This window comes from Psychroflexus montanilacus, assembly GCF_020164535.1.
GTDB classification, from domain to species: Bacteria; Bacteroidota; Bacteroidia; order Flavobacteriales; family Flavobacteriaceae; genus Psychroflexus; species Psychroflexus montanilacus.
The window spans coordinates 173,015-288,357 of sequence record NZ_JAIQZC010000003.1 but is presented as its reverse complement, the minus strand read 5'-3'; the positions used below and the strand labels follow the sequence as shown (position 1 = coordinate 288,357).

105 protein-coding genes and 2 tRNA genes (2 of these 107 running past the window's edge) are annotated in these 115,343 nt (G+C 37.8%); 43 read left to right on the top strand and 64 right to left on the bottom strand.

All coding sequences use genetic code 11. The features are described from left to right. A protein-coding gene (locus LB454_RS10265; protein ID WP_224464578.1) for a porin family protein crosses the window boundary here: on the bottom strand, window positions 1-331 show its 5' portion. Its footprint begins 281 nt before the window's first position; only the first 331 of its 612 coding nucleotides appear in the window; it begins with the start codon at window positions 329-331; its stop codon lies beyond the left edge, outside the window. A 211-nt stretch (window positions 332-542) separates the two neighbouring features. Here LB454_RS10265 and LB454_RS10260 point away from each other — a divergent pair, with 211 nt between their 5' ends. From LB454_RS10260 to LB454_RS10250, 3 genes are all read left to right on the top strand, one after another. Continuing rightward, window positions 543-1,064, top strand: coding sequence for a DUF4304 domain-containing protein (locus LB454_RS10260; RefSeq protein WP_224464577.1), 522 nt, complete (start codon window positions 543-545; stop codon window positions 1,062-1,064). Between the two features lie 73 nt (window positions 1,065-1,137). Further along, complete coding sequence (locus LB454_RS10255) at window positions 1,138-2,133, top strand: DUF4837 family protein (protein ID WP_224464576.1); 996 nt, start codon at window positions 1,138-1,140, stop codon at window positions 2,131-2,133. 197 nt (window positions 2,134-2,330) lie between these two features. Then, window positions 2,331-2,489 carry a DUF1328 family protein gene (locus LB454_RS10250; RefSeq protein WP_224464575.1) on the top strand — a complete coding sequence of 53 codons (159 nt, stop codon included), beginning with the start codon at window positions 2,331-2,333 and terminating at the stop codon, window positions 2,487-2,489. Between the two features lie 105 nt (window positions 2,490-2,594). Here LB454_RS10250 and LB454_RS10245 read toward each other — a convergent pair whose 3' ends face one another. Continuing rightward, window positions 2,595-4,970, bottom strand: coding sequence for a TonB-dependent receptor (locus tag LB454_RS10245; RefSeq protein WP_224464574.1), 2,376 nt, complete (start codon window positions 4,968-4,970; stop codon window positions 2,595-2,597). Window positions 4,971-5,352: 382 nt separating this feature from the next. Here LB454_RS10245 and LB454_RS10240 point away from each other — a divergent pair, with 382 nt between their 5' ends. Both LB454_RS10240 and LB454_RS10235 read left to right on the top strand, forming a co-directional pair. Then, the gene (locus tag LB454_RS10240) at window positions 5,353-7,860 is read left to right on the top strand and encodes a phosphoenolpyruvate carboxylase (protein WP_224464573.1); all 2,508 of its coding nucleotides are present in this window, start codon (window positions 5,353-5,355) and stop codon (window positions 7,858-7,860) included. 35 nt (window positions 7,861-7,895) lie between these two features. Beyond that, the gene (locus LB454_RS10235) at window positions 7,896-9,011 is read left to right on the top strand and encodes an NAD(P)/FAD-dependent oxidoreductase (RefSeq protein ID WP_224464572.1); all 1,116 of its coding nucleotides are present in this window, start codon (window positions 7,896-7,898) and stop codon (window positions 9,009-9,011) included. A gap of 163 nt (window positions 9,012-9,174) precedes the next feature. Here LB454_RS10235 and arfB read toward each other — a convergent pair whose 3' ends face one another. The 6 genes from arfB to LB454_RS10205 form a co-directional block, all read right to left on the bottom strand. Continuing rightward, complete coding sequence (gene arfB, locus LB454_RS10230; RefSeq protein ID WP_224464571.1) at window positions 9,175-9,579, bottom strand: alternative ribosome rescue aminoacyl-tRNA hydrolase ArfB; 405 nt, start codon at window positions 9,577-9,579, stop codon at window positions 9,175-9,177. After that, window positions 9,572-11,116, bottom strand: coding sequence for a DUF4301 family protein (locus LB454_RS10225; RefSeq protein WP_224464570.1), 1,545 nt, complete (start codon window positions 11,114-11,116; stop codon window positions 9,572-9,574). Before LB454_RS10225 ends, arfB begins: the two co-directional genes overlap by 8 nt. An 8-nt stretch (window positions 11,117-11,124) precedes the next feature. Beyond that, window positions 11,125-11,679 (bottom strand): AAA family ATPase, encoded by a 555-nt coding sequence (locus LB454_RS10220; RefSeq protein WP_224464569.1) that lies wholly within the window; start codon window positions 11,677-11,679, stop codon window positions 11,125-11,127. Beyond that, window positions 11,634-12,272, bottom strand: a complete 639-nt coding sequence (gene pnuC, locus LB454_RS10215; protein ID WP_224464568.1) for a nicotinamide riboside transporter PnuC — start codon at window positions 12,270-12,272, stop codon at window positions 11,634-11,636. Before pnuC ends, LB454_RS10220 begins: the two co-directional genes overlap by 46 nt. Beyond that, a complete protein-coding gene (locus LB454_RS10210; RefSeq protein ID WP_224464567.1) occupies window positions 12,256-12,516 on the bottom strand; it encodes a thiamine-binding protein in 261 nt (86 codons plus the stop codon). The genes pnuC and LB454_RS10210 overlap by 17 nt, the downstream gene beginning before the upstream one ends. Window positions 12,517-12,606: 90 nt before the next feature. Further along, on the bottom strand, window positions 12,607-13,749 hold the full coding sequence (locus tag LB454_RS10205) for an acyl-CoA dehydrogenase family protein (RefSeq protein ID WP_224464566.1): 1,143 nt from the start codon (window positions 13,747-13,749) through the stop codon (window positions 12,607-12,609). 190 nt (window positions 13,750-13,939) lie between these two features. On the opposite strand from LB454_RS10205, the gene LB454_RS10200 reads away from it, so the two are divergent. The 8 genes from LB454_RS10200 to LB454_RS10165 all read left to right on the top strand — a co-directional run bounded on the left by LB454_RS10200 (window position 13,940) and on the right by LB454_RS10165 (window position 19,964). Beyond that, on the top strand, window positions 13,940-14,992 hold the full coding sequence (locus LB454_RS10200) for an anhydro-N-acetylmuramic acid kinase (RefSeq protein ID WP_224464565.1): 1,053 nt from the start codon (window positions 13,940-13,942) through the stop codon (window positions 14,990-14,992). Between the two features lie 90 nt (window positions 14,993-15,082). Next, the gene (locus LB454_RS10195; RefSeq protein ID WP_224464564.1) at window positions 15,083-16,309 is read left to right on the top strand and encodes a Glu/Leu/Phe/Val dehydrogenase dimerization domain-containing protein; all 1,227 of its coding nucleotides are present in this window, start codon (window positions 15,083-15,085) and stop codon (window positions 16,307-16,309) included. 76 nt (window positions 16,310-16,385) lie between these two features. Next, window positions 16,386-17,075: a MotA/TolQ/ExbB proton channel family protein gene (locus LB454_RS10190; protein ID WP_224464563.1), complete on the top strand. Its 690-nt coding sequence runs from the start codon at window positions 16,386-16,388 to the stop codon at window positions 17,073-17,075. A gap of 2 nt (window positions 17,076-17,077) precedes the next feature. Beyond that, window positions 17,078-17,470 (top strand): ExbD/TolR family protein, encoded by a 393-nt coding sequence (locus LB454_RS10185; protein WP_224464562.1) that lies wholly within the window; start codon window positions 17,078-17,080, stop codon window positions 17,468-17,470. A gap of 3 nt (window positions 17,471-17,473) precedes the next feature. Further along, complete coding sequence (locus LB454_RS10180; protein ID WP_224464561.1) at window positions 17,474-18,361, top strand: energy transducer TonB; 888 nt, start codon at window positions 17,474-17,476, stop codon at window positions 18,359-18,361. A 3-nt stretch (window positions 18,362-18,364) separates the two neighbouring features. After that, the gene (locus LB454_RS10175) at window positions 18,365-19,585 is read left to right on the top strand and encodes a bifunctional folylpolyglutamate synthase/dihydrofolate synthase (protein WP_224464560.1); all 1,221 of its coding nucleotides are present in this window, start codon (window positions 18,365-18,367) and stop codon (window positions 19,583-19,585) included. Window positions 19,586-19,644: 59 nt separating this feature from the next. Then, window positions 19,645-19,719: transfer RNA gene (locus LB454_RS10170), tRNA-Val, on the top strand. 170 nt (window positions 19,720-19,889) lie between these two features. After that, a tRNA-Val gene (locus LB454_RS10165) sits at window positions 19,890-19,964 on the top strand. A gap of 246 nt (window positions 19,965-20,210) precedes the next feature. Here LB454_RS10165 and LB454_RS10160 read toward each other — a convergent pair. Next, complete coding sequence (locus tag LB454_RS10160) at window positions 20,211-20,906, bottom strand: hypothetical protein (protein WP_224464559.1); 696 nt, start codon at window positions 20,904-20,906, stop codon at window positions 20,211-20,213. A gap of 441 nt (window positions 20,907-21,347) precedes the next feature. Here LB454_RS10160 and LB454_RS10155 point away from each other — a divergent pair, with 441 nt between their 5' ends. Then, window positions 21,348-23,081, top strand: a complete 1,734-nt coding sequence (locus LB454_RS10155; protein WP_224464558.1) for a T9SS type A sorting domain-containing protein — start codon at window positions 21,348-21,350, stop codon at window positions 23,079-23,081. A gap of 226 nt (window positions 23,082-23,307) precedes the next feature. Beyond that, the gene (locus LB454_RS10150) at window positions 23,308-24,681 is read left to right on the top strand and encodes a mercuric reductase (protein WP_224464557.1); all 1,374 of its coding nucleotides are present in this window, start codon (window positions 23,308-23,310) and stop codon (window positions 24,679-24,681) included. 55 nt (window positions 24,682-24,736) lie between these two features. On the opposite strand, the gene LB454_RS10145 is transcribed toward LB454_RS10150, so the two are convergent. After that, complete coding sequence (locus LB454_RS10145; RefSeq protein ID WP_224464556.1) at window positions 24,737-25,633, bottom strand: zinc-dependent metalloprotease; 897 nt, start codon at window positions 25,631-25,633, stop codon at window positions 24,737-24,739. A 188-nt stretch (window positions 25,634-25,821) separates the two neighbouring features. Between LB454_RS10145 and LB454_RS10140 the strand changes: the two genes are divergently transcribed. The 4 genes from LB454_RS10140 (at window position 25,822) to LB454_RS10125 (ending at window position 29,383) form a co-directional block, all read left to right on the top strand. Continuing rightward, window positions 25,822-26,247 carry a hypothetical protein gene (locus LB454_RS10140; RefSeq protein ID WP_224464555.1) on the top strand — a complete coding sequence of 142 codons (426 nt, stop codon included), beginning with the start codon at window positions 25,822-25,824 and terminating at the stop codon, window positions 26,245-26,247. Between the two features lie 101 nt (window positions 26,248-26,348). Next, window positions 26,349-26,930 (top strand): porin family protein, encoded by a 582-nt coding sequence (locus LB454_RS10135; protein ID WP_224464554.1) that lies wholly within the window; start codon window positions 26,349-26,351, stop codon window positions 26,928-26,930. Between the two features lie 147 nt (window positions 26,931-27,077). Further along, entirely contained in the window at window positions 27,078-28,907 is a 1,830-nt protein-coding gene (locus tag LB454_RS10130; protein WP_224464553.1) for a DUF885 domain-containing protein, read from the top strand. Between the two features lie 77 nt (window positions 28,908-28,984). Continuing rightward, window positions 28,985-29,383: a VOC family protein gene (locus tag LB454_RS10125; protein ID WP_224464552.1), complete on the top strand. Its 399-nt coding sequence runs from the start codon at window positions 28,985-28,987 to the stop codon at window positions 29,381-29,383. A 54-nt stretch (window positions 29,384-29,437) separates the two neighbouring features. Here the strand turns inward: LB454_RS10125 and LB454_RS10120 are convergent, their stop codons facing one another. Next, a complete protein-coding gene (locus LB454_RS10120; RefSeq protein ID WP_224464551.1) occupies window positions 29,438-30,664 on the bottom strand; it encodes a metallophosphoesterase in 1,227 nt (408 codons plus the stop codon). A 1,464-nt stretch (window positions 30,665-32,128) separates the two neighbouring features. On the opposite strand from LB454_RS10120, the gene polA reads away from it, so the two are divergent. Next, a complete protein-coding gene (gene polA, locus LB454_RS10115; protein WP_224464550.1) occupies window positions 32,129-34,948 on the top strand; it encodes a DNA polymerase I in 2,820 nt (939 codons plus the stop codon). 45 nt (window positions 34,949-34,993) lie between these two features. On the opposite strand, the gene LB454_RS10110 is transcribed toward polA, so the two are convergent. Together LB454_RS10110 and LB454_RS10105 are read right to left on the bottom strand one after the other, a co-directional pair. Further along, window positions 34,994-38,017, bottom strand: a complete 3,024-nt coding sequence (locus LB454_RS10110) for a leucine--tRNA ligase (protein ID WP_224464549.1) — start codon at window positions 38,015-38,017, stop codon at window positions 34,994-34,996. 150 nt (window positions 38,018-38,167) lie between these two features. After that, a complete protein-coding gene (locus LB454_RS10105; protein WP_224464548.1) occupies window positions 38,168-38,737 on the bottom strand; it encodes a hypothetical protein in 570 nt (189 codons plus the stop codon). Between the two features lie 309 nt (window positions 38,738-39,046). Here LB454_RS10105 and LB454_RS10100 point away from each other — a divergent pair, with 309 nt between their 5' ends. From LB454_RS10100 to truB, 4 genes are read left to right on the top strand one after another with little or no spacing between them, the layout of a single operon-like run. Continuing rightward, complete coding sequence (locus LB454_RS10100) at window positions 39,047-39,925, top strand: cell division protein FtsX (protein WP_224464547.1); 879 nt, start codon at window positions 39,047-39,049, stop codon at window positions 39,923-39,925. Window positions 39,926-39,927: 2 nt separating this feature from the next. Further along, window positions 39,928-40,191, top strand: a complete 264-nt coding sequence (locus LB454_RS10095) for a DUF3098 domain-containing protein (RefSeq protein WP_224464546.1) — start codon at window positions 39,928-39,930, stop codon at window positions 40,189-40,191. Beyond that, window positions 40,191-40,988: an undecaprenyl-diphosphate phosphatase gene (locus tag LB454_RS10090; RefSeq protein ID WP_224464545.1), complete on the top strand. Its 798-nt coding sequence runs from the start codon at window positions 40,191-40,193 to the stop codon at window positions 40,986-40,988. Before LB454_RS10095 ends, LB454_RS10090 begins: the two co-directional genes overlap by 1 nt. Further along, window positions 40,981-41,679 carry a tRNA pseudouridine(55) synthase TruB gene (gene truB / locus LB454_RS10085; RefSeq protein ID WP_224464544.1) on the top strand — a complete coding sequence of 233 codons (699 nt, stop codon included), beginning with the start codon at window positions 40,981-40,983 and terminating at the stop codon, window positions 41,677-41,679. Before LB454_RS10090 ends, truB begins: the two co-directional genes overlap by 8 nt. Here the strand turns inward: truB and LB454_RS10080 are convergent. Then, the gene (locus tag LB454_RS10080) at window positions 41,676-42,293 is read right to left on the bottom strand and encodes a thioredoxin family protein (protein ID WP_224464543.1); all 618 of its coding nucleotides are present in this window, start codon (window positions 42,291-42,293) and stop codon (window positions 41,676-41,678) included. The genes truB and LB454_RS10080 overlap by 4 nt on opposite strands. A gap of 50 nt (window positions 42,294-42,343) precedes the next feature. Here LB454_RS10080 and LB454_RS10075 point away from each other — a divergent pair, with 50 nt between their 5' ends. Next, window positions 42,344-42,910, top strand: coding sequence for a DNA-3-methyladenine glycosylase I (locus LB454_RS10075; protein WP_224464542.1), 567 nt, complete (start codon window positions 42,344-42,346; stop codon window positions 42,908-42,910). 39 nt (window positions 42,911-42,949) lie between these two features. On the opposite strand, the gene LB454_RS10070 is transcribed toward LB454_RS10075, so the two are convergent. Further along, entirely contained in the window at window positions 42,950-43,309 is a 360-nt protein-coding gene (locus LB454_RS10070; RefSeq protein WP_224464541.1) for a toxin-antitoxin system YwqK family antitoxin, read from the bottom strand. A gap of 221 nt (window positions 43,310-43,530) precedes the next feature. Between LB454_RS10070 and aspS the strand changes: the two genes are divergently transcribed. The 4 genes from aspS (at window position 43,531) to LB454_RS10050 (ending at window position 47,708) form a co-directional block, all read left to right on the top strand. Continuing rightward, the gene (gene aspS, locus LB454_RS10065; RefSeq protein ID WP_224464540.1) at window positions 43,531-45,279 is read left to right on the top strand and encodes an aspartate--tRNA ligase; all 1,749 of its coding nucleotides are present in this window, start codon (window positions 43,531-43,533) and stop codon (window positions 45,277-45,279) included. Window positions 45,280-45,324: 45 nt separating this feature from the next. Continuing rightward, window positions 45,325-47,112 (top strand): chloride channel protein, encoded by a 1,788-nt coding sequence (locus LB454_RS10060; protein ID WP_224464539.1) that lies wholly within the window; start codon window positions 45,325-45,327, stop codon window positions 47,110-47,112. Window positions 47,113-47,121: 9 nt separating this feature from the next. Continuing rightward, window positions 47,122-47,403 (top strand): hypothetical protein, encoded by a 282-nt coding sequence (locus LB454_RS10055; RefSeq protein ID WP_224464538.1) that lies wholly within the window; start codon window positions 47,122-47,124, stop codon window positions 47,401-47,403. 113 nt (window positions 47,404-47,516) lie between these two features. Next, window positions 47,517-47,708, top strand: coding sequence for a cold-shock protein (locus tag LB454_RS10050; protein WP_019037592.1), 192 nt, complete (start codon window positions 47,517-47,519; stop codon window positions 47,706-47,708). Between the two features lie 89 nt (window positions 47,709-47,797). Here the strand turns inward: LB454_RS10050 and LB454_RS10045 are convergent, their stop codons facing one another. From LB454_RS10045 to pdxA, 4 genes are all read right to left on the bottom strand, one after another. Further along, window positions 47,798-48,538, bottom strand: a complete 741-nt coding sequence (locus LB454_RS10045) for a T9SS type A sorting domain-containing protein (protein WP_224464537.1) — start codon at window positions 48,536-48,538, stop codon at window positions 47,798-47,800. A gap of 279 nt (window positions 48,539-48,817) precedes the next feature. Next, window positions 48,818-49,021, bottom strand: coding sequence for a 50S ribosomal protein L32 (rpmF, locus tag LB454_RS10040; RefSeq protein ID WP_224464536.1), 204 nt, complete (start codon window positions 49,019-49,021; stop codon window positions 48,818-48,820). Between the two features lie 14 nt (window positions 49,022-49,035). Continuing rightward, on the bottom strand, window positions 49,036-49,575 hold the full coding sequence (locus LB454_RS10035; RefSeq protein ID WP_224464535.1) for a YceD family protein: 540 nt from the start codon (window positions 49,573-49,575) through the stop codon (window positions 49,036-49,038). A 71-nt stretch (window positions 49,576-49,646) separates the two neighbouring features. Beyond that, the gene (gene pdxA, locus LB454_RS10030; protein ID WP_224464534.1) at window positions 49,647-50,672 is read right to left on the bottom strand and encodes a 4-hydroxythreonine-4-phosphate dehydrogenase PdxA; all 1,026 of its coding nucleotides are present in this window, start codon (window positions 50,670-50,672) and stop codon (window positions 49,647-49,649) included. A gap of 51 nt (window positions 50,673-50,723) precedes the next feature. On the opposite strand from pdxA, the gene LB454_RS10025 reads away from it, so the two are divergent. Continuing rightward, a complete protein-coding gene (locus LB454_RS10025) occupies window positions 50,724-51,317 on the top strand; it encodes a riboflavin synthase (RefSeq protein WP_224464533.1) in 594 nt (197 codons plus the stop codon). A 1-nt stretch (window position 51,318) separates the two neighbouring features. Here the strand turns inward: LB454_RS10025 and LB454_RS10020 are convergent, their stop codons facing one another. From LB454_RS10020 to LB454_RS10005, 4 genes are read right to left on the bottom strand one after another with little or no spacing between them, the layout of a single operon-like run. After that, on the bottom strand, window positions 51,319-52,740 hold the full coding sequence (locus LB454_RS10020) for a TolC family protein (RefSeq protein WP_224464532.1): 1,422 nt from the start codon (window positions 52,738-52,740) through the stop codon (window positions 51,319-51,321). Beyond that, window positions 52,737-54,104: an HlyD family secretion protein gene (locus LB454_RS10015; protein WP_224464531.1), complete on the bottom strand. Its 1,368-nt coding sequence runs from the start codon at window positions 54,102-54,104 to the stop codon at window positions 52,737-52,739. Before LB454_RS10015 ends, LB454_RS10020 begins: the two co-directional genes overlap by 4 nt. A 1-nt stretch (window position 54,105) precedes the next feature. Next, on the bottom strand, window positions 54,106-55,770 hold the full coding sequence (locus LB454_RS10010; RefSeq protein WP_224464530.1) for a peptidase domain-containing ABC transporter: 1,665 nt from the start codon (window positions 55,768-55,770) through the stop codon (window positions 54,106-54,108). 2 nt (window positions 55,771-55,772) lie between these two features. Further along, a complete protein-coding gene (locus LB454_RS10005) occupies window positions 55,773-56,447 on the bottom strand; it encodes a helix-turn-helix domain-containing protein (protein ID WP_224464529.1) in 675 nt (224 codons plus the stop codon). Between the two features lie 131 nt (window positions 56,448-56,578). On the opposite strand from LB454_RS10005, the gene LB454_RS10000 reads away from it, so the two are divergent. Then, window positions 56,579-57,535 carry a DUF3667 domain-containing protein gene (locus LB454_RS10000; RefSeq protein WP_224464528.1) on the top strand — a complete coding sequence of 319 codons (957 nt, stop codon included), beginning with the start codon at window positions 56,579-56,581 and terminating at the stop codon, window positions 57,533-57,535. Here the strand turns inward: LB454_RS10000 and LB454_RS09995 are convergent. The 4 genes from LB454_RS09995 to LB454_RS09980 all read right to left on the bottom strand — a co-directional run bounded on the left by LB454_RS09995 (window position 57,515) and on the right by LB454_RS09980 (window position 60,267). Continuing rightward, entirely contained in the window at window positions 57,515-58,150 is a 636-nt protein-coding gene (locus tag LB454_RS09995) for a low molecular weight phosphatase family protein (protein WP_224464527.1), read from the bottom strand. The genes LB454_RS10000 and LB454_RS09995 overlap by 21 nt on opposite strands. Before the next feature lie 35 nt (window positions 58,151-58,185). Next, the gene (arsB, locus tag LB454_RS09990; protein ID WP_224464526.1) at window positions 58,186-59,196 is read right to left on the bottom strand and encodes an ACR3 family arsenite efflux transporter; all 1,011 of its coding nucleotides are present in this window, start codon (window positions 59,194-59,196) and stop codon (window positions 58,186-58,188) included. Between the two features lie 196 nt (window positions 59,197-59,392). Continuing rightward, complete coding sequence (locus LB454_RS09985) at window positions 59,393-59,842, bottom strand: DUF6428 family protein (protein ID WP_224464525.1); 450 nt, start codon at window positions 59,840-59,842, stop codon at window positions 59,393-59,395. A 95-nt stretch (window positions 59,843-59,937) separates the two neighbouring features. After that, window positions 59,938-60,267: an ArsR/SmtB family transcription factor gene (locus LB454_RS09980; RefSeq protein WP_224464524.1), complete on the bottom strand. Its 330-nt coding sequence runs from the start codon at window positions 60,265-60,267 to the stop codon at window positions 59,938-59,940. Between the two features lie 132 nt (window positions 60,268-60,399). On the opposite strand from LB454_RS09980, the gene LB454_RS09975 reads away from it, so the two are divergent. Continuing rightward, entirely contained in the window at window positions 60,400-62,832 is a 2,433-nt protein-coding gene (locus tag LB454_RS09975) for a DUF5916 domain-containing protein (protein ID WP_224464523.1), read from the top strand. A 74-nt stretch (window positions 62,833-62,906) separates the two neighbouring features. Here LB454_RS09975 and LB454_RS09970 read toward each other — a convergent pair whose 3' ends face one another. The 30 genes from LB454_RS09970 to LB454_RS09825 form a co-directional block, all read right to left on the bottom strand. Next, on the bottom strand, window positions 62,907-63,965 hold the full coding sequence (locus LB454_RS09970) for an ArsO family NAD(P)H-dependent flavin-containing monooxygenase (protein WP_224464522.1): 1,059 nt from the start codon (window positions 63,963-63,965) through the stop codon (window positions 62,907-62,909). A 32-nt stretch (window positions 63,966-63,997) separates the two neighbouring features. Next, entirely contained in the window at window positions 63,998-64,462 is a 465-nt protein-coding gene (locus LB454_RS09965) for a copper resistance protein NlpE (protein ID WP_224464521.1), read from the bottom strand. A gap of 69 nt (window positions 64,463-64,531) precedes the next feature. After that, entirely contained in the window at window positions 64,532-65,434 is a 903-nt protein-coding gene (locus LB454_RS09960; protein ID WP_224464520.1) for a DMT family transporter, read from the bottom strand. Further along, complete coding sequence (locus LB454_RS09955; protein WP_224464519.1) at window positions 65,427-65,780, bottom strand: arsenate reductase family protein; 354 nt, start codon at window positions 65,778-65,780, stop codon at window positions 65,427-65,429. Before LB454_RS09955 ends, LB454_RS09960 begins: the two co-directional genes overlap by 8 nt. Window position 65,781: 1 nt before the next feature. Next, on the bottom strand, window positions 65,782-66,018 hold the full coding sequence (locus LB454_RS09950) for a hypothetical protein (RefSeq protein WP_224464722.1): 237 nt from the start codon (window positions 66,016-66,018) through the stop codon (window positions 65,782-65,784). A gap of 12 nt (window positions 66,019-66,030) precedes the next feature. Continuing rightward, window positions 66,031-66,570 carry a DUF420 domain-containing protein gene (locus LB454_RS09945; protein WP_224464518.1) on the bottom strand — a complete coding sequence of 180 codons (540 nt, stop codon included), beginning with the start codon at window positions 66,568-66,570 and terminating at the stop codon, window positions 66,031-66,033. After that, window positions 66,567-67,241, bottom strand: a complete 675-nt coding sequence (locus LB454_RS09940) for an SCO family protein (protein ID WP_224464517.1) — start codon at window positions 67,239-67,241, stop codon at window positions 66,567-66,569. Before LB454_RS09940 ends, LB454_RS09945 begins: the two co-directional genes overlap by 4 nt. After that, window positions 67,241-67,879 (bottom strand): hypothetical protein, encoded by a 639-nt coding sequence (locus tag LB454_RS09935; RefSeq protein WP_224464516.1) that lies wholly within the window; start codon window positions 67,877-67,879, stop codon window positions 67,241-67,243. Before LB454_RS09935 ends, LB454_RS09940 begins: the two co-directional genes overlap by 1 nt. Window positions 67,880-67,953: 74 nt before the next feature. Then, window positions 67,954-68,322 (bottom strand): cytochrome C oxidase subunit IV family protein, encoded by a 369-nt coding sequence (locus LB454_RS09930; protein ID WP_224464721.1) that lies wholly within the window; start codon window positions 68,320-68,322, stop codon window positions 67,954-67,956. Window positions 68,323-68,350: 28 nt separating this feature from the next. Continuing rightward, entirely contained in the window at window positions 68,351-69,337 is a 987-nt protein-coding gene (locus LB454_RS09925) for a cytochrome c oxidase subunit 3 (protein ID WP_224464515.1), read from the bottom strand. A gap of 44 nt (window positions 69,338-69,381) precedes the next feature. Next, window positions 69,382-69,948, bottom strand: coding sequence for a cytochrome c oxidase subunit 3 (locus LB454_RS09920; RefSeq protein ID WP_224464514.1), 567 nt, complete (start codon window positions 69,946-69,948; stop codon window positions 69,382-69,384). Continuing rightward, window positions 69,939-70,841: a heme o synthase gene (cyoE, locus tag LB454_RS09915; protein WP_224464513.1), complete on the bottom strand. Its 903-nt coding sequence runs from the start codon at window positions 70,839-70,841 to the stop codon at window positions 69,939-69,941. The genes LB454_RS09920 and cyoE overlap by 10 nt, the downstream gene beginning before the upstream one ends. Before the next feature lie 80 nt (window positions 70,842-70,921). After that, window positions 70,922-72,991: an energy transducer TonB gene (locus LB454_RS09910; RefSeq protein WP_224464512.1), complete on the bottom strand. Its 2,070-nt coding sequence runs from the start codon at window positions 72,989-72,991 to the stop codon at window positions 70,922-70,924. Window positions 72,992-73,093: 102 nt separating this feature from the next. Beyond that, window positions 73,094-73,810, bottom strand: a complete 717-nt coding sequence (locus tag LB454_RS09905; RefSeq protein WP_224464511.1) for an energy transducer TonB — start codon at window positions 73,808-73,810, stop codon at window positions 73,094-73,096. Between the two features lie 50 nt (window positions 73,811-73,860). Beyond that, entirely contained in the window at window positions 73,861-74,268 is a 408-nt protein-coding gene (locus LB454_RS09900; RefSeq protein WP_224464510.1) for a VanZ family protein, read from the bottom strand. Continuing rightward, entirely contained in the window at window positions 74,237-74,614 is a 378-nt protein-coding gene (gene gcvH / locus LB454_RS09895) for a glycine cleavage system protein GcvH (RefSeq protein ID WP_224464509.1), read from the bottom strand. Before gcvH ends, LB454_RS09900 begins: the two co-directional genes overlap by 32 nt. 13 nt (window positions 74,615-74,627) lie before the next feature. Beyond that, window positions 74,628-81,788: a T9SS outer membrane translocon Sov/SprA gene (gene sov / locus LB454_RS09890; RefSeq protein WP_224464508.1), complete on the bottom strand. Its 7,161-nt coding sequence runs from the start codon at window positions 81,786-81,788 to the stop codon at window positions 74,628-74,630. An 80-nt stretch (window positions 81,789-81,868) separates the two neighbouring features. Further along, the gene (gene ruvA / locus LB454_RS09885; protein ID WP_224464507.1) at window positions 81,869-82,450 is read right to left on the bottom strand and encodes a Holliday junction branch migration protein RuvA; all 582 of its coding nucleotides are present in this window, start codon (window positions 82,448-82,450) and stop codon (window positions 81,869-81,871) included. A gap of 92 nt (window positions 82,451-82,542) precedes the next feature. After that, a complete protein-coding gene (locus LB454_RS09880; protein WP_224464506.1) occupies window positions 82,543-84,825 on the bottom strand; it encodes an NADP-dependent malic enzyme in 2,283 nt (760 codons plus the stop codon). A 218-nt stretch (window positions 84,826-85,043) separates the two neighbouring features. Continuing rightward, the gene (queG, locus tag LB454_RS09875) at window positions 85,044-85,970 is read right to left on the bottom strand and encodes a tRNA epoxyqueuosine(34) reductase QueG (protein ID WP_224464720.1); all 927 of its coding nucleotides are present in this window, start codon (window positions 85,968-85,970) and stop codon (window positions 85,044-85,046) included. Between the two features lie 3 nt (window positions 85,971-85,973). Then, a complete protein-coding gene (locus tag LB454_RS09870) occupies window positions 85,974-87,296 on the bottom strand; it encodes a cytochrome P450 (protein ID WP_224464505.1) in 1,323 nt (440 codons plus the stop codon). 9 nt (window positions 87,297-87,305) lie between these two features. After that, on the bottom strand, window positions 87,306-88,328 hold the full coding sequence (gene ruvB, locus LB454_RS09865; RefSeq protein WP_224464504.1) for a Holliday junction branch migration DNA helicase RuvB: 1,023 nt from the start codon (window positions 88,326-88,328) through the stop codon (window positions 87,306-87,308). Between the two features lie 69 nt (window positions 88,329-88,397). Continuing rightward, window positions 88,398-90,218, bottom strand: coding sequence for a cytochrome c oxidase subunit I (locus LB454_RS09860; RefSeq protein WP_224464503.1), 1,821 nt, complete (start codon window positions 90,216-90,218; stop codon window positions 88,398-88,400). Window positions 90,219-90,239: 21 nt separating this feature from the next. Continuing rightward, window positions 90,240-91,286: a cytochrome c oxidase subunit II gene (locus LB454_RS09855; protein ID WP_224464502.1), complete on the bottom strand. Its 1,047-nt coding sequence runs from the start codon at window positions 91,284-91,286 to the stop codon at window positions 90,240-90,242. A gap of 23 nt (window positions 91,287-91,309) precedes the next feature. Beyond that, on the bottom strand, window positions 91,310-92,617 hold the full coding sequence (locus LB454_RS09850; RefSeq protein WP_224464501.1) for a quinol:cytochrome C oxidoreductase: 1,308 nt from the start codon (window positions 92,615-92,617) through the stop codon (window positions 91,310-91,312). Window positions 92,618-92,647: 30 nt separating this feature from the next. Continuing rightward, entirely contained in the window at window positions 92,648-93,139 is a 492-nt protein-coding gene (locus tag LB454_RS09845) for a c-type cytochrome (protein WP_322962866.1), read from the bottom strand. A 100-nt stretch (window positions 93,140-93,239) separates the two neighbouring features. Next, entirely contained in the window at window positions 93,240-93,767 is a 528-nt protein-coding gene (locus LB454_RS09840) for a DUF3341 domain-containing protein (protein ID WP_224464499.1), read from the bottom strand. Then, entirely contained in the window at window positions 93,767-95,233 is a 1,467-nt protein-coding gene (nrfD, locus tag LB454_RS09835; protein WP_224464498.1) for an NrfD/PsrC family molybdoenzyme membrane anchor subunit, read from the bottom strand. Before nrfD ends, LB454_RS09840 begins: the two co-directional genes overlap by 1 nt. Before the next feature lie 32 nt (window positions 95,234-95,265). Continuing rightward, window positions 95,266-98,340 carry a TAT-variant-translocated molybdopterin oxidoreductase gene (locus tag LB454_RS09830; RefSeq protein WP_224464497.1) on the bottom strand — a complete coding sequence of 1,025 codons (3,075 nt, stop codon included), beginning with the start codon at window positions 98,338-98,340 and terminating at the stop codon, window positions 95,266-95,268. A gap of 27 nt (window positions 98,341-98,367) precedes the next feature. Continuing rightward, window positions 98,368-99,705, bottom strand: coding sequence for a c-type cytochrome (locus tag LB454_RS09825; RefSeq protein WP_224464496.1), 1,338 nt, complete (start codon window positions 99,703-99,705; stop codon window positions 98,368-98,370). Between the two features lie 200 nt (window positions 99,706-99,905). On the opposite strand from LB454_RS09825, the gene LB454_RS09820 reads away from it, so the two are divergent. The 10 genes from LB454_RS09820 to LB454_RS09775 all read left to right on the top strand — a co-directional run bounded on the left by LB454_RS09820 (window position 99,906) and on the right by LB454_RS09775 (window position 107,638). Next, window positions 99,906-100,286 carry an SPOR domain-containing protein gene (locus LB454_RS09820; protein WP_224464495.1) on the top strand — a complete coding sequence of 127 codons (381 nt, stop codon included), beginning with the start codon at window positions 99,906-99,908 and terminating at the stop codon, window positions 100,284-100,286. Window positions 100,287-100,388: 102 nt separating this feature from the next. Then, the gene (locus LB454_RS09815) at window positions 100,389-101,072 is read left to right on the top strand and encodes a DUF2064 domain-containing protein (protein ID WP_224464494.1); all 684 of its coding nucleotides are present in this window, start codon (window positions 100,389-100,391) and stop codon (window positions 101,070-101,072) included. Window positions 101,073-101,146: 74 nt separating this feature from the next. After that, on the top strand, window positions 101,147-101,482 hold the full coding sequence (locus LB454_RS09810; RefSeq protein ID WP_224464493.1) for an arsenosugar biosynthesis-associated peroxidase-like protein: 336 nt from the start codon (window positions 101,147-101,149) through the stop codon (window positions 101,480-101,482). Window positions 101,483-101,529: 47 nt separating this feature from the next. Then, window positions 101,530-102,582, top strand: coding sequence for an arsenosugar biosynthesis radical SAM (seleno)protein ArsS (arsS, locus tag LB454_RS09805; protein ID WP_224464492.1), 1,053 nt, complete (start codon window positions 101,530-101,532; stop codon window positions 102,580-102,582). Between the two features lie 15 nt (window positions 102,583-102,597). Further along, window positions 102,598-103,566, top strand: a complete 969-nt coding sequence (gene arsM, locus LB454_RS09800) for an arsenosugar biosynthesis arsenite methyltransferase ArsM (RefSeq protein WP_224464491.1) — start codon at window positions 102,598-102,600, stop codon at window positions 103,564-103,566. Window positions 103,567-103,646: 80 nt separating this feature from the next. Beyond that, window positions 103,647-104,144 (top strand): rhodanese-like domain-containing protein, encoded by a 498-nt coding sequence (locus LB454_RS09795; protein WP_224464490.1) that lies wholly within the window; start codon window positions 103,647-103,649, stop codon window positions 104,142-104,144. Further along, window positions 104,144-104,788: a TIGR04282 family arsenosugar biosynthesis glycosyltransferase gene (locus LB454_RS09790; protein WP_224464489.1), complete on the top strand. Its 645-nt coding sequence runs from the start codon at window positions 104,144-104,146 to the stop codon at window positions 104,786-104,788. The genes LB454_RS09795 and LB454_RS09790 overlap by 1 nt, the downstream gene beginning before the upstream one ends. Window positions 104,789-104,815: 27 nt before the next feature. After that, entirely contained in the window at window positions 104,816-105,628 is an 813-nt protein-coding gene (locus tag LB454_RS09785; protein ID WP_224464488.1) for a purine-nucleoside phosphorylase, read from the top strand. Window positions 105,629-105,791: 163 nt separating this feature from the next. Next, entirely contained in the window at window positions 105,792-106,892 is a 1,101-nt protein-coding gene (locus LB454_RS09780; protein WP_224464487.1) for an acyloxyacyl hydrolase, read from the top strand. Beyond that, complete coding sequence (locus LB454_RS09775; RefSeq protein ID WP_224464486.1) at window positions 106,889-107,638, top strand: GIN domain-containing protein; 750 nt, start codon at window positions 106,889-106,891, stop codon at window positions 107,636-107,638. Before LB454_RS09780 ends, LB454_RS09775 begins: the two co-directional genes overlap by 4 nt. A gap of 13 nt (window positions 107,639-107,651) precedes the next feature. On the opposite strand, the gene greA is transcribed toward LB454_RS09775, so the two are convergent. Next, window positions 107,652-108,128: a transcription elongation factor GreA gene (gene greA, locus LB454_RS09770; RefSeq protein WP_224464485.1), complete on the bottom strand. Its 477-nt coding sequence runs from the start codon at window positions 108,126-108,128 to the stop codon at window positions 107,652-107,654. Between the two features lie 109 nt (window positions 108,129-108,237). On the opposite strand from greA, the gene LB454_RS09765 reads away from it, so the two are divergent. After that, the gene (locus tag LB454_RS09765) at window positions 108,238-108,663 is read left to right on the top strand and encodes a hypothetical protein (RefSeq protein ID WP_224464484.1); all 426 of its coding nucleotides are present in this window, start codon (window positions 108,238-108,240) and stop codon (window positions 108,661-108,663) included. Here the strand turns inward: LB454_RS09765 and LB454_RS09760 are convergent. From LB454_RS09760 to LB454_RS09735, 6 genes are all read right to left on the bottom strand, one after another. Next, entirely contained in the window at window positions 108,656-109,624 is a 969-nt protein-coding gene (locus tag LB454_RS09760) for an ABC transporter ATP-binding protein (protein ID WP_224464483.1), read from the bottom strand. The genes LB454_RS09765 and LB454_RS09760 overlap by 8 nt on opposite strands. Before the next feature lie 85 nt (window positions 109,625-109,709). Then, the gene (locus tag LB454_RS09755; protein WP_224464482.1) at window positions 109,710-112,307 is read right to left on the bottom strand and encodes a T9SS-dependent M36 family metallopeptidase; all 2,598 of its coding nucleotides are present in this window, start codon (window positions 112,305-112,307) and stop codon (window positions 109,710-109,712) included. Between the two features lie 140 nt (window positions 112,308-112,447). Then, window positions 112,448-113,032 carry a DUF3332 domain-containing protein gene (locus tag LB454_RS09750; protein WP_224464481.1) on the bottom strand — a complete coding sequence of 195 codons (585 nt, stop codon included), beginning with the start codon at window positions 113,030-113,032 and terminating at the stop codon, window positions 112,448-112,450. A 78-nt stretch (window positions 113,033-113,110) separates the two neighbouring features. After that, window positions 113,111-114,370 (bottom strand): BaiN/RdsA family NAD(P)/FAD-dependent oxidoreductase, encoded by a 1,260-nt coding sequence (locus LB454_RS09745; RefSeq protein ID WP_407692591.1) that lies wholly within the window; start codon window positions 114,368-114,370, stop codon window positions 113,111-113,113. Between the two features lie 33 nt (window positions 114,371-114,403). Beyond that, complete coding sequence (locus LB454_RS09740; protein WP_224464479.1) at window positions 114,404-114,862, bottom strand: hemerythrin domain-containing protein; 459 nt, start codon at window positions 114,860-114,862, stop codon at window positions 114,404-114,406. 1 nt (window position 114,863) lies between these two features. Further along, on the bottom strand, window positions 114,864-115,343 hold the 3' portion of the coding sequence (locus LB454_RS09735) for an N-acetylmuramoyl-L-alanine amidase family protein (protein WP_224464478.1). 120 nt of this gene lie beyond the right edge of the window; 480 of the gene's 600 nt are visible here — the last part of the coding sequence; its start codon lies off the right edge, out of view — the gene reads right to left on this strand; it ends in the stop codon at window positions 114,864-114,866.

The following is a 115,343-nucleotide window of genomic DNA, read 5'->3' as shown; positions in this document are numbered from 1 at the left end:
TTTTTATATAGTATTTCCCTAGCAGAGGTAAGTTAAAATATTCAAGATTGATTCTATTTTCAAAAAAAGATCCATCGACATCTCCCCTATCAGAACTACCCTGTCTTGAAAACAAAAGTTCTGGCTGCACCGCGAACCGTTCATTTATTCTGTATTCTGAAACTAATCCTACAGTAAAAGAAGATCTAAGAGATTTTACAGATTCTGTTCCCTTAAGTTCCGAAACTAGTAAACCGAATTTCACTCCATATTCAAATGAAGGATCACTTTCCTGAGCTTTTAATTGCAGAGAAGAGAGTGACAAACAAAGGACTAATAAAATACATCTCATGTTGTTGAATAATTAGCAAATGTAGGAATTCAGATTTGAAAGAAAATTTAAATAAATGAATATTTATGTTAGGGTAATACTAAACTGTGTTGTTTTAGTAATAGTGACCATCAACTTAAAATGTACGGTTTTCCCGCACTATGTTTACGGTCGAACCGTAAAGCAAAACCAAAAAGAGCCTGTATTTTTGAATAAGCAAAAATTCCTAATTATGAAAGCAATTGAATTATTACAAAAAATGGAAACTGAAATTTTAGTTCCACTTATGGTTGATGCTGGTTTCAGTAATGATGGTGAAATCTGGTGGAGATCTACTAAAGAATTTTCTTTGGTGCTTACGCTTCAAAAATACTGGTGGTCTACAGATGATAAAATTGACTTTAGAATCAATCTCGGCTTGATGATCCCTCCTATACAAAATTCTTCTCGCAGAAGACCTGAGATCACAGAAATGGCAGTATGCGTATCTCAAGATTGCTATCTTCCTGAAGATATTCAGTTTCATAAATTCAAGAACAGCATTGGTTATTGCATCAAGAATGAGGATAATGCAAATGAATTTTTAGGATTAATCCAGCGTGATTTCGAAGACTACATCATACCTCAATTAGTTCGACAGGAAACACTGGAGGATTGTGAAGAATTTTATAAAGATGTTCCGTTTTGGAATCAGAGGCTGGACAGGTTCATCCAAGAACATAGATTTAAACTTATGAATAATGTTGCAAGTTAATTAACTTATTGAGCGATATTTCATTTTTGGAACGGTATTGGATATTAAAAATTCAACCCAAAAAACACCAAGAATGCAATCAACTTTAAATCGCTTTGGCAGTTACAGCCTTCTAATTTTTTTATTTATTTCAATTATAGCTTGTAATGAAGGTAATAATTCTGCGTACAAGGCAGAATCTTCAGGAAATCTAAACCAACTAAATGTCATCATATCCAATGAAGAGTGGCAAGACTCAATAGGTGAACATATCCGTGAAATATTTGCGGCAGATGTAGCTGGATTGCCACAACAAGAGCCTAAATATGCTTTAAATCAAATTCCTCCTTCTTCATTTTCCGGATTTGCTAGAAAAAACCGAACCTTCTTAAAGATCGAAAATTCAGACAAAACCGGACACAGAGTTCTTTTGGACTCATTCGCAAAACCTCAGGTAGGGATAGCCATTACCGGACCAGACAAAGAGAGTATCATAAAAGAACTCAACGACAACAAGGAATCTTTTCTCAAAAAACTTGAACAAACAGAACTAAAGGAAAAAAGAAGACGAATGCGCAAGGCTCCCAAGGAGGTTGATGTGTTAAAAAAATCTCTTGGTATTTCCATGCTTTTCCCTTCCGCCTATCGTTACGCAAAACAAGAAGATAAGTTTTTTTGGATGCGTAAAGACATCAAAAACGGTAGCATGGAACTTCTCGCCTACGAAGTACCGACTTCAACTATTGAAAAAAATGGTGACATTATAGCCAATGTAATTAAAATGAGAGATTCCGTTGGCGAAAAACACGTACCTGGCCCAAACGAGGATACGCATATGATTACTGAAGAAGCATACGCTCCTTATTTATTTGAAACTGAAATTGACGGTAAATTTGCCTACGAAATTAAAGGAACCTGGGAAGTAAAAGGGTTTTTTATGGCAGGCCCATTTGTTACCTACGCCATAAAGGACGATAAAAAAGACCGCTATGTGATTCTTGAAGGTTTTGTATTTAAACCATCTTCATCAAAACGACAGCAGATGTTTGAAATTGAAGCCATATTGAAATCAGCTAAATTTGTTGATTAAAAACTCATCACATCTTAAATAAAAAAGCTTAGCAACATTCCGTTAGCTAAGCTTTTTTAATTAAGTAAAATCACTATTTATTAAAGTTACCGTTAATTATTTGTATTTTATTTATTGAACATATAGCATACATTTAACTAAGAGCGTTATTTTATAAGTTAATTTAGATTATTAATAATTTATAAAAAATTTAAAATATGTTGACTTACATCATTATTGCTCTTATCGGTGCTCTTATTTTCGGTATATTAGGATTTACAACAATTGCCAGAGGTTTTGCTGCTATAGCAAAAATCATATTTTATATATTTTTAATCCTATTGGCAATTTCAATCATCTCAAATCTGGCTTCCTAGTTTTTCTAATAAACAAAAATCTCTTTCAAACTTAAAACTCTTAGCCAGGCAAATCCTGGCTAAGAGTTTTCTTATCAATTGTATGTCTAAAATTAAATGCGTTTTTTAAAACTTCAAAGTCACACCAGCTAGGAAATTTATTCCTGCCTGAGGATAGAAGCCAGCACCTTCAATCGTTTCCGTTTGTCCTTGATCATTCTGAGAATCAAAAAAGAAAAAGTAGCCATTTGACTCGTACTTCACATCAAACACATTATTGATTAAGCCTGTAAACACGACAGACTTGAAGAGCGGAGCATTTTTCCACTCGTAAACAACATTGATATCGTTTGTAAAAAAGCTATCGAGTAGAGACACCTCACTATCGATATTGCCCATATACTGCTCCCCCACATACTTAGAAATCCAATTGACTTGAAAAACTTCACTTGGATGAAAGATCAATTGATTGGCTGCTATGATTTCTGGCGAAAAAGAGATATTGGTTTCCCCAAGATTTTGAATTTCACCATCCAGATTGGCTCTAAAATCAATATTTTTATTCCGGCTTAACGTCAAGTTTGGCCGAGTTGAAAACAAGCTGTTGATTTTAATATCGGCATCGATTTCCAAACCAAGTCTATAACTTTCACCACTGGTTTCCCGTATAGGCGCTCCCACATCGTCCAGAGCACCCGTCAACACCATTTGATCATTATAATACATATAGTAAACATTAGTATTGATAGTGGAATTTCCTAATTTTAATCTGTGACCCAGTTCAAAATCGTCCAAAATTTCTGGATTTGTGATTCCGTTTTCAAAATCTCTTCGCCTTGGTTCCCGCTGGGCCTTACCATAAGACCCATAAAGCTGCTGGGCATTATTAATTTGATAGGTAATCCCCGCTTTAGGGTTAAAAAAATTGAAGTTTTCATCGACCAGAAGATTCACTTTATCTGAAGTTAATCCTGAGGTTTCATAATTTACAAAACGCCCTTGCAAATCTCCAAATACACTTAGTTGATCATCGAGTTTCCAGGTGGCTTTACTGAAAACGGTAAATTCTTGCTTAGTCCCCGTTCCAAAATAGTAATTATCCCGTATTTCAGAATTCCCGGCAAATCTTGACCAGATGACTTCTCCAAAATGGTCGTTGGTATAATAACTATAAAACAAGCCTGAGGTAAAGTCAAGTTGGCTGTCGCTGTAATTTACAGTTCCATTCACCACATAATAATCATTATCCAACCAGCGTCTTCTAATTAGATCTGACTCTTCGATAGTTTCTCCACCAATTTCTATAGGGCTAATTTCATGAAAACCCAAATCAGCATCTTCTTCATACTGCTCAAAATAACCTCTTCCGTAAGTGTAATTCAAACTCAAATTGGTCGACCAGTTTTGATTTAAACGTTGGTTCCAGTGCAATTGGTAATGGTCTTGCTTGTAATTATCCACTTCATTGTCATAAAACTGGGTTTGCCCATTTTCGTCAGTATACTGCCCTGAAGGATTAAAGGTTCTGTCGGTTTCTAAAGTTTCCCGATCTATGCCGTTCCATGCCTGGTAAGTGATGTTGTTACCACCAAAAGCAAGCGCTTTTATAAACGTTCCTCCATCTTGAAACGTTCCTTGCAGGAAATACGATTTCAAATCTGAAAATGCTCTGTCGATGTAACCATCAGACTTTATTTGAGACAAACGCCCAGAAAATGTAAACTTATCTTCCAAAAGTCCAGTTCCAAATTCAACCGTATGTTTTCTGGTATTGAAAGAACCAAAAGAGTTACTCAGCTCCGCACTTGGCTCATCATTCTTGGCTTCAGTCAAAATATTCAAACTTGCTCCAAAAGCACCAGAACCATTAGTAGAGGTTCCCACACCTCTTTGCAACTGAAGACTTTCCGTCGAGGAAGCAAAATCTGGTAGATTCACCCAGAAGGTGCCTTGACTTTCCTGGTCGTTATAAGGAATACCATTCAAAGTTACATTCACGCGTGAGGCATCGCTACCTCTCACCCTGATGGAGGTGTACCCAACTCCATTTCCTGCATCGGTTGTGGAGACAACCGAGGGTAATACATTAAGCAAGACAGGAATATCTTGCCCCAGATTTCGCTCTTCAATCTCAGCTTTACTGAAGTTGGAATGTGTAATTGGTAAGTCGGCACTCACCCTAAAAGCTTCTACTAGAACTTCGTCCAAGGCTTCTTCCACTTTGGACATGTCCACATCTAGGGTTTTATCACCATCAACTTCAATTTTGAACTCTCTTCGGTTTCCGAAAATGAACACAAGTGTGTAATTCCCTTGTGGAACTTTCAACTGATAGTTTCCCTTTGTGTCGGTTACCGTTCCAAAGTTTGTAGATTTAGCATACACACTCACGTCAGAAAGTGGATTGCCTTGGTTAGTCACTTTACCTTCTATCCTGTAATCTTGTGAGAAGGATTGCCATCCAAAGAAGATAGCACATAAAAGAAATAATTTGGTTTTCATTCGTAAATAGATTTACGAATAAAAGGGGCCATTATTCAGTATTAAACATAAAAAAACCTGATAACCACTCTGGTATCAGGAGTAATAAACAATGCATGACCAATTTGGCCATTTTCCCTTGGCAACATTACTTGCCCAGGTTCATTGGGTATGATCTCAGTCTTGCTTTCACAAAACACCCCTTTGAGATTTCGCGCAAACTTAAGTATTTGAATTTGATTTCTCTTACAATTGATACAGGATTTATGGTGAAAAACGCTAATGATACTCTTTAATTGATAGAATTTGTTGATTTCATGAAAATTTGATTTCTGCTTTAATTTTTAATTTTCTGTACTTTTGAGAAAGTAGCTATATAAATTGAATTGTAATCCAACATACCATGCAAAACAATGAACGCATTGAAAAATTCAGACAAGTTATAAGTAATAAATATTTAATTTATAACAGTCTATTTCTTAATCTTCCAAATGAAAACACAACTTATACAGGGGTTTTTATTCCACTTCTGCATAAATTAAGCAAGGAAGGCTATCGAAAAGATGCAGAACCTAAAGCCGTTATTGAAGACTTTTTAGCGAATCATACAGAGTTAACTTCTGACAAAGAAAAGTTTGATTTGCTATTCAGAATGATAAAATACATAGAACGCCAGGTGGTGTTGTTTGATAGTATTGAGGATGCCGCCTTTTCTAGTTTCAAAAAACAAAAAATAGAAGGCCTCCTGCATCCAGGAAATGAAAACTATACCAACCTTGTGGAGCATCTGAAAAAATTTAGCTCAAGAGTGGTTTTTACGGCTCATCCAACACAATTTTACCCTAACAATGTACAGGGAATTATGCATGAACTTCGTAATGCTGTTCAAGATGACAGTATTACTAAAATTGACAATATACTCCAGCAACTAGCCTTTACTCCTTTCATTAACAGGGAAAAACCTACCCCTTTTGAAGAAGCCCAAAGCATTATCTTTTACCTTAGATATGTTTATTACGAAACTTTAGGTAAAATTTATCATCAAATTGGAAAAGCTACCAATCTACCCCCAAATTTCAACCCCAATTTACTCGAAATGGGCTTTTGGCCTGGAGGAGACAGGGATGGGAATCCATTTGTGACAAAAGAAACTACATATGAAGTCGCAACCCAGCTGCGGATTACCATTATGAAGTGTTACTATAATCACCTTAAAGTTTTAATGCGTAAACTTACATTTAGGGAAGTTAATGAGCATTTGGATAAGTTGAAGCGCAAACTATACAAGCAAATTTTTAAGAAAAAAACTAGCTTGAAGTCTGAAGAGATACTAGAAATAATGTACCGCGTAAGAAAGCTAGTTGTGGAAAACTACAAATCTTTAAACGTTGATTTGATCGATGATTTTATAGGAAGAGTACATCTGTTTGGAAATCATTTTGCAACCCTAGATATCCGGCAAGATAGCAGTGTTCACACTATGCTTATCTCTGAAATATTTGAAAAAGAATTTAAAATTGACTATAATGAATTATCCTCAAATGAAAAGTTAGAGTATTTGACCCAGAAGTCTTTAAACATAGATTCAGCAGATTATGAGGATGATTTGGTGGTGGATACAATTGATAATATATATCAAATACAGGAGATTCAACACTTGAATGGACAGCGTGGTTTGCACCGCTATATCATTTCCAATTCAGAAAATATTTTTGATGTGCTGCATGTATATGCATTATTTAAATATTGCGGATATCAAGAAGAAGACATCAACATAGATATTGTTCCACTATTTGAAACAATGGATGGAATGGATAATTCTGAAGCAGTGATGAAATCACTTTATGAAAATGAAGTTTATAAAAAGCACTTAAATAAAAGAAATAAAGAACAGCACATCATGTTGGGCTTTTCTGACGGAACCAAGGATGGTGGCTATTTGAAAGCTAATTGGGAAATTTACAGAACCAAAGAACGTTTAACGGCTTTATCCAGGCAAGAAGGCTATCAGGTCGTATTTTTTGATGGCCGAGGCGGACCTCCAGCTCGTGGTGGTGGAAAAACACATCAGTTTTACGCTGCTCAGGGAAACGAAATTGCCAATGAAAAAATACAGCTCACCATACAAGGGCAAACAATTACAAGTGTTTTTGGCACCCACGAACAAGCCACTTACAACTTTGAGCAATTGCTTTTGGCTGGAGTAAAATCCAAACAAAGAAATAGCTGGAAACAAGGTCATAAAGAACTACTTACAGAGTTAGCCGATAAAAGCTACGAAAAATACATAAGCCTGAAGGAGCACGAATTGTTTATACCCTATCTAGAGGAAATGACAACACTCAAATATTATGGAGCTACAAATATTGGCAGTAGACCAACAAAAAGAAATTCGGATGCTAAGCTACAACTCAAAGACTTGAGAGCTATCCCTTTTGTAGGTTCATGGGGGCTGGTAAGACAAAATGTTCCTGGTTATTACGGTCTCGGAACAGCATTAAATGCTTATGAAGATCAATTTCATCTTATTGAAGATTTATATGAACATTCAGCATTTTTTAGATCATTAATTCTAAATAGCATCATGTCTATGAAGAAATCTTATTTCCCTTTGACATCCTACATGAAAAACGATAAAAAATATGGTGAATTCTGGAAGAACCTTCGTGAAGAATATGAACTCGCTAAGAGGCTAGTTTTAAAATTGACAAAACAAAACGAATTAATGGAAAATGAAGAGCTAGCAAAAAGATCCATAAATATGAGAGAAAAAATTATTTTACCGCTACTTAGCATTCAACAGTACGCACTTCAAAAGATTCAAGAAAACGATTCGAATAAAGAAATTTATGAAAAAATGGTAATAAGGGCTTTATTCGGTAATATCAATGCGAGTCGAAATTCGGCTTAGTTTGAGATTTAATTTAATCCTTAAATTCTAAAAGTTTGAATTTATCCTACTGGGAACGGAATACCTGGTTCAAAAATATTGATTTTTGCATCATAGGCAGTGGTATTGTAGGCTTATCTTGCGCACTCCAACTCAAAAGAAAGCATCCAAAATCAAAAATTTTAGTGCTTGAAAAGGGTAGTTTACCTCAGGGTGCAAGTACTAAAAATGCAGGCTTTGCCTGTTTTGGAAGCGCAAGTGAATTACTCTCGGATCTAAAAAATCATACCACAGAAGAGCTGGTCAACTTGGTACAGCAACGTGTTGATGGATTAGAATTACTGAAGTCTACCCTGGGCGAAAAACAAATCGACTATCAACAACACGGAGGCTACGAGGTTTTTCTAGAGAAAAACAAAGATATTTTTGAAAGTTGTGAATCTAGCCTGGACATGCTCAATACCTTGTTACAACCCGTTTTTGGAGCAGATAGCTTTCAGTTGAAAACCAATACATTTGGGTTTAAAAATTCTCTATCAAATTTAATCTTTACTCCTTTCGAAGGACAAATTGATACTGGTAAAATGATGCTTGCATTATTGCAAAAAGTACAAAGAGAAGGCGTTTTAATTTTAAACTCAACAGAAGTCACCTCATTCTCATCTGAAGCAGAATCAGTTCATATCCAACTAAATGATTTTAGTTTTAAAGCTAAGCATCTTTGTATAGCGACCAATGCTTTTGCTTCAGACCTGTTGGATCTGAAGGTAATTCCAGCAAGAAATCAGGTGTTAATTACAAAACCTATTTCAAATTTATCAATCAAAGGAACATTCCATTTAGATGAAGGTTACTATTATTTCAGAACTATTCACGACCGCCTTTTACTGGGTGGAGGCCGAAATCTTGACAGCGAAAGAGAAACGACTTCTGTATTGGATACCACTCCACGTATTCAAACAGCTTTGGAAGATTTACTCAAAAATGTAATTTTACCTCATCAGAATATTGAGATTGATCAGCGCTGGAGTGGAGTTTTAGGAATAGGCGAAAAGAAAAAACCGATCATAAAGTCTGTTTCAAATCGAGTATATTGTGCTGTGAGACTTGGTGGTATGGGAATTGCCATTGGAAGCCAGGCTGGAAAGGAACTGGCAGATTTGATTGAATAATGAAAGGATAACCTGAGATTCTGGATGAGCCTTTTACGCTAGTGAAGAATATTTATCTATTGAAAAACAGAAAAAATCCTGCCTTTACCATGCAAAAACTGGCAAGTTCTCAGTTTAGCAAAAGGCTATTCCAACGCTTTGGGATTGAAATAACACAAATCAGCTAAAGTTTCGGCTTTTTTCTTAATTGCTTTTTGTCGGAGTGCTGTTTTTTCTTTTGTAAACGCTTCAATTTAGAAGAACGTGAAGGTTTAGTTTTAATTCTTTTCTTAGGTTTTTGAAGTGCTTTGGACAGTAAATTCTCCAGCATAGAGACTGCCAGTTTTTTATTCTGAAGCTGACTTCTTGATTTTGCAACACTCAACTTAAGTTGGCCTTCAGAATTAATCCTTTTCTCCAGCTTCGTTTTAATTCTTTGCTTTTGAGCTTCATTAAAAAGACCTGAGGCCTCTAAATCCCATGTTATTATGACTTTAGTCTCAGTTTTATTGACATGTTGACCGCCAGGACCGCCGCTTAACGCAAATTGAAATTCCAGCTCTTTTTGAAGTTGGTTTTTATCAAACATCAGATTGAGGTTGATGCCCTGGTTTAAGCAAGTCTGCTACTGTTTTTACCGGGTTGAAGCTTTCTACTGGTACTTCTACAAAAACTGTATTCCAAAATGCCATTCCCCCATTCCAAAGGCCTGGTAATTCAAGTGCTTTTATAGCTTTACCACCTACAAATTTATTAGCAATAAAGCCTTTATTGGTATCTACAAATTGCTTCAAATCGAAATAATTTCCTGTATAGTTTTTTAGACTGCAAACAATATCAACAGGATTAAAATGAGTCGAAGCTTCCATTTTTTCTTTTTGATCTTTTTCAGACAAATCGATTTGAGATTTTTCTACAATCTGCAAAGAAATACTGCCATCCTTATTTTTTATCCAAAATGGACCTCCTCCTGGAGCACCTTCATTTATAACCATACCACAAACTCGAATGGGCCTGTTGAGGTATTGTAATACTTCTTCTCTATTTCGAATTTTCAAATGGATGTTAAGTTCATTTTTTAAAAAAGAAAAAGCTTCTTTCAAGAGATCTGGATTTTCTGGTTCTTCATCAATTCTATTTAGAAAAGAAAAGGTTTTTTCTTGAAGCTCAATCAGTTTACCTGCAAGAACAGATTTGTATTCCAATGAAGATTGATTAGTCTCCAAAGCTGAATTTTGATGAGACACATTGTCAATGTTTTTAATAAATACCAAATCCGATTTTAAGTCATTCAAATTTTCCACCAATGCGCCATGTCCTGCTGGTCTGAATAAGATTTGATCTTGCTCATCTCTGTAGATATTTCCTTTGGAATCCAAACAAATAGTATCTGTCGTAGAGTGCTGAAAAGAGAACTCTACTTCAAATTTAACTCCAGTTTCCTCTTCAATTTTAGGCTGAAAATCTTTCAGTTTCTGTTTAAATTTTTTGAGGTGATCCGATGAAATTGTGAAATGTAACTGAGCTTTTCCGTCTTTTACAGCATAAGTTAAGGCTTCATAAAAATGCTCTTCAAACGCAGTTAACTTTTCTTCCGGATATTTATGAAAGGGGATTAGTCCTTTTGGCAAATCTGCCATATGAAAAGATTCTGACAACAGCATTTGCTGAGAAAGCTTTAGTGCTTTCTGCCCACGAGATAACGCATCAAAGTCTACACCTTTTCCTTTTAAAGCAAATACCAAATCGTCGTAAAATGCTATATGCTCAATAGAATCAAAAAAACTATCCAATTCCTTAAAGTGGTCTTGCTCCATAAACTCTTTGTAGCTGAGGCTGACTCTTGGAAATTCTTCAATAAACTGATGTAACAATCTAAACATTCTAGAGGCAGCGCCACTAGCGGGTACAAATTTCAATACTTCCAACGTTGAATTCTCATAAGTTTGAACAAGTTCTTTTTTTTGTTGGGCATTCACTTGTATAATACCATCTTCAAGAGTAGCGGGTTTCACTATCTCAAGTTTAGGGAAACCCTTTTCAAAGTGACTTAAGTCTTGTTCAACTTTTTTGACGGTTAATCCGTGGGCTTTAATTTGCGATAAGTCTTTGGGATGAAATTGCATGATGATAGTTAAAGTGTTTTTATAATAGATGTGGCTTTTTGTAAACGTTGCTTGAGATCTCCCTTTAAAGTAGTGAAAGGGATATTTCTTTGGATGAGCGCATTTTCAAATATAGTAAACATTTCCTTTCTTTCGTTTGGCTTGTCTCTCAAATCATCTTCTACCCAAGGTGTATCGATAAATGTAAGAAAGTAATAGGCATACTTATGTTGTTGCACACATTGCTCCAAAATTGGGTTTTCATAGTTCTCATAATAAACCTTAGCATAAGTTAAGGTCTGTAATACATTGGTATCGCAAAACAAATAATTGCTAGCCCTTTGCGCTTTAGCATTCTCTAGCTGTAATTGTCCTTTAGCAATGGGAATGAGGTCTGAAGGCTCACAAACCTCCGCAGAATTATCGTATTTCTTTTGAAGATATTCACGTGCAAACTCTGGCACCCATTCGGTATCAAATTCTTTTGCCAAAGCTTCGGCCAGACTAGATTTGCCCGTAGATTCCGGTCCAAAAAGGACTATTTTAGTAAGCTCGCTTTTGGTTTGTTTAAGTTCTTCTTCCATTCTAAAAATCCATATACAGCAATGATAGTAAAAAGTATATATTGAAAAGAAGTAAATGTTAATCCTTTATAGTAGTAAAGTGGTATAGAAATAAGATCTCCAATAATCCAGTATATCCAGTTTTCCAGACGCTTTTTGGCCATCAGCCACATCCCTACAAAGAAGATAGCTGTAGTTAATACATCTACGTAAGTTACCCAACCGTCCCATTTTTCAAAAACTTCATAGACCACACATACAAAAATTGCGGTGGCTACAAAGATATAGATAGATTGCAAGTTTTCCTTACGAGAAGCTTTCTCTATAGGAATAAAGTGAGAATTATCAACTTTTCTTGTCCAGATGTACCAACCATAAATACTCATTATAAAATAATAGGCATTGATCATCATATCACCCAGAAGACTGTACTGATAAAGAATATAGACAAAAATAAGGGTGCTCACAATTCCAGTAGGAAACACCAGAATATTATCTTTCTTTGAAAACAAAACGCTTAGAAAACCGAAAACAATAGCAATGACTTCTAAAACAATAAAATGAGTGGGGGTGTTTTCGTATTCTGAAAACAACCAATCAAAAATGAGGCTCATAATCGCTTCTATCAGATTTTACTAACTTCATATGCAGCAGACCACGGTCCATCGCTTCAAAGGCAATTTCTACCTCATCTTTCAAAATTTGCATGACCTTATCGTACTCTCCATACACCTGAGTGCTCAATGGATTTTCTAAAACGGTTAGCCCAGACTTGCGAAGCGCTTTTATGAAGTCGATGATAATTGGCTCGTAATCATCCTGAATTGGGGTTAGTGTTAATTCAACTGAAATTTTCATAATCAAGAATTAGTAGCGCAAGATGAAAATTTTTTAACTAAAAAAGGCCAGCCTTACTGCTGACCTTTTGAAAATTTTATTCTGAACCAGTTAATCTGCCAAAATGCTTCTGGAGATCACTATTTTTTGGATTTCTGAAGTTCCTTCATAAATCTGAGTGATTTTTGCATCTCGCATTAATCGCTCTACATGGTATTCTTTTACATATCCATTACCACCGTGAACCTGAACAGCTTCCACCGTCACATCCATAGCCACTTGAGAAGCATAAAGCTTGGCCATAGCACCAGAAAGATCGTAATTATGACCGTTGTCCTTGTCCCAGGCCGCTTTCATGACCATATGGCGAGCCGCTTCAATGCTGGTATGCATGTCTGCCAGTTTAAAAGCGATAGCTTGATGGTTCTTAATCTCTGTTCCAAAAGCTTTTCTGATTTTGGAATAGTCTTTTGCCATTTCATAAGCACCAGCTGCAATGCCAAGGGCCTGAGCTGCAATACCAATTCTTCCACCAGCAAGGGTTTTCATTGCGAATTTAAAGCCAAATCCATCTTCACCAATTCTATTTTCCTTTGGTACTTTCACGTCATTGAAGGTTAAAGAATGCGTGTCACTTCCGCGAATACCCATTTTTTGCTCCTTAGGACCAATCTCAAAGCCTTCCATACCTTTCTCCAGAATGAAAGCATTGATACCTCTATGCTTTTTCTCTTTATCTGTATGAGCAATAACCAGGTAAATGTCTGCAGACCCGCCGTTGGTTATCCAGTTTTTGGTGCCATTAATCACATAATGATCACCTTTATCTATAGCTGTTGTTTTCTGAGATGTGGCATCACTTCCAGCTTCTGGCTCACTCAAACAAAATGCGCCAATTTTCTCACCAGTCGTCAACTGAGATAAGTATTTTTTCTTTTGTTCTTCTGTCCCGTAGGTATCTAGACCCCAACACACCAAAGAGTTGTTCACAGACACCACTACTGAGGCTGATGCATCGATTTTGGAAAGCTCTTCCATGGCTAGCACATAAGAAACGGTATCCATGCCTCCTCCACCATACTCTGGAGAGGCCATCATACCCATGAAACCGAGTTCGCCTAACTTTTTGATTTGTTCTTTTGGAAACTCTTGCTTTTCATCACGCTCAATTACGCCAGGTTTCAATTCGTTATTAGCGAAATCTCTCGCCGCCTGGCGAATCATTTCGTGTTCTTCTGTCAACTTAAAATCCATATATTTACTATTTCAGTTTTATTTAAAATTTTGTCGCGAATATAAGGTTAAACTACAGAATTTTCAATCTAAGGATTCATAAATTAAGATTAATGTAAAAAAAGTGTAAGATGAAGTGTTTTCAGAAAAAGGACTTCATCGCGGGAGTTTCAAAGACTTTAGATTAATTTTGAAATTTAAGCTATAATTCATGAATACTTACTCTGTCATTGGCGTCATGTCTGGCACTTCCCTGGATGGGATAGACCTTTTGTACTGCACTATAAGAAAAGGAGTAGGCTATTCTTTTGAAATTCATACAGCCAGTACTTATGCTTATTCTCCAACCTGGAAAGAGAAGTTATCTATGGCACACACCTGGCCAATAGATAAAATTAAAGCCCTGGATGAAGACTACACGGTTTTGTTATCTGAATGTATTCACCGATTTATTCGTGAACATAACCTGTCCAAAATTGATATCATTGCTTCTCACGGACATACGGTTTTACATCAGCCCGAAAATGGATTTACTTATCAGATTGGCAACCTTCCTACATTAGCAAGTTTAACCAATCAAAAAGTGATTTGCGACTTTAGGGTTCAAGATGTGGAATTGGGTGGTCAAGGCGCACCCTTGGTACCTATTGGAGATCGTTTGCTTTTTGGCGATTATGATGCTTGTGTAAACTTAGGCGGATTTGCTAATATTTCTTTTGAAGCAAAAAAACAACGCATAGCTTATGACATCTGCCCCATCAATAAAGTATTGAATCTTTATGCCATAAGGCTGGGAAAAGAATTCGACCAGAGCGGTGCTATCGCTAGAGCTTCAGTTCCTAATCCAGAACTTCTAGCTCAACTGGAAAAGCTTCCGTATTATTCTAAAGCCTCGCCAAAATCTTTAGGCATCGAATGGCTGGAAGCTGAATTTTTTCCCTTATTGAATCTTGCAGAATTAAAATCCGAAGAAATCATAGCGACCTGCACCCAACATTTTGCTCAGCAGATAGCGAAAGCCATATCGGATCACAAAAAGGTGCTCTTTACAGGTGGTGGCACTTTTAATACTTATCTTATAGAACTCATTTCTGCTGAAACAGATGCAGAACTGGTCATCCCAAATCCCGAGGTCATCAACTACAAAGAAGCCTTAATCTTTGGGCTTCTTGGCGTGCTGAAAGACCTTGAAGAAATAAATATTTTAGCATCGGTGACAGGTGCTTCCCGAGATCATTCTTCAGGGAAAGTATACTTACCTTAATATCTTTTTAAGAATTATGGAAGCTTAAATTAGCAATGCCTTAATGAATCTTTATATTTGCGAGCAAATCAACAAAACTGAGAGATTCTTATGAAAGAACTTTTAAATAAATACGAAGATAAAGCTCCAGAAATTGTGTTTCACTGGAAAGATTCTGAGACCGAGGCCGAAGGCTGGACCGTCATTAACTCACTGCGAGGTGGTGCTGCAGGAGGTGGGACACGAATGCGTGAAGGACTCAACGAAAATGAGGTCTTGTCTCTGGCAAAAACTATGGAAATAAAATTTACCGTATCTGGGCCCAAGATTGGAGGAGCTAAATCCGGAATCAATTTTGACCCCAACGATCCCAGAAAACAAGCCGTTCTGGAACGCTGGTACAAGGCAGTTTCGCCTTTGCTCAAAAGCTATTACGGGACTGGAGGAGACCTCAATGTAGACGAGACTCATGAGGTAATTCCTATTACCGAAAGTTGTGGAGTCTGGCATCCACAGGAGGGTGTTTTTAACGGACACTTCCAACCCACAGAAGCTGATAAAATCAATAGAATTGGTCAGCTACGGCACGGCGTCATCAAAGTGATAGAGAATACAGATTACACGCCAGATGTGCTAAGAAAATTCACAGTAGCAGATATGTGTACCGGCTTTGGGGTGGCAGAATCTGTAAGGCATTTTTATGACATTTACGGTGGAGATGTTAAAGGTAAAACGGCAATTATTCAGGGGTTTGGAAACGTTGGTTCGGCTGCGGCTTTTTATTTGTCCAAAATGGGTGCAAAAATCATAGGAATTTTAGATCGAGATGGAGGGCTTATCAATAAAGATGGGTTTACTTATGAAGAGATAAAGGATTTATTTTTGGCCAAAGAGGGAAACACCTTGAAAAGCCCAGATTTAATTCCTTTTGAAAAAGCCAACAAAGAATTTTGGTCGCTAGGTGCAGAAATTTTTGCTCCATGTGCCTCTTCAAGACTCATTCAAAAAGATCAGATTGACAGTTTGGTAGAGCATGGTCTGGAAGTTATTTCCTGTGGCGCCAACGTGCCCTTTGCAGATAAAGAAATTTTCTTTGGTCCTATTATGGAATACGCCGACCAGAAAGCGAGTGTCATCCCCGATTTTATTGCCAATTGTGGAATGGCGAGAGTCTTTGCTTATTTCATGGAGCGCAAAGTCTTAATGACCGATGAAGCTATCTTTAATGATATTTCTGTCACCATCAGAAATGCCATACAACGAACGTATGAGAACAATAATAACAAAAAACACATCAGTAGTGTGGCTTTTGAAATTGCCCTCAAACAATTGGTCTAGACCCTAAAATACTTCAAGAGTGATAAAATTATTTGCTTACTTTAGCGTTACTTATACCACTAATACATTATAACCCATGCTTATATCATTTGCTCAAGAATCTCCTGAAGTTACAGAAGAACTTGTAGAAGAAAAAACCTTATCTATTATCGATTTAATCTTTAGTGGTGGTGCTGGTGGCACCATCATTATATTGATTCTGGCAGTTTTGTTGTTTTTTGCGATTTACATTTATTTTGAACGCATTTTCGCAATAAAAGCTGCTTCCAAAACCGATAAAAACTTCATGAACCAAATTAAAGACAGCGTCACTTCTGGCAACATTGAGTCTGCAAAAATTCGCTGTGCTCAGGAAAATTCTCCTGTGGCTCGACTCACGGAAAAAGGAATTTCCAGAATTGGTTCTCCCTTAGAAGATATCAATACTGCTATAGAAAATGCAGGCCGGCTGGAAGTTTACAAGTTAGAGAAAAATGTAAGTGTTTTGGCTACCATTGCCGGAGCTGCACCAATGATTGGTTTCTTAGGAACTGTAATTGGTATGGTATTGGCTTTTCATGAATTGGCCACCAGTAGCGGTCAGGCTGAAATGGGGTCTCTGGCAGAAGGTATATATACAGCTATGACAACAACTGTGGCTGGTCTTATTGTAGGAATTATTGCTTATATAGGTTACAATCATGTTGTGGTAAGAACAGATAAAGTGGTGCACCAGATGGAAGCCACAGCAGTAGATTTCTTGGATTTATTGAATGAACCTAGTTAATTATGAATTTAAGAGGTAGAAATAAAGTAAGTGCCACCTTCAGCATGTCTTCGATGACGGATATTGTGTTCTTACTGCTCATCTTTTTTATGTTGACGTCCCCAGTAATCACGCCAGAAGCTTTGGATTTGATATTACCAAAGGCCAAAGGCAAGACAACTTCTACACAAAATGTAGCAGTAAGCATTACTGAACAACAAGAATACTACATCAACGAAGAAAAAGTAAATGCTAACGGGATTGAAAGAGCCCTGAAAACCAAACTAAGCGGTATTGAAGAGCCTACTATAATACTGAGGGCTGCAGAAGGAGTTCCTATTGAAAAAGCAGTGCAAATTATGGACATTGCCAACCGAAATAAATATAAAATTGTACTGGCTGTAAAACCGAATTAAGTCGTGAGTATATTCAAGACCAAACACGAGAAAAAATCATTCCTCATTACGACAGGAATTTATATCCTGTTTATATTGTTGATGTTTTTCTTTGGGTTAAAATACCTGGATCCACCAGAAGAGCGAGGTATTGCGATTAATTTTGGCACTACAGACGTGGGCTCGGGAGATATTCAACCCGATGCTCCAGTAAAAACATCTCCTCAACCTACAAGTACACCCCCTCCACCACAAGAAGTAGAAGAAGCAAGTGCTGCAGAAGATATTCAGGAAGATGTAGTCACACAAGATGATGAAGAAGCTCCTGTGATTAAAGAAAAAGATGAAGTTGTAAAAGAAACCAAGAAGCAACCAGAGAAGCCAAAGGAAAAAGTTCAGGAGAAAGTTGAAGAAACCCAACCTGAACCCACTCCAGAGCCAGAGCCAGAACCTGTAAAAGAACAAAAGCCAGAGAAATCAGTGACTGATGCTATGGAAAGCCTTATGAATGGCCCTGAAAATGATGGTAAAGCAGATGGTGGCGAAGGCAACGACAACCAAGCGGGAGATAAAGGTGACCCAGAAGGAGACCCTAATGCCAAAAATTATTACGGAACCGGAAAAGGACTTGATGGCGATGGCAATTACCGTCTCGGCGGAAGAAAAGCTCTCTCCAAAAAGAAATTTGTACAGGAGTGTGATGAGTCTGGTGAGGTGGTGGTAAGGATAGAAGTTAATCGAAACGGTGATGTCGTCAAGGCAACACCAGGAGCCAAAGGGACCACCAACTCGAGCTCATGCCTTCTAGAACCAGCCAAAAAAGCAGCACTTGCCACTAAATTTAACAGCGATTCTAAAGCGCCTTCTACACAAATCGGTTTTATCGTTTACGTTTTTAAATTATCTGAATAACAAATGACATATACTGAAACGCTGCACTGGATGTTTGAGCAACTTCCTATGTACCAGCGGCAAGGCAAAACCGCCTTCAAAAAAGATTTAACCAATACACTAGCTTTAGCAAAAACACTAGGCAATCCCGAGCAAAAATTCAAAAGCATACACGTGGCAGGCACCAACGGAAAAGGCTCTGTGAGTCATATGCTGGCCTCTGTACTCCAAACCGCCGGCTATAAAGTAGGTTTGTACACCTCACCACACCTTAAGGATTTTAGAGAACGCATTAAAATCAACGGTGAGCAAATTTCCAAGGCCAACGTGATAGAATTTATTTCGGAGCATAAGGCTTTTTTGGAAGCTCAAAAATTGTCATTTTTTGAAATGACTGTAGGAATGGCTTTTGATTACTTTGCAAGCCAAAACATTGATATTGCTATAGTAGAAGTAGGAATGGGTGGCAGGCTGGATTCTACCAACATCATCACTCCGCTCCTATCTGTTATTACAAATATCGGTTTTGATCACACGGCTTTTCTTGGGAATACACTAGACTTAATCGCTGGAGAAAAAGCTGGAATCATCAAAAAAAATATTCCTGTAGTTATAGGAGAAACGCTGCCAGAGACCAAGCCTGTTTTCACTAAAAAAGCCGAAGCCGAAAACGCTACTCTCTTTTTTGCAGAAGAGTTGAATCCCCCCCTACCCAAGTGTGACCTGATGGGCAATTACCAGAAGTGCAACCTCAAGACCTGCCTGAAAGCACTTGAAGTTCTAAATACAATTGATGAGTATAAAATCACCAAAGCTCAGATCAAAAAAGGACTGGCAGAAGTAAAGCTCAATACCAAATTAAGAGGTCGCTGGGAAATTTTGGGTGAAGCTCCAAAAATAATTGCCGATACGGCGCATAACAAAGAAGGCTTAAGCCTGGTATTGGAACAGGTATTTGAGGAAAAATATAAGGATTTACATATTGTGCTAGGCTTCGTTAATGATAAGGATTTGGACACTATACTACCATTGTTTCCAGCAACTGCAAAATACTATTTTTCAAAACCAGACGTCCCTCGAGGTTTGGAGGCGACTGAACTGTATTATAAAGCTAAAGCCTTTTCACTTTATGGCAAAGCATTTACAACAATAGACAATGCGCTGAAGGCCGCACAGCGAGATGCCCAAAAAGAAGACCTAATTTATGTTGGCGGCAGTACGTTTACGGTTGCAGAAATTTTATAAAATTTAAAAGATTTAGTTTGTGAAATCAAAATAAGGTTTATATTTGCAATCCCAATTTGGGGCGATTAGCTCAGCTGGTTCAGAGCACCTCGTTTACACCGAGGGGGTCGGGGGTTCGAACCCCTCATCGCCCACTAACCCTAGCTCTTGTTAGGGTTTTTTATTTTAGAGTCGGGTCATTAACTCAGTTGGCTCCGATAATTTGAAAATCTCCGATTTTCCTGAATTATCGAGAGTCCTCAAAACTAAATCAAAATCAGAGATTTTGTTAGTTTTGGGATTCAGAGTGAAGACAGACAAATAAGGGTCATTAACTCAGTTGGTTCAGAGTGTTACCTTGACAGGGTAGAAGTCACTGGTTCGAATCCAGTATGACCCACATCAAGCAGAAATCCAATACCGAAAGGTGTTGGATTTTTTGTTTTTTAGAAGCCTAATCTTGCTATAAGGCGGATGGAAAACAAAAAAGACAAAAAACTGCGACAGCGGTTTTTGGATTTCTATTAGTAGAAGGTTACAGATCTGCTATGGATAAATGCTAATTTATCAAAACCTATTGGCTAACTCTCATATCAATTTATAGTTTCCAATCTTTATGATAGCTGCTCTATATTATGAAACCAGATTATTCTTTAGTTTTTGCGGATAAATCTTCTCTATATTGAAGCGCTAAATCTTGAATGAAATATTGAAGCTGAGCATGATTTTCGGCCTCAATTGAAGTTTGAATCTGGTCATCATCAATCAAAAAATAAACAAATCTATTGAGTTCTTCTTGAGAAAATTCTAATTCAGAGGTAATGAAGTCTTTGTGATGCTCAAGTATAAAATCGAAGTAATCTTCTTCTCTATCAAATTTGACAAGTTTTTTTATTCTTTTAGTCCTCCCTGAAATTTTATTAATAATAGGATCCACAGGTAGCGATCCACCTAATAAACCTAACAAATGAATCGGCTTAAAGTCCCCAGCAGTCCTAAGTCGCCTTTGGTTGGTGGTCAGCTGCTCTGGTTGATGGTCTAAAATCCCTAAGCTTACGGCATTGATGTTTGGAAAAGCATTAACCTCTACTTCATCCAGCGTATTCATCTTGTCGGAAACCTGGATAACTACGAGATCCATAGACAACATCTTACTGGTCACTCTTTCACTAAAGGTTTGAAAAGATAAATGGATAAAACTAAGCGTATCACCTAGATGCACTTTAATACTAAAAACACCTTCTCTGTTAGTGTTTGAAAATTCTCCAGTAGTCAAATTTGAAACAAATACACCTTGAACAGGTAAAGCTTCATTTTGAATCTTTCCATAAATTATCTTCATCGGTGTGTTTTGAAAAAACACACCGATGGGTATCAGAAAAAATAAGAAATAGATAGGTTTCATAATTTCAGTCAACTAAAAGTAATTAAATCATAAAACTGTATAGTCTTCATAGCGAAATAGATGAAAAGGCAAATACGAAATAGCCAATAATTAAAATTGAGAAAAGCTTTCTTAATTACTTAAGATCTGTTTTACATTTTAGATGTGTCTATCTCCTTAAGATTTATCCAAAGCATGCTAAGTTTAAAAAGTATTTATTTTAATATACAAAGCAACTAACTTATTCTCAACAGCTTATATTCCGTGCAAAATCATTTGAATTAATCATCAAAATAAAATCATACAAAGTTTCAAATGAAGCACCAAACGCTACATTTATTAATAAATTCATAATAATATATTAACTTTATATATTATTAACGCTTAAAATTAATAATTATGAAAACAAAATTACTTTTTATTTGCTTTTTGCTATTTTCAATAGCTGCACACTGTCAGTTATTTCAAAATAATTATGAATATACTCAAGGTCATCTCACCGATGCTAATTTAGCAAAGGTTAATGATGGAACAAATGATGTTGTAGTAGCCAGTAACCTCCTTTCTGCAGCTTCACCTATTCCGATATTAAAAAGGCTTCAGGAAGATGGGACAATTGTTTGGTCAAAAACCTATGATGACACTTCATTAGCAAATGCAAGAATTTTCGATATTGAAAATTATTTTGATCTTATTTTTATTACAGGATCTATTGATGTCAACGGAGTAAAAAAAGTGTTTTCAGCAAGAATTGAAGCTCAAACAGGTGATATATTAGATGATAAATATTATGATATTGTCAGCCAGAATTTCAATTCAACCGGTTTTAATGTAATAATTACAGAGACTGACGCAACAGGAGACTCTAATGTAAACCCTGGCTTATTGATCACTGGATATTTTGGCAATTGTCCAAATGCAGACCCCAGTTGTAATCTGAACATAGGTTTTGCATTACGCACTGATTTGAATTTGAATACGCTCTGGACGGCAGAAGTAGACTCGTCGGTTTCTGGAAACTTAGATTATGATTTTGTGAATGGAGCTGTAGAAACTAGCGATGGTTTTGTTTTAACCGGAAGCGCCACAGGTGAAGATAACGGTAACGTTCAGGCTGGAGTCTTGGTTCATAAAATCGACTTTGAAGGAGGTTTCGTATGGGATAGCAGTTACATTTTCGGGAATTCTAGAGACTTAAGTGTAGATGCTTATTATGATACAGGCAGCGATGAAGTTTTTTTACTCACTAACTTTTCCAGCTGGCATCATTTTGGGGTGACTGCCGTCGATAATGCAAATGGCACTATAGAAGCTACAAAATCCTGGTATGTGAATGAGTTAAATTTTGAATTGGATTTTTACGGGTTTTCTCTATTAGAATCGCTTTCAAACTCAGACAATCTTGTTGTTTATGGGTATCGAAGAGATTATTTCGACGGGACCGATACCAATCAATCCAACATTATCATTTATGAATTTGATAAAGCTACAGGAAATGAAGTAGGAACGAGTTATCAGTACTTAGCGCCTTTTCAGGAAACGCAACCCGATCCATATAATTTATGGAACACACAACTGCCGTTAATTTATTACCCAGACATGGCCATAATCGATTCTGATGCAACGACACCCATTCATTACACAGTTGGATTTAGGAATGGTGATGCAGCAAACGGTGGTCTGGCTAATATTGAGTTTATAAACGTAGATGCACAAAAAATGAATGAGTGCGATAACATCGTCATAGACTACACAAGAAATGCACTTGGAACCGTAGATTTCATTTCAAACGTCACCTCAACTCTCGTAACAACAACTGATAATTTAATGGCATTAAATGATACAGCTATTACTTTAGACTTTGATTCGTGCAGCACTTCACTGTCCTTACAAGATCAAGATAAATTAAACATCAGACTCTACCCTAACCCTGCTTCAAGCTATATTTTCTTAGGAAATACGGAAGTCTCTGAAATCCAAATTATGGATATCCATGGGAAAAAAGTCTTTGAAGCCAAGTCTTACAGTAATGATGAAGGAATTTTCATAGGTAATTTGAAGACCGGTGTTTATTTTATAAATGTAAAAGTCTCTAGTAAAACCTCTGAAAGCCTAAAGCTCATAAAGAAATAAAAACATATTTTTTATAAAATGATAAAATCGGAAACCTTCTGAGGTTACTTCAGAAGGTTTTTTTCTTTTTTCAATTTAATGAATTGACAGAAGAGAAATGATTGCTGATAAAAATGAGTTAATAAAGCAGTAACCATAGAAATCTATAAAACTATACAGCGGAAGGTGTTGAAACAAAATAGTAAGTTGGGAAATAAAAACGGTAAAACTCAAAATATATTAAAATATGAAATTTGACGCAATCATTATTGGAACAGGACAGGCAGGCCCATCATTGGCAGCAAGTTTAGCTAGCAATGGCAAAAAGGTAGCCATCATAGAAAAGGGACCTCTGGGAGGGACCTGCGTAAACGTAGGATGCACTCCAACCAAAGCTTATGTAGCAAGCGCCAGAAGAGCCTTTATCGCCAAAAACAGTAAAGAGCTGGGGATAGAGATAAATGGTGAGGTGCAAGTCAATTTGGAAACCATAAAAAAGAGAAAGGATAAAATTGTATCAGACTCAAGAGAAGGCTTAGAAGGAATGTTTTTTAATAATGAAAATATCGAACTTATTGAAGGAAAAGCTAGCTTTATAAGTAACCATCAGGTGAAGGTTAAAGGAAACATTTATGAAGCTGATAGAATATATATCAATGTAGGCGGAAAGCCTAGGATTCCAGAAGGTTTTGGAGAGGTGGACTATCTCACCAATGAAAGTATTTTGGAACTCAAAACTATTCCGGAACACCTCATTATAGTAGGAGGAGGCTATATAGGACTTGAGTTTGGACAGATGTTTTCTCGCTTTGGCAGTAAGGTAACTATCCTGGACAGAGGTGAACAGTTGTTACAAAGAGAGGATCCCGAATTCGGAAAAGCTATAGCAGAAATTTTCAAAATTGAAGACATTACCGTTGAATTAAATTCTGAATGTATTTTAGCACAAAGCAAAGATGGTAAAATTGAAGTCAGTGTCAGCAATAAAAACAAAGAAAGGAAGTTTATTGGATCCCATATTCTTTTAGCTGCAGGCAGAGTGCCAAACACTTATGATTTAGGACTTGAACACACACATGTAGATTTAGATGAGCGTGGTTATATCAAGGTAAATGACGAATTACAAACCACCGCCTCGAATATATATGCACTTGGAGATTGTAATGGACAAGGTGCTTTTACACACACAGCTTACAATGATTTCCAGATTGTGAATTCTCATTTATTTGGAGAGAAGAAAAGAAAGCTTTCCGATAGATTTACATGTTATGCCGCCTTTATAGATCCGCCTTTGGCAAGAGTTGGCATGAATGCAAAAGACATTAAAAAAGCTGGAATAAAAGCTAAAGTCGCTTCCAGACCAATGAGCAAAATTGCCAGAGCTAAAGAAATGGGAGAAACTCATGGAATGCTCAACATTTATATTGAAGAAGACACAGATAAAATTCTGGGAGCAACCTTTTTGGGTGCTGGTGCAGATGAATATATCCATACCATTATAGATCAAATGTATGCTGGACAAAACTACGACAGTATACGAGATGCAGTCCACATTCACCCCACAGTGAGTGAATTATTACCAACGATGCTTGAAAATTTGAAGCCTCTGAAATCGTATTAAAAAAAAATCACCTTCAGACAAGGAAGGTGATTTAAAGCTAAACTAAGTGTTCAACCTAATAAAGGAAATTCAAAGCGGTAACATCATTGGAATTGAAGTTACCAGAGACTCCTGTATTGAAACAAGCAAGCATCAATGAGGTCGGGTCATACCCTTGAGGTGTTCCTGGAATATAGTTTGCTCCTACTCCAGCCGTACCTTCGTTTACGTTTTGCCCACAACTTTGTCTGCTAAAGAAATCGGTATGACGGAAACCTACGGAATGTCCAATCTCATGCGTAATGACGTGCTCAATAACACCAAGGCTATACTGATTAAGTCCGTAAATTTGAACAAATTTAAATGGATTTCCACCACTAGGAAATCCAGCCTGACCTCCAACTGAATTTGGGTTATTAACTTCATTATTATAAACCACCATATCCTTATTCTGGAAATTGGTTCCGAAAGTAAGATTGAAATTAATGCTTAAATTCAGGTTGTTATAATTGGCTACAGCTCTTGAAAGTGCAGTTCTCTCTCTACTAGATAAAGCCTGGCTACCGCCTGTAAAACCAATTATAGTTATCGTTTGAGGACTCACAAGAGCATTCGTTCGATATTGCTTTTCGTGTATATTTTCGTAGCCGTCAAACTGCATTTTTTCCAGTTCCTCAGGAAACATAACAATATCACCTTCTACGCGTATCACCTCGCGTTTCTCTCCACCTGGAAGTACCATTTCTTCACGTTGAGCTCCAACAGGACTAAGATGGTTTTTTGAAATCAAATCCAAAGTTTTTTGATCAACATTTGATGGAGTTTCTGAAGTATTGACCCCCAGAATTATTTCATCAAACTCATCAACAGTTTGACTCTCTGTTTCTTCATCAAATATTTGTTCATCTTCACAGGATGTAAAAAAGAATAAACCTAAAATTGCTGGTACGATTAATTGTTTTCTAATTGTCATAAATAAATGTTTAGTGTTACAAATACTTGCGCAAGTATTAATTAATATTGCTCTAATTTCATTTTAAATGTTTAGACAGCGTTAAGCAATTGTAAAATTTTAGTTTTATTTAACATGTATTAGATGTTTGAGTAATTGCTATAATCATCATATTTATAGTGAAAAAACATCTATTAGCTTAAACAATTATGAAAAATACATTCAAAATCCTCTCAATAGCCCTGTTATTGTTCATAACAACCGAAGCTTCCTCCCAAATCACAGCTTCTTTTTACACCAATAGCAATTCCTCAAAATTTGCTGTTGGCTATAACATCAACGAACGCTTTTGGACTGACCTCAGGGTTTATTCCGGCACTGATATAGATAACATCACTCCAGAGCTTGTGATCAATCATAATATTGTAAAAAAATCTAGTTATGATGTTTATTTTGGAGCCGGAGCTATCCTAAACGACATCAATGCTTTTGTAATCCCAATTGGTATTGGCATAAAACCATTGGAAAGCCTAAAAAACTTGTCACTAAATATCGAGTTTAATCCCATTTATGAAATTGACCTTGATGATGTGTTTATAAGAGGGTTTGTAGGCGTGCGTTATATTCTCAATTAATCTATTACTATTTAATACTTCTGAATTGAAGTCCGCATTTGTTAGCTTTACACTATCTTATTTTGCCTTGCACATACCATATAAAACCACAAACATTCATTATGAAAAAGTGTTTATTCATTTTACTATTTATCACAAGTGTTTCATTAAGCTTTGGACAATTCAAAGTCAATGATCTTAAAATCGGAGTTTCTGGCTTACCCTTGATTGGCTCTTCAGACACATTTGGATCTGGGATCAACGGTTTTGCCATCAAGCCTTCCTTTGGTTATTTTATTACCGAAAACACCTCTGTAGATATAAATTTCACCTACGCGACTATTAATGATCTTATTTTAGATGGTGTGAATTCCTATTATAACTCCTATGCTTTTATCCCTTCATTAAGAACTCATTTTGTTAACAAAGATAAACTGAGACTGTTTGGAGAATTTGGTGTTGGCCTAGGAACTATCAAGTACGATGCAGATAATTCTGTACAAAGAAGTACAAGCCATAGAGAGCTGAGTGGAGGACTTTCAATTTTAAACATGGGATTTGGGTTCAATTACTTCTTCACAGAAAAACTTGCCCTAGAATTTGTTCTGCCATACATCTACACCAGCAATATCACTTCGGAAGCCGTAAATACAATATATTCTGGTGTTGGTCCAACTCTGGGTTTTATCTTTATTGTTAATTAAAGTGTTGAAGACTGTAGTTTTAAAAACCTAGTTTTAGCATAGGCTGGTTTGATCATAATTTCAATCCATCTCTTGTATTATTTATCAACAAATGTCCGAGTCTTAAAAAAGTGTTATTTTAGAAATCTAATCCCTAAAACACTTTTTATGACTACAAAAGCACACTTGTCTTTTCTTTTTATGCTTTTCCTTCTCCTAGGAATCTCCTGTCAAGCCCCAGAAGAAAAAGAAGACATCAATGAAAAACTAACTTCCTGGCTTGATGAAAAACACGAAGAATCTCTTCAAAACAGCCCTTTACGATTAACCGCCTTGGGTAGAAAAGATCGTTACGACCAACTGGACGACATGAGTCTGGAGGCTTTAAAAGAAGAAGCCAAATGGATGCAGGAAAGTGTAGATGAGCTCAAAGCGGAGTTCACTTATGAAGATCTGGACCAACAGGGGCAACTGTCCTACGATTTGTGGATGTATCAAAATGACATGAAACAGAAAGAGGTAAAATACGCTCCTATGGAGTACGTTTTTGACCAGATGACTTCCATCCACACGCGCTTGCCAAATATGCTCATCAACTTCCATAAAGTGGATAGTCTCGAAGACATGCAGGCTTACATCAGCCGGGTAGAGAAAATGGGAAAAGCAACCGATCAACTGCTCGACAGAGCCAAATCACAAGCTGAAAACAACATTCTCCCACCGCGTTTCGCTCTGGAAATTGTACAGAAGCAAGCTAAATCTTTAATTCAAGGACAACCTTTTGATGAAAGTGAAGAAACTTCAGCCATCTACGAAGACATGAGCAAAAAAATTGAGGCTTTAGTCGAAAACGAATCCATTTCAGAAGAAAAAGCAGAAGAGTTGAAGACATCGTCACAAGAAACCTTGCTCAAGGTGTTTAAACCTTCCTACGAAAAACTGATCGCCTGGACCGAGAAAGAATTACCGAATACTGAAGAAACTCCAACAGGCATAAGTCGTCATGACAATGGTTCTGATTATTATGATTACAAATTAAGCGTTTCCACAACCACAGAGCTTACAGCAGATGAAATTCATAATATCGGCCTGGAAGAAGTGAAACGCATCAAAGAAGAAATGAAAAGCATCAAAGAGGAAGTTGAATTTGATGGTGATTTACAAGCCTTTTTTAAATTCATCAATGAAGATGAGCAGTTTTATTTCCCAAATACCGACGAAGGTCGCCAAGCTTACTTAGATGAAGCGACGATGTTCATCGATGAAATCACCAAAAAACTTCCAGATTACTTTGGCATTTTACCTAAAGCAGATCTAGAAGTAAAACGAGTGGAAGCCTTCCGAGAGCAGGATGGTGCTCCTCAGCATTATATGGCTGGAACTCCAGATGGATCCAGAGCTGGAACTTACTACGTTCACTTGTCGGACATGACCTCAATGCCCAAGACCACTTTGGAAGGCGTGGCGTATCACGAGGGAAATCCTGGACACCATATGCAAATTTCCATCGCTCAGGAACTGGAAGACATTCCAAAATTTAGAACCCAAGGCGGCTACAATGCTTATGTAGAAGGCTGGGCTCTTTACTCTGAAAAGCTGGCCAAAGAAATGGGACAGTATGAAAATCCTTATTACGATTTTGGACGATTGGTCAATGAAATCTGGAGAGCTATCCGACTAGTTGTAGATACTGGACTTCATTCCAAAGGCTGGACCGAGGCAGATGCTATTCAATACTTTAGTGAAAATTCTTCAGTTTCAAAAGGTGCCATCCAGGCAGAAGTTAGACGCTATATGGTCATTCCTGGTCAGGCCACTGGTTACAAAATTGGAATGTTGAAAATCGGTGAATTAAGAGAAAAAGCGGAAACAGAACTCGGTGAGGATTTCGACATTAAAGCATTTCACGATTTGATCCTTGGAAGCGGAGCTTTGCCATTGAACTTGCTGGAACAACAAGTTGACTCCTGGATTGCAGAAAATAAGAACGCAGCATAAGTTGAGTTTTAGGATAGATTTAATGAAATCTAAGAAGGCATGTTTTATATTAGAGATGAATCACAAAAATTAAAACAATGAAAATTCAATCATACCTTTCCTTTAGAGGAAATTGTCAAGAAGCTTTAGATTTCTATCAGTCTGTTTTTGGTGGAAAAGTCATCAACCGACAGACTTACGAAAATCAAAAAATAGACATCCCAGAACATTACAGAACCAAGTTACAACATGCCGAATTGAAAGGAGATGGGTTTCACATCATGGGTTACGATGCCTCCCCAGACACACCCATTACGGACGGCACCAATATTCAAATGAGTATTGACCTAGAAAGTGGAGACAAAGCAAAAGACCTTTTTGAAGATTTATCCAAAGGTGGCAAAGTACACACCGATTTTCAAAAAACAACTTGGGGAGCCCATTATGGTCGCCTTACCGATCAATATGGCATCCAATGGATGATCAATGCTAAATAAATGGATTAGTATTTTAAAATTACTAAAAACGCAACTTTCATTAGTTGCGTTTTTTTATTCTTCAGAAGCTGACTTACGTTTTAGCTTAATCACAGTGACTTCCGGCCAAATCCCTACTCGACCTGGATAAGCCAGATAGCCAAACCCGCGATTCACATTGATAAAACGCTTGGCATTTTCATAAATACCGGCCCATTGCTCGTAGCGGTACTGCACCGGACTCCACTTGAACCAGCCTGGAATTTCAATCCCAAATTGCATGCCGTGCGTATGTCCGCTCAAAGTCAACTGTACATCTTTTTCATGGTTTTTAATCACCTCATCCCAATAGGAAGGATCATGACTCATCAGGATTTTGAAGTCTTTTGGATCTACCCCCTCAGCAGCTTTTTCAAAATCACCCGCTTTTTTAAAACCTCCTTTTCCCCAGTTTTCCACGCCTATCAACTGCAACTTGCTATCACCACGTTGGATTTCTCGGCGTTCGTTTCGCAGCAAATCCCAGCCCAAATCCGAGTGCACCTTCACCAAACTGTCAAAATTCTTCTGCTTTTCAGTTTGACTTTCAAAATCATAATAATCACCGTAATCGTGGTTCCCCAATATAGAATACACACCATCCTTAGCTTTCAATTTGGAAAAAATAGGCACCCACGGCGTCATCTCATCAGCCAGGTTATTCACCAAATCTCCGGTAAATAAAATCGCATCAGAAGCCTGCGCATTGACCAGATCTACCGCATATTCAATTTCTTTTTTGTCATCAAAACTTCCGCTGTGGATGTCGCTCAGCTGCGTAATGGTGTAGCCATCAAACTCTTCAGGAAGGTTATCAAACTCCAGTTCGTAGGACAAGACTTTAAAATTGTATTTCCCTTTATACATTCCGTAAAGCAGGGACAGAAAAGGGATCGCACCCAGCCCCAAAGCAATGGTACTGATAAATTTACGGCGGGAGGGCAGGTTTTCAACAGAAGAAGTAAAGAGTTTTCTGTAAACAAACACCAAAACCCGAACGATGTCTTCACCAAACATCCAGACGATCACGATCAATTTCAAAGCAGCAATGCTCAGGAACAACCCAATCATATACGCACGAAAACCCGTCAAGGATCCGTGCGGACTCGGTTGATAAAACGAGTAAATCATCAAGCTCACCACAACCACCGTAATGCCCACATAAATAGAGAGACTCCACCAAAATTTAAAAAGCGTCTTGAACGCCTGGAACGCATACACTTCCAAAGCCAGCAGAATGGCAATAGAGATAATCCACCGCATCTTTTTTTTGTGCAAATATAGTTCTGGCAAAAGCTTAAGTCCCTCATTTATATAAAGTTTTAGAAGTATTTATTCTGAATTTAATCCTGCTAGATGAAATGTGTAGAAGACCACTTCATATTACTCTATAACTAATGCGGATGTCTGCCTCCGTGTTCCGCTGAAGTAGTCGTTGAAAGTTTTATGCTTGTCACTTCGAGTGTTTTTCTCGACTGGATAGGAGAGAAAAAAGTATCGAGAATTCACCCCGAATAAGGCAATTCAAATTCACCGCTGACCTGCCTGCGTTCCACTTTGGAAGGCAGAGGCGCAGAGTTCGTTATGAAATTTCTCCGCGTTCTTTGAGACTTTGCGGTTAACTATTCACCACAAACCTGCCTGCGTTCCACTTTGGAAGGCAGGGACACAGAGGACACAAAGTTTAATCTTAAAACACTTTTTGGTTACGTGGTGAAATCAAACTAGATTTTATAGCTAACAATTCAAAAGACAAATCCTTCCGCTAAAATGTCAGGGCTACGCCCCTTTATCAATTTGGATCACATGCTAATAAGATTGCAGGGCTAACACCCCTTATCTTTAGATTGAGCTATTGCAGTATAAAGCTCACATCTTCGTCATAGTTCCCACATCTTTATTTTAAAAGAGAAGCTCCCAGATATTTTTGTAACTCTACTAAACATTACTTTTAAAGGAGACAGAGCTTGACATCTTCCTAAATCTGATTCATTTCCTTGACAGGAGCAGTGCCCCGAAATCTAAAATACTAGCCCACCGCTGACCTGCCTGCGTTCCACTTTGAAAGGCAGAGGCGCAGGGTTCGCTATGATAAATCTCTGTGTCCTTTATGGCTATGCTATCTAAAAGACACCCTTATCTTTAAATATATAGTACACAGAAATTAGCCTTTGAAATGACTCATGATCTAATTTTATTATTGCCTCAGGTTAATTGAGAGAGAAGCGCCCACAAATCTTGATTTCTGTAGTAGTGTTTGCTTTTAAAGGGGTAGTGCCCTGCTAACTTCGAAAGATTAATACAAATCCTCTATGGAGGGGCAGCGCCCCGAAATCTTCGTAACTCTACTATGTATTATTAATAAAGGGGCAGAGCCCTGACATCTAAAATCATTTAACCTGCCGCGAACCTGCCTGCGTTCCACTTTGGAAGGCAGGGGCGCAGAATTCGCTATGAAAAATCTCAGTGTACTCTGTGGCTCCGTGGTCAATTGAGCTGATATTCCTTATTAATTATAAGCCTTAACCATTAAACTACTACAACTTTAAACTCACCACCAACTTGGCTGCGTTCCCCTCAGGAAGACAGGGGCGCAGAGGACACAAAGTTTACTCTAAACACTCCATGATTAGTTTTTGAAATCAAGATTTTAGTCTAAACAAACACCAGCTTCAATTTTGGCTAAGCCATAATTTCAGTTAAATTTACATTCAACAAAACAGACTTATGGCTTCCAAAAAACGACTTTTCCTTGTAGACGCTTACGCGATGATATTTCGCGGGTATTACGCCCTCATCAAGAATCCTAGAATCAATTCCAAAGGCCAGGACACCTCGGCCATCATGGGATTTATGAATTCCCTTTTTGATGTCATCAAGCGTGAAAATCCAGATCACCTCGCCGTGTGTTTTGATAAAGACGGCAGCAAGGAACGCCAGGAGCTTTACGAAGAGTATAAAGCCAATCGGGATGAAACGCCAAAAGTCATTAAAGAGTCCATTCCTATCATTCAAAACATTTTGGATGCCATGGAAATTCCAGTGGTGGAAATTTCAGGTATGGAAGCCGATGACATCATCGGGACCCTCGCCAAACAAGCCGAAGCCGAAGGTTACGAAGTTCATATGGTCACTCCAGATAAAGATTTTGCACAGCTTGTGACCGAGAATATATTTATGCAACGCCCAGCCCGGATGGGTAACGGCGTTGAAAAGTGGGGAATCCCGGAAGTGCAAAAGAAATTTGGCGTGGAGCGGCCAGAACAAGTCATCGACTTTCTAGGAATGATGGGCGACTCTGCCGATAATATTCCTGGATTGCCAGGTGTAGGCGAGAAAACAGCCAAAAAATTCCTGCAGCAATTCGGCTCCATGGAGGCCCTTTTGGAAAACACAGACCAGCTGAAAGGAAAGATGAAAGAAAAAGTGGAAGACAACGCCGAACTTGGGATCCTTTCCAAAAAGCTGGCGACCATCTTTACCGATTGTGACGTCAAATTTGACGAAGCTAAATACGAAGTTTCTCCTCCCGATGTGGAGAAGGTCTTGAAAATTTTCAAGGATTTAGAGTTCCGAAGATTGACCGAGCAGTTCGTTAAAATGTACAACAAAGGTGAAGCAGCAACAGAAGAAAGCTCTGGTAATAGTTCTTCAAAAACAGCTGGTGCAGGCCAGTTTTCGTTGTTTGGGAATGATACCGATGCTTCCAACGTCGACCCAACTGACTTTGATGGCTATAAAACCCTAAAAAACACAGACCATCACTATCAATACGTAAAAGGAAAAATGTCTGTAAAACTCTTTATGGACAAGCTCATGAAACAAACTTCGGTGTGTTTTGATACAGAAACCACAAGCTTGAAAACGCTTGATGCAGAATTGGTAGGTATCGCCTTCTCCTGGGAAGCTTACAAAGGCTATTACGTCGTGTTTCCAGAAGATCAGGACGAGTCCCAGGAACTCATAGAAACCTTAAGACCGTTCTTTGAGTCTGAAGAGATTGAGAAAATTGGTCAGAACTTGAAGTATGACATTAAAGTTTTAGCCAATTATAATTTAAAAGTAAAAGGCCCTCTGTTTGATACCATGCTTGCGCATTACATCATCAACCCAGACATGCGTCATAATATGAATGTGTTAGCGGAGACTTACCTCAACTATTCTCCTCAACCTATTGAAGATTTGATCGGCAAAGGAAAAAATCAAAAGTCCATGCGCACGGTAGATCTGGAAGACCAAACACAATATGCCGTGGAAGATGCAGACATCACTTTTCAGTTAAAGACCTTTTTTGAAAAGGAGTTGAAAGAAGCTTCCAATGAACCTTTGTTTAAAGACATGGAGATTCCATTACTGCGTGTGCTCGCCGCTATGGAACTAGAAGGCATCAACCTCGATAAATCCGCTTTAGAAAACATTTCAGAAAAACTAAATGAAGATATTGAACGTTTAGAGAAATCTGTGTACGAGGAAGCTGGAGAAGAATTCAATATCGGCTCTCCAAAACAGCTTGGAGAAATTCTTTTCGGCAAACTGGAAATTGCTAAAAAGCCCAAGAAAACCAAGTCAGGTCAATATTCTACCGCAGAAGATGTGCTAGCAGAATATAAAAATGATCATAAAATCGTAAGAGAGGTTTTGGAGTGGCGACAGCTGTCTAAGCTCAAAAGCACTTATGTGGATGCCTTACCAAAGCAAATTCATCCCAAAACCAAACGCGTGCATACCGAGTTCATGCAGACGGTGGCAGCAACTGGTCGATTAAGCTCCAACAACCCTAACTTACAGAACATTCCTATACGAACTGAACGCGGCCGTGAAGTCAGAAAAGCCTTTGTACCAAGAGATGAGAATCACGTCTTGCTCGCTGCCGATTATTCCCAGATAGAACTCAGAATTATCGCTTCTTTGAGTCAGGAAGAAACCATGATAGAAGCCTTTAAAAACGGCGAAGATATTCACGCTTCCACGGCTGCCAGAGTCTTTGGAGTCAACATCAAAGATGTCACCAGAGCACAGCGAAGCAATGCAAAGACTGTCAACTTTGGGATTATTTATGGAGTGTCTGCTTTCGGCTTAAGTAATCAAACCGATCTCAACAGAACCGAATCCAAGGAACTGATTGAAACTTACTATAAGACTTATCCGAAGCTGAGAGATTACATCGAGGATCAAGTGGAGTTTGCCAAAGAACACGGCTACGTTAAAACGGTGATGGGCAGAAGGCGTTATCTCAAAGACATCAATGCCAGAAATAATGTGGTGCGTAGCGCCGCAGAGCGAAATGCAGTAAACGCTCCCGTCCAGGGAAGTGCTGCTGATATTATCAAAGTAGCGATGATCAATATTTATGAAGCGATGGAAGAAAAGAACTTCAAGTCTAAAATGTTACTTCAGGTGCATGATGAATTGATTTTTGATGCGCATAAAGATGAGCTGGAAGAACTCAAAACTTTGGTCAAAGACAAAATGGAAAATGCTTTCAAACTCGATGTTCCTTTGGATGTCGACATGGGGACCGGTCAAAACTGGCTGGAAGCGCATTAAAATATCATAGCCCACGATTTAAATCGTGGGCTATGAATAAATAATTTACCCCACAATATTCACAATCTTACCAGGTACAATAATCATCTTTTTTGGGGTTCTGCCCTCCAGTTGCTTTTGGGTGCGTTCGTCTTTCATGACAATATCTTCGATCTCGTCTTTGCTCAAGTCTAAAGATAAATCCATGGTAAACCGCATCTTTCCGTTGAAGGAAATCGGATAGGTTTTGGAATCTTCTTTTAGGTATTTTTCTTCAAATTTAGGATAAGGAACTTCTGAAATACTTTCTGAATGTCCCAAACCCTCCCATAGTTCTTCAGCAATATGAGGCGCATAAGGGGAAATCAAAACCGCCAGCGGCTCAAGAATTTCTCTTGCATGGCACTTCTGCTGAGTCAGTTCGTTCACACAAATCATAAAGGTAGACACCGAAGTATTGAAACTAAAGTCTTCAATATCCTGAGTCACTTTTTTGATGGTTTTATGCAAGGTTTTCAACGATTCCTTGCTTGCCGGCTCATCGGAGACTAAAAGTTGATCTTCATCCTGATACAACTTCCAAAGCTTTTTCAAGAAGTTATGCACACCCGAAAGTCCAGCGGTATTCCAGGGCTTGGCCTGTTCCAGCGGACCTAAAAACATTTCGTAAAGCCGTAAGCTATCCGCCCCATATTCCTCACACACATCGTCTGGATTGACGACATTGAATTTGGATTTGGACATTTTTTCGACTTCGCGACCTACAATAAATTTTCCATCTTCTTCAGTAATAAAGTGAGCCTCTTTAAATTCAGGTTTTATACTTTTCAAACCTTCTATATCTAACTGATTGGAAGTATTAACTAAAGAAACATCAACATGGATTGGATCAAAAGATCTTTCCATAATGAGCATGTTGCTTTGTCCTAATGAATAAATCTTTTTAAGGATTGAAGAGTATTTATTTATAATTTCAGAATCTATGATATTATTGTCTTTATCAAAAATTCCATTTTCTCTTATAAAGATATTTTTAGATTTTGAAAGCTCTTTTTTTATTGACCTAACAAAGTCATATGTTGTATATATATCATTTTTAATTCTACCCTCTCCACCGGATGCCTTATACCTATAAACAAAAGCACTTTCTCCTAAAATCATGCCTTGATTAATCAGCTTTTTAAAAGGTTCGTCGACTGGCAAGACCCCTCTGTCGTTCAGGAATTTGGTCCAGAACCTGGAGTATAACAAATGTCCAGTGGCGTGTTCGCTTCCTCCAATATATAGGTCCACATTGTTCCAGTACTTCAAAGCTTCATCTGAGGCGATATGCTGGTCGCGGTTGTTTTGCTCTTCCATATAACGGAACAAGTACCAGGAACTCCCCGCCCAACCAGGCATAGTATTCAATTCTAAGGGAAAAATGGTGTTGTGGTCGATCTTATCATTAGACACTACCAGATTGGCTTCTGTATCCCAGGCCCATTCTGTAGCTCTGCCCAAAGGCGGTGCACCATCTTCGGTGGGAAGGTATTTTTCTACTTCGGGTAATTCTAAAGGTAGATGTTGCTCATCTATCATTTTAGGCAAGCCGTTCACGTAATACACTGGAAAAGGCTCTCCCCAGTAGCGCTGTCTGGAGAATACCGCATCCCGTAATCTATAGTTGATTTTCTTCTCACCTGCACCTATTTTGGCCAAAGCTTCAATGGCTTTCGGGATAGCTTCCAAAACACCCAAGCCATCGAGAAAATCGGAGTTGGCAATTTTGGTAGCATTGGATTTATCGGTATAAGCTTCTTCAGAAATGTCGATGCCTTCAAATACGTTAGGAATAGGAATGTTGAAATGCTTTGCAAAATCATGATCCCGTTGATCCCCACATGGCACGGCCATCACTGCCCCTGTTCCGTAGCTAGCCAGGACATAATCTCCAATCCAAATCGGAATAGGTTTATTAGTCAGAGGATGCTCGGCATAAGCCCCGGTAAAAACTCCGGTGATGCTTTTCACATCCGCCATACGGTCGCGTTCACTTCGCTTAGCAGCGGCTTTGATGTAGTTATCCACCTCTTCTTTTTGCTCAGGCGTCGTGATTTGAGTAACTAAATCATGCTCTGGTGCCAGCGTAACAAAAGAAACTCCAAAAATAGTATCGGGACGAGTCGTAAACGCCGAAATGCCAAATTTTGAATTTTGAATTTTGAATTTCACTAGGGCTCCAACCGATTTTCCGATCCAGTTTTTCTGGGTTTCTTTAAGGCTTTCACTCCAGTCTAAATTGTCTAATCCAGAGAGCAGGCGTTCCGCAAAAGCGGAAATTCGCATGCTCCACTGCTTCATTTTCTTTCTGACGACAGGATGGCCTCCACGTTCGGAAACGCCATTCACAATTTCGTCATTGGCCAAAACCGTTCCTAAAGCAGGACACCAGTTGACTTCGGTCTCTGCGAGGTAGGTTAGTCTATAATTGAGTAAATGCTGTTCTTTTTCATCCTTTGAAAAAGCTTTCCAGTCTTCCGCTGAAAATTGAACTGAATCTTCGTTGCAAACGGCTTCCACTTCAGTATTTCCTTCTTTTTCAAAAATTTGAACTAAATCTGAAATCGGTTTTGATTTTTGCTCTGCTTCGTCGTACCAGCTGTCGAACAGCTGAATAAAAATCCACTGCGTCCATTTGTAATACTTTGGATCGCTGGTGCGCACTTCCCGACTCCAATCGAAGGAAAACCCGATTTTGTCGAGTTGCTCTCTGTAGCGTTTGATGTTGGTTTCGGTAGTTTTAGCAGGATGCTGACCGGTTTGGATCGCGTATTGCTCGGCAGGTAAGCCAAAAGAATCGTATCCTTGTGGATGCAGGACATTATAACCTGAATGTCTTTTATAACGGGCGTATATATCACTGGCGATATAACCGAGGGGATGACCCACATGAAGCCCTGCTCCCGAAGGATAAGGAAACATGTCCAACACATAAAACGGTGGTTTGGGTTCTCCTTCAAACTCTTGTGGCTGCTTGGCCTTGAAGGTTTGTTCCTCTGCCCATTGCTTTTGCCACTTCTGCTCTATTGCCTTATAATCGTATGCCATACTAATATCTTATTTGCAAATGGCAAAACTAATATATATGCGTTTAACTCCTAAGGAAGAATGAAATTAAAAGTTGAAGTCGTTTTTGAGTCGGGAGTCGAAAGTCAGGTAATTAAAATAAAAAATCAGTTTCAAAACTTGGAATATCTTTTAAAATCTATAACCGATATAAAAATCTCCTGCGCCAACAAATTCATTAGGGCTGTTTCCGAGCAAGTTTCTTCCGATTCCTAATTTGATCTCAAAAACAAATCCTGAGGAATTGATCCATTTGGAACCTAAAGCAAAACCAGGAGCAACATCAAAAAAGGATTCTCCACTCTCAACTCTTTGCATACCGTTTTGAGAAAAATACACTTCATCGTCTTCTCCTGAGTAGAAGAAGGAAAAAAGCTCCACAAAAAAACGCTCCCCTTGAAAGTCATCTTTTCTTCCAAAATAAAACCTATAATAAGGACTTATGCCGAAGTTTTCATTTTCAATAGAATCGTCGAAGTTAATGAAGAGTGAAGCCCCAAAGCCTGAAGTTGGTGTGTTGATATATTCGTAAGCGGCATCAAAGTATCCGGCAGCTAGGAGTTTAAAGCCTCCAAGTCGAATCTCGTGTACCTTTTCGTAATTGCTTTTGGGAATAGAATCTGTTGCTCTTGACTCTTCATTGTTTTGTGCGAAAGACAATGAAAAGCAGAATGCTAGCGTCACTGTGATGATTGATTTCATGATTAGTATGATTGATTAGTGATTGCTAAAATATACAAAAGATAGTTTCAACATCTTATAATTTTTGGAAATCTAATCATGGCTCGTCTTCCAGGCCTGCGCTCCCGATAGCAGCAAAAACCCCGTAAAGGCAGAACGCTTCAGGTCGAGCTTGGAGCGCTTGCCCGGAGGAAAAGCCGCTCCAAGCTCTAGACCTGGAAGTGAGGCCTGCGGAGTTGGAGCGGATAGCGGGTGAAAGCGCCCATAAAATTAATCTCGCGCTTCAACGTTATAATGCTATAGTTTTATATTTTTACCAAAATTTATCGAGTGGCTTCATCTTTTGAGAAATACCAGAAACGGCGATTGATTACCTCCTACTTTTCGGTGGTGATCAGCATTGCTTTGGTGCTCTTTCTTGTAGGTTTACTGGCATTACTAGTGCTCAATACCAAGAAAGTGGCCGACCATTTTAAGGAGCAAATCGCTTTATCCATCTACTTGAAGGACACGGCGAAAGAGGTAGAAATCGATCAATTGCAAAAGTCGCTTGCCCTGGCGGAATATACCAAAAGCATAGAGTTTGTCTCTAAAGAGGAGGCTGCCAAGGATTACAGCAAGGAGATTGGTGAAGATTTTATGGAGTTTCTGGGGTACAACCCGCTGCAAAACTCTATCGATGTTTATTTTAATGCCGACTATGTATCTGAAACCAAAATTGCTGAAATTTCCAGAGATCTTAGTGAAAAAGACTTTGTAGACGAAATTATTTACGACAAACCGCTGATTGCCTTGCTGAATGATAATATCAAGCGCCTGAGTTTTTGGATATTGGCGGTGAGTGGATTGCTGACCTTTATTGCGGTATTGCTGATTAACAGCTCGATACGGCTTTCGGTCTACGCCAAACGATTTACGATAAAAACCATGCAAATGGTGGGCGCGACCAAGCGTTTTATAAGACGACCATTTATATTGAAAAGCGTGAAACTTGGGATCATAGGCTCATCCATTTCCTTAATCGGGATGGCGGTCGTATTGTATTATCTCGACAAAAGCTTTCCAGAACTGAACCTCATCAGCGATGAAATCTTGCTGGCGGCGATTTTTGCCGGAGTGCTTGTTCTTGGCATCCTGATATCCTGGCTGAGTACGTTTTTTGCGACGCAGCGCTTTTTGAATTTGAAAACTGACGAATTGTACTACTAATTATGGGAGAAAGTAAACGTAAAAAAGAGGCAAAGGCAAACGAGAAGTTTATTTTTGAGAGAGAAAATTATAAATTTATGATCATTGGCCTGGCTGTGATTGCTCTTGGGTTTATTCTAATGGCCGGCGGCGGCAGCGACGATCCTAATGTGTTCAATCCAGAAATCTTTAGCTGGAGACGCATTCGGCTTGCGCCAACAGTGGTGTTGATTGGTTTTGCGATCGAGATTTATGCCATTTTACTCAAGCCTAAGTCGGCCAAGTAATGGATATATGGGATGCAGGTATCCTTGGGATTATCCAGGGCTTAACAGAGTTTCTACCGGTTTCTTCTAGCGGACATTTGGAGTTAGGCAAAGCGATTTTAGGAGATGATAGCCTGCCGAAAGAATCCTTATTATTGACTGTAATTCTTCACTTTGCAACAGCTTTGAGTACGATTGTGATTTTCAGAAAAGATATTCTTGAGATTTTAAAAGGCTTGTTGTCTTTCCGATGGAATGAAGAAACCCAGTTTTCATTGAAGATTATAGTTTCTATGATTCCTGCAGGCTTGGTGGGCTACTTTTTTGAGTCTGAAATGGAAATGCTTTTTGGAGAAAATATCATTTTGGTTGGATTTATGCTGATTTTTACAGCGCTTCTCCTTTGGCTTACCGACAAGGCCAGGGCAACACGAAAGCCGGTTTCTTATAGCAATGCTTTTGTCATTGGCGTGGCGCAAGCCATAGCTATTTTGCCTGGCATCTCCAGAAGTGGCTCTACAATTGCGACTTCGGTTTTGCTGGGGAATGATAAGTCCAAAGCCGCAAGATTTTCATTTTTGATGGTGATTCCGCTGATCTTTGGAAAAATTGCGAAAGACATTACCGGCGGAGAACTTTCACTTGAAAATGCTAATATGCTGATTTATGGTGTTGGGTTTATCACCGCCTTCATTTCAGGCTTATTTGCCTGCACCTGGATGATTTCCATCGTAAAACGCAGCAAACTGAAATACTTCTCCATCTACTGTTTCGTCGTAGGTGTTGGAGCTATCATTTTTACTCAAGTAAATGGATAAATTGACAATAGAAGATATCAAAGAAGGACAGGTCTTGTTATTCGACAAGCCATTGCACTGGACCTCTTTCCAGGTCGTGAATAAAGTAAGATGGCTGATCAAACAAAAATTTGGTCTTAAAAAAATAAAGGTAGGTCATGCAGGAACATTAGATCCTTTGGCGACTGGACTTGTGATTTTATGCACAGGTAAAGCTACCAAAACCATCGAATCCTTGATGGGGCAAACCAAAGTTTATACTGGTGAATTTACCCTGGGGGCTACTACGCCATCCTATGATCTGGAAACTGAAATTGATGAAAGCTTTGACACTTCTCACATCAACCAAGAGCTTATTGAAAATGCACTTGCTCAGTTTCAAGGAGAAATCATGCAACGCCCTCCTATTTTTTCAGCCTTAAAAAAAGAAGGCAAACGCCTATATGAATTTGCCAGAAAAGGCGAAGAAGTGGACATCCCTGAACGCAAAGTTCAAATTGAATCCTTTGAAATCCTTGAAAACAACTTACCAAAGTTGACATTTAAAGTCCAGTGCAGTAAAGGCACTTACATCCGTAGTCTTGCTTACGACTTCGGCAAAGCGCTTGATTCTGGTGCTTATTTATCTGAACTTAGGCGAACGCGAATTGGTGACTATCGAGTGGAAGATGCGCTTTCTATCGAGGATTTTGAAAAGATATTGAACGACTAAACATTCAGTGCCAAGCAATTCACTAGGTCTTCAGCGATATTTTTGCCTTTGTCCTGATTATACCACTTTTGAAGGGTCATTTTAAATTTATCTCTCAGTTTTCCAAACTCCGCTTTTTCTTTAGCTACCAAATCTGCAGCTTCTTTAGGTCGCGGTCCCCAGGTGAATAGAATTTCTTCCTCTTCAAGATTGAAGGAAATTAATTTTGGAATGGATTTCCCTCCGTTGGTCAAAAATTGACTCATCAACTCGTCATTGTCATCTCTCAAAATCAATTTGAAGTCAATCAACGGATTGTGATCTGCTATTTTTTTCATGATAGGAATCACAGGCGCTGCATCTCCACACCAGCCTTCCGTAATGACCAACCAGGTTTGTTTCTGTTTTACCTTTTTAATTTTCTGAATTTGATCTTCGGTTAATTCTGAAGTTTTCTCCCAGCGTTTCATCCGATTAAATCCTAACTTTGAATAATTCAAAAAAGCTTCATTTTGAGTGAACCCAGTGGATTTCCCTTTTTTTAAAAGTGTTTCTACAAGGTTTTTATATTCTGAATAAGAAAGCGTTTTATCTAAATGCTTTTTTATAATTTCAAGTTTATGTTGTGCAGACATGTAAATGTTGTTTTTGTTGAGATAGTCGATAATCAAATTAAATCATTACAATGGCAAAAGTAAGGTGTGACTGGTGCACTAATTCTGAAATCTATGTGAAATATCACGATGAAGAATGGGGAGAACCTGTCTATGAAGATCGCCAGCTTTTTGAAATGCTGGTGCTTGAAAGCTTCCAGGCTGGACTGAACTGGCTTACTATTTTAAAGAAAAGAGAAGGTTTTAGAAGTGCCTTTGATGAGTTTGATTACAAATTAATTGCGAAGTATTCTGAAGAAAAGATTTCAGAATTGCTCCAAAATGAAAACATTATTAGGCATCGCGGAAAAATTGAAGCTACCATTACCAATGCTAAGGCGTTTATTGAAATTCAAAAGGAGTTTGGTTCATTTTCAGATTACATCTGGAACTACGTCGATGGCCAACCCAAATTGAATTCATTTTCTCAACTGAATGAAGTTCCTGCTCACACCGAATTAAGTCAAACCATAGCTAAAGACTTAAAGAAACGGGGGTTCAAATTTCTAGGGCCAACAACAGTTTATGCATTTATGCAAACCACAGGAATAGTGAATGACCATTTGACCTCCTGTTTTAAACATAAAAAAAGCGCCTAATTGCTTAGGCACTTTATGATCAAAAAGGAAAATTACGATTTAGTTACTCACTACTTCGGTTTTCCCATTCTGAGTAACTTTCACTTCAGCAATTCTGCTGTTATTATAATTGACTTCAGTTTTTTCTCCGTTGTTCCAAAAGGTCCATTTACCGACCTTCATACCTTTATTGTAAGTAGCTTCTACCGTCTTATTTCCATCTTTATCAAAAGATTGCCAGTCACCGTGAAGTTTATCATTTTTGATAAAACCTATTTGGTGCAATTCACCACTTTCATAATATATCATCACTTTTTCTAAATCTCCTACTTTCTCTGTCTTCACCAGGTTATTTTCTGTTTGAGCAAAAAGTGTAAAACTCATTAAAAAAACCATCACAAGGGTGCTAAATGCTTTCATATGTCTTTTATTTAGAATCAAATATACACATAATTTACGTTTAAAAAACACTTAGTTAACATTAAATTTACATAGCAGCCCAAAACCCTTGATATAACTACAATACGCTGTTCATAATTTAGTAACATTAAAAATTACATATTGGTAAAAATTTCTTCTGCTTAACTACATTAAGACGGCTAACTTCTTATTTTTGCAGATCGTTTCATAAATAACAAGACATGTATAGAGATCACAATAACAGTGAGTTAAACCTCTCATTTATAACTAAAAAAGTAACCTTATCGGGTTGGGTTCAAAAAATAAGAGACAAAGGATTTATCATTTGGGTAGATTTGAGAGATCGGTACGGTATTACTCAGCTTGTTTTTGATTCAGAAAGAACATCTTCGGCATTGATTGAACAAGCCAGAGAGTTGGGGAGAGAATTTGTAATCCAGGTGGAAGGTGAAGTTTTGGAAAGAGAATCCAAAAACGAAAACATGTCGACAGGAGACATTGAGGTTTTGGTAGAGAAGCTCACCGTTTTAAATTCATCTGAAACCCCTCCTTTTACTATTGAAGACAAAACCGACGGTGGTGAGGACTTGAGGATGAAATACCGCTATTTAGACATCAGAAGAAATCCAGTAAAAAACAAATTGATTTTCCGCAGCAAAGTCTCAATGGCCGTAAGAAATTACCTCTCCCAGCAAGATTTTGTTGAAGTTGAAACGCCTTATTTGATCAAGTCCACACCCGAAGGCGCGAGAGATTTTGTCGTTCCAAGCCGAATGAACGCCGGGGAGTTTTATGCCTTGCCTCAATCCCCACAAACCTTTAAGCAACTGCTGATGGTAGGTGGCTTGGACAAGTATTTTCAAATTGTGAAATGTTTTAGAGATGAAGACCTGAGAGCAGACAGACAACCTGAGTTTACCCAAATTGACTGCGAAATGACATTCGTAGAACAGGAAGACATCTTAAATACGTTTGAAGGCTTAACCAAGCATCTTCTGAAAGAAATCAATGGTGTGGACGTCCAGGACTTTCCTCGCATGACTTACGATGAAGCGATGAAAACTTATGGAAACGACAAGCCTGATATTCGCTTCGGGATGAAGTTTGGCGAATTGAATGACGTTGCTCAGCATAAAGATTTCAAAGTGTTTAATGAAGCTGAATTGGTTGTGGGAATTGCCATCCCTGGTGGAGCATCCTATTCTAGAAAGGAAATCGATAAACTCATCGATTGGGTAAAACGTCCACAAGTCGGCGCCAAAGGTATGGTGTACGTAAAATTCAATGCGGATGGAAGCCTAAAATCTTCTGTGGATAAATTTTATGATGAAACCGATTTGAAAGCCTGGGCAGAACAAACTCAGGCACAACCAGGAGACTTGATCTGTGTGTTATCTGGTGAGGCTACCGCCACCCGAGCTCAATTGAGTGCCTTGCGAATGGAAATGGGTAATCGACTAGGCTTGAGAAAGCCAGATGAATTTGCTCCATTATGGGTCATTGATTTTCCATTACTGGAATGGGATGAAGATACTCAGCGCTACCACGCCATGCACCACCCGTTTACGTCTCCAAAAGTAGGTCAGATCCCATTACTCGCTACAGATCCTGGCGCAGTAAAGGCCAATGCCTACGATTTAGTTTTAAATGGAAATGAAATTGGCGGTGGCTCCATAAGAATTCACGATCAGAAAACGCAAGCCATGATGTTTGATTATCTTGGCTTTACCAAAGAGGAGGCTGAAGCTCAGTTTGGGTTTTTGATGAAAGCCTTTACTTACGGCGCTCCTCCTCATGGCGGAATTGCATTTGGTCTAGATAGGCTTGTAGCCATTTTGGGCGGACAGGAGAGCATAAGAGATTTTATCGCCTTCCCAAAAAATAATTCAGGAAGAGATATTATGATAGACGCACCGGCCCCTATAGATGAAGAGCAACTGAAGGAGCTTGACCTCAAGTTGAGAAGCTAAGTAAATAGCATATAACTTCTCAAACCATTTTTAATTTAAACATTGATGAAGTTGAAACTCACTCAAGTATTGACTCAAGTCACCAAATGGCTGGAAAAAAGCTTTTCCAAACAACAGTTGCTTATTCTTATAAGTGCTGTTGTTGGATTGCTTTCTGGTCTTGTTGCTGTGGTCATCAAAAACCTGACTTACCTCATACAATCCCTTTTAGGAGGTGGATACATATCCAATTATCATAACGCCTACTACTTTCTATTTCCGATGGTTGGTTTATTGCTAGTGTATTTATTTACCAAATACATTTTAAAAAAAGAAATAGGCCAGGGGATTTCTACCACTTTATATTCCATATCTCGACGGAAAGGATTTATGCGAAAATTTCAAAACTACGCTTCTATCATAACCGCGCCAATCACGTTAGGTTTTGGAGGTTCAGCTGGACTTGAAGCCCCTACAGTAGTCTCCAGTGCGGCTTTAAGCACAAGTTTTTCAAAGTTTTTAAATCTTACGCAAGCCTCAAGAACTCTCATGATTGGCTGCGCAGCAGCTGGGGCCATGTCCTCAATTTTTCAAGCTCCTATAGCGGGAATTATCTTTGCTATTGAAATTTTCAGTCTGGATCTCACTTTAGTATCCATGATTCCTTTACTTGTTGCTTCCGTTTCTTCCATACTCACCTCCTATTTTTTCTTTGGTTCAGATATTATTCTTCACACGCAGTTAGGTGAAGCCTTTCAGATAAGCGATGTTCCTTTCTATATTGCTTTAGGAATTTTTACAGCCTTTGCTTCTATCACATTTACCAAAGTTTACATCTATACATTTAAAAGGTTTAGCTCTTTTGAAAAAAGAATCAATAAAATTATTGTTGGCGGTATTATTTTGAGTGGGATTTTATTTCTAGTTCCGCAAATTTATGGTGAAGGTTACTCAACAGTGAATGAATTACTCGCCGGAAACCACGAACTGGTAACTGAAAATAAATTTCTTAAAGGCTGGAGTAGCACCTGGGTGATTATTGCTTTTTTAATTCTTTTGGTTATATTCAAAATGATTGCAACTTCAGTGACTATTGCAGCAGGTGGTATAGGAGGAATTTTTGCGCCTGTACTTTTTATAGGAAGTATGATAGGTCATTGCTACGCCTTGGTAATTAATGTTCTAGGAATCACTAAACTACCTGTATCTGTGAGTCAATATACTTTGGTAGGCATGGCTGGCTTGATGGCAGGTGTGATGCACGCTCCCCTCACCGCTATTTTTTTAATTGCGGAGATCACTAGTGGGTATAGCTTATTTATTCCACTTATGATTACTGCAGCTATATCCTATGTGATCACTAGTCAGTTTCAACCCAATTCCGTCTATACCATGGAATTGGCCGCAAGAGGCGACCTGGTTACACACAACAAAGATCAGGCTGTGCTTACTTTAATGAACATTCATCAGGTAATTGAGGACAATTTTAAAGTACTAACGGATAATATGAACTTGGAACAAATCGTTAATGAAGGAGTGATAAAATCGAAACGGAATATCTATCCGGTCGTCGATGAAAACCATATCTTTAAAGGTATAATTCTTCTGGATGATATTAGAACCATCATGTTTGATAAAAGTCTTTATCATGAAATGTCAGTTGTCGATTTGATGCAGAAAGCACCTGATGTCATCGAATTAAATGATTGCAGAATGAACGACATTATGAAAAAATTCCAAGAGACAGATGCCTGGAATTTACCAGTTGTTAAAGATGGAAAATATGTAGGATTCATTTCTAAATCCAAATTACTGACCGCTTATAGACAAAAATTGATTGAAGTTACCGTTTAAAATATCCCTATGAGAGCACTTATTAAATTAGTTTCACTTCTTATTGCTGCAGGATTTATACTTGGAGCATATTTTAAATATTATGGTGATGTGCTAGTTGGAGAACGCATTATAGGTATAAGTGTTTTGGCCAGTGCGTTTGTGCTCATGCCTTTATTTTTGGCACATCGATGGAAGGGTAAACGTCTACAGGACTATACTTTAACCAAAGAAAACATGGACAGGATGAATAAAAAGAATTCAGGCAAAGACTCCGAAGAAGAGGATAAGTCAGATGAAAACAAGAAATGAGAATTCTAGTTTATTGAAAATGATTTAATTAAAATAAACTTTTTAAATAAATTGAATACAGAACATTAATTTTGTTTACTTTTGTTGTATATTATTAATTATTATTTATTATTATGCAAGGTAAAGTAAAATTTTTCAATGAGTCTAAAGGTTATGGATTCATTACAAACGACGAGACAGGAGAAGACATCTTTGTTCACGTTACAGGACTAAACGGAGAAACTCTTAATGAGGGTGACGAAGTTGAGTACACAGAAGAAGAAGGAAGAAAAGGAATGAACGCTACAGATGTACGTTTGATCTAATCATATAAACATTTTTTTTTCAAAACCTTAAAACGCCACTCTTTCGAGTGGCGTTTTTGTTATGTAAGTTTTAAGCACAACTTTTATTATTACTGCTTTATGATTTTATAGCTTTTAGCTTTCTGATCTTGACTGATAAGATTAACGAAGTAAACCCCTGAAGTTAGATTTTCTAGGTAAATGTTACCTCCAACCTCTTTAAAAGATTTCACCAATTTACCACTAATGCTATACACTTCAATTTGCTCTATTTTGATTTTATTGGGATTAATGAAGTGTAAAACATCCTGAATTGGATTGGGAAAAATTGAAACCTCATTCATACTTTCAAAATCCTCAGCGCTTAAGTTGCAGGTTGCAGAAAATGAGAATGTTCTAACACCACCAGCGAGAATATTCCAGGTGTCATAAGGGAAACTTCCTGAACTAGCAGCATCTGGATCATTGACTCCTATACAAACCGGCCAATCGTTCTGACCTCTGGGAAAACCCTCAAAATTCAGTTCTAAAGTAATGTTTTCATAATTAAACTCAGGATTATTTAAAAATATAGATTTGATATCCACATTGGTTAAATCTAAATATTCCAGGTTTTGCAGATTACTCAGGTTCAAACTTTCTAGAGATATTTCTGGAACGTCAGCCGCATCATTTGTGATATAAATTTCACGTAAATTCAAGTTACTATTCAAAAAGTCGGCTTTACTATCGTCCCCATAAAAATTAAAAGAGGTGTTATTGAGATTTAAAACTTCAAGCTGTGTGAAATCTTGAATACCCGTAAAATCATTGATTTGAATGATCCCAGTACTAATTGGACTTAATATCAATTCAATTATGTTTTCAATATCAGAAGTAAAAACCTGACCATTAATAATCCCATCTGAATCAATTTCAAGATCGATTAAGGCTTGTTCAAAATTTTCGTCTGGAATGCTTGTAATTTGTGCTTGAGATTCGGTGGAATGTAAAAGGACCAGAAAGAGTAAAGAGTAGAGCTGTTTCGTAATGTAAGATTTTGATTTAAAGATAGATAAAAACTATTTTAAACAAAAAAACTCCTTTAATTTAATAAAGGAGTAATGCTATTACAAAAAAGTAAATCGGACTTATTCTACTACTTCAGCGTCTTCAGTATTGTCAATTAAAACCTGACCTCTGTAAAATAATTTACCTTCATGCCAGTGTGCTCTGTGAAATAAGTGCGCTTCGCCAGTTGTAGTATCTGTAGCGATTTGAGGCATTTTAGCCTTGATGTGCGTTCTTCTCTTATCTCTTCTTGTCTTCGATATTTTTCTCTTTGGATGTGCCATTGCTCAAATATGTATTATTCGTTTAGTAATTCCTTAAGTTTATCCCAGCGAGGATCTGTATCCTCTTCTTTTTTTTCTTCTTTTGAAACTGATTTAGGTTTCAACTCTTCTAATTTTTCAAGAATGTCAGATTTTATAGACCCATCTTCTACACCTGGATGAATTCTTTTGGCTGGTAGGCCTAAAATAACTCCTTCATAAATGTATTGTTGAACTTCTATTTCGTGTTCACCGTGAGGCAAAATCAACAGTTCTTCATTATCGTCATTATAATCTTCCCCAAACTTTACCACCAATGACAGATGATTGTCTATAGGCTGATTGTAAGGTTCTAAAGTGACATCACAATTCACATTCACATGACCAGAAAAACTAAATTCCAGCTCAAGCATGTTTGCTTTTTTAGTGAATTCTAAATTCACCTTAATAGCCGAATTATTAAATTCTTGAAAATCAAAAAGGTCAAAGAACGCATTATCAACTTCGTAATCAAATCTGTGCTGTCCTTCCTTCAACCCCACAAAGGGTATCGCGTAAGCTTTAAACTTCCTCATTCAACATCAGTTTTGAGCCTGCAAATATATTAAAAATTTGCAATAATCCTTTCTTAAATTCAATAATGATTTTACAATGGATTTTTAGTCAGTTTCAAATACTCCATTCTGTTCTTAAAAATGGAAATCGACATGAATATAGCTTGGGTGAACGAACTGCCTTCAGCAATACCTTTACCAGCAATATCAAAGGCTGTCCCATGATCTGGCGAAGTTCTTATTCTGTTGAGGCCAGCTGTAAAATTCACTCCGTTTCCAAAGGATAAGGTTTTGAAAGGAATCAGTCCCTGATCGTGATAGGCTGCTATAATTGCATCAAAGTTTGCATTGTTTTTGGAACCGAAAAAACTATCTGCAGCATATGGCCCAAAAACAAACTTCCCACTGTCTATAAATTTCTTTACCGCTGGCTTGATCACCTCATCATCTTCCTTGCCTATCACTCCACCGTCACCAGAGTGCGGATTGATTCCTAAAACTGCAATTTTTGGTTCTCTAACATTGAAATCTTTTTTAAGTGATTCATGAATAGCACTTACCTTTTTACTGATAAGCTCTTCATTGATTTTGGAAGAGACATCTTTCACAGGCACGTGATCTGTTAAAAGTCCCACTTTAATGTTATCAGAAACCATAAACATCAAGCTATCTCCTTTAAGTTCCTGAGCTAAAAAGTCTGTATGTCCAGGAAAATTAAACTCATTTGACTGTATACTATTCTTATTTATAGGCGCTGTGACGAGCGTATCAATATCTTTTTTGACCAATGCTTGAGTAGCCGCTTTAAGCGATTTGATGGCATAACCGCCTATGGTTTTATCTTCTTTTCCAAAATTCACTTTCACGTTTTCCTTCCATACATTCACTACATTGATTTTGCCTTCTACTGCATCTTCAGCTTTAGCAATACCGTGAAATTGTAACTTGATCTTGAAATGATTTCCAAAAAAAGACATCATTTTGGAATTAGCAAAAATAACAGGAGTAAAAAGCTCCAGAACTCTACTGTCCTGTAGAGATTTCAATATAATTTCAGGTCCAATCCCATTCATATCTCCAATGCTAATTCCCACTCTTATATTTGACCCTGTTTTCATAAAATTCATCTATTTTTGTAGTAAACAAAGGTAACGAAATAATCTACAATTATGTTTACAGGTATTATTGAGGAAGTAGGAAGTATCTCAAAAATTGAGACTTCGGGAGGGAATATAGATTATACAATTAAGGCAAATCTTGCCAGAGAATTAAAAATTGACCAGAGTGTAGCACACAATGGCGTATGCCTTACTGTTGTTGACATAAAAGAGGACACCTATAAAGTCACTGCAATCGATGAAACTTTAAATAAGACCAATCTAAAGCATCTTAAAGAAGGACACTTCATCAATCTGGAAAGAGGCATGAGAATGAATGCTCACCTCGATGGGCATATTGTGCAAGGTCATGTGGACCAGACCGCTACATGTGAACGTGCAGAAACGAAAGATGGAAGCTGGGAATACACCTTTTCATACGATCCAAAACTCATGAACGTGACTATAGAGAAAGGCTCCATCACCATTAATGGAGTGAGCCTAACGGTTGTGAATTCAAAATTGAATGAATTTAGCGTGGCTATTATTCCTTATACTTACGAGCACACAACGTTCAAAACGTTGAAAAAAGGTGATGTTGTGAATCTGGAATTTGATGTAATAGGAAAGTACGTTAAACGCCTGATGGAACTTCAATCCCAGTAATTTAATCTATAGTTACATCATTTATCAAAATATTGAAGAGGTCTGCCTTGGATTTAAGAAGTTGTTCAAATACTTTGATTTCCTTCAATCTGGCATCGATAAGGCTTACCTCTCTTGCATTGATGAGGAATACGGAACTTTCACCAAAACTAAATTTTCGCTCTTCTGCCCGGAGTAAGCTGGTATTATCTTCTACAATAGATTGAAAAGTATTAAGCTGAGTTATAAAGGATAAAATTTCACTCCTGGACGCTTGAATTTTATTCTGAAGCTGTAGAGATTCAAAATCCAAATCCAGCTGTGCCTCATTGACTTTAATCTTTGCTAATTTTAAATTTCCACGCTCCTTTCTTAAAAATAAAGGAACTTTGAAGAAAACCCCAGCTTTATAGTCGTTGGTGTTGAAATTTTCAAATTGACCAACACGTTCGTTGATGAAGTTGTATTCAACATCCAACTGAGGTTTGAGCATTTCAGCCTTCAGCCTTTGGTCTACTTCAAGCTGATCTATTTTAAAATCCAAAGCCCTTATTTTTGGATGATCTTCCAAAACAAAATTTTCCAACTGAAGCAAATTGGTGCCAAGGACCGGGTCTAATGAATTTTCATCCAAATCTTCAGGAGCGACAAAAGGACCAAGTTCCAATGGGATATTATCTTCAAACCACAAAAAATTAGACAACTTTAGGCGGCTTTTAATCAATTTCAAATTCGCTTGTTCCAGACTTAATTTCCGATTTTGAACTATGATTCCAGCTTCCAGTGTATCTATTGTTGGAATATCTCCTGCAAGTGCACTTTGTTTAATACCGTCAAACCTGATTTCTGCTCTATCAACAAAATTTTCAAATAAATTAACCTCTCTGTTTGACAAATACCAATCCAGATAAGCTAACACGGCATCAGAAAGCAACTGGTTGAGTCTAATATCTCGCTGCGCCTGACTTAAATCCTGCATGATTTTGGCCTGCCTTAAGTCTGCCATTCTATCATTAATAAAAAGCCCCTGACCTATCGGTACCGAGACTCCTGCACTGTATAATCCATCGTCTGGCACTGTACGTTCTGGGTTCAAAAACTGACCTTGATTTTGTTCAAACCCAGCTTTCACCTCAATTCCATACCAGGTAGGTATTTTGAATGTAGAATTCAGAACATCATAATATTCAGTCCCCTTAAATTCTTTGTTTTTCCAATCTACCATCACCTGAGGATCAAAAGCGCCACGTGATCTAAGCAATTCTGCCTGGGCTGAAGAGATTTCAAAATTAGCAAGTTGAGCTATAGGATGAAATTCTTTCACGTAAGCCAAAAATTCATTGAGACTTAAGACATTATCTTCAGCTACCTCTTCTGGTGAATCCTGAGCAACTGAGGTCAAATGAAATATAAAACCAAATACTAGTAAATAGAAACGGCTCATTTTCCAGTATTTTGATTCTTATTCACACTTGTATTAGCATCTTGAGGTTTGTAGTAATCTGGTGGGAAGCCATTTATTTGCCTCCAGACCTCATACCACACAGGAACATCATTTAGGAGTGCAAGCGTTCTGGCTCCAGACCCTGCTCTAATTACATCTGGCCATTCTCCCTCTTTAGGATCTGGCTCAACAAGTACTCTAAATTTTCCATTAGGACTCGCGGTTCTCTCAACTGCAACAATTTGACCACCGTAAGTACCGTAAGATAAATTAGGCCAGCCAGAAAAGAAAATTGCAGGCCATCCGTCAAAAATAATTCTTATAGGCTCTCCAGGGTGTAATAATGGTAAGTCTAAAGGGTCTACAAATGTTTCAACAGCCAGATCTATATCGATAGGCATGATGCTCACAATTTTGGTCCCTGCAGAAAAAGTCTCACCAATACCGCTCTGCAACGCTCTGTTTATAAATCCATCCTGAGGCGCTGTTATGTACCTCATCCCAGATCTAACTGTAAAATTGGAAAGATCTGTTTCGAGTTTGGTTCGCTGAGCTTCGGTGTCATACTGGCTCGAAAGTGCCGTGAACTTTTCACTCTCCGCTTTAGAAATCTTATCCTGATAACTGGCTTTGATACTTGAAATTTCTATTTGCGCGTTTATAACTTCGTTTCTACTTGCCAGCAATTTGTTCTTTTGAGAAACAACCTTGGCTTGGCTGTTTTGAAGCTGTAATCTTTTTCCTTCCAGATCGGTTACAGCTTTCAACCCTTCTTTTTCTAAGCTTTCGGTTCGTTCATACTGTCGCTCTGCAATGGTCACCTGGGTTTTAGCAGCCTCAAGTTCAATACTATCACTCTCCACCATCAAGTTAGCCTGCATAAGCTTATTGACGGCTTGCTCTAGCTTTAGTTTTCTTTCTTCTGTAAGCGCTTCTATCTGAACATTAAGAGCCTTTACTTTTGAAGTATAAGATTCAACAGAAAAGTTTTTTGCAGTAATTTGAGACTGAGCTCTCTGGAGTAAGTCTGGGTCAAAAAACTTATCTGTGACTTCAGAGATATATAATATAGTGTCTCCTTTGTTTACAATTTGACCTTCTTTGACGTACCATTTCTCAATCCTTCCTGAGATAGCAGACTCAATATTTTGTGGCCTTTGATTTGGCTGCAGTGTCGTTACAAAGCCCTTTCCTTGTACAATTTGCGTCCATGGAAGGAATAAAATGGCTAATAAGACTATTCCAAAAACTGTCATCACCTTATTGAAGGTAAGAAAACGGTCTTTATGAAACGTGAATTGCATTGATTTATAATTAGATAAATCAACTTTTTCGTTAAGTCTAAGTTTTGATATATCTAGCATGCTATTCTTTTATTTGCATTTCTCCATTATCCATATAGAAGAAGCGATTACACTTTTCTTTCCATATTTTATTATTGCTCACAACCACAATTGCCCAAGGTCTGTCTGGACTAGTTAAGAAATCTATAATTTTTCTAGACTCTTCATCTTGGAGATCTTCAGTTGGATCTTTCAAAACTAGAAGTTTTGGCTGCGAAGCAACAGCTCTTGCTATCATTATTTTTTTATTAACAGTATAAGGTAGTTGACGACCTTCCGAATAAATTGTAGTCTTTAAGCCTCGATCCTGAGCCTTTACAAATTTTGAAAGGTGAAGTTTTTCTACCAAAAACTGAACATATTCCATGGAGATATCTGGGTTATTTAAAGTAATATTTTCAAAAATAGTCCCTTCAAAAGTCTTATTACTTGGGAAATAATGGCCTGCAAAATCTCTAAAGTATGTTAGGTTTACATTTTTGAGATTGATGTTATTTACAAAAATATTTCCTTCTATCTCATTGATCAAGGCTACCAGAACCCTAAGTAAAGTTGACTTTCCAGAGCCCGGAGAGCCGCTTACCAAAATAAGATCTTGAGGATGAATAGTGGTATTGATGTTTTTTAACAATTGCTCTTTTCCAATAGTAAGGCTCACATTACTATATTCGAAAACAAAATCTTCCTGTTTATTGAAAGGTCTGTCTCCAGATTGAGACTCGATAGGAATATCTGTTACTCTTCCCAATTTTTCTAAGCCTGCAAGTAATCCGTAAAGATCTTCAAGGCCTTTAATCAATTTTTCTACCGAAGTAATCATCAATAAAATGACAATTTCTGCAGCTACAAACTGACCTATATTCATCTGCTGATTGATGACCAAAAGACCACCCCCTATGAGCAGTGCTGCTGCTACTATAACCTTGAAGGCGATCATTTTGAAAAACTGAAACCTCAATACACGGAAATGTCTTTCTCTGGCGTTCAGGTATTTTAGACTGGTCTCATCATTTCTATAGGATGAATAAGAGAAACTTTCTGACACTTTGAATCCTTCTATACTTCTTGCTACTTCCTGAATCCAGTGCGCGGTTTTATACTTATATTCTGATTCGATAAGTACTTCCTTCACCCCTTCATTAAGCGAAAGTTTAAAAATGACATAAAAAAGAAGAACAATTAAAATACCGAAGAAAACAAAAAATGGATGGTAAAGTGATAGTAAGATTAGACCAAATCCGATTTGTATAAATGCACTCGAAAATTCTATCAACAGCTTGGGTAGAGATTTTTGAATGGTCATTACATCAAAAAATCGATTAGCCAGCTCTGGAGGGTATTCATTTTGTAAGGCAGAATACTTCATCTTCGGGAATCTGTAGATGAGTTCAAACGAAGATCTTGCAAAAATACGCTGCTGAAGATCTTCACCGATTCTAATCTGCATATACCTTAATACTCCGGCAAAAGCAACACTAAAAAGAACGACGCCTGTTAGTAAAATCACCGAGGCATTGAAGCTGCCTCCTACTATGATATTTACAATAGCCTGTATACCAAGCGGAAGACCAAGTTCGACAAGTCCTGCGAAAACAGCATAAAATAATATTTTAAAAACCGATTTTCTTTCTAGTGAAAGTAATCTCCAAAGTCTTACCCAAGGTGTCCTTGTATTGCCTGCAGCCATACTTAATGCTTTAATGTTTTGGTCAGTAAATCTTTATGGAATAAATATAAATTATCTTTTGAATGACAGTCAGTTAAATTATGAAAATGTTCAGATAAGAAATATTGGTTCAGGGATCCTTCAATGATGAGGGATGCTAAACTATTAGAGTAAGCATACTTTGGATTTACCCCTACTATCATTTCAGACAATCTGAGTGCCAAACGCTTATAAATACTAAAATAACCTGCTTCGTTCTGAACATCGACAAGTTTGTGATGATATGCTTTTACAAATTCTGAATTTAAGATATGCCTCAACTTTCCTCCATCTACTTCAAAAGAAGAGTAAGTTGTTTCTGGAGTACTAAATAAGGTCTCGACTGCTTTCAACAGCTTTTCCATTCCCGGATTCATATTATTGGTTTGCACTACCATTTGAAATTCCATAATTCCCCAATATAATGAAGATAAATACAATAGGAGTCTGTGCTTATTTTCAAAATATCTGTAGATGGAACTTTCTGTAGAGCCAATGGCCTTGGCTAACTTCTTGAAATTAAACTCTTCAATACCATGAAGATCAATGAGATCAATACTCGACTTTACAATCTTGAGCCCTAAAGGAGAACTCTCGGGATCTTTTAAATAAAGATCAGAATTTATATCTACTCTCAGGCTAGATAGTATATTATGCATTCTCAATAATTTAAAACGCGAATGTAATAGTTATACTATCAATGTAGTGTATAATGAAATGTTAAATAAATTGAATAGGATGTTATCATACAATCTATAAATAATGTAATTTGTGCAAGTTTTTTCAAAGTATGAAACTAAGAATCAAATTTAGATCAAGACCAAAGCGTTTTCAGAACAGAACAGAATCTTGCCTCAACTGCGATTATTCTCTGGACATATCAGATCGTTTTTGCTCTTACTGCGGACAAAAAAACTCGTCCAGAGCCTTAACTCTGAAAGAGCTTTTGATGGAGTTTTTTGCTGGTTTATTTTCTTATGACTCACGCTTTAGAAAAACCATTGGTGCTTTAGTATTAAAACCTGGCAAAATAAGCAGGGCCTATATTGAAGGCAAAAGAATAAGTTATGTAAATCCGTTTCGCTTTTTTATTAGCACAGCCATAGTCTTTTTCCTTATTATCAGCTGGATTAACAGGGAGGAACTCAATGATTATAAAAGTATTTCTGAAGAGGAAAGCTCTGCTCTTAGTGAAAGCTTCGACTATGAATTTGATTTTGACGATGGAACCCCAGCATCAAAAATTCAAGCTTATTTAAAAGAAAATCCAAAAACCACTTATGCTGAAACCATTGCAGCTACAAATGAAGAAGAAAGCCTTACCAATAGGTTAAAATTTGATTTCCTAAAAGGCTACACAAGATTGCAGGATAACCCCAAGGCTTATTTAAACTTTCTCTTGCCCAAACTTCCTTTTTTCCTGTTCTTTTTTGTGCCCATTTTTACACTATTCAACGTCTTATTCTACATCAGAAAAAAAATTCCTTATACCCATCATCTTATTTTCAATTACAATCAGCAAACTGTGTTTTTAATATTGTTGCTTTTAGCCATCGTGATAAGTTTTGTAGATTTATGGATATGGTTGCTTGTCTATCTGTTTTACTTGTATAAATCCATGCGAAAGTTTTATACTCAAAATAGGTTTAAAACCATCGTAAAACAATTTCTGATGATTAACTGTTACTTTTTTAGTATTCTTTTTGTACTGATAAGTTTCTCGATTTTAAGTATAGTTTTTTTTTGAAAGTTGAGTTAAAGACATCATATAAAAAACCTCTTTACCAATTTCTACAGCTCGTTCCAAATACTTTTGGTCTTGAAGCTTGGTATTATCAAACAGTTTTGGATCTTCATAAGGCGTAGAAAATCTTGAGGATGCACCTGGTATAAATGGACAGTTTTTATCAGCATGGGAGCAGGTCATTATCGCCAAAAAATCTTCTTTTGGATTTTCAGAAGCATCATAAACTTTAGAAAAACATGTAGTTGAAAGTTGATCTCCAAATTTAACTTCATACCTTGGATTTATTTCATCAGCATTTTGACTCACTTGAAAACACATAGTTTCCAGAGCTGTTATGGAGTTAGGATGCAATGCTGTTACTTCTGTACCGCCAGAAAAGACCTGAATCTTGGAAGAAAGACCATAAAACTCTGCAGCAACTCTTGCCCAAATTTGGCCAAAATGACTTCTTCTGGAGTTATGTGTACAAATGTATATCAATTGAGATTTCCCATTTTTTTCAATCTGAGAATCTATAGCTATGGCTATATTTTTTAAGACATGCTTTCTTTCTGCTGAAATTGAATCGCGTTCACTTTCAAATTTTCTACAAAGTTTTTCTATTCTTGGAAACATAAATGCTGATGTTGGATAGATGACAAACTTAATAATTAATACCTCCACTTATTAGCCAGAGCGACTAAAGATAACATAACAGGAACCTCAATAAGAATTCCTACCACCGTCGCCAGTGAAGCCCCAGAATTAAGCCCAAATAAAGAGATGGCCACGGCAACCGCCAGCTCAAAAAAGTTACTCGCACCAATCATAGCAGAAGGCGCACATACGTTATGCTTCAATTTTAGATATCGACCAACAAACCAGGTGATAAAAAAGATGAAATAGGTTTGTATCGTCAAAGGCACCGCAATCAGTAAAATATCAAAAGGATTATTGATGATTTTATCACCCTGAAAAGCAAACAAAAGCACCAAAGTAGTGATTAAGGCAATCATAGATACGGGTTTCAATTTGGCCAAGAAAACCGAATTAAACCATTTCAGTCCGTGCTTTTTAATCAAAAATTTATTGGAGACATACCCGGCTGTAAGGGGAATCACTACAAAAATCAATATAGAATAAATCAAAGTGTCGTAAGGAATTTCAATATCGGTAACCCCCAGCAGAAACCTTACTATAGGAATAAACAGCACCAGAAGAATCAAATCGTTAATGGAGACTTGTACCAAAGTATAATTAGCATCTCCTTTGGTCAGGTAAGACCAGACAAACACCATTGCGGTACAAGGCGCTGCCCCAAGAATAATCGCTCCAGCAATATATTGCTGAGCATCCTCTGGAGATAAGTAAGCTTGAAAAATCTGATCTAAAAACAACCAGGCAAAAAAGGCCATTGTAAAAGGTTTAATCAACCAGTTGATGACCAAAGTGAGGCCAATGCCTTTACTGTTTTTGGTCACATTTTTTATGGAAGAAAAATCGATTTGAACCATCATGGGATAGATCATCATCCACACCAGAATCGCTACAGGGAGATTAACTTTAGCAATCTCCAATTCGCTTAAAAATTCAATGGAATCTCCAAACAATCTACCAATACTGATTCCTGTGATGATGGCCAAAGCCACCCATAAGCTTAAGTACCTTTCAAATTTTCCCATTATTGTAATAAAATATATTTTAAGTTGTTGTCAGTTCGAGTGATTTTATGGAATAAAATCGTATAGAAAACTGGCTTCATAGTCTTCTTTTAAACTAGCTCCAGATACAGCGCTACATTTTATTTCGTACCACTCGAGCTAACAGCTATGGAGAATCTGGTCAAGTCGAAACTGCCTACATCGCATTGGTAAGCCATCAACAGCATCCAGAACCTGAAGCACAGGAATTTTGTTCAACAACTTCAGGTTCTGGAATACCGCATTTATCTTTGGCCAGGCAGTCTGTAAGTGTACTTACTAGTTGAAATTTGCCATCGCTAAAGTCTAAATGGTATTTACCAATAGTATTGCCCTGGTATTCTACCTCAACTTCCAGTCTATCATCGATAAAGAGTTTCTTTTCGGAAAGTTGGATTATGTTTTTAAGTTTTTTAGGCTGCAACCTGTGATCGACGTCATCTGCATTCCAAAGTTGAAAATTCACCACTTTTTCATGTCTCAAAGTTCCTCCACAGTCGATAAAATCTTTGGTCACCTGCCCCACTTCTGTGACATGAAAATGAGAAGGAACGGTGGTTCGGTCTGGCAATTGAAACTGCAAAGTGTCTAGTTGAGCTAAATGGTCTTTTACTTGTTTGAGTGTCATAATGTTATAGTTAAATGATGTTTTATAAATCTTCGTATACTTCGTGTCTCTGTGGTTAAATTGCTTAAATTATAATCAAATGGAGATAATTTTGTTTAACAACAATCTTTAGAATTAGGATAGCGATCAAAAAGCTCATTGAAAATCAATTTCATCTCATACCATTTCTCTTCATTAATGCAGTAACAAACCGAAGCACCTTCAATATTCCCTTTGATGATGCCTGCATTCTTTAATTCTTTCAAATGCTGACTTATGGTGGATTGAGCTAAGCCCAGTTCTTCAACCAAATCCCCACAAATACAGGAATTAGATTTCAATATAAACTCTAAAATTGCTAGTCTTGCCGGATGTCCAAAGACTTTAGCTAGTTGTGCAAATTCATTTTGCTTATCTGTAAAAAGATCTGATCGCGTAATTCCCATATCGTAATAACTTTATATTGCAATATTACGATGAATAGTTCAGCTCACAAAATTCAAAAGAAAGTTTTCAACTTCTTTCACTCCTTAAAGTCTTAGGAATGTAAATTTGCCCTTCAAAAAATAAAAGCCCTTATGATTGGACGTTGTGTCTGCCTGTTTATTTACTTATCAGTATGTGTAGGAATAGCTCAAGACAAAAAGCAATACAACATTGTGAGGCAAGATGAATCTGCTGTGATTGACGGTGACCTCACAGATGAAGTCTGGCAAAACCTTGATGTCGCTACCAATTTTATACAGTTCACTCCCAACCTCAATCTTGCTGCAACTCCAGACAGAAGAACTGAAGTTAAATTATACTATACTGACGAGGCTGTATTCGTTTCGGCAAAGCTATACGACGACCCCAACAAAATCATGAGCCAAAATACCATCCGGGATGAGTTTGGCCAGACCGATTATTTTACGTTGGTGCTCAACCCCAATAACGATGCGCAAAATGATACTCAATTTATTGTTTTCAGCTCAGGAACTCAGGCTGATGCATTATCTTCTCCAAGCATAGGACAGGATTTTGGGTGGAATGCCGTATGGGAAAGTGCGGTAAAAAAAACAAGCTTTGGATGGCAACTGGAGATGAAAATTCCTTATAGAACGCTTAGATTCCCAAAGGAAGACGTTCAGACCTGGGGGGTCCAATTCCGAAGGTATTTTAGAAGAGAACGCTCTGAATATGCCTGGAATCCTATCGACAGAACCAAAGGTTACGAAGGCTTGTACCATGGAGAATTGATAGGTGTAAATAACCTTGAACCTCCACTACGCTTAAATTTATATCCGTTTACGACTGGAATCGTCAACAGCATTGGGGACAAAACTTCTACTGATTTTAAATTGGGTATGGATCTTAAATACGGCATCACCGATAACTTAACCCTTGACGCTACACTTATCCCTGATTTTAGCCAGGCTAGATTTGACGATGTCGTTTTAAATCTTGGTCCTTTTGAACAAACGTTTGCAGAACAACGTCAGTTTTTTACTGAAGGTGTAGATCTTTTCACCAAGGGAGATTTATTTTTTTCGCGGCGAGTTGGCAATGAACCCACAGGCTCAGTTAATTTAAATAATGATGAAGTCGTTGAAACCCTGCCAGATGAAGTAGACTTGATCAATGCCATCAAAATGTCAGGCAGACTCAAAAATGGTCTTGGAATTGGTGTCTTTAACGCGGTGACAGAATCTACGAAAGCCACTGTTATCGACACTTTGAACAATACTGCCCGTCAAACTGAAGTAGAACCTTTGGCAAATTATAACATCCTGGTTGCCGATCAGCAATTCAATAGAAATTCTTCAGTGAGCTTAATCAACACTAATGTTACCAGATCGGGGAGCGCTAGGAATGCGAATGTCACTGGGGCTTTATTTGACCTGATTAATAAAAGTAACACCTATAAACTGGCTGGAGAAATCAAGATGAGTCACATCAATGAAGCTGATGATAACACCACTGGCTTTAGCTCTGCACTTGAAGTAGCTAAAATAAGTGACCAATATCAATTTGCACTGGGTCATGAATACGCCGATGATAAATACGACATCAATGATTTAGGACTTTTACTTAGGAATAATTTCAATAATTTCTCCGCTAATGCCTCCTACAGGATTTTTGAACCCACAGCCAATTTCCAAAGCTATACCATAAGTTTTTCATCCCTCTATAAGCAACTCGCTACACCAAATACATATACAGGCCTGGAACTCGGTGCTGATTTTTTCGCAAATTCTCTAAAACTTGACACCTATGGTTTCAATATTGGTATGGAGCCTGGAAGGCAGTTTGATTATTTTGAACCACGCGTAGACGGTCGCTTCTTTATCTATGAGAATTTCACAAATGTTGGTGGGTTTCTCTCCTCCAACTACAACAGAAAATTTGCTATTGATATCCGAAGCAATGTCAATACATTTTTGGAAAGCGGAAGAGAATCTTATGCTTACAATATAAATGTAGAGCCTAGAGTACGATTTAACGACTTTTTCTTTATGGTCTACAGTTTTACTTTCGACAATCGCATCAATGACAGGGGTTTTGCAAGCTTTCTTGAAGAAGAACCCATTTTTGGGGAACGTGACAGACAAATTTTGACCAATAGTATTTCCGCTAATTATAATTTCAATCCTTTTCACGGATTAAAATTACAGCTGCGTCACTATTGGGATACGGTATTGTATGATGAATTTATGTATGATTTGAACCCCAATGGTAGACTTTCTGAAAATCTAGATCTTCCAAAGAACGACTTACCTAGCAGCCCAGATATCAATTTTAGTACTTGGAACTTAGACTTGAATTATTCATGGCAATTTGCACCAGGTAGTTTTTTAACGGCTTTATACAGAAACCAATTGTTCAGCAATACTGAAGAAGCTCAAAATAATTTTGAAACAACTTTTACTGATTTGTTTCAGCAGGATATCCAGCATACAGTATCTATTCGGCTTCAATACTTTCTGGATGTAAACAAAGCGAAATCTGTTTTTACTTCAGAAGAGATTTAATTTTTGGTATTAACCTCTCAGCTCTTAAAGACCTGTGAGGTTTAGCTCCAAGCTTTGTCAGAACTAAGAGTCGATTAATTTTTTAGAAATTCACCAACTTCATCGATGGTTTGTTTGGCGTAGCGCCCAACACCAATGATAGTTGCAGAAGCAAACCCAGTCCATCCGCCGTAACCTACCAGCCAAAGGCCTTCAGTTTCTTTGGATTTAGTCGTCTCCGTCGGGACTTTTCCTTTGTTATCTGTGGACACCAAATTTTCTAAAATACCAGTAGAGTAGCCAAATCCAGTACACCAAATGACGACGTCAACAGGTTGGTGAGTTCCATCTTCCAAAATCACTCCCTCTTTGGTGATGCTTTGTAATGGACCCACGGAGTGCAATACGTCACGCTCTCTTGCTTCTTTGACCGAAGGTACCATGACGATGTTTCCCAAATTGAATTTGGAGCTGTCAAATTTTTCGCCTTTCTTTTCCGCATAATATTTTGCAGAGGCCACATCAAACAAAACTCTACCATCCACATCGTCTGGTAAATATTCCGGAGCATTGCGTGTGCACCAAAATGTCTCTGCAACCTTAGACACTTCGGCAAGAATTTGAGCTCCAGAATTGCCCTCGCCTACAATAACTACTTTTTGACCTTTAAATTTATCTGGACTGAGGTAATCTGAAGAATGCAGCTGTTCTCCTTCAAATTTATCCCGACCTTTTACTTCTGGAATGAAGGGATTTTGGAAAGTGCCTGTGGCCGAAATCACCGACTTGGAAGTGTAATCTCCAGTATTGGTTTTGATATTGAAAATACCATCCTCTTTTTCTACTGAAATCACTTTTACAGGGCGTTCTATAGGAAACTTGTAGCGATCTTCATACTGGCAAAGGTAACTGATGGTTTCCTCTCGGCTTGGAAATTCACCTTCAGATTCTGGCATCTGCCAGCCTGGAAGAGAACTGTGTTCTGGTGGCGAAAATAAGGTGAGGGATTTCCAAGCGTGATTCCAGGAGGCTCCACAGGAGTCTTGATCGTCTAAGATAAGGTAATCCAAATCTTTTCGTCTTAGGAAAAACCCACAGGCCAAAGCACTTTGACCGCCTCCTATAATAATGAGATCGTATATTTTTTCTGACATGGTCTAAGTTTAAGAAACTTAGATTAATAATACTACTCCTCTGCTGAATTATCTTTCTCTAAACGGTATTTTGACTTCAGGTCGCCTTCAATCTCCTGATCCTTCATATCTAAAACTATTAGAGCATTTTCAACAACCTTATAGGAATTGGGCGGATCTTCATTTTGAAATTGAATTGAATTTCCTGCTTCATCCCAATTGAATTTACCTTCTGATGAATAAAACTCTTGACTTTTTCCTAAGTACTTTATGCTTTTTTGATAAGTTAAATCCGACTGAAGCTCAATACGGGTTTGAATCCCTTCACAATCTGCACAGGGAATTATTCCCGTATAGACGCCAGACCAATCCAGAGAATTTTGGCTATTATGCTCATCCTTGAAAGACTGGGTAGGTTCATTAGTGTCTTGCTCAGGTTTGGCTTCAGTTTTAGTTGTCTTCTTACACGATATAAAAGCAATAAGTATTAAGCAAGATAAATACAGACGTAGTTTCATTTAAAGTAAAATTTATAAAGCTAAATATCTGAAAAAATAGTAGTAACTCGTATCAAATTCCGAAGAAATTTAAGCTCGAGCCCTCTTTCTCGCTGGGTTTTTGGACACCATAAACACACCTAAGAATACAAGAATAGCAGCAATAATCTTTAAAATATTCAACTCATCTGCTCCAGAGATAATTGCAAAAGCTATAGCAATTACTGGTTGTAGATAGGTAAAAACACCAATGGTAGAAGCAGACAAATGCTTAAGTGCAAAAATATTCAATAAATAAGTGGTAAAAGTGGTTCCAAGCACTACAAATCCAATACGCCAGGCTGCAGAGAAAGGCATGTTCACCCAGTCAACTTCTCGGAATTCTGACCAGCCAATAGGTAGATTGATAAGTATCGCCGTCAAGAACAACCACCGCATCAATGTAATAGGGTGGTAAGTTTTGGTTAAAGGTTTGGCGACAATCAGAAACATACCATAGGACAAAGCATTGATCAAAAGCAAGACATTACCTAAAGGAATATTAGGCGCTCCTACTTCCTGCTGAACTCCAAAAAGAATAAGTGTAAGACCTCCAAATAACCCAATAAGTGCTCCAGAGCCCTTTAAAATTGTGATTTTTTCTCGAATCAGGACCGCAGACAAGACAAACACTAAAATAGGAGTAATGGTAACTATTACTGAGCTATTGATGGGTGTAGATAAGCTAAGCCCTTTGAAAAAAAACAGCATATTGATGACCATCCCAAAAACTGCACTGAGCAGCAATCTGGGCCAGTGCTCTCGTTTTATTCTTTCGTTTTTGATGAAAAGACTGACGGTCCAAAATAAAATACCAGCACCCAAAACTCGTATCGTTATAAACCCAAGTGGCTGGACATAATCTGGCATCAATCCCTTCGCTAGCGTGTGATTGATCCCGAAAATTGAAGTGGCTACAAAGGCAGCGATAAGAGCTAAGACACGTTTACTCATTAAAAAAAGACTTCAAGGCATCGACAGTCTGCTTGTCATTACCTATGAATATTTTATCCTCGAAAATGAAGATAGGTCTTTTTAAATATGTGTAATGAGATAGAATGTAAGATTTGATTTCTTCTTCAGAAAGGTTTTCGTCTTTCAAACCTTCTTCTGTGTATTTTTTAGCTCTTTTGTTTAACAAAATCTCGTAAGACCTCGTATTCTTCTGAAGCAATTCAAGATCTGCCTCAGATATATGCTCCTTCTTGATATCTTGAAGAATCATGTCTTCTGGTAATGAAAGTTTTCCTAGAATACGTTTGCAGGTATCGCAGGTGGATAGATAAAAGACTTTCTTCATTTTAAGAATTTTGTTGTGATTTTTTCTTTTTAAAAGATCTATAAACTACATAAAGTACTCCTCCCACCAGGATATAAGGGAAAGCCATAAGATAGACTATACCATCATTAATCGCTTCTGCCTGCCCCTGGTCTTGTTCAGACTCAAGAACTGCTCTACACATAGAACACTGCGAAGCGGAGTCCCAAACTATGACTAACATCAGAAGCAAAGTAAATACAATTTTTTTCGTTTTCATCATCTTTCAAATTTAATAATAAGGCAGCATAAAAAGGTAAACTAAAACTCCTGTGATGGCCACGTACATCCAGATTGGAAAGGTCCATCTAGCTATTTTTTTGTGCTTGTCATACTCTCCAGTCAATCCTCTGTACATCGTAAAGAGCACAAGCGGAATGATAATCCCCGAAAGAGCAATGTGCGAAATCAATATAAAGAAATAAATATACCTTAAAGCCCCCTCACCTCCATATGGAACTGGTTCGTTGCTTATTTTTGAAATAACATAACTCACAAGAAACAGGGCTGACAAACCAAAAGCAGTGATCATAACATTTCTATGAGCAATCTTTCGATCTTGTTTTATGAATCTATAACCAAGAAATAATAGAATAGCTGTCATTCCATTGATAAGTGCATGAAAAAAAGGAAATGAACCAACTTCCAAACCTAAAAGGTCATACCGTGTTGGAAGGTTCATTAACACAACAACTACAATTGGAACAATTATAGAGAGTCCAATGATAATTGGAACAATGGTTTTATCTGATTTGCTTAAAGTGGCTTTCATTTTAAAAGTATTTCTATGTCTTCTATCAAAATATCAATTTGCTGTGTTTCGTGGCTTTCACCAGGAGATTCATCTCTAGGCACAGATCCTTGATAGAAAATAATTGGATTTCCTGCTTCATCAGTCCTGCTTCGGATGTATCCATCTTGATCTATAAGTGCAAAAAAACCAGAGTGCTCAAAGCCACCTTCAGCATTTTCATCTTCTCTGGCATAAATGTTAAAACCTTTGTTTGCAAGCTCATATATATCCTCCTGATCTCCTGTTAAAAAATTCCAATGCGGCAGTTTTACTCCCAACTCATCTGCGTGTTGTTTCAAAACTTCAGGTGTATCATGCTTGGGGTTAATGGTAAAAGAGGCAATTCCAAAATCCATATTCCCATAAAACTCATCCTGAACTTCAAGCAAATTTTCGTTCATTATGGGGCAAATGGTAGGGCAGGTCGCAAAGAAAAATTCTACAACATAGACTTTTCCAAGATAATCTTTATTGCTAATGGTTTTGTTGTTTTGATTAGTAAATTCAAATTCTGGTACTTTCTTACGTTTGCCGTCTATTTCAATATAAGCCAAGCTATCCTTGGAGTTTCGAGATAACATTTCACTTACCACCCAAATTCCAAATACTAATACCACTAGCGATATACCTACGTATGAATATTTTTTCATTAGTTTACTTCTCTTTGCGCGTTATTCTTCTTCAGTGCAAATCTATATTCTGCTAAAATTATTTTTACATCATCATTCATTTTATCACTTACCTCTTTCAGATTGCTCAAATCATAAGCATATTTTGTGCCTTCATCTTCATCGTCACTACGGCCTCTTAAATTCATTGATTTATCAATTATAAAGGCATAAGATGAAGACAACTTTTCATCTAGCTTAAGGTCGGAATCTAGACTTTTAAATAATTCCTGAATTTTCTCATCTTCAAGCTCCAGGAAAAGCCATTCTGATGCATCAGATGTTTTATTGATTTCAGTCTTAAAGGTTTCTATGTTTTCTTCTGAATTTAATTCCGTTATCGTTACAACCTGGAAGTTGTCAAACTTATGATACCGGTCATAAATTTTTTCCTTCATATTGAAAGCATGAACTTTCTTAATGCTAAAATCTTTACCAAAAAAGGTGAGTATGGTAATTTTATCATCAAAAGTAATATCATCAGTTTCAAATTCCTTTAGAACCGAAAGATCTTCATTAAGAATGGGAAGCTTTCCAAAAGAATTAATTCCACTGGAGAAAAATAAATAAGCAACTAGTGGCAGTACAAATAAAACAACAAGAACAATGTACTTTTTCATAATCAAATTATTTGCAAAATTAAAAAAGGCGGTTTTCATAAACCGCCTTTTGAAGTATTTTTAACCTTTCTTTTTTAGAAATCCCAAGTAATATAGCCGTTCTCATAGATTTCCTGAATGTAGCTTCCTTCTATGAGTAGAATTGCTACAAGATAACAAATGAGGAATACCCCAGTCCATACGACGACTCTTCTCAAACTTGCAGCTTCATGCTCCATGTGCATGAATGCCCAAACAATGTAATATGCCTTTATTATTGTAAGAATAATAAATATCCAGTTGAGTAAGGATAGTGAAACTAAATCTGTATGAACCAGGAAGTCTGGTTTGAAAATACCGAAGACCACCTCGACTATGGTTAATATAGATAGGATGATAAATACCTGCCAGATTCTTTTCTTTGCTCCTGAATGTTCTCCGTCGTGAGTTGTATCGTGTGCCATTAGATTATAAATTCTATAGTTTAATAAATTATACCAGGTAGAAGAAGGTGAATACAAATACCCAAACCAAGTCGACAAAGTGCCAGTATAGACCTACTTTTTCTACCATTTCATAACTTCCGCGCTTCTCGTAAGTTCCAATCAATACATTAAAGAAAATAATGATCAGTATAAGGACTCCAGAAAGAACGTGGAAACCGTGAAAACCAGTTATAAAGAAAAAGAATCCTCCAAATAACGGAGCTCCATATTCGTTTTGAGATAAATTAGCTCCTTGTATAACTCCTACTCCTGTATCATTTAAGGTAACAAGAGACTCTTCTCTATTTAAGACTGTTTTTTCACCTTCATCTGTCAGCTGCATTGTTCTAACCCTTAAGTCTGGATTGGCTTCAAAGCCCTTCTTCACATCTTCCAGAGATAATGGATTGTAGCTTGATTCAGAATTATACCAAATCCCATTCTTAGAAAGATGCTGAGTTCTATCTTTTGGTGAAGCTGTTGCAAAATCATCTATAGCTACTCTGTTACCATCTGCATCTGCAAACTGAATAATTTTCCCGCTTCTTGTTTCTACAGCACCGTATTCTCCAGAAATAAAGTTAGACCACTCCCAGGCTTGAGAACCTAAGAAAACGATACCACCAAGTATCGTTAAAGCCATATAGGTAACCACTTTATTTTTATTCATTTGATGTCCAGCATCCACGGCTAAAACCATTGTGACTGAGGAAAAAATCAATATAAAAGTCATTAAAGCTACGTAATACATAGGGGCATCTACTCCATGTAAAAACGGAAAGTGATTGAACACTTCATCGGCAATTGGCCATTCTTCAATAAATTTAAATCTTGTAAAACCGTAAGCTGCTAAAAATCCTGAGAACGTAAGCGCATCTGAAGTGATAAAGAACCACATCATCAATTTTCCATAACTAGCTTTTAGAGGCTTTTCATCTCCTCCACCCCATAATTTTCCTTCGGTACCTGTCTTTGCAACGGTAGTAGCTTCCATAAAAATCAAATATTAATGTCTTGCAAAAATAGACAATTTTATTATTATCTAAAGAAATATAAAAACAAAAAGAGGTACAGCCAAAGCCCATCTACAAAGTGCCAGAAGGTAACCCCTAAACGCAATCCCAACATATTTCCTTTTGAATATTTCTTTTTAAAATGATTATAAATTACAACCAGCAATACAATTAATCCTGCAACCACGTGAACTACGTGAGCCAAAACTAACAAGTATATAAAAGACATCGTAATACTACTGGCACTTCCTGTAAAGTAATAGCCAGCTTTCACAATATCATTGAATCCAACAAATTGCATAACCACAAAAAGCACTCCCAGCAAAAAAGTAGAGAGAATCGCCACATTAGCCTTCTTCATATTGCCTTCAGCAGTAAATTTTTTGGTCAAATGAAAAGTGATGCTGCTTATAAAAATGACCACAGTACTCCATATGAAAACATCCGGTAGCTGATAATCTGTAAGCCAGTCTGGTCGATTCTTACTCACCACATAAGCACTTGTAAGACCGGCAAACATCATTCCCATACTTATGATGCCAAACCACATCATCATCATCCTTGCGCGTTTGTGTCTCTCGTCTAAAGCCATATTCTGATATATTTATCTAAAACGTAAATAATTTGTATTAAAGTAATATAGGATACACTGGCCAACATAAGCTGCCTGGCATCTTTGGTTTCCCTATTCTTGAAAAGCTGTATTGCGTAGTATAGCATCACTAAGCCAAGACCAAATATCAAGACAGCAGAAACTATGGATAATTTTAATTCTCCTGTAACTCCAAGTACAGGAACTACAGATATGATAAGTGTCCAGATGCTATATAAGATGATTTGTATTGCGGTTCCTTTGTCTCTTTTTCCGGTAGGCAGCATAAAAAAACCTCCATCTTTGTAGTCATCGTATAACCACCAGCCTAAAGCCCAGAAATGAGGAAATTGCCAGAAAAACTGAATCATAAATAAAGTTCCTGCTTCAATTCCAAAAGAGCCTGTTGCGGCAACCCATCCTAACATAAATGGTATTGCTCCTGGAAAAGCACCAACAAAAACAGACAAGGGGGTCATTGTTTTAAGCGGTGTATATACACTTACATACAAAAAGATAGAAATGGCACCAAACATAGCAGTAATGGGATTGATCACAAATAATAGTGATAGTCCAATCACAGTAAGAATTGATGCAATCGCGAATGCGGTATTCACCGACATTCTACCAGATGGTATAGGACGATTTCTTGTCCTTTTCATTTTAGCATCGAGATTTTTCTCAATAATTTGATTGAAAGCATTTGAAGCACCAACCATGGCATAACCACCTAAAGCAAGGAGGATCAAATTTCCAAAATGGAATTCATCTATCCCCAATAAATATCCTGCAATAGAAGAAAATACAACACTTAGAGCTAATCTAAATTTTGTAAGTTCTTTAAAGTCTTGTATCCAGGAAAATATATGTGTATATGCTAAGGAATTTGACAATACTCGAAATTTTTGCAAAGATACGGCTAAAAAGTTTTTTTAAAGAAGCAGACGTTCGTTAATATTTACTAAGTATTGCCTTAATAATCATAATACCAATTGAAAATATCGGTTCTGAATCCAAGATTTAGCCAGGTAGTATTTCTATCAAAATTTTGGGCTGTATTCTGAGAAACATCAAATTTTCTATGAATCAAATTAAGGTATACCTTAAGGTTTGTAGTAGGATTTACTATAAATCCAGCTTCCAGTTCACCATAATAAGAATTACCCCTGTTACCTTGTCCAATAGTTATGCCTTCATCTGCGATTCTTAATCGTTCATCTCCAAGCAAATCAGAGCCAAAATAAGGATCTCCAGAAGCATTGGTTTCAAATCCGCGCTCTCCAAAAATAAATTTAGCATGGCCATAAAGCCTGTCTTTTCTGTAGCGCGTGATAAATAAAAGCTCCCTAAAGTTGGCTCCCCATAAGTGGGCCATAGATTGATTATCGTTTGTGTAATGAAGGTTCAAGGTGTTGTGAGAGTAAGTATATGGTCTGACCTGGTTGTATTCTAACTGAAAAAAGAGATTATCCACTTTGAAGGCATCTGCATATTTGACCCCCATCTGAAAGCCAAACTTATTCTTCCAGCTTTTGTTTCCAGCGGTGACATCATCTACAGAAAATTCATCGATGAGTAGCTGCCCGTAGGTGTTAATTTGGTCTGTCCATTTATATTTGTAACTCAATCCAATCAAAGATTTTCCCGAACGGGATCCGGTTGAATACTCAACCATATTGTAAAACAAAATGGGATTTATAAAATTCCAGTCGAATCCGCGATTGGGTTCACTTTCAAATAAAACTGACTCAAAAAGCCCAATATTTAATCGCTTATTGACATTATAGCTCAAATAATGCGTTGCCATGTACTTAGTGAGAAATGCACCCCCATCCGTTAAAGTGTTTGGGTTTCTTAGAGATGACCAGGTGTTGGTATATTTAAATTTCCAAAAACTGGTATTCAATTTTACAAAAGCATTGGGGCTGGCGTTATCACTCATAAAAAGAGAGCGGTAGCCATCTCCGATAAAATTATTACCTCTACCAAACTGTATGTCCATGAAATCTGTAGCTTCATAAGATAAATAGCCCTCCACCACGGGATAGTCGTATCCATCTCGGTATGGCTCACCAATACCACGGCCGGGTATACTGACTTGACTTGAATTTCTTCTACCCAAACCTTCTGCTAAATCATTGAAATAACCAGCAAACTTTCCCTGACTTTCATAAATAACAGTGAAAAAATTGAGACGTTTTCCGAGGCCACCCTGAAAAATTCCGGCTCGAGTATTATTATAGGTTGTAAAAGACTCTTCAAAATCTCTACCTACCTGAAGATCTGCAGCAATATCTACCGTGAACCAGTAGTCTTCTCCCTGTATTTGAAAGGTATTTTCATTAAAAAACTTTCGGCCAAACCAGGATTCTTTATTGTAAAACAAGGCTTCGTTTTCTTCCTGAATATTATAATAAGGCTCTACATCTGTATATCTGTAAGGTTTTGAGGCCGTATGTGCATTGGTCCCAATTTTATCCATTTTAGTTGTGAACCGGTTATAGAATTCGTGAGAAAGCGGAATATTAAGACCACTTTGATATTGAGGATAATTAAACGCTTTAGTTTTTATATCATCCAGTTCACTCTTGTAAGATTCTAGAGACTTTTCTTTCTTAATAACCTCTGCTTGCATTGAAGATTTTGAGAGTGGAATCTGAAGAGGCATTCTAAACTGAACATAATCGGGTGCACCATTGTAGGTCGCTGGAGAAATTTCTGGCAAAGACTTAAAAACTCTTTCAATTTCTTCATTGAGTGCTTTGTAATCTGAGTTTACATACAATACTTGAAAGACACCCTCTCTATCTACTTCAAAAATAACTGTGGCAACACCTTCGTAATTTTCCGCTCCTATAATTGAGGGCTCCCGGTAAGCTGAAAGAATCAATGATTTCAATTGCGCTTTGAAACAAGACTCTTGATCTGCTTTAGAAATAGTTTCACATTCCTGAAAGGTGGGGTAACTATTAGTTTTGGAAATAAAATTCTGGCCAAATGCTGTAAAACCAATACAAAGCAGAACAATAGGAAGACATTTCATAATTAGTTAATTGGAAAACTCTACAAATGTGATTTAAAAATAGCAATAAAAAAAATCCCGAATACAATATTCGGGATTTTGATATATTCTATGTTCGTAAACTTAGTCCTGTACCTGGAATGTAATAGGAAGTGAATAAAGCACCCCCACATTTTGGCCCCTTTGCTGACCAGGTTTCATTTTAGGTAATTTTTTGATTACACGCTCACCTTCGCCCTGTAGTCTTGGGTGAGGAGCTCTAGCAGCAACATTAGTGATATTCCCGTTTTTATCAATTTTGAATTGAACATAAACTCTATTGACACCACTTAAGCCAAGATCGGCTGCGAGACCAGTATCAAAGTTTTTATTTACAAATTGACTTATCTTTTTACTCATGCATTGCTTACGCTCGTCATTAGTATCCAAACCTTCACAACCTGGAAATATGGGAACACTTTCAATAACAGAAAAGGGAACATCACCTATTTCTTCTTCTACTTCTTCTACTTCTTCCACCTCAACAACTTCACTTTGATCAGTTTCAGAAGATTCGATTTCAACCTCTTCCACATCTTCATCATCATCAACAACCTCAATTACTTCAGGTGCTGGTGGTGGAGGCGGTGGAGGGGGTGGAGTCTTTTGTATTTCGGTAATAGGTACATCTTCATCATCTAACATATCAAGATCTACTACTCCAGTGTCAATATCATCCCTGTCATAGGTCTTCCATTCAATCATTGTTAAAGTAATAGCGAGTACTACTACAAGACCAATTTGAAAGAAGAGGAGACTTCTTCTGGAAAGATCTTTCTTCGGATTCTTTTTTGGTTCCATATTCTTATTTTAAATAGATTACTAAATTATAAAAAAAATGAAATTTACTTTCAATTTGTATTTATATTTTCAAAAATTCTTTTTTTAAATAATTCAAAACATAAAAAACTTACTATCACTCCAATACTATTTGCTAAAATGTCGTAAACATCAAAGACCCTATAGTCAGTTATAACTTCTTGGAATATTTCAATAACGATGCCAAAGCCAATAATTCCTAAAGAAATCAAAATATTTACTCTCAATGATTCCGATGAGTATGGAGTTAATGCCAAAAGCCAAACTGAAGTGAGCGCAAAGTAAGCTACAAGATGGTAGAGTTTGTCTTCAAATTCTACTTCAAGTTTTGGTAGTCCACTTATATCAGAAAGTGATAAATAGACTATACATGCAGTACAAAAAATAGCAAAAGGCAAGAGCAGTTTGCTATTCAATATGAGACTTATAAGTTTCTGCATCCATCAGCTCTTTTACCTCATCTTGATTTGCAATTTTCATCTTGATCATCCAGCCTTTTTCATAAGGTTCTTCATTGACCATCTCTGGTTCATCTTCAAGTTCTTCGTTAAACTCAAGGATCTCACCAGTCAAAGGCAAGTAAAGATCAGATACTGTTTTTACAGCTTCTACCGTTCCAAAAACCTCATCTTTATCTAGTGTTTCTCCAACGGTTTCTACTTCTACATAAACAATGTCTCCAAGCTCACTTTGGGCAAAATCTGTAATGCCAATGGTTGCTGTATCTCCATCAATTTTGATCCACTCGTGATCTTTGGTGTACTTTAGATTATCTGGTGTGTTCATTTATAAGTTGTTTTTAATTTCCAAAATTGTACGTCAACGTTACACCCGTTCTAATTGTGGTCTGGGGAAATATCGTTGAAATTGCGTTTTGCGAAAATACATGATCGTAGAAAAATAATGCGGTTAAATTTTTAGTAAATGCATAATCTGCTACAAAATTTATTGACCAGATGTCCTGACCCGAGGTAACACGGTTACTCAGCACATCAAGATTTCTTATAATTGTTTCGTTTCTTCTTAGGGAAAGGTCTGCTCTCAGGTTTAAGTCACTGCTCAAAACTCTTCTATTTCCTTCAAATTGAGTTACCACAGTAAGATCCTTAACCCTGTATCCCAGACCAACAATATACTCATCTCCAAGCATTTCCGTCAAAAGATTATTATTGAAGCTCAGCGATAAAGCCCTATCTTTCCTTACTTCTGCAACAATACTTACAGAATTTTTCATTTCAAGATCTACTTTCACCAAAGGACTAAATTGTTCTATTAAATTCACACTTGAAATAAAGAGTTCTGATCTAAAGTTTCCATTTTGATCCGTATTAAAATCTCCAAAAGGATCCCTTCTATTGTATTCTAAATTGGACTGAAATTGATTGATTGTATACATGGATGTATAACCATGTTGTAAAGAAAATCGGTTAAAGTTTTCTCTAAACCACGACAGTCTCATCAATCCAGTGTATTTTAAATTCCAACCTGGAATGGGAATATTTCTAAGAATTCCTAGGTCTTCACTCCCAGCATCGTTGCCTGTATAGGCAGATATGAATGAGGGTAACAGCACTGCCTGGCTTGTCCTTCCAAAACCTACTGGAAATCCATTTTCATCGATATTGTTTGGATCATTAAGATTGATTCCTGCCCGTTCTGCCAGCCTGTTGGCAACTATAAACCTGTTTTCTCTAAACTGCTCAAAGTTTTCTGAAATATCTCTGGTACTCGTACTAAAAGACGTTCTAATCATATTAGTAGAGATACTGAAGTTTCCAAATGTATTTGGAATGATAGAATTATACTCCATCGTTTCAGGATCCACTCTAAAGTTTTCTGTATAAGTTTCAGAGTACATTCTGTTCGCAATCAAGTCTACGGTAAGCCCTGGTAATAATTTTAAGCCAGCCTGGATGTCAAGTTGCTGGTTATCTGTTCTTGTATACTGCTCATTGAAGTCTTGATACATAGTAAGCCATCCTCTTCTAGCCGCTTCACGCCTCACATCGTTTTGACTTCCAAACGTAAAACCAGCTGTAGGTTTTAAGGTTCCCCCAAACCCCACATCATTGGTGTACCCAGGTATAAAAATACCTTTGGTATCTGAGTAATTGATTTGCACTCGATCCAAGACTGTCGCTAGCCCAATAAGTGTATTTAGCGCTTTGTCTCCCCCGCTTAGTTCAGAATCTTCATTTTGTTGAGATTTATTCTGGTCATCATCTTGACCTTGCTGACCTTGCCCGACTCTCCTTCTGCTAGTATTTCTTTTAATTTCAGCAGGATTCTGGGCTCTTTTTTTGGTAAGTCCCAAATAGGAGTAAAAATTAGACATATTCAAATTCCCATTAATTTGATGTCTTGCCGAGTTCTGTACAGAATTCCCCAAATCTGGAATATTGTCAAGGCCTCTCAGAATCTCAGAACCTTTTGTCCATAAGAAATCGCCTGTGTAAGAATACTGAGTTTGAACAAATTTCAAGAATGGGATTTTATTAAAGGGTAATGTATAATTCAGCTGAAGTTGTTGATAATGCCTGTTTGGTATACCTATATCAAAGAAATCATCAAAAATACCGATGCTGTTATCCTGAACATTATTTTCGTCTATATAGTTTCTTACAATTCTATTGGTGGAAGCATTGAAGTTGAAGTTCAAAGATTTGGTCAGACTATAATCGATAGCATATTGCCAGTCGAAAAAATAATTTCTTTGAAAGAGTTTTGGAGTTCCAAGGCTTCCAGGAGGAAGGTTAAATTCTCTAAACCTTAACTCATTGTACTGTCTGTTCACATTTGCTCCGGCTGTAATGCTGTTAGGAAGTAAATTTACATTGAAATCCTTGAAGATGGCAAAATAAGGACTTTCAAAAAGGCCAACCTTTTCTAAAGGTTTTACCTCAAAAGGCTTGAAGTTAAAACCATAGGTAAGCGCTGCATCTACATTTTGATCCAAAGATTCCCTTATCTCAAAATCTCTGTAATCTGTTTGGTTATAGTTGGCAGATAGCGTAAAATTCTCAATGTCGTAAGGCATCGGTGTTTTTTCATCATTGGTCCTGTCCTTTCTTAATCCGATAACGCTTATACCTTGTCGCCTTGTATAGGTTTCAGCCTGTTCTTCAAATTGCGCTCTGTCATTTTCATCCACTGTATTGTCTAAAAGTGTTTCTAGCTCAAGATCTCCAAAAACGGGGTCAAATTGTGGGGTGACCAGCTCTTCACCTCTACTATAGTTCAATGGAATCTTAACACCCCATTTTTGAGGTAAAACCTGACCTAGATTAAGACCTGTCACAACATCATATTGTTGAACATCCTCTCTGCTTCTTTGATTGGGCCCTTGCTCTATAGCTCCGAATCCTATTGTGGATCTTTGTCCACTTGCGGAGATGTTGGCAAAGTCTGCGAAATTGGTATCCATATTTAAAACTGCAGCCCAGCCGCCCTGATTTTTGAGGCCTGTAAGCCTCAGCTCATTAAACCATACTTCACCAGAAACATTTTGATTGCTGGAGTTTTTAAGACCAAGCATCATGACCCTCACATTACCAAAACTCGGGTTTCCTATAATCCCAACTTTTAAACCTTCATTAAAAGATCCATCAACAGGATTTAGTGACTCATCAAAGTAATTCAACTGTAAGTTACTCAAGTTATCATCACCAATAACTAGAGATTTAATTTGTTGTAGCAAATCTAAAGGTAAATCCAGATCATTTTCCAGAGGCCACACACCTCTTGGAGAAAAGTCTTGAGGATCTGAAACTTTAAGAGGAATTTCAATTTGATAGTAGTTATTTGTAAAATCAATCCCCATTCTTATAAATGCTGTCAACTGTTCATCCTGAAGCTGAGCGTTTGGTGGCGCCAAAGATTCCGCATGAAGGTACATTTCCAAACGTTCATATTGACGCATGTCTATTTGATAATTTTTAAAAACAGCCCTGGAATCTTCAGATTGAAGATTACTTACTCTTAGTGCTAATGACTTTTCGTCTTCTCTTATCGCAACGTTGTTATTGACCAATTCTTCTCTCAAAACACCTGGTGGAGTCACATAATTGGAAGTGATTTCTTGACTTACCGCCTCAGCGTTGAATTGTGTGTTTCCTGTATTAGGATTCAACCCATCAGGCAGAATTGGCTGATCATAGGTAAAATAATCTCCTCTTACGAGTTCTAAAGTCCCAAACCTTAAGATGGTTTCCTGGCTAAAATCCGTCATAAACATTCTCATGAATCTTATGGATCTTAGATCGCTAATACCCCCTATTGCAAATTCTTCACTTGTCCTAAGTGGAACTCTAAACTGTACCCATCTTGCTTCGATTTCTTGCCCATTCTGAAGTGTCGTGACTACTTCTTGAACATCTGTAATATAGTCTGAGTTGATCCCAGGCCTTGAACTTGTATTATTCTCAACACTCATGTTTGGATAAACAGGTACTTCATACTCGAAGTAGCTGTCGATAGTATTCATTGTATTATCCAGGTTGACGTCTTCCACATCAGGAAATGCAGAATTTCCTCGATTGTTTTCTGTCACCTCTACAGGGTTGTTTCCCTCAGTTCCGTTGAAGTTTCTATACCGGTTTAAAATGTCACCATCTCTATCCAAATAGTATTGATAGTCATCATTGGAAGGGTCTTCAAAATTGGCAAAAGCTGGAAATTTTACGGCTTCATCCTGATTGTTTAAACCATCAAGCCCAACATCCTGATTGACTCGCTCCTGACCATCCGTATCAAAAGCATAAACCAGGGATTGATTGCTTGGTACTTTTGCAAAATTGGTAGAAACTGTATTTGAATTTCCTCCATCTTCAGGCAATCCATTTTCAAATTGCTTTCTCCCGTCTTTAAGAATATCCTCGGTTATACTCCCAAAATTCAAAACCACTTTACCTCCAGTATTTCCAGCATTTTCAGGATATATAAATGGATCCATAACCCAAAATTCAACATACTCTACATTGGATTGCTCAAAATCTGTGGTTTGCAAACCTCGCATAATACCTCCAAAATTTTGTTCTGGATTGGTGAGTGTATTATCGTTTGCCCCCGAGGGGTTATAATTATACATCCCTCTTTCGTTGGGTCTGTAAACCAGATCTAAAGGAAATAAAGTTTGAATTTGTCCAGGGACAATATCAATATTTGGAAATATTTCATTGATGAGGACTCTCCTGGAATAATATTGAGAAAGGTCGTCATCGGTCACATCTGCTGGTCTTTGTGAACTGTAAAAAATAGGGTCTATCGTATACCAGTTCAGTTTTGCTCTAAAATCATTTGTACTCAGGTCATTATTCGAATCGAAAGTTCCGTTAGCATCGTTTGGTCCTCGATAACCTACAGGTGTGCTTGCTAGCTTCCATGCTAAAGGATCAATCACAGAAATAGTGGTTTGTGAACCTTCAAAATCGTCCACATAACTGGTGGCTTCACCTCCAAAATCACTTGCTTTTGGAGTGCCTGGCATTAAATAAGCAAATTCACCTCTAAGAGAAAAATTAGATTCTACATCTGTATCGATATTAGGGAGTTTATTCACCATTCTGGTAAAGAAAGGAACCGTTGTGTTATAATTGAAATTGACTCCATAAATACTATTATTTACAGGATCAGTTCCATAATCTGCTTTTTGGGTGACAGGCCTCTCATTAAGATTCAGAAAAGTTCCTCCTATCAGTAATTCCTCGCTAAATCTATGTTGAACGTCAATTCCTGTAAATCGCTTGGTTTGTCTTCCAAACAAAGCATTGTTTTCTGTTGAAACCTGAATAGGAGTATCCGAGGCTAGTAAAGCATCGTCGAGAATATTCACTCTACCAAGTTCATAATCTACAGTATAATCTATCCCTTCCTGCAAGGTTCTCCCCCCTGCTGTGACTGTCACAGAGCCTCTAGGTACGTTAAAAGCACCGATTGGAATACCTCCAGTATTTGTAGCTTTGTAGCGACCAGATAGCTGAAATTTGTTTTGTTGAGCACCTTCCTGTTGAGCCTGAATCTTGGTTGTCGCGTAGAGACTTCTGAAAACATACTTTTCCTGATTTTCGTTATAAGTTTCAGGGTTATCATAACTTTCTGGTCCGGAATTTGGAGTCAAATCCAGCTTGTCAAATAAATGTTCTCCAAAAGGTTCTACTTTGGTAAACTTTAAAATACCATTTTCAGGGTCTATAGTGATGCCTGGAACAAAATCGAAAAATCCATCCCCACCATTCACAGGATCATTATTGAGGTTCAACCTATCCAGGTCGAAAACTTGTAAGAGGTTGGTTTCACTAACATCCTCAGGAAGTGGTGTACTACCCGAAGCTTCAGTGATGAAATTGACAGGTTGCGGATCTGAATATAAAATATTGAATCTAAAGCCATCTTGTTCCAGACCTGAAGCGCCAAGGCTGTAGAAATTCTTCATCATCAAATCCCAAATTGGCTCTTGAACAAGCGTTACAGGGCTTTTTAAAAGTTTTACGATAAGGTTTTGATTCTGTGCTATTTGCTCTCCTTCCTGATCTGGATTTTCCTGGGTTTCAGTTCCGGGAGGACCTCCGTTTCCAAATTCACCCACACGAAAAACTCTTCCATCTGTGGTAGTATATTCAAAAGCAACACCCAGAACTTCGTCATTGTTTAGCCTTTGATTTAAGGATATGTAACCCAATTGTGTATCGAGATAGAATTCATTTGGCTGAAGCTCTCTGGCATTTTCTAGTAAAGCATAATCTCGACCTTCTGAAACAAAAGGCTGAGCTGCACCAAATCCTTGCTGTACAGTGGCAAGGTCTCTAATTTGATTGGTCAGTACCGACTGCCCTGAATTGCCTAAGGCGTTTGGATTGAATAAGTTATTTGCATCATTCGGCCTACCGTTGGGATTCAAAAGAAAATTGGGAATTGGCGAAGCTATTGGGTTTCCTGCATCGTTTAGTAAAAAACCAAGATTTTCTGGTTCGCTTTCACCAAGATCCTGTAAGGCAACTATATTTCTTGCATTGGAGGTGGTTTCAGAATTATTTGTTCTGTTGGTCACCCAAACTTGAACCCGTGTGATCTGAATTCTGCTGTTGATGAATGGATAGTTTTCTAAAGCCTCATCATATTGATCTCTAAAAAAGTGAGAAAGGAAGAAGTGTCTGTTTTCATCGTAATCTAGCGCAAATCTGTCAAATTCTCTTACAGTTCCACCACCTTCTATATTTACGCTTTGTCGTTCAGAATTCAGTTCAGAAAAGACACCGGTTATAGTAGTCTTACCAAACTGAAGTTGAGTTTTTACACCGAATAAACTCTGAGAACCCTGTATAAGGGAACTATTGGTTGGCATCTGTACATTACCGACTTCAATTTTTTGGATAATGTCGTCTTCATCGGGTGTATATTCCAATTTAATTTGATTCTGAAAATCAAAAGTTGATTCTGTATCGTATTCAGCATTAACCTGAAGCCTTGTTCCAACAGAAGCTTGCAGACTCATACTAATACGCTGGTCAAAATCGAACGTAAGATTGCTTTGGTTTCTTGGAGACAAGGAAGGGTTATCCTGTTTGCTGTATAATATTCCCATATCTACAGCCACAGATCCTCTTGGATTAACTTCTATTTCGTTGCCCCCAAAAATAGATTGAAAAAAAGAGTTATTGACATAGAAAATAGGAATCAGATTCTTTTGATTTTCTTCATCACCTTTACCAAGAGCAGCATCAGACTTATCTTTGAAATAAGCCTTCATCTGTTCTTCAAGTACAAGGGCTTCAAACTCTTCTGGTGTGAGTACAAGTGGATATTTTGTATTTACAGAACCAATCTTTTCTGTATAAATGTATCTATCAAGAACAGGATCGTACTCATATTTGGAGACTATACTTGTGGGGTTGGGCATTGAAATATTTCCGAAAGAGGGACCTTCAGGAATGGAGTCCTGCTCATTTTGAGCAAAAGTTTTCATAGTGAAAAAAGAAAAAACAACTAGGAAAACGAGAGGACTAAAGTTTATGTTAAGGACTTTAAAGGTAAGCTTCAAAAGTTTTATAGATTTTTTAAGGCTAATTTGATTATCTCTTCAACGTTTGCATTTGGATTATTATTACAAATTCTTGAAATAATTTTCCCAGATTGTTTCCTGGTGTATCCTAAAGTTTCCAAAGCAGACAAAGCTTCTTCCTTATTAGCATGACTTGGAGACTGTACGATTTCAGTAAGTGATTCTGTAGTTTGCACCTTGTCTTTAAGATCCAGAATAAGGCGCTGTGCAGTCTTTTTCCCAATCCCTTTTACACTTTGAATAGTGTCTGTATCTTCCATAGAAATTGCCTCCACCACTTGTTCTGGTGTAAGTGAAGACAACATGACTCGAGCCGTACTTGCTCCAATGCCAGAAACTGAAAGCAGTTGTCTAAACACAAGTCGTTCTGCTTTATCCATGAACCCATAAAGTGTATGAGAATCTTCTTTGACTTGAAGGTGAGTGTAAACTGTTATCGATTCATCATCCTTTAAACGAGAAAAGGTATGAAGTGAAATGTTCACCTCATACCCAATCCCATTACAATCTATTACTATATGTGTTGGATTCTTTTCCAACAGTCTTCCCCGAAGCTGAGTAATCATCTTAACTTAAATTTAGGAACCAAATGTAATAAAATTAAGTTAAGAACTTTAGAGTTATTCACTCTTTGTAATCTTTTGAAAAACAGACAATTCTATACTTTCCGTTTATTTTTTTGTTGAGCATCCACTACAGCGACGGCAGACATATTCACCATCTCATCTACACTCGCTCCTAGCTGAAAAACATGTGCGGGTTTATTAAGGCCCATCAAAATTGGCCCAATAGATCCTGCACTATTGAGTTCCTTCATTAATTTATAAGTACTATTAGCAGAGTCTAGGTTGGGATAAATAAGTGTATTTACTTTCTTACCGTTTAATTTTGAAAATGGAAATTTATCCATTCGCATCGCCTTGTTGAGAGCAAAATCAATTTGCAACTCACCATCAACGGCAATTTCAGGGAAATTATGATGCAAATAATCTACAGCTTCTTTTACTTTTGAAGCGTTTGGATTTTTGGAAGAACCAAAATTGGAATAAGATGCCATTGCTATAACAGGATCTATACCAAACATTTTTACTGTTTTAGCCGTCATTTGAGCGATTTTAGCCAAAACTGAGGCGTCTGGATTTATGTTGATAGAGGTGTCACTGATAAAAATAGGACCTCGTTTAGAATTCATCAGGTTGGTAGCCGCAACATTCGTCACTCCAGCTTCCTTACCTATCAACTCCAAAATTGGCTTCAAAACCGATGGGTAGGCCCTTGAATATCCAGATAACATCGCGTCTGCATCTCCATTTTCTACCATCATTGCTGCAAAATAATTTCGCTCTCGTATCAGTTTTTTTGCATCATAAAAGGTAACTCCCTTTCTACTTCTTTTCTTCCATAACGCGTCTGCATACCTATGTCTCTGCTCTTTTTCTTCATCAGATTTGGGATCGATAATGACGATATCATCTCCTTCAAATTCAATCTCACTCATCAATTCTAAAATAACATCTCTTCTTCCAAGCAAAATTGGTGTTGCTATTTTTTCATCATAAACAATTTGAGCAGCTTTTAACACATCCAGATGATCTGCTTCAGCGTATACAATGCGCTTAGGATTTTGTTTTGCTCTATTCATGAGAAGGCGAGTGATTTTATCTTCACTTCCCATGCGCTCCAGCAAATCTTCTCTGTAAGCGTCCCAATCTGTAATAGGGGTTTGCGCAACACCAGATTCCATAGCGGCTTTGGCAACTGCTGGCGGGATTTCCGCAACTAGTCTAGGGTCAAAAGGTTTTGGAATGATATAATCTCTTCCAAAATTGAGTCGGGTTTCTGCATAGGCAATATTTACTTGTTCAGGAACAGGTTCTTTTGCGAGCCTGGCCAAAGCTTTTACAGCTGCCATTTTCATTTCCTCATTGATCTGAGTAGCACGAACATCCAGAGCTCCTCTAAAAATGTATGGAAAACCCAGAACGTTATTCACCTGATTTGGGAAATCCGTTCTACCTGTTGCCATAATTATATCTTCTCTGGTTTCTAATGCCAGGTCATAATCAATCTCCGGATCTGGATTTGCCATCGCAAACACAATAGGATTTGGCGCCATTTTTTTCAACATTTCAGGTTTTAAAACACCTCCTACCGAAAGTCCTAAAAACACATCTGCATTTTCAACAGCTTCATCGAGATTTTTCACTGTTCTTGAAGTTGCAAATTCCACCTGTTTAGTCGATAGATCATTTCTAGTTTTGTCCACTATGCCTTGGCTATCAAACATCAAGATATTTTCTTTTTTGGCCCCAAGCAGAGCATAAAGCTTTGTGCAGGCTATCGCCGCTGAGCCAGCACCCGAAACAACAATTTGTACTTCTTCGATTTTTTTATCGGCAAGTTCTAAAGCATTCAAAAGTGCCGCTGCAGAAATAATAGCAGTTCCATGCTGATCATCATGCATCACAGGAATAGGAAGTTCAGCTTTAAGACGTTCTTCAATTTCAAAAGCTTCAGGCGCTTTGATATCTTCTAAATTAATTCCTCCAAAAGTGGGTGCAATATTTTTTACGGTTTCTATAAATTTATCAACATCTTTGGTATCGATTTCAATATCAAACACATCTATGTCGGCAAAAATCTTGAACAATAAAGCTTTACCTTCCATCACCGGTTTAGAAGCCTCTGCGCCAATATCTCCAAGTCCCAACACAGCAGTTCCGTTGGAAATGACAGCAACTAGATTTCCTTTGTTGGTGTATTTATAAGCATTCTGATTGTCTTTTTCAATTTCCTTGCAGGGTTCTGCAACACCTGGAGAGTAAGCAAGACCTAAATCTCTTTGTGAAGCATGTTTTTTGGTGGGCACTACTTCTATTTTTCCTGGTCTTGGCTTGGCGTGATATACCAGTGCTTCTCTGCGTTTTCTTGATGTACTCATAAATTTTATCGTATTGCTAAAGTGAAGTTTACTTCAACATTTATTAAAAACAAAGGTAAGCCTTATGTCTTATTTTGAAAGAAATCCTGAGTTATATTAGAATGGAAAATTCTAATCTGCGAAGATCAAATGAAACTTTCGTTTGTATTTTTATTGAAATCCTTCTAGATACAAATTCAGTAAATAAATATTGTAATTCTAAATCTTCTTCAGAGAAACTAGTTGTTTTTGATATAATTGAAATTTCGCTTTAAACCCTCAAATTTTGTACGTTTAACAGCAGATTTTTTGAAGATTTCATTGAAAACATCCTTGGTGATTTCTTCCCAATCTTTTTTATCGTAGCTTAATAAGTCTGGATGTGGGTTGAATAAGGGTTCATTGTGAGGTTTACTAAAACGGTTCCAGGGACAGACGTCCTGGCAAATATCACAGCCAAACATCCAATCCTCAAATTTATCTTGATAGCCTCTTGGAATTTCATCCTTTAGCTCAATTGTGAAATAGGAAATACACTTACTGCCATCCACTTTGTAAGGTTCATAAATGGCATCTGTAGGACAAGCATCGATACATTTGGTACAAGAACCGCAGTGATCTGTTACTGGTGTATCCGCTTCCAGTTCAATGTCTAAAATTAATTCAGCAATAAAATAGAAAGAACCAGTTTGTTTTGACAACAAATTGGAATGCTTGCCTACCCAACCAAGACCGCTTTTGGCCGCCCAGGCTTTTTCCAATACAGGAGCTGAATCCACAAAAGCCCTTCCGCCTATCTCACCGATTTTTTCAGTAAGTGTGTGCATCATTTCTTTCAATTTCGACTTGATGACGTGATGATAATCTCTGCCATAAGCGTATTTACTTATTTTATAAGTATCATCGTTTTGAGTCTCTTCTGGAAAGTAATTGTACAAAAGCGAAATCACATTTTTGGAGCCTTCTACTAGTTTGGTTGGATCCAGGCGCTTGTCAAAATGATTTTCCATATAACGCATCTCGCCATGAGCATTTTGCTTTAACCAATTTTCCAGGCGTGGCGCTTCTTCTTCCAGAAATTCTGCTTTAGAAATTCCACAAGACAAAAAGCCTAAACGCTCTGCTTCAGCTTTTATGAGTTGGCTATAAGTTGCTTTCGTAGAAATAGGTTATCGTTTTGAAAATTTTACTAAAGCGTTTTTAGGCTTCAAGCTAATGAGTGGCTGGATTTCTATGTCTTCCTTAACTTCTTCAATCTTGAACTTTTTCAATAACTGATGAATTGCCAAAGTGATTTCATACATCGCAAAATTATTACCAATGCACTTACGCGGACCTGCACCAAATGGAAAATAAAAATCACTTATGCTTCTGGAATCCTCGAATCGTTCTGGATTAAACTCCAATGGATTTTCCCAATTCTTAGCATTTCTGTGGATTTGATGTACAGAAAATAATAAGGTGGTGTTTTTAGGAATTTCAAACCCCTTAAAAACATCGTCTTCGATGTTTTGTCGATCAATAAAGTAAACTGGAGGAAAAAGTCGCATAGATTCTTCAATTACACTTTGAGTGTATTGACTTGCTTTCAAAATCTCAAAAAGTGATGAGCCCTCAAGATGTTTTATTTCTGAAACCAATTTATCCTGGACTTCCTGCTTTTGACCAATCAGCTGGATGGTGAAGGATAAAGCGTTGGAGGTGGTTTCATGACCTGCGATAAAAAGAATGAGAATTTCGTCTATTAGCTGTTCTTCATTCATTTTTGACCCGTCTTCGTAGGTCAAACCCATCAACATGTCTAGGAGATCTTTACTTTGCTCACCTGAGTCTTGCCTGCGTTTAATAATCCCAGACAACAAATCTCTGGCTTCCTGACTTAAACCTAAATTTCTTTTCAGTTGTCCACTTAACAAAAACCACCACTTTTTGTAGGGCTGCCTTAACTCTCTCACTAGCATTTTCTGAGTTTCCTCTGTAATGAACTGGAGTTTTGCAATTTCTTCTGAATTTATGGCGTCACTGAATAAACTTTTGACGACTACTTTAAAAGCCAGATCATTAAAAATCGGAAAAATATCAATGGTTTTATCGACTTCAATTCTTTCTATTTCTTTATCAATGGCTTCAACCATAAAGTCTAGAAGCGTATACAAATTCTTTCGGTGAAAAGCAGGCTGAATCAATTTACGTTGAAATTTCCAATTCTCTCCTTCTGAAGTTAATAATCCGTGACCAACATACTTGGCAAGGTCTTTTGTCTGAATCTCTGTCTTTCTGAAGTTTTTTTGGTTATCCCTCAAGGCATAAATCGCAAATTCTGGATCTCTGGAAAAAACTACTGAATTTCCAAACCCTAAATTCAATCGGAAGGTATCGCCTAAGGCTTCAAAATTCTTAAGGTGAAAAGGCAGCGGATTATTTAAAATTCCGCCTGCGTGTTTGAAGAATTCAAAAGAAGGAACTTCAGGCAGTTGTTTCAAAGTAGACATAAGTTTTGATTAAAATAAACCTCCTTGCTTACTTTCTCTAAGCTTTCCAAGGTGTTTGTAGGCCGAGTCCGTGACTTCTCTGCCTCGCGGAGTTCTGTTGATGAAGCCTTTCTGGATTAAAAAAGGCTCGTAAACCTCTTCAATAGTTTCAGCGTTTTCACTCACCGCTGTTGCGAGGGTAGTCAAGCCCACGGGTCCGCCTTTAAACTTGTCAATGATAGTTAAAAGTATTTTGTTGTCCATATCATCCAGACCAAAAGCATCCACATTTAAAGCTTTTAGGCTATATCTTGAAATTTCCATATCTATTTTACCATTGCCTTTTATTTGGGCAAAATCCCTCACACGCCTTAGTAATGCATTGGCAATCCTTGGTGTACCCCGACTTCTTCCAGCAATTTCTATTGCGGCTTCGTTTGTAATAGAGACTCCAAGAATGGAAGCACTTCTCAAAATAATATCGCTTAGTAATTCAGTAGAATAATATTCAAGTCGGCTGGAAATACCGAAGCGAGCCCTCATAGGTGCTGTGAGTAGACCCGATCGGGTTGTAGCACCAACGAGTGTAAAAGGATTTAGATTGATCTCTACACTTCTGGCATTAGGCCCAGATTCAATCATGATATCAATCTTAAAATCTTCCATGGCTGAATATAAATACTCTTCAACTACTGAACTCAGTCTATGAATTTCATCAATGAATAGAACATCACGGGGTTCAAGATTGGTTAATAAGCCAGCTAGATCGCCAGGTTTGTCGATAACAGGGCCAGAGGTGATCTTGATCCCTGTTTGTAGTTCGTTGGCTAGGATATGTGCTAAGGTAGTCTTACCAAGTCCAGGAGGTCCATGAAACAAAGTATGGTCAAGGGCTTCGCCACGAAGATTTGCAGCTTTTACAAAGACCTGCAAATTCTCTAAAACATGAGATTGCCCCGCAAAATCATCAAATGAAAGAGGTCTTAATGCTCTTTCGACTTCCTGATCCTGGTTGGAAAAATTACTTCCAGTAGCATCTAAATTTTCATTCATATAGCAAAGATAAATAAAAAAGCCCCCAAGGAATTAATACTTGGAGGCTTCTAACTTTAAATTGATAAATTATTCATTCATCTCTTCTTCATTGTCTTGGATGGGAACGTTCTGAGGAACGAAATCCTGACCCGCGATTATGTAGTCTGTATCTTCTTTATTCATTTTACTGTAATCGTATGACCATCTGTAGACTTTAGGAATTTCGCCTGGCCAGTTACCGTGAATATGTTTCACAGGCGTAGTCCACTCAAGTGTGTTGGATTTCCATGGATTTTGTTCAGCTTTCTTACCATAAAAAATAGAGTGAATGAAGTTGTAAACAAAAAACAGTTGAGCTGCTGCGGTGATGAAAGCAAATACAGAAATCAAAATATTAGTATCGGCTAAATCATCGAAGTATGGAAATTCAGTAAATTTATAATAACGTCTAGGTAATCCAGCCATACCGATAAAATGCATTGGGAAAAAGATTCCGTAGGCACCAATAGCGGTGATCCAGAAGTGTACATAACCCAAATTCTTATTCATCATTCTACCAAACATTTTTGGAAACCAGTGATAAATACCAGCAAAAAGGCCATACAAAGCTGAGATACCCATTACCAAGTGGAAGTGAGCAATAACAAAATAGGTATCATGGACATTAATATCCAATGTACTATCCCCCAAAATAATACCCGTTAAACCACCAGTAACAAAAGTTGAAACCAGGCCAATTGAAAATAACATGCCAGGGTTGAGCTGGAGGTTACCTTTCCAAAGGGTAGTGATATAATTAAAGGCTTTTACACCAGAAGGAATTGCAATAAGTAATGTTGTAAATGTAAATACAGAACCTAAGAATGGATTCATACCAGAAACAAACATATGGTGACCCCATACCACTGTAGATAAGAATGCAATTGCTAAAATGGAGGCAATCATCGCTCTATATCCAAATATTGGTTTTCTAGAGTTAGTGGCGATAATTTCTGATGTGATTCCAAGAGCTGGAAGCAATACAATATAAACTTCTGGGTGTCCTAAGAACCAAAATAAGTGTTCATACAAAACTGGTGAACCTCCCTGGTAAGAAAGCACCTCACCCTGGATGTAAATGTCACTTAAAAAGAAAGATGTCCCAAAGCTTCTATCCATTAACAGCAATAAACCTGCTGCCAGTAATACTGGGAATGAAACAACCCCTATGATGGCTGTTACAAAAAAGGCCCAGATAGTAAGGGGTAACCTTGTCATGGTCATCCCTTGAGTCCTTAAGTTAAGAACAGTAACAATATAATTAAGAGAACCTAAAAGCGAAGAAGCAACGAATATAGTGATAGCTACAAGCCACAAGGTCATACCTAAACCTGAACCACCAATGGCCTGAGGCAAGGCGCTTAAAGGTGGATAAACCGTCCATCCTGAAGATGCGGGACCAGCTTCAACAAAAAATGAGGAAACAATAACTATACAAGAAATAAAGAACAACCAAAACGAAAGCATATTCATAAATCCTGAAGCCATATCTCTAGCTCCAATCTGAAGAGGGATAAGTAAGTTACTAAAGGTACCACTCAAACCAGCAGTAAGTACATAAAAAATCATTATGGTACCGTGAATGGTAGAAAGGGCTAAATATATACTTGGGTCCATTACACCATCTTTACCAAATTTGCCCAGCAAAACTTCATAAATCCAAAAAGATTCGTTTGGCCAGGCCAACTGAAGCCTCATGAGCATAGACATAGCTATACCAATAAAGCCCATGATAAGTCCGGAAATTAAATACTGTTTAGCGATCATCTTGTGATCTGTACTAAAAATGTACTTTTCTATGAAAGTGGGCTCGTGGTGACCTTCCTCGTGTGCATGATCGTTCGCTAATGGTTGTGCAGCTACTGACATATATTCTTATTTATTTTGAAATTAATTTTGGGCTGTTAATTCTTTAAATGTTTGTTGTTCAGATATCCATTTTTGGTATTCCTCTTCAGTCTCAACAACAATCTTCATTTGCATGTTATAATGGTTTGATCCACATATTTTATTACACAACAAATAATACTCAAATTCATATGACTTCTCATCTTCATCCAAATTATCGTTGTTTTTGCGAATTTCGTTGATATTTCGAACTTTTTCAACCATGTAATCGCTATTTCGGATTTCTTTAGAAGTTGTTGTAGGTGTGAAACCAAATTGGGTAGTCATGCCAGGAACAACATTCATTTGGGATCTAAAAAAAGGAAAATATGCTGAGTGTAAAACATCTTGAGACCTAAATTTAAACAACACAGGCCTATCCACAGGAAGATGAAGTTCAGATGTGATAATGTCATCTTGAGCATAAGGGTCTGATTCATTCAAACCTAACTGATTAACCCCTTCGATAAATCTTACATTAGCTTCACCTAGAGTTCCATCTGCACCAGAATATCTTGCTCTCCAGTCAAACTGATATGCATAAATTTCGACTACCAAAGTATCATCAGTTTCTTCAACATTCATAATTTCAGACCAGCTAAACAAACCATAAATAATTAGAGCAGCAAGGGTAATTACAGGAATAATCGTCCAAATAAATTCAAGTTTATCATTATCAGCATAAAATAAAGCTTTTTGTCCCTTTTTGCCTCTGTATTTGTATGCAAACCAGTGAATCAAGAACTGAATTATAACTTGAACAAACATGATTAAACCAAGAGAAATAAAGAAAAGTTGATCGTAATCTTCTGCATGTGAAGAAGCACCTGGAGCATAAAATCTGCTTAAACTCCAGAATGAATAGATCATCAATCCATATAGAAATACAGTGAAGACCAGAAACAATTTTCCCTGCTTTTGATTGTCTTCATTGTTGGCTATTTGAGAATCGTCGCTCTCAATAGGCTGAGATAATTTGAAGATTTTAGAAATCTGCCAGATTGTAATTCCTAATAAGGCTGCGACAATAATTATAAGTAATGCGGTCATCTTCTATCTTTCTTTTAAATATTTTAGTAGTGAAAATGTTTACTTTCTTCTAAGAAAGCACTATGTTTAACGGTTAATGGAGCTTTAGCTAAGGCATTAAAAACTGAATAGATGAAAACTCCAGATATAAGTAAAACTGAACTGATTTCAGGAATACCAATAAACCAGGATTCTCCCACGGTACCAGGCATAATCATCACAAAGAAATTAAGGTAGTGTCCAAGTAATATGATAACACCAGCAAAGACAACAATCCAATTAACTCTTTTGAAATCAGAATTGATTAATATCAACATAGGTAAGACCCAATTCAATATGACGGTTCCGAAAAATAGAACAGGGTAATCTTCTAATCTTGATGCATAATAAGTAACTTCTTCAGGAATATTAGAATACCAAATCAATAAGAATTGTGAGAACCATAAATAAGCCCAGAATATAGAGAAACCCATCATGAATTTAGCCAAATCGTGAATATGACTGTTGTTAACGTGCTCTAAGTAACCTTTTCCTTTCAAGTAAATTGTAACTAAGGCAATGGTTGTTACAGCTGAGACTAGGATACTAGCCAATACAAACCATCCAAATAATGTACTGAACCAGTGAGTATCAATACTCATAATCCAATCCCAGGACATCATAGATTCAGTAACAATAAAGAATACTAAAAATATTGCAGATAACTTGAAGTTACGCTTATGTAATCTTAAATCAAACCCTTCGTCCATCTTTCTAGAATTCTTTATGATGAACTTAGAAAATAATATCCAACCTACTATATAAATAGCGGCTCTTATTAAGAAGAAAGGAGTGTTTAAATAAGCTGTTTTATTTTGAATAATCTCGTCGTGAGCAACAACTTCTGGATCCATCCAAACAAATAAATGGTTGAGATGCAGGCTTGATAGAACCAAAAGTAAATACACTATAATTCCTCCAGGCACTAAATATGAAGATATACCTTCCATCACCCTAAAGAGTACTGGAGACCAGCCTGATTGAGAAGCATTTTGCAAAGCATAGAACACAAAAACACCAAGAGCAATTAAAAATATAAAAATGGCAGGCACGTAGATGGCTGCCCATGGTTTATTCTGTAATTGATGAAAAACATGTTCTGCATGTTCATCTGCATGAGCATCTTCTTCTGATGCGTGAGCGCCTTCCATAGCAACACTTTCACCCCCATGTGAATCATGTTCTGCATGAAGCATTTCTTTAACATCCTCAACAGAAGATGGCGCATCTATGAAACCGTAAATCAAACCTATAGCCCCTACAATTATAAGGATTAAAGAGAATAATTTTATTTTACTTGACATTGTGTACATAATATCTCAGCTATGTATTATAGTTATTTTTTACTCTGATTCTGATTCGAATTCTCTTGGTTCTTTACCTTCCAACTCATCTTTTAATTGCATCACATAATGATCTACTAACCAAAGTTCTTTATTATCCATTTGAGAAGCATAAGAACCCATTGTGTTAATACCATGCCACATCACGTGATAGACACTACCTTCGGTTATAGCTCGACCTTGATCATCATAACTTGGCACACCTAGTATTTTCTCTCTCTCTACTAGATAGCCTTTTCCATCCCCTTTATCTCCATGACAAGTTGCACAATAGATGGTATATAGCTGTCTTCCCTCTGCAAGGTTTTCTTCTGTGTAAGGGACTTCATTTTTAAGTTCCTCCTTAGCTTTCTCATAACCCTCGGATGAATCTTCGTATTCGTAAGGAGTAAATCCTCTGGAAATAGAGCCTTCGTCAACCGTTAAAGCAGATTGTTCCTGAGGAAATATTGGATATTCACCATACGTATCATAAGGAATTGATTCGTACATATTTGGAAAATACTGATAGTTTGGTTGACTTTTATCTGAACATGATACAAGAGTCATACAAAAAGCTATAAGTAAAATGCTAAACAAACTTTTCATAAACTTATTTATTATCTATTAATTTTATTTCGGAGGCACCATTTTCGTGAAGTACCTCTGCAATGGCCTGAACATTCATTTCATTCACTGAAATTTCCATAAGGAACTTGTCGTCTGTTGTTCTTACATCTGGATTTTCAGCTTTCTTAAACGGCCATAATTTACTCCTCATGTAAAAGGTAATAACCATAAGGTGAGCTGCAAAAAAGACAGTCATTTCAAACATGATCGGAACAAAAGCTGGCATGTTTTCGATATAACTAAAACTTGGTTTTCCACCAATATTTTGTGGCCAATCCTCTATCATTATAAAATTCATCATCCACGTTGCAATTGCTAAACCAACCAAACCGTAAAGAAATGAAGTTATAGCTAAACGCGTATGAGGCAAACCCATAGCCTTGTCTAAGCCGTGCACTGGGAATGGACAAAAGACTTCGTTAATACTATATTTTTTTTCTCGCAATGCTTTAACGGCCTGCATCAATATATCATCGTCTGTAAAAATCGCATGTAAAACTTTTGATGCCATTATGAGTTAGATTTTGAATTAAACTGTGCTGAAAAATCTGGTAAAGGTTCCTGTTCTGGCTCATCGTACAACTTCGCGTCATCACCCTTTTCAGCTCTTATTTTTTTATACTTTTCTCCTGAAGATTTTAAAATAGATTTCACCTCTGCCTGTGCAATTACAGGGAATGTTCTTGAATATAATAAGAATAGTACAAAGAAAAATCCTATAGTCCCTACAAATATACCGATATCGACAAATGTAGGTGAGAACATAGTCCAGGCTGAAGGCATATAATCTCTGTGTAATGAAGTTACTATAATTACAAAACGCTCAAACCACATACCAATGTTTACAACTATCGAAATAAAGAAAGAGAACATAATACTTCTCCTTATTTTTGGAAACCACATTACCTGTGGAGAAACTACATTACAAAACATCATTGACCAATAAGCCCACCAGTAAGGCCCTGTTGCTCTATTTAAGAAGGCATACTGTTCGTATTCCACACCAGAGTACCAAGCCATAAATAATTCAGTAATGTAGGCAACACCTACAATAGAACCAGTAATCATGATCACTATATTCATCAGTTCGATGTGTTGTATAGTGATATAGTTTTCAAGATTCGACACTTTTCTCATGATGATAAGAAGCGTGTTTACCATGGCGAATCCAGAGAATACAGCCCCAGCAACAAAGTATGGCGGGAAAATAGTCGTGTGCCATCCTGGAATTACCGATGTAGCAAAGTCAAAAGATACTATTGTGTGAACCGATAATACAAGTGGTGTTGCTAAACCTGCAAGCACAAGTGAAACTTCCTCAAAACGTTGCCAGTCTTTTGCTCTTCCACTCCAACCAAACGCAAGTATTCCATAAATATGCTTTTGAAAAGGTTTTACTGCTCTATCTCTTATCATCGCAAAATCAGGAAGTAAACCTGTCCACCAGAATACCAGAGAAACAGATAAGTAAGTAGAAATAGCAAATACATCCCAAAGTAATGGAGAATTAAAATTGACCCATAAAGAACCATACTGGTTCGGTATAGGAAGAACCCAATAAGCCAGCCATGGACGACCCATGTGAATAATTGGAAAAAGACCTGCTTGTACGACTGAGAAAATAGTCATAGCCTCTGCAGACCTGTTAATAGCCATTCTCCATTTTTGTCTAAAGAGTAGAAGTACAGCCGAAATAAGTGTACCTGCGTGGCCAATACCTACCCACCATACAAAGTTGGTGATGTCCCAGGCCCAACCAATTGTTTTGTTAAGACCCCAGGTACCAATACCTTCAGAGACAGTGTAGACAATACAGCCTAAACCCCACAAAAAGGCTATGAGTGCAATTGAAAAAACAACCCACCATGATTTATTTGCCTTTCCCTCTACAGGTCTTACCACATCCAATGTAACGTCATGGTAAGACTTATCTCCTGTAACTAAGGGTTTTCTAATAGGCGATTCGTAATGAGACATAATTTAGTATAAATTTATTCCTAGTTAGTTGATTATGCTTCTGTTGTATTTCGAACTTTAGTATGATACATCACATTAGGTTTCGTACCGAGGTACTCTAGCAAGTGATACATTCTATCTTCTTGTGTTTTCTCATATACAACGCTTTCTTTATCGTTGATGTCTCCAAATACCATGGCTCCGTTATCGCAGGCAGCAGAACATGCTGTCTGGAATTCTCCGTCTTCAATGACTCTACCATCACGCTTAGCATCAAGAATAGTTTTTTGTGTCATTTGTATACACATAGAACATTTTTCCATCACACCACGAGATCTTACAGTTACATCAGGATTCAATACCATACGACCAAGATCATTATTCATGTGGTAATCAAATTCATCGTTTTGGTTGTATAAGAACCAGTTAAAACGTCTAACTTTATAAGGACAGTTGTTGGCGCAATATCTAGTTCCTACGCAACGGTTGTACGTCATGTGGTTCTGTCCTTGACGTCCGTGTGCAGAAGCAGCAACTGGACAAACCGTCTCACATGGAGCATGATTACAGTGTTGACACATGACAGGCTGGAAAATCACCTGAACATCTTCTGCAGAAGCCACCTCAAGATCACCATAAGTTCCAATAGCACTTCCCAAACCAGAAATATTATTTTTCTTTTCGTAATCTCCTTCAATGGTTTCTTCTGAAGAATAGTAACGGTCAATTCTCAACCAGTGCATATCCCTACTCTTGCGAATTTCACTTTTACCAACCACAGGAACATTGTTTTCGCTATGACAAGCTATCACACAAGCTCCACAACCTGTACAAGCATTCAAATCTATAGAGAGATTAAAGTGATGTCCAATAGATCTGTCAAATTCATCCCAAAGATCAACATCAGGGCTTGTTACTTCAACTTCCTGATGGTTTAAAGAAACCTCTGGAGTAGGATTCCAATGGTGTTTATCTTTCGTGTTAAAAATCTCAAGCGAGGTTTCTTTCACAATATCTTTTCTACCCATCATCGTGTGGTGTAGCTGCACACAAGCAAACTCATGCACTCCACCCACTTTTTCTACATTGACTTGTTGGTTAACATCAAAATCTTTGTAAAGAGGAAAAGCATTTACACCTACCTGCATTTCTTCTTGGATAGACTCTGTCTTTCCATAACCAAGTGCGAGCCCAATAGATCCTGGAGCTTGTCCTGGCTGAATAATTACAGGTAATTTTTCTAATTTATTATCACCAATAGCAACTGTAATGTAATTTCCATTTAAAGCACCATTAGCAACGTTTGTATTTTCAAGATCAAGAGCTTCAGCATCAAATTTCGACATGGTAACGTAGTTGTCCCATGATGTTCTTGTCACTGGATCTGGCATTTCCTGCAACCAAGGATTATTTGCCTGACGGCCATCGCCCATTGATGTTTTAGTATATAAAGTCAGCTCAAATCCTTCTGAATCATTCCTGGAGACTAGTTTTCTTGCTCCTGCAGCAATATTTACAGCAGCAGTTTCGGAAGCGGCTGGCAAATCCATATCATATTCAAAACTACCATCATGAAGAGATTGGTTCCAAGACATACCATCAAAAGTGGACTTGAAATTATCTTTCACATATTCATAGTACTTTGAAGAACTACCATTCAATTTTAACAAACAGTCTTCAAACTGCTTCGTATTGAATAGTGGTTTAATAGTAGGCTGAATTAAACTAAAATCTTTTTTTGTGAATCTAACATCACCCCAAGATTCTAAGTAGTGAGGAGTTGCTGCAATAAATTTGCAAAGCTTGGCTGTTTCGTCTTTCTTCATAGAAAAACTTACAGTAGTATCTACATTTTCCAGTGCAGATATAAATTCATTAGCATTAGGAAGTGAGTAGGCAGGGTTAACTCCGGCAATCATTAGTGCTCCAACATTTCCAGCTTTCATTTCAGAAATCAAAGTGTTGATTTTAGAATTTTTACCCTGACGAATCAAACGTGGATTATCCAAATCAAACACAGCACTTCCGAGTTTTTCATTTATCTCGAGAGCCATTGCCTGGGCTTCAACCGACTGTAGTCCAGTTACAAAAATACCTCCAGAAGAGTTAGATTTCAGTTGAGCAACAGCCTTATCTACGTGAGCTTTTAGTGTATCACTTAGATCAGTTGAAGCCACCCTACCAACAATTTGGTTATAGACTTCAACGACGATTTGTTTTTGTAGAGAAGGTTTAACAGGCACCCTTTTATCCGCATTAGCACCGCTCAAAGTCATATTAGCTTCAAACTGAACGTGACGGGACATTTTACCATCTTTTGGCACTCTGCTCTTACTGTATCCAGAATCAAAAGCACCACCTTGCCAGTCCCCAAGGAAATCTGCTCCTACCGAAACAATCATTTCAGATTTTGAAAAATCATAGTTCGGTAAAGCTCTGTATCCATACTTAGCTTCAAAAGCGTCTAAGGCAGCCTCATCTGAAACTGTATCATAAACCACATGAACTACATTTGGATATTTTTCTTGAAATTCTTTAATCAGCTTATCTGTTGACGGAGAAGCAAACGTCTGCGTCAATAGGTAAGTCCTTTTATCTTCTTTTGTTTTTAACTCTGCTTCTAGAGTAGAGAAAAACTCCGTCCAGGTGACATCTCTATTTTCGATTTGCGGATTTTGAAGACGCTTGATGTCGTATAAATCCAAAACTGAAGCGTGAACTCTTGCCTTACCAGCAGAGAGCCCTTTGGATTCTTTATTGGTTTCAATTTTAATAGGTCGGCCTTCTCTTGTTTTTACAAGTATACTAGCAAAGTCAAACCCATCGGCGATGGTTGTGGCATAGTAATCTGCAACACCAGGAACAATGCGTTCTGGCTGGACCACGTAAGGAATAGATTTAATTACCGGACCCTCACAGGCAGCTAAAGAAGCAGCAGCAGTACTAAATCCAACATACTTTAAAAAGTCTCTTCTAGAAGTCTGAGAACTCTCCAGCTTATCCTTATCACCTAAAAACTCATCTGCAGGAATATGATCTGCAAATTCATTTTGTTCAAGCGCATCTACTAGAGGATTATTATCCTCAAGCTGTTCTGCACTTTTCCAATATTTCTTTTCTGATGACATATTGAACTCTAATTTTCTATATTAATATTAATAATGACACTTTCCACATTCCAGTCCACCCATCTCAGCAGCCGTTAGCTCTTCAACATCATATTTTTTGGAAAGTTCCTCATGTATTTTTTCGTAGTAAGCATTACCCTCAACTTTAATATTGGTTTCACGGTGACAGTTAATACACCAGCCCATGGTTAATGGAGAATGTTGATACATGATTTCCATCTCCTCTACAGGTCCGTGACATTCCTGACACTCTATACCTCCAACCGCAACGTGTTGAGAGTGATTAAAATAGGCAAAGTCCGGAAGATTATGAATGCGCACCCATTTTACAGGCTTGGTTTCACCCGTGTAAGACTGAGACGATTCATCCCATCCTGTAGCTTCATAAAGCTTCTGGATTTCGTTATCATAAAATTCTTTTGAATATTCTTCAGTGGCTGTTTCCTCAGAAACTTCAGCAATCTGTTTGTGGCAATTCATACACACATTCAAGGAAGGGATACCAGAATGCTTTGATACTCTAGCAGAAGAATGACAATATTTACATTCAATTTGATTTTCACCCGCATGAATCCTATGTGAATAATGTATGGGTTGAATTGGCTCATAACCTTGGTCTACACCTACCTGCATCAAGAAACCATATCCGCCCCAAGCTACGGCGAGAAGCAAAAATACAACAGCAACTAAAACTAAAAATTGATTTTCGGCAAATGCAACCCAAATCGGCTTACCCTTAGGCTTATCTGCTCTTACAGGAATTCCATTCGCTTCAGCAAAACGATTAAGCGTTTTATTTACAAGATAAAGTATAACGGAAAGAACAAGAAGCACCACCGCAAGCAGACCTAGTACAATTTCAGTGGAAATTCCACCGCCACCCTGGCCTTCACCGCTAGCGGCAACATCTGTTTCTTTATCTTTTTTGACCTCTTGAGGAACCTCAACGTAGGCCAAAATATTATCCATATCTTCATTACTCAATTGCGGAAAGGCATTCATAGCAACCTGATTCCACTCTTCGTATAATTGAACAGCCTGGCTATCTCCAGACTTGATTAACTCCTGACTATTTACAATCCATTTGTACAACCAATCCATATCCCTTCTTTCGGTAACACCGTGAAGTTTTGGACCTGTTGCATCTCTGTATCGCTTATGGCAAGCAGCACAAAGAGAATTAAATAATTCTTTTCCTTTTGCTTCATCAGCATTTGCAACCTCTTCAGGCACGTAAGAGCCGTAACCTCCTTCTTCATCCTCACCTCCACCATCATCTTGAGCATGCATTGTGAAAGCGAAAAACAAAAGAAACACTAGGATGAATTGTTTCAGAATAAATGGGCGTTCCATCGTCTTTTTCATATAAAATATATTAACCTATTTCAATGTGACGCCCATAAATACATAGGATTGAGCGTCAAAAAAATTGACTACAAAAGTAACACTTAAAGAGCGTTTCTGGAATACCTACATATGTTAAATGGCAATTTATAATCTTTCTAAATTAGAATTTAAATGCTTTATTTTACCTTTAACTGTACATTTGCTTCAAAACCAACACCATGTTAAAAAATTTGCTATTGTTTAGTATCACATTTATTACCTTTCTCTCAGTTAATTTTTGTTTTGCACAATCCAAACTTACTGCTTCAGAGCTAAGCACAATTCAAAACCTAGTTAATGAAAAGCATAAATTAGAATCAAATAACGAACTTAAGAGCACCTACAAACTTCAAATCTTCTCCGGATCACTTGAAGAGGCAAAAAAAACACAGGAAAAATTTGAATCTTTAGAACTAGAAATCAATTCTAAAATTGTATATCAAACTCCAAATTACAAAGTATGGGTTGGAAATTTCAGAAACAGAATTCAAGCCGATAGAGCCTTTGAAAAAATGAAATCTGACTATCCAAACACCTTAATCATACGTCCTGGAAAATAAAAATGGCCTCCCCACTAATTTAAAACTTGGTATCAACGTAATATTTTGATATGGTTTGAAAAACCTTAGTAAGGTTTTGCTCGTAAGTAAGACTAAAGACATATGATGGGACAAACCGCTATACTGATTTTTTCTAGATCTCCTGATGCTGAATGTCGTTTCAAACGCTTTAGCGGCAATTTTGATTTCTTCAAAAGTCAAGAGAAACGGCTTAATCAACTTTGTTATAAAACACATCTGGATACCTATGTCTTTGATGAAACCCTTCAAAAGGGGACTACCTTTGGAGAGCGATTTTGCTATTCGGTATCAGAAATCTTTTCAAAAGGATATGATAATATCATAGTCATTGGCAACGATAGTCCACAATTACAATTCCAGCACCTCGCATCGAGCATAAAAGCACTTCGGTCCCATAAAGCCTGTATTGGGAAAGCCCTGGATGGAGGATTTTATCTGCTAGCCATTCCAAAATACCAGTTTCAATATTCTAAATTTTTAGCGCTAAGCTGGAAGTCTTCAAAATTGAATTCAGAGCTTATCCAACTCTTAGAGCCACACATTGGTATCGATTTTCTACCTTGTTTAAAAGACATCGATTGTCAAACTGACTTTTCAAATTTGCTCAATTTTGCAGATCAACTTTATACTGATGTTATTTTAATATTAAAGAGAACTCATCGCCACGTCAACTTTAATTTTCAATGTTATTCTTTGCTAGTTGAGCGTATAAGTATAGGTTCTTATCAGAATAAAGCCCCACCTCTACTTTTGAAATTAGCTTAAGGCTACTTCAGAATACTATTTACTCAACACATTTATAACCAAACAGGGAAATTTCCCTCATAAACTCATAACCCATGTCAGACTCATATTACGACCCAAAAGATCTTAGAAAATTTCCAAAAATTACAGACTGGAGTGAAGAACTTGGTACCAAATTTTTTGATTACTACGGAAAAGTATTTGAAAAAGGAGCGCTCTCTGAGCGTGAAAAATCACTGATTGCCCTGGCAGTTTCTCATGTGGTGAAATGTCCGTATTGCATTGATGCTTATACACAAGATGGACTCCAACGCGGCATCACCAAAGAAGAAATGATGGAAGCTGTGCATACTGGAGCAGCGATAGAGTCTGGAGCAACGCTGGTCCACGCCACTCAAATGATGAAGAAATACGATAAGTTGAGTCATTAAGATTTTATCTTAAAAACTCAACGCCTAACTTTTAAAAACATTCAGAAATGGCAACGAAATCTCTGCTAGCTAGAAAGAAATTGATGGCGAAGGCCGAAGAACAGCTAAAGTTCCTTTCCAACGGAATCTTCAAAGATGAGCTTCCTACCTTCAAAGATCAATTGGAAAAGATCAACGATTTCCCGCTGAAACCAAAATCACTTGAAATCCTACAGCTCAATCTTGGCTATATGTGTAACCAAGTGTGCGAGCATTGCCACGTGGATGCTGGCCCAGACCGAAAGGAAATCATGACCAAAGAAACCATGCAGCAGTGCCTGGATGTCATCAAAACAACTAAAGCTCACACGCTTGATTTAACTGGCGGAGCTCCAGAGATGAATCCCAACTTTCGCTGGTTTGTAGAAGAAGCTGCTCAACTTGGGGTAAAAGATTTCATCGTGAGATCCAACCTCACTATCATAAGAGCAAATAAAAAGTACTACGATTTGCCTGAGTTTTTTAAAAAACACAAGGTTCATGTAGTGAGCTCAATGCCACACTGGACCAAAGGTAAAACCGATAAACAGCGAGGCAGTGGTGTTTTTGACAAGTCCATAAGGGCGTTACAAGATCTGAATGCTATTGGGTATGGTTTGCCAGATTCTGGACTTCAGCTGGATTTGGTTTACAATCCATCGGGTGCTTTTCTGCCTTCCAACCAAGAGGCTTTGGAACAAGATTTCAAAACAGCCTTAAAAGAAGATTTCGGTATTGAATTCAACAGCTTATTCACCATCACCAACCTCCCGATTTCAAGGTATCTGGATTACCTCATCGCATCAGAGAATTACGAAGATTACATGTACAAACTTGTAGATGCCTACAATCCAGCTGCGGTCAAAAATGTGATGTGTAGAAATACGCTTTCTATAAGTTGGGATGGCTGGTTGTACGATTGTGATTTCAATCAAATGCTGGAAATGAAAGTGGACAGCCCGGTGCAACACATCAAAGATTACAACGAAGAACAACTACAAGACAGATCCATTTGTGTCTCACAACACTGTTATGGATGTACCGCTGGTGCGGGAAGTTCATGCCAGGGAAGTGTGGTTTAAAAACTAAAAAAGAATATGAGTTACTTAGAAACTACTTACGATGTCTATAAAGACGCTGCACTTACCCCAGATGTGGGACTGTGCTGCACTACAAACCTAGTGTGGGAACTGCCAGGATTAAAGATTCCAAAAATCATGCAGGAGATGAATTATGGCTGTGGCAGTACGGTACATGCCCGGGATTTATCCAACGACCCAAAGATGCTTTATGTTGGCGTGGGCGGAGGCATGGAATTGCTGCAATTTGCGTATTTCAATCGCCAAAAGGACGGAGTGATTGGGGTAGATATGGTAGACGAGATGCTAGAAGCTTCCCGAAAAAACTTTAAAGAAGCAGAACAAGTCAACCCTTGGTTCAAAAGTGATTTTGTGAGCCTCAAAAAAGGAGATGCGCTTCATCTTCCTGTTGAAGACAACAGTATTGATGTGGCTGCACAAAACTGTTTGTTCAATATTTTTAAGGCAGAAGATCTTAAAAAAGCCATCCAAGAAATGTATCGAGTACTGAAGCCTAATGGCAAATTGGTAATGAGCGATCCTACTTGTGAGCAAGATATGAATGAGACCTTGAGAAATGATGACAGACTACGAGCGCTATGCCTCAGCGGAAGTTTACCCCTTGCGGATTATGTAAAAGCACTCACCGATGTAGGTTTTGGGACTATTGAAATAAGAGCGAGAAAGCCATACCGCATTTTGGACTTAAAGCATTACCCTACCGATGAATTGATTTTCATAGAATCTGTAGAAGTCGCTGCTATCAAAGATCCTATGCCAGAAGATGGTCCTTGTATTTTCACGGGAAAAGCTGCCATTTATTATGGAGATGAGTCATTTTTTGATGATCAAAAAGGACACATTTTACTTCAAAATCAGCCATTGGCGATTTGTGATAAGACCGCAAAAGCTTTGTCAGACCTAGGAAGAGATGACATTTACATCAGTGAGTCTACGTTTCATTATGATGGTGGCGGGTGTTGTTAAATTTAAAATACCGTAACTTTAGATTTAATCAAATCGGTTTATGAATTATAAGTAAAGTTCACCTAAAAAAGTTGATTTAAATGAATTTGAATTACTATTTATTACTGATTCTATTTCCATTACTGAGTCTTTCCCAACCTACGATTGATGAGGCTATTGAAAAGTACAATTCAAAATCAGTTGACTATATCCGTGTATCAGAATTGGTTCAACTGAAAAATTCAAACCAAAGCATTAAACTTTTAGATGCCAGAGAAGCATCAGAATATAGCATCAGTCATCTTCAAAATGCGATGTTTGCAGGCTACGAGGATTTCAGTCTGAAGTCCATTCAAGATCAGCTCAACACGCAAGACACTATCGTCGTGTATTGCTCGATTGGTGTGCGCTCCGAGCAGATTGGTGAAAAACTTCAAAAAGCAGGCTATAAGCACATTTTCAATCTTTACGGGGGTATTTTTGAATGGGTAAACAGCGGGCAAACAGTCTATGATCAACACAACAAACCCACCAACAGAATTCATGCTTACGACCGATTTTGGGGTAGGTATTTAGAAAAAGGAGAAAAAGTATACTGATGGAAAATTTAGTCATCGTTTTTGCAAAAAACCCAGAGCTTGGTAAGTGTAAAACGCGTTTAGCCAGAAGCATCGGAGATGAAAAAGCACTAGAAATTTACAAGGAACTGATTCAGCATACTGCTACAACTATAAGCAAAGTCAGCGCTAGTCGAGCAGTATTTTATTCCGAAGAGATTCAAACGCAAGATTTATGGGATGATGCCTTGTTTCAAAAGCATCTTCAAAGTCAAGGCCATCTGGGACAAAAAATGCAAGCTGCTTTTGAATGGGGCTTTGCGAAAGGCTACTCCAAAATTTGCATTGTGGGCAGTGACTTGTTTGAGCTAAGCGCTTCGGATCTTGACAACGCCTTCCAGGAACTGGAAGTAAACGATATGGTGTTTGGACCAGCGAATGATGGCGGTTATTACCTCATGGGCATGACAAGGTTTTATGAAAAGGCCTTCTTGGAAAAAGCCTGGAGCACCGAGACGGTTTTAGAAAAAACTCTAAACGATCTAAAGGGCTTGAGCATCGCTTTTTTGGAAACCAAAACCGATATTGACACCGTGGAAGACCTGGCAAAGCATCCAGAGTTTCATAAGTATATCCCAAACTCAATTTTAAAAAAACTCACATCAACTCATAAGACCCGCATGTGATCATCAAAAAACAATAAAAATAAACGCATGAAAGACAGACTAGAAAAAACGGTAAGTTACCTCCAGGAAAAAGGCTTTGAAACCCCAGAAATTGGCATCATTCTGGGCACCGGACTAGGACGACTCATCGACCATATCGACATCGAAAAAGAAATAAGTTACAACCACATCCCGCATTTCCCCACAGCCACGGTGGAGTTTCACCAGGGCAAATTCATCTTTGGAACTTTAGGCGGTAAAAAAGTAGTGGTGATGCAGGGGCGTTTTCACTTTTACGAAGGCTATTCCTTACAAGACATCACCTATCCCGTCCGCATTATGAAGGAATTGGGCATCCAGAAACTTTTGGTCTCCAACGCTGCGGGAGCCATCAACACCACTTATAAAAAAGGCGATTTGATGCTGATTGATGATCACATCAATCTGCAAGGTGGCTCCCCTTTGGCTTTTAAAGGAGTTTCTCAATTTGGAGAACGTTTTGTAGACATGCTGGCGCCTTACGATAAGGAAATGAATACCACGTTCAAGTCCATTGCCAGGGAGAACGACATTATTCTGCACGAAGGCGTTTACGCCTCGGTGGTGGGCCCTCAGCTAGAAACCAGGGCCGAATACCGTTACCTGGGCATCATTGGCGCAGATGCGGTAGGCATGAGCACCGTACCCGAAATTATTGTGGCCAATCACCTTAAGTTGCCTGTGGCGGCCATTTCGGTATTAACCGATGAGTGCGACCCCGAGAATCTACAACCTGTGAATGTGGAAGAGATTATCGCTGTGGCCAATGCAGCAGAGCCAAAGCTGGTGACCTTGTTTAAAGGGTTTATAGAAAGTATTTAGGGAATTTACGGGCTTGCTTTCCAGGGAACGCAGGCAGTCTTTCCGCTACAAGTCGGCTTGTGGTTCTAGAAAACATATAAGTGCACATGAAAAGTGGACTTGTGAAACTTAAGTCCACTTCACCAAATAAAGTTTAAGTTTGCAACGTCCAGTTGACTAATCAATGAAACCAAACTATCTGTTATGTTTATGGCTTTTCCTATGCTTACACTCAAGCATAGCACAGGAAAAAAACTATACTGATGCGTTTCACGTCGATTACCTCTACGGCAGAATCATGAGGCACAGTCCTCAAATTTTGCACCTCATCCAGGGACCAACAAATGGAATACTCTTCTCCTGGGAGCGTAAAACCTACGGAGATAAAGAATGGCAGCAACTGTATAACTACCCAAGTTACGGAGCCTCCTTACTGGTGCAGGATATGGGATCACCAGAACTGGGCCGGGTGTATAGCCTCCACGGAGAGTACCGGTTTTTCTTTTGGGAGCGACAACTCAGCCTGAAAGCAGGACTTGGTGCTGGATATATTCCAGACACTTACGATCCAGTCAACAATCCTAGAAACACGGCTTACGGCTCGTCGCTTACTGCCTCCATCTTGTTCGGCTTGGAATACCGGCTTGAGCAAATTTTTGGCTCTCCTATCGATTTTAAATTCGGTGCTTTTTTGGTACATTATTCCAATGGCAAAACCAAATCCCCCAATACGAGCACCAATAATTATGGACTGCAAATCGGGCTAAGTCACCAATTTTCTGAAACTGAAAAAACCTATAAAACTTCCGTACTGGAACCTTTGGACAAGTCCTGGACCTGGGATTTTGTAGCAGCTTCAGGGGCCAACGACAGTGGGATCTGGGGAGAAGACAATGAAGCCTTTTTGACGCTCACCACATCTATGAACAAACGGCTTTCACACCGCAGCGGATTAAGTCTGGGGGTCGATGCTTTTTTTACACCCTCGGTAAAAACCTTTATTCAATACAGAGCAGCTGCATTTCCGGAACAGGATGATTTCCAGGGTGACGAAGACTGGAAGCGAGTTGGTTTATTTGTGGGGCATGAATTGTATTTGGGGTCATGGAGTGTGTTATCGCAAATCGGGTATTATGTATATTACCCTGTGGAGTATTTGGACAGAGAATACCTTAAGGTTGGCGTTCGTCGTTATCTCACAGACAAGTTCTATGTATCATTGTTACTCAAATCACACTATTCTAAGGCTGAAGCCATTGAATATGGAATAGGTTTACGCTTATGAAAAAGTTAGTTTTTATATTGGCCCCAGTCATTTTTCTTTTCGCATGCGATGTCGATTCAAACAGGGACTGCATTCGCGGAAGAGGCAAAACCGAAACACGTGATTTAAGAATTACGGACTTAGAGCGAATTACCATTGGTGAAAACATCAGACTTGAGATTTCTTATAGCGAAGAAGAAAGCCTGGAAGCCGTAGGTGGCGAGCATCATTTGGACCAACTTGAAATTATTCAAAATGAGAAAGACTATGAATTCAAAATCAGTAGTCTTTGTCCAACTGGATTTTCTGAAGCGCCCATCGTCCTAAAATTAAAAAGCTCCACATTGAATTCTGTGAGAAATTCCTCTCAATTTCAAGTGGTAAGTACCAGTATTTTAAAATATCCAGACCTTAGCCTGATTTCCGAAGATTCAAACAATAGCGATGCCCTGAGTCTTGGTAACTTCCACATAGAAGTTGATAACACAAGGGTCAACATCGTGGGAAATGGGATATCCGATTTTGTGATGAGCGGATCGACAGAGCTACTCAATTTTGGTACTTATTCTGGTTCAGGGACAATTTTAGCACGAGATCTGGAAGCCGATGTCATAAGGGTTTTTCATCGCTCATTCAGAGATGCCGTCGTCACTCCAATCCAACGCCTGGAAGGAGAACTTAGATCTACTGGCAACCTGATAAGCACAAAAAAACCTCCACTTGTGGAGGTTGAAGAGTTTTATGAGGGTAAACTTATTTTTGAGTAAGTTGACGTTTTAATTAATCTCTGGAAACTTCAAGGATTTCAAATGTCAAAATCCCATTGGGAACTTCAATTTCTGCCGTATCTCCAGCTTTTTTTCCCAGCAAACCTTTCCCGATAGGAGAATCTACAGAAATCTTACCTGTCTTTAAGTCAGCTTCACTCTGTGCCACCAACTTATAGGTCATTTCTTTGTTCATTTTGGTATTTTTCAACTTCACATTGCTGTGTATCAAAACTTTGGAGGTGTCCAATTGAGATTCATCTATTACTCTTGCATTAGCGACCACCTCTTCAAGTTTAGCTATGCGCATCTCAAGCATCCCCTGAGCTTCTTTGGCGGCATCATATTCAGCATTTTCACTTAAATCTCCTTTATCTCTTGCATCTGCAATGTCCTGGGAAGCTTTTGGGCGTTCCACATCTCTTAACTGGTCAAGTTCTGCTTTCAGCTTTTTAAGGCCTTCTTCGGTATAGTATGATACTTTACTCATAATCTTATCGTTTATATATAACAAAAAAAGAATCCCGGGTGTTTCGAGATTCTATACTACAAATATAATATTTTTGTGGCTTCAAAGTCATAAACATCTAAAAATTAATATGAAAGCTAGCCTTCTCCTTATTGGACTGTTTTTATTGATAAGCTGCGAAAGTGATGACAATCTTAGGAGAAATCCAAATTTATTGAACATCAACGTCAACTATGAAGTGAATCTGAGTCTACCACAATTCAATAACCTTAACTTTAGTGGCAATTCAGTCTATGTTCCAGGTCAGGGAAATCTAGGACTGATTATCGTCAATTCTGGAAGTAGTTTTCTCGCCTGGGATGCAGCCGATCCTAACATTGTTCCAAATGATTGTTCCAGACTTATTATAGATGGATTAAACGCAGCATCTACCTGTGATGATCCCCCAAATGAATACAGCCTTATCACCGGTCAACCTCTGGTAGAAAATTTGAGATTTCCACTTTATGCCTATCGCGTGACCGAAAGCAACGGGGTTTTGAGAATTTTTAATTAAGTCTCTGCTCAATCCTTTCAGCGTTCAGTTCAAAATAAACAGATTCACTTTGTTTATAACTTACTTCAGAGCTCACAAATATGGATTTGGAATTATACTCCAGCTCAATAAGGTAATGTGAACCTTTAAAATAACTTGCACTCACTATCGCCTGAAATTGAGAATTTTCTACAATCTTCACTTCATAAGGAAATACTAAGATATTTTTGTCTTTAAAATCTATTTCAAATTCAGCTGAAGATAGAACATTCACATCTCCAAACAGGGAAGCACAGTATTCATTTTTAGGTTGCTTGTAAACCTCCCTTGTTGTTCTACAATCCAAAGCTTTTCCTTCTTTTAAAACCATGATACGGTCCGAAAACGGTAAGACGTCATCGGAGTCGTGGGTGGCATAAATACAGCTGATGTTTTCTTTTTTTAAAAATTGAAAGAGTCTCCGTCTCAATCTGTGCTTCAAAAACTGATCGATGTGACTAAAAGGCTCGTCGAGTAAAATCAACTCTGGTGGTTTAGCCAAAGCCTGAGCCAAAGCAACTCTTTGTTTTTGACCACCGCTTAGAGTTTTTACTTTCTGGTGTTTGACCTCTTCAAGATCAAACAAGTACAGCAGTTCGTCACTTCGTTGGGTATTTTCTTCTAAAGTTTCACGCGATAAAAACTTCTGAATGTTCTCTTCAGCTGTCGTAAAGGGCATCAAATCAAATTCCTGAGAGAGGTGTTTAAACTTTTTAAAACCAGGAACCAGATTGTAAGCTGGCCCCAGTATTTTTTCTTCATTCCAGTGCACACTGCCTTCATCCAAATCAAAAAGGCCATATAAAGACTTGATGAGCGTGCTCTTGCCACAGCCACTTTCCCCTATCAAGGCCAGATGCTCTCCTTTATGTAATTCGAAATTAATATTTGAAACTCCATTCCTATTTTTATGAAAGTAGGTAAGGTTTTTAACTTTTAGCATTAGGATGTATTTACACAAAGGTAATTAAAGCAAAAAGACCGAAGTCAGCTGACTTCGGTCTTTTCCATAATCAAAAATCTAGTTATTAGTCTACAATCAATTTTTTGGAGTAGGTTTTACTTCCAGACTCTACAAGTACGATATACATACCAGAGTTTAAAGTTTGAATATCTACTTTCTGATCATTATCAGATGTTCTTGAAAGTATCAGTTTTCCATTCATATCATAGATATCTACTTTAGAATTTGCAAGATTTCCATTGGTCAAACTCAAGCTAAAGCTTTCTTTAGCTGGGTTTGGATAAATACCAAAGGTGTCAAATCCAAAACTATCATTTGACAAAGAACAATTCAAAACGTCATCTGGTGGAAGGTCAAATGCTTCTTCCTGATCACTTCTGTTGAATGAACTCCCTTGATCTGCACTCCATCCAAGTCCTCTACTAGCAAAAACTTCCCAGATCAAACATTGGTTTGCACCGTCATTAGCCAGCATATCAGCTTCTAGAATAGCATCACGGCCATCTACAAACCCAGGTGAACAAGACTGAAGTTTCATCCCGTCAATAACCAGCTGCATGTTGATATTGTTACCTCCTGTTCCATTATAAAGATCGGAATCGAAGCCATAACGATCTATCAGAGCCCAGTTTAAATCCCAAAGCATAGTAGCCCAGACAAAACCAATACCATGAGGCTGACTTATATTCTCATTGTTTGTTATGCTATAGGTAGCTGGATTTAAGCTTGTATCGGTCGAATATTGAAATGGTCTAATCCCATTACCATCAGTAGGTTGAGATACAGCAAATGTTCCAATACCTCTCCCCTGAGTTGCTAAGTCTTCTTCTTTAATAGTCATCATAAGGCCTACCCAGTCACTCCAGCCTTCTCCCATTTGTTCAGCATTGGTTAAACATGATGCGGCAGAAGCACCACCAGTGAGTCGATTGGAAATACCATGGCCATACTCATGAGCAATAATTCCATTGTCAAAATCACCATCTATTTGATATGGACCATTATTAACCAAAGAACCTGAAACGTTTTCACTATTTTGAAGCGCTTCGATGATAGCCTCACCATCAGTTTGACTTACCATAATAGAAGGTATAGAAATACCTGTATCATCTCCTCCCATGGTAATTGGAGCTCCAGGAACATTGTTGACCATAATAACAGCAATAGCTCCGGCTGCTTCAGCCCTTTCTACTTTTTCTACAAAAGCACAAGAACCCCTTCTGATGATTGCAATTTTTTCATTTAAGTCTTCGGCATTTGCTAAGTCTTCACAGGCATCATTTTCATCTGGATCTGCTTCAACATCAACTGCTAAAGCAAATTCAGCAGTAATGGGATCGGTTCCAAGAATAGGTCCAAAACCAGCTGGCACACCAACGTAAGATCCAGCTAGACTCTCTGGAGTATCTATAGTTAAATTCTCTGCCGGAGGTCCTGATGGATTCCACAAAAACATAGTCATTCTAGGGCGTGCACCATCTGGTGGTGTTCCAAAAGTAGCATTGTTCACCCCTCCGCCATCTTGAGCTTCGGCTCTTACATAATCGTTTCCGTTACCTTCTTCTGTATAATTGGTCTGCTGAAAATTTCCCGAGGCTTCATCAAATCCATAGTATGCCCACATATCGTGAATGATATTGTTCCAATAAAATAGGTTTGTAATGGCAGCATCTTCGTACAAAGCAGGTGGCTGATTGAAATCTAAAGGAAAATCAAAATTAAGTTCTTCTCCTCCGTCTGGAGCATAACCAGGAACATTTGAAGCCGATCTATCTTCATAAGCATTCACATTGTTACCTCTGGTGATCGTAAATTCAGGACCTTCCACGCCATCAGTGTCATGCCATCCAAAAGGTGAAAATTCTGTATCTGCTGGGTTACTAACCAACTCTCTAGCGCCGTGATTTGGAGACTCTATTGGATAAGGATATACGTTGTATACCGCACCATCTATAGCAGTTGACACCGTTTCTTGTTCTGATGATGGAATTACAAAAGGGACCCTCAATTTCCTATCTGCTAAGGAAGAATGATCAAAATTACAATTGACAATCCAGTCTTCCTGCTCCAAGATTCTACCGTTTAAAGCATCTATTCTAACACTCCACCAATGTGAACCATCAATCATATGAATTGACAAATCCCATGCTAAATTTAAATCACCACTTTCAGATTTATGATAAACCAATCTTACAGGTATTTCATCAATGGATATTCCAGACTCAGAAAGTGTCAGTTCATTTGCCGAATTTGACTTAACAACGGTAACTTGACCTGGTTGCCCAATTCCTAGTTGTGTAGAAGCTGCATTCAGAGCTTCCGTAGGAGATAATGAAGGATTCTGACTGGAAATTCTTGAAGTCAAATCAGATTCAAAATTATATTTAGCATACTTTACATCATTATCACGTATAGCAAAACTGCCTATTGCATTAAAAATAGGAATACCGTTAAAAGATTGCTGAACATACACTAAATCAGCACCTATACTCTTTGAAGTATGTTTAGAATTCATTACTATATCTGAAAAATCGCTCGTAGACAATTGGTGTTCAGATTGTTTTTGTTCCAGATAGTTCTTGACAAGCTGGATTTCATTTTGAGCATTTAGAAAGGAAAAAGATCCAAACATAAATAAGATGAGCAGTAATTTTGATTTCATATGATTTAATTATTAAATTTTTAGCAACATAACTATAAATTTTACCAAATTAAAACTAACAACTGTTAATATTTTAAATTAAAAAAAACCACTTGAAATAAATCAAGTGGTTTTTCAAAACTATCAAAAAGCCTTTTTGCTTATTTAGCGTCGGCCCACATAGAAGATTCGTAATCAGCTACTTTACCTTGCAAAATAGCCATATTTTGTTCTTTCGAGGCGTTTGGATCCATCTTGATCGCTTCGCCTTCTGGTGTGTACACCATATAGAAGCCGTCTTCCATTGAAGCTAACTTAGTCAACTCACCATCTTCACCGATAGCGTTCCAGGTTTTGTTTTCTGGTGTGTAAACCATTTCTAGAATTTCACCTTCATTTTCACCTGAAAGGACTTCAACAGTAAAATAATTTTTGGTAGCAGTCATTTTTACGTCCTGACCTTTTATTGTAGCATACTGTGTTTCTTTTTCACCCTCTGCCATAGCGATAGGATTGTCTCCTGTCCAGAATTCGAGTAAATTAAAAAACAGCACATCACCGGCAATAAACAAACCATACACTGGAACAATGTTTAGGGCCCAGAAAATTAAGTTATCCAGAAATTTGTTGTCAGTTAGCCCATCGTTCCAATCTCTTAAGGAATTAAATGCACTAAAAGACCCTAAGCAACTTGTACTTAATAAAGTCATTGATAAAGCTCCGCAAATAAAAATTTTCTTTTTCATCTTGTTTAGGTTTTAGGTTATTCATACAATTTAGTTGTTAATAATCAACCTGACTTTTGACTAAACAGAAATTTAACATTACAAGGTTTCACTTAAATGCCGTGCGCAAATAAAACCACTGGTCCACGCACCTTGAAAATTGAAGCCTCCGGTCACGGCGTCGATGTTTAAAACTTCACCTACAAAAAACAAATTGGCATGTAATTTACTTTGAAAAGTTTTAAAATCAATTTCTTTTAAATCTACGCCACCTGCAGTTACAAATTCATCTTTGAAAGTGCTTTTCCCGTTTACATGAAACTCTCCGGCACAAAGTTCTAACGCCAAAGACTGCATTTGAGGCTTACTCATATTCGACCAATTCAAGTCCTGTCCGATAGAAACAGAATCCAGAAGGCTTTGCCAAAAACGCTTAGGTAAGCCCTCAATAGGATTGGTGTACAAAAATTGTTTAGGCTGAATTGATTTTAAATCTTCAAAATGAGACTTCAGTGACTCCACATTGTGCTGGGGCAGCCAATTTACCCTGAGTTGAAACTGATGATTCAACTCGCTAAAAATTCTAGCTCCCCAGGCCGAGAGCTTCAAAATGCAAGGACCACTTAATCCCCAGTGGGTAATCAAAAGTGGTCCAGACGAATGAAGCGATTTAAGCTTTTGCTTCGAGATGCCTCTATCCTTGGTTGTAAATACTTCGACCTCAGCTTGAAGACTGATGCCTGGAAGATTGATCAACCGTTCGTCTTTTACATTGAAGGTAAACAATGACGGCACTGGCTTCACCACTTTATGACCAAGTGTTTGAATCAATCGCCACATTTTTGGACTGCTCCCAGAAGCAACAATAAGCTGTTTGGCTTGTACATTAAGTCCTTTTCCTTTTAACTCCCAAGTATAATCTTGATCTTCCACTTTGGTGATCACATCTACACCTGCATTGGTTTTGACCTCTACCCCTAATTGATCAGCTTCCTGCTGAAAACAATCAATAATAGTTTGCGAAGCGTCTGATATAGGAAAAACACGTCCATCTTCTTCGATTTTGAGCTCAACACCTCGCTCTTCCAGCCAGGCAAACATGTCGCCAGTCATGAATTGATGAAATGGACCCAAAAGTTCTTTATGCCCCCGAGGGTAATTTTGAGCCAAAGTTTTAGGATCAAATTCTGCGTGGGTGACGTTGCAGCGTCCTCCTCCAGAGATTTTAACTTTACTCAGGACCTGCTTCCCTTTTTCCAAAATAAGGATTTTCACTGCTGAATTGGATGCTGCTAGATTAATGCCTGCAAAAAACCCTGCGGCTCCACCACCAATAATAGCTACATCTGTATATCTCATTTCCATGAGGCAAAAGTAATGGAATAGAAGCGTTTACTGCCAAAATACATCCTGAAGATGTTCCTGAAATTTTTGTTCCTGAAGATGATTCCTTAAGTAATATATATCCTCATCTGTAAGTTTGTCTTGAATCTCCTCAAATAAAACCCGCTCCTCAAACCTCACGTGAGATACGATAACTTTTTCGAAGGCCTTTAAGTCAATACGAGAAGCCTTCAATTCCTTGAATGCAGCTTTTACTTCCTGATGATTAACTTTTAGGCGACGAATTAATTCAGAATTAGGTCCTGTTATTTTAGCAAGATGAAATTCTTCATTTTCAAAATGAGGTTGAAGATAATTAACAAAAAACCAGGAGCAGTAGTCATATATTCTTTGGGCTTCAATATGTTTTCTTAGGCCTTGTCGAATTTTGAAACCTAACAGAAGGATTTGATGATGCTCTCTGCTTAAAGGCTGAAGTCCGGGATGTCTTTTTAACGGACGACTCAAATTACAGATCTAAGGAAGAGGCAATTTGCATGGCCAGGAATTTTTGACCAAATTCTGAATTGAGGTATTTCATGTCTTCGGCATTGGATAAAAACCCAAGCTCTACAGTGACTGCAGGGCAGTTGAGGTTCTTTAAAAGAAAAAAGTTGGCTGACTGTAAAGTTGAAGTTTTGAAATCCTTACGTTTAAAAGACTCCAAAATTTTGGTGCCGAAGTAAGAGGATTTGGCTGTAAATTCATTATCAGCAACAAACACTTCTACGCCATTTCTATCCCGATCTTTGGAATAATTGGCATGAAGAGAAATAACTAAGTCTGGTGAAAGCGCCTCAATTTCGGAGATTCTGTCCTTTAAAGAGATAAACTCGTCATCTGGTCTTAGAAGAACGATCTCAACATTTTTATCACTGCAAAGTTCTTTTAGATGAGAAGAAACATCGGCAACAATTTGCTTTTCCAGGATAGAATTACTTTTTGCACC

Bases quoted from the DNA above. Each gene is read 5' to 3' on its own strand.
- LB454_RS09860 (WP_224464503.1), bottom strand. From the start codon at position 90,218: ATGTCAGTAGCTGCACAACCATTAGCGAACGATCATGCACACGAGGAA.
- LB454_RS10095 (WP_224464546.1), top strand. From the start codon at position 39,928: ATGGGAGAAAGTAAACGTAAAAAAGAGGCAAAGGCAAACGAGAAGTTT.
- LB454_RS09830 (WP_224464497.1), bottom strand. From the start codon at position 98,340: ATGTCATCAGAAAAGAAATATTGGAAAAGTGCAGAACAGCTTGAGGAT.
- LB454_RS09785 (WP_224464488.1), top strand. From the start codon at position 104,816: ATGAAAGACAGACTAGAAAAAACGGTAAGTTACCTCCAGGAAAAAGGC.
- LB454_RS10035 (WP_224464535.1), bottom strand. From the start codon at position 49,575: ATGAGGAAGTTTAAAGCTTACGCGATACCCTTTGTGGGGTTGAAGGAA.
- LB454_RS10150 (WP_224464557.1), top strand. From the start codon at position 23,308: ATGAAATTTGACGCAATCATTATTGGAACAGGACAGGCAGGCCCATCA.
- LB454_RS09815 (WP_224464494.1), top strand. From the start codon at position 100,389: ATGATGGGACAAACCGCTATACTGATTTTTTCTAGATCTCCTGATGCT.
- LB454_RS10210 (WP_224464567.1), bottom strand. From the start codon at position 12,516: ATGAAAATTTCAGTTGAATTAACACTAACCCCAATTCAGGATGATTAC.
- LB454_RS10005 (WP_224464529.1), bottom strand. From the start codon at position 56,447: ATGCATAATATACTATCTAGCCTGAGAGTAGATATAAATTCTGATCTT.
- LB454_RS10105 (WP_224464548.1), bottom strand. From the start codon at position 38,737: ATGAAATCAATCATCACAGTGACGCTAGCATTCTGCTTTTCATTGTCT.
- LB454_RS10135 (WP_224464554.1), top strand. From the start codon at position 26,349: ATGAAAAAGTGTTTATTCATTTTACTATTTATCACAAGTGTTTCATTA.
- LB454_RS10190 (WP_224464563.1), top strand. From the start codon at position 16,386: ATGCTTATATCATTTGCTCAAGAATCTCCTGAAGTTACAGAAGAACTT.
- LB454_RS09790 (WP_224464489.1), top strand. From the start codon at position 104,144: ATGGAAAATTTAGTCATCGTTTTTGCAAAAAACCCAGAGCTTGGTAAG.
- LB454_RS10250 (WP_224464575.1), top strand. From the start codon at position 2,331: ATGTTGACTTACATCATTATTGCTCTTATCGGTGCTCTTATTTTCGGT.
- nrfD (WP_224464498.1), bottom strand. From the start codon at position 95,233: ATGTCTCATTACGAATCGCCTATTAGAAAACCCTTAGTTACAGGAGAT.
- LB454_RS09765 (WP_224464484.1), top strand. From the start codon at position 108,238: ATGAAAGCTAGCCTTCTCCTTATTGGACTGTTTTTATTGATAAGCTGC.
- LB454_RS09935 (WP_224464516.1), bottom strand. From the start codon at position 67,879: ATGAAAAAGTACATTGTTCTTGTTGTTTTATTTGTACTGCCACTAGTT.
- LB454_RS10015 (WP_224464531.1), bottom strand. From the start codon at position 54,104: ATGCTAGATATATCAAAACTTAGACTTAACGAAAAAGTTGATTTATCT.
- ruvB (WP_224464504.1), bottom strand. From the start codon at position 88,328: ATGAATGAAAATTTAGATGCTACTGGAAGTAATTTTTCCAACCAGGAT.
- LB454_RS10090 (WP_224464545.1), top strand. From the start codon at position 40,191: ATGGATATATGGGATGCAGGTATCCTTGGGATTATCCAGGGCTTAACA.
- LB454_RS10240 (WP_224464573.1), top strand. From the start codon at position 5,353: ATGCAAAACAATGAACGCATTGAAAAATTCAGACAAGTTATAAGTAAT.
- LB454_RS10205 (WP_224464566.1), bottom strand. From the start codon at position 13,749: ATGGATTTTAAGTTGACAGAAGAACACGAAATGATTCGCCAGGCGGCG.
- LB454_RS10055 (WP_224464538.1), top strand. From the start codon at position 47,122: ATGAGAGCACTTATTAAATTAGTTTCACTTCTTATTGCTGCAGGATTT.
- LB454_RS10000 (WP_224464528.1), top strand. From the start codon at position 56,579: ATGAAACTAAGAATCAAATTTAGATCAAGACCAAAGCGTTTTCAGAAC.
- pnuC (WP_224464568.1), bottom strand. From the start codon at position 12,272: ATGAGCCTCATTTTTGATTGGTTGTTTTCAGAATACGAAAACACCCCC.
- LB454_RS09965 (WP_224464521.1), bottom strand. From the start codon at position 64,462: ATGAAACTACGTCTGTATTTATCTTGCTTAATACTTATTGCTTTTATA.
- LB454_RS10140 (WP_224464555.1), top strand. From the start codon at position 25,822: ATGAAAAATACATTCAAAATCCTCTCAATAGCCCTGTTATTGTTCATA.
- LB454_RS09840 (WP_224464499.1), bottom strand. From the start codon at position 93,767: ATGGCATCAAAAGTTTTACATGCGATTTTTACAGACGATGATATATTG.
- pdxA (WP_224464534.1), bottom strand. From the start codon at position 50,672: ATGAAAACAGGGTCAAATATAAGAGTGGGAATTAGCATTGGAGATATG.
- LB454_RS09845 (WP_322962866.1), bottom strand. From the start codon at position 93,139: ATGTACGAATCAATTCCTTATGATACGTATGGTGAATATCCAATATTT.
- LB454_RS10070 (WP_224464541.1), bottom strand. From the start codon at position 43,309: ATGAAAGCATTTAGCACCCTTGTGATGGTTTTTTTAATGAGTTTTACA.
- LB454_RS10255 (WP_224464576.1), top strand. From the start codon at position 1,138: ATGCAATCAACTTTAAATCGCTTTGGCAGTTACAGCCTTCTAATTTTT.
- LB454_RS09925 (WP_224464515.1), bottom strand. From the start codon at position 69,337: ATGGAAGCTACTACCGTTGCAAAGACAGGTACCGAAGGAAAATTATGG.
- arsS (WP_224464492.1), top strand. From the start codon at position 101,530: ATGGCAACGAAATCTCTGCTAGCTAGAAAGAAATTGATGGCGAAGGCC.
- LB454_RS10175 (WP_224464560.1), top strand. From the start codon at position 18,365: ATGACATATACTGAAACGCTGCACTGGATGTTTGAGCAACTTCCTATG.
- LB454_RS09795 (WP_224464490.1), top strand. From the start codon at position 103,647: ATGAATTTGAATTACTATTTATTACTGATTCTATTTCCATTACTGAGT.
- LB454_RS09750 (WP_224464481.1), bottom strand. From the start codon at position 113,032: ATGAAAAAGAAAATTTTTATTTGCGGAGCTTTATCAATGACTTTATTA.
- LB454_RS09745 (WP_407692591.1), bottom strand. From the start codon at position 114,370: ATGAGATATACAGATGTAGCTATTATTGGTGGTGGAGCCGCAGGGTTT.
- LB454_RS09975 (WP_224464523.1), top strand. From the start codon at position 60,400: ATGATTGGACGTTGTGTCTGCCTGTTTATTTACTTATCAGTATGTGTA.
- LB454_RS09985 (WP_224464525.1), bottom strand. From the start codon at position 59,842: ATGACACTCAAACAAGTAAAAGACCATTTAGCTCAACTAGACACTTTG.
- gcvH (WP_224464509.1), bottom strand. From the start codon at position 74,614: ATGAACACACCAGATAATCTAAAGTACACCAAAGATCACGAGTGGATC.
- LB454_RS10185 (WP_224464562.1), top strand. From the start codon at position 17,078: ATGAATTTAAGAGGTAGAAATAAAGTAAGTGCCACCTTCAGCATGTCT.
- ruvA (WP_224464507.1), bottom strand. From the start codon at position 82,450: ATGATTACTCAGCTTCGGGGAAGACTGTTGGAAAAGAATCCAACACAT.
- truB (WP_224464544.1), top strand. From the start codon at position 40,981: ATGGATAAATTGACAATAGAAGATATCAAAGAAGGACAGGTCTTGTTA.
- LB454_RS09760 (WP_224464483.1), bottom strand. From the start codon at position 109,624: ATGCTAAAAGTTAAAAACCTTACCTACTTTCATAAAAATAGGAATGGA.
- LB454_RS09995 (WP_224464527.1), bottom strand. From the start codon at position 58,150: ATGTTTCCAAGAATAGAAAAACTTTGTAGAAAATTTGAAAGTGAACGC.
- LB454_RS10225 (WP_224464570.1), bottom strand. From the start codon at position 11,116: ATGCAATTTCATCCCAAAGACTTATCGCAAATTAAAGCCCACGGATTA.
- LB454_RS10155 (WP_224464558.1), top strand. From the start codon at position 21,348: ATGAAAACAAAATTACTTTTTATTTGCTTTTTGCTATTTTCAATAGCT.
- LB454_RS09850 (WP_224464501.1), bottom strand. From the start codon at position 92,617: ATGTACACAATGTCAAGTAAAATAAAATTATTCTCTTTAATCCTTATA.
- LB454_RS09870 (WP_224464505.1), bottom strand. From the start codon at position 87,296: ATGTCTACTTTGAAACAACTGCCTGAAGTTCCTTCTTTTGAATTCTTC.
- LB454_RS09950 (WP_224464722.1), bottom strand. From the start codon at position 66,018: ATGAAAACGAAAAAAATTGTATTTACTTTGCTTCTGATGTTAGTCATA.
- LB454_RS09945 (WP_224464518.1), bottom strand. From the start codon at position 66,570: ATGAAAGCCACTTTAAGCAAATCAGATAAAACCATTGTTCCAATTATC.
- LB454_RS09775 (WP_224464486.1), top strand. From the start codon at position 106,889: ATGAAAAAGTTAGTTTTTATATTGGCCCCAGTCATTTTTCTTTTCGCA.
- LB454_RS10200 (WP_224464565.1), top strand. From the start codon at position 13,940: ATGAATACTTACTCTGTCATTGGCGTCATGTCTGGCACTTCCCTGGAT.
- greA (WP_224464485.1), bottom strand. From the start codon at position 108,128: ATGAGTAAAGTATCATACTATACCGAAGAAGGCCTTAAAAAGCTGAAA.
- LB454_RS10120 (WP_224464551.1), bottom strand. From the start codon at position 30,664: ATGCGGTGGATTATCTCTATTGCCATTCTGCTGGCTTTGGAAGTGTAT.
- arsM (WP_224464491.1), top strand. From the start codon at position 102,598: ATGAGTTACTTAGAAACTACTTACGATGTCTATAAAGACGCTGCACTT.
- LB454_RS09855 (WP_224464502.1), bottom strand. From the start codon at position 91,286: ATGACCGCATTACTTATAATTATTGTCGCAGCCTTATTAGGAATTACA.
- LB454_RS09910 (WP_224464512.1), bottom strand. From the start codon at position 72,991: ATGAAATGTCTTCCTATTGTTCTGCTTTGTATTGGTTTTACAGCATTT.
- LB454_RS10010 (WP_224464530.1), bottom strand. From the start codon at position 55,770: ATGGCTGCAGGCAATACAAGGACACCTTGGGTAAGACTTTGGAGATTA.
- LB454_RS10110 (WP_224464549.1), bottom strand. From the start codon at position 38,017: ATGGCATACGATTATAAGGCAATAGAGCAGAAGTGGCAAAAGCAATGG.
- LB454_RS09930 (WP_224464721.1), bottom strand. From the start codon at position 68,322: ATGGCACACGATACAACTCACGACGGAGAACATTCAGGAGCAAAGAAA.
- sov (WP_224464508.1), bottom strand. From the start codon at position 81,788: ATGAAAACTTTTGCTCAAAATGAGCAGGACTCCATTCCTGAAGGTCCC.
- LB454_RS10245 (WP_224464574.1), bottom strand. From the start codon at position 4,970: ATGAAAACCAAATTATTTCTTTTATGTGCTATCTTCTTTGGATGGCAA.
- LB454_RS09820 (WP_224464495.1), top strand. From the start codon at position 99,906: ATGTTAAAAAATTTGCTATTGTTTAGTATCACATTTATTACCTTTCTC.
- LB454_RS09905 (WP_224464511.1), bottom strand. From the start codon at position 73,810: ATGGAACCAAAAAAGAATCCGAAGAAAGATCTTTCCAGAAGAAGTCTC.
- arsB (WP_224464526.1), bottom strand. From the start codon at position 59,196: ATGGGAAAATTTGAAAGGTACTTAAGCTTATGGGTGGCTTTGGCCATC.
- LB454_RS10195 (WP_224464564.1), top strand. From the start codon at position 15,083: ATGAAAGAACTTTTAAATAAATACGAAGATAAAGCTCCAGAAATTGTG.
- LB454_RS09955 (WP_224464519.1), bottom strand. From the start codon at position 65,780: ATGAAGAAAGTCTTTTATCTATCCACCTGCGATACCTGCAAACGTATT.
- LB454_RS10125 (WP_224464552.1), top strand. From the start codon at position 28,985: ATGAAAATTCAATCATACCTTTCCTTTAGAGGAAATTGTCAAGAAGCT.
- LB454_RS09960 (WP_224464520.1), bottom strand. From the start codon at position 65,434: ATGAGTAAACGTGTCTTAGCTCTTATCGCTGCCTTTGTAGCCACTTCA.
- LB454_RS09810 (WP_224464493.1), top strand. From the start codon at position 101,147: ATGTCAGACTCATATTACGACCCAAAAGATCTTAGAAAATTTCCAAAA.
- LB454_RS10075 (WP_224464542.1), top strand. From the start codon at position 42,344: ATGGCAAAAGTAAGGTGTGACTGGTGCACTAATTCTGAAATCTATGTG.
- LB454_RS09920 (WP_224464514.1), bottom strand. From the start codon at position 69,948: ATGGCTTTAGACGAGAGACACAAACGCGCAAGGATGATGATGATGTGG.
- LB454_RS10080 (WP_224464543.1), bottom strand. From the start codon at position 42,293: ATGTCTGCACAACATAAACTTGAAATTATAAAAAAGCATTTAGATAAA.
- LB454_RS09980 (WP_224464524.1), bottom strand. From the start codon at position 60,267: ATGGGAATTACGCGATCAGATCTTTTTACAGATAAGCAAAATGAATTT.
- LB454_RS09780 (WP_224464487.1), top strand. From the start codon at position 105,792: ATGAAACCAAACTATCTGTTATGTTTATGGCTTTTCCTATGCTTACAC.
- LB454_RS10145 (WP_224464556.1), bottom strand. From the start codon at position 25,633: ATGACAATTAGAAAACAATTAATCGTACCAGCAATTTTAGGTTTATTC.
- LB454_RS09970 (WP_224464522.1), bottom strand. From the start codon at position 63,965: ATGTCAGAAAAAATATACGATCTCATTATTATAGGAGGCGGTCAAAGT.
- LB454_RS09880 (WP_224464506.1), bottom strand. From the start codon at position 84,825: ATGAGTACATCAAGAAAACGCAGAGAAGCACTGGTATATCACGCCAAG.
- LB454_RS09755 (WP_224464482.1), bottom strand. From the start codon at position 112,307: ATGAAATCAAAATTACTGCTCATCTTATTTATGTTTGGATCTTTTTCC.
- LB454_RS09940 (WP_224464517.1), bottom strand. From the start codon at position 67,241: ATGAAAAAATATTCATACGTAGGTATATCGCTAGTGGTATTAGTATTT.
- LB454_RS10220 (WP_224464569.1), bottom strand. From the start codon at position 11,679: ATGGAAGAAGAACTTAAACAAACCAAAAGCGAGCTTACTAAAATAGTC.
- LB454_RS10160 (WP_224464559.1), bottom strand. From the start codon at position 20,906: ATGAAGATAATTTATGGAAAGATTCAAAATGAAGCTTTACCTGTTCAA.
- LB454_RS10130 (WP_224464553.1), top strand. From the start codon at position 27,078: ATGACTACAAAAGCACACTTGTCTTTTCTTTTTATGCTTTTCCTTCTC.
- polA (WP_224464550.1), top strand. From the start codon at position 32,129: ATGGCTTCCAAAAAACGACTTTTCCTTGTAGACGCTTACGCGATGATA.
- rpmF (WP_224464536.1), bottom strand. From the start codon at position 49,021: ATGGCACATCCAAAGAGAAAAATATCGAAGACAAGAAGAGATAAGAGA.
- LB454_RS10050 (WP_019037592.1), top strand. From the start codon at position 47,517: ATGCAAGGTAAAGTAAAATTTTTCAATGAGTCTAAAGGTTATGGATTC.
- arfB (WP_224464571.1), bottom strand. From the start codon at position 9,579: ATGTTTGATAAAAACCAACTTCAAAAAGAGCTGGAATTTCAATTTGCG.
- aspS (WP_224464540.1), top strand. From the start codon at position 43,531: ATGTATAGAGATCACAATAACAGTGAGTTAAACCTCTCATTTATAACT.
- LB454_RS09825 (WP_224464496.1), bottom strand. From the start codon at position 99,705: ATGAAAAAGACGATGGAACGCCCATTTATTCTGAAACAATTCATCCTA.
- LB454_RS10020 (WP_224464532.1), bottom strand. From the start codon at position 52,740: ATGAGCCGTTTCTATTTACTAGTATTTGGTTTTATATTTCATTTGACC.
- LB454_RS10060 (WP_224464539.1), top strand. From the start codon at position 45,325: ATGAAGTTGAAACTCACTCAAGTATTGACTCAAGTCACCAAATGGCTG.
- LB454_RS09900 (WP_224464510.1), bottom strand. From the start codon at position 74,268: ATGCAGAAACTTATAAGTCTCATATTGAATAGCAAACTGCTCTTGCCT.
- LB454_RS10025 (WP_224464533.1), top strand. From the start codon at position 50,724: ATGTTTACAGGTATTATTGAGGAAGTAGGAAGTATCTCAAAAATTGAG.
- LB454_RS10260 (WP_224464577.1), top strand. From the start codon at position 543: ATGAAAGCAATTGAATTATTACAAAAAATGGAAACTGAAATTTTAGTT.